At 61.1% G+C, this 115,343-nt stretch carries 85 protein-coding genes (2 of these 85 only partly in view); 41 read left to right on the top strand and 44 right to left on the bottom strand.

Going from position 1 to position 115,343, the window contains the following annotated elements; translation table 11 throughout:
- The 13 genes in view from AB4O08_RS28330 to AB4O08_RS28270 are tightly spaced (at most 38 nt apart) and all read right to left on the bottom strand, a layout consistent with a single transcriptional unit that may run on beyond the window.
- Positions 1-263 carry the 5' portion of an isochorismate lyase gene (locus AB4O08_RS28330; RefSeq protein WP_010210594.1) on the bottom strand. The gene continues 46 nt to the left of window position 1, outside the view, so 263 of the gene's 309 nt are visible here — the first part of the coding sequence; its start codon is at positions 261-263; its stop codon lies beyond the left edge, outside the window.
- Complete coding sequence (locus AB4O08_RS28325; RefSeq protein WP_010210593.1) at positions 260-1,018, bottom strand: thioesterase II family protein; 759 nt, start codon at positions 1,016-1,018, stop codon at positions 260-262. The genes AB4O08_RS28330 and AB4O08_RS28325 overlap by 4 nt, the downstream gene beginning before the upstream one ends.
- A complete protein-coding gene (locus tag AB4O08_RS28320) occupies positions 1,015-2,613 on the bottom strand; it encodes a (2,3-dihydroxybenzoyl)adenylate synthase (RefSeq protein ID WP_044287149.1) in 1,599 nt (532 codons plus the stop codon). Before AB4O08_RS28320 ends, AB4O08_RS28325 begins: the two co-directional genes overlap by 4 nt.
- Positions 2,606-3,325: a VOC family protein gene (locus AB4O08_RS28315; RefSeq protein WP_031290816.1), complete on the bottom strand. Its 720-nt coding sequence runs from the start codon at positions 3,323-3,325 to the stop codon at positions 2,606-2,608. The genes AB4O08_RS28320 and AB4O08_RS28315 overlap by 8 nt, the downstream gene beginning before the upstream one ends.
- Entirely contained in the window at positions 3,322-4,467 is a 1,146-nt protein-coding gene (locus AB4O08_RS28310) for a Gfo/Idh/MocA family oxidoreductase (protein WP_010210589.1), read from the bottom strand. Before AB4O08_RS28310 ends, AB4O08_RS28315 begins: the two co-directional genes overlap by 4 nt.
- Entirely contained in the window at positions 4,464-5,642 is a 1,179-nt protein-coding gene (locus tag AB4O08_RS28305) for a cytochrome P450 (RefSeq protein WP_010210587.1), read from the bottom strand. The genes AB4O08_RS28310 and AB4O08_RS28305 overlap by 4 nt, the downstream gene beginning before the upstream one ends.
- On the bottom strand, positions 5,639-7,309 hold the full coding sequence (locus tag AB4O08_RS28300) for a class I SAM-dependent methyltransferase (protein ID WP_044287151.1): 1,671 nt from the start codon (positions 7,307-7,309) through the stop codon (positions 5,639-5,641). Before AB4O08_RS28300 ends, AB4O08_RS28305 begins: the two co-directional genes overlap by 4 nt.
- Positions 7,306-8,340 (bottom strand): class I SAM-dependent methyltransferase, encoded by a 1,035-nt coding sequence (locus AB4O08_RS28295; protein ID WP_183701622.1) that lies wholly within the window; start codon positions 8,338-8,340, stop codon positions 7,306-7,308. The genes AB4O08_RS28300 and AB4O08_RS28295 overlap by 4 nt, the downstream gene beginning before the upstream one ends.
- Entirely contained in the window at positions 8,337-9,440 is a 1,104-nt protein-coding gene (locus AB4O08_RS28290; RefSeq protein WP_176332045.1) for a saccharopine dehydrogenase NADP-binding domain-containing protein, read from the bottom strand. Before AB4O08_RS28290 ends, AB4O08_RS28295 begins: the two co-directional genes overlap by 4 nt.
- A complete protein-coding gene (locus AB4O08_RS28285) occupies positions 9,434-11,179 on the bottom strand; it encodes an ABC transporter ATP-binding protein (protein WP_460114607.1) in 1,746 nt (581 codons plus the stop codon). The genes AB4O08_RS28290 and AB4O08_RS28285 overlap by 7 nt, the downstream gene beginning before the upstream one ends.
- On the bottom strand, positions 11,176-12,909 hold the full coding sequence (locus AB4O08_RS28280) for an ABC transporter ATP-binding protein (RefSeq protein ID WP_137206548.1): 1,734 nt from the start codon (positions 12,907-12,909) through the stop codon (positions 11,176-11,178). The genes AB4O08_RS28285 and AB4O08_RS28280 overlap by 4 nt, the downstream gene beginning before the upstream one ends.
- Entirely contained in the window at positions 12,906-18,362 is a 5,457-nt protein-coding gene (locus AB4O08_RS28275; RefSeq protein WP_010210580.1) for a non-ribosomal peptide synthetase, read from the bottom strand. The genes AB4O08_RS28280 and AB4O08_RS28275 overlap by 4 nt, the downstream gene beginning before the upstream one ends.
- A gap of 38 nt (positions 18,363-18,400) precedes the next feature.
- Positions 18,401-24,820: an amino acid adenylation domain-containing protein gene (locus AB4O08_RS28270; RefSeq protein WP_460143648.1), complete on the bottom strand. Its 6,420-nt coding sequence runs from the start codon at positions 24,818-24,820 to the stop codon at positions 18,401-18,403.
- A 295-nt stretch (positions 24,821-25,115) separates the two neighbouring features.
- On the opposite strand from AB4O08_RS28270, the gene AB4O08_RS28265 reads away from it, so the two are divergent.
- From AB4O08_RS28265 to AB4O08_RS28255, 3 genes are read left to right on the top strand one after another with little or no spacing between them, the layout of a single operon-like run.
- Positions 25,116-26,000: an ABC transporter ATP-binding protein gene (locus tag AB4O08_RS28265; RefSeq protein WP_305470163.1), complete on the top strand. Its 885-nt coding sequence runs from the start codon at positions 25,116-25,118 to the stop codon at positions 25,998-26,000.
- Positions 25,997-29,050, top strand: a complete 3,054-nt coding sequence (locus AB4O08_RS28260) for a membrane protein (RefSeq protein WP_021492006.1) — start codon at positions 25,997-25,999, stop codon at positions 29,048-29,050. The genes AB4O08_RS28265 and AB4O08_RS28260 overlap by 4 nt, the downstream gene beginning before the upstream one ends.
- A gap of 33 nt (positions 29,051-29,083) precedes the next feature.
- The gene (locus AB4O08_RS28255; protein ID WP_256454670.1) at positions 29,084-31,231 is read left to right on the top strand and encodes a TonB-dependent receptor; all 2,148 of its coding nucleotides are present in this window, start codon (positions 29,084-29,086) and stop codon (positions 31,229-31,231) included.
- Positions 31,232-31,354: 123 nt separating this feature from the next.
- On the opposite strand, the gene AB4O08_RS28250 is transcribed toward AB4O08_RS28255, so the two are convergent.
- Positions 31,355-33,409: a TonB-dependent receptor gene (locus AB4O08_RS28250; RefSeq protein WP_460114606.1), complete on the bottom strand. Its 2,055-nt coding sequence runs from the start codon at positions 33,407-33,409 to the stop codon at positions 31,355-31,357.
- Positions 33,410-33,739: 330 nt separating this feature from the next.
- Here AB4O08_RS28250 and AB4O08_RS28245 point away from each other — a divergent pair, with 330 nt between their 5' ends.
- The gene (locus tag AB4O08_RS28245) at positions 33,740-34,630 is read left to right on the top strand and encodes a helix-turn-helix domain-containing protein (protein ID WP_010210572.1); all 891 of its coding nucleotides are present in this window, start codon (positions 33,740-33,742) and stop codon (positions 34,628-34,630) included.
- Between the two features lie 139 nt (positions 34,631-34,769).
- Here AB4O08_RS28245 and AB4O08_RS28240 read toward each other — a convergent pair whose 3' ends face one another.
- The 8 genes from AB4O08_RS28240 to AB4O08_RS28205 all read right to left on the bottom strand — a co-directional run bounded on the left by AB4O08_RS28240 (position 34,770) and on the right by AB4O08_RS28205 (position 42,790).
- Positions 34,770-35,342: a TetR/AcrR family transcriptional regulator gene (locus AB4O08_RS28240; RefSeq protein WP_010210571.1), complete on the bottom strand. Its 573-nt coding sequence runs from the start codon at positions 35,340-35,342 to the stop codon at positions 34,770-34,772.
- A 108-nt stretch (positions 35,343-35,450) separates the two neighbouring features.
- The gene (locus tag AB4O08_RS28235) at positions 35,451-36,161 is read right to left on the bottom strand and encodes an SDR family oxidoreductase (RefSeq protein WP_021492009.1); all 711 of its coding nucleotides are present in this window, start codon (positions 36,159-36,161) and stop codon (positions 35,451-35,453) included.
- Complete coding sequence (locus tag AB4O08_RS28230) at positions 36,148-36,468, bottom strand: Dabb family protein (RefSeq protein WP_010210569.1); 321 nt, start codon at positions 36,466-36,468, stop codon at positions 36,148-36,150. The genes AB4O08_RS28235 and AB4O08_RS28230 overlap by 14 nt, the downstream gene beginning before the upstream one ends.
- Positions 36,461-37,333 carry a sugar transporter gene (locus AB4O08_RS28225; RefSeq protein ID WP_042571169.1) on the bottom strand — a complete coding sequence of 291 codons (873 nt, stop codon included), beginning with the start codon at positions 37,331-37,333 and terminating at the stop codon, positions 36,461-36,463. Before AB4O08_RS28225 ends, AB4O08_RS28230 begins: the two co-directional genes overlap by 8 nt.
- Before the next feature lie 9 nt (positions 37,334-37,342).
- Positions 37,343-39,064: a thiamine pyrophosphate-binding protein gene (locus tag AB4O08_RS28220; RefSeq protein ID WP_457243835.1), complete on the bottom strand. Its 1,722-nt coding sequence runs from the start codon at positions 39,062-39,064 to the stop codon at positions 37,343-37,345.
- Entirely contained in the window at positions 39,061-40,254 is a 1,194-nt protein-coding gene (locus tag AB4O08_RS28215; protein ID WP_042571167.1) for an enolase C-terminal domain-like protein, read from the bottom strand. The genes AB4O08_RS28220 and AB4O08_RS28215 overlap by 4 nt, the downstream gene beginning before the upstream one ends.
- Positions 40,241-41,119, bottom strand: a complete 879-nt coding sequence (locus AB4O08_RS28210; protein WP_021492013.1) for an alpha/beta hydrolase — start codon at positions 41,117-41,119, stop codon at positions 40,241-40,243. Before AB4O08_RS28210 ends, AB4O08_RS28215 begins: the two co-directional genes overlap by 14 nt.
- Before the next feature lie 15 nt (positions 41,120-41,134).
- Positions 41,135-42,790, bottom strand: coding sequence for a GH3 family acyl-acid amido synthetase (locus AB4O08_RS28205; protein WP_010210563.1), 1,656 nt, complete (start codon positions 42,788-42,790; stop codon positions 41,135-41,137).
- A 314-nt stretch (positions 42,791-43,104) separates the two neighbouring features.
- On the opposite strand from AB4O08_RS28205, the gene AB4O08_RS28200 reads away from it, so the two are divergent.
- The 5 genes from AB4O08_RS28200 (at position 43,105) to AB4O08_RS28180 (ending at position 47,974) form a co-directional block, all read left to right on the top strand.
- Positions 43,105-44,091, top strand: a complete 987-nt coding sequence (locus AB4O08_RS28200; RefSeq protein WP_460114605.1) for an aldo/keto reductase — start codon at positions 43,105-43,107, stop codon at positions 44,089-44,091.
- A 20-nt stretch (positions 44,092-44,111) separates the two neighbouring features.
- Positions 44,112-45,269 carry a hypothetical protein gene (locus AB4O08_RS28195; RefSeq protein ID WP_044287165.1) on the top strand — a complete coding sequence of 386 codons (1,158 nt, stop codon included), beginning with the start codon at positions 44,112-44,114 and terminating at the stop codon, positions 45,267-45,269.
- A gap of 10 nt (positions 45,270-45,279) precedes the next feature.
- Positions 45,280-46,659 carry an MFS transporter gene (locus tag AB4O08_RS28190; RefSeq protein ID WP_021492016.1) on the top strand — a complete coding sequence of 460 codons (1,380 nt, stop codon included), beginning with the start codon at positions 45,280-45,282 and terminating at the stop codon, positions 46,657-46,659.
- Positions 46,660-46,698: 39 nt separating this feature from the next.
- Positions 46,699-47,529, top strand: coding sequence for a phytanoyl-CoA dioxygenase family protein (locus AB4O08_RS28185; protein WP_021492017.1), 831 nt, complete (start codon positions 46,699-46,701; stop codon positions 47,527-47,529).
- A gap of 61 nt (positions 47,530-47,590) precedes the next feature.
- Positions 47,591-47,974 (top strand): tautomerase family protein, encoded by a 384-nt coding sequence (locus AB4O08_RS28180; protein ID WP_010210555.1) that lies wholly within the window; start codon positions 47,591-47,593, stop codon positions 47,972-47,974.
- A gap of 280 nt (positions 47,975-48,254) precedes the next feature.
- Here AB4O08_RS28180 and AB4O08_RS28175 read toward each other — a convergent pair whose 3' ends face one another.
- The 6 genes from AB4O08_RS28175 to AB4O08_RS28150 form a co-directional block, all read right to left on the bottom strand.
- The gene (locus AB4O08_RS28175; RefSeq protein ID WP_460114604.1) at positions 48,255-48,737 is read right to left on the bottom strand and encodes a GNAT family N-acetyltransferase; all 483 of its coding nucleotides are present in this window, start codon (positions 48,735-48,737) and stop codon (positions 48,255-48,257) included.
- A gap of 409 nt (positions 48,738-49,146) precedes the next feature.
- Positions 49,147-50,088 (bottom strand): AraC family transcriptional regulator, encoded by a 942-nt coding sequence (locus AB4O08_RS28170; RefSeq protein ID WP_047543811.1) that lies wholly within the window; start codon positions 50,086-50,088, stop codon positions 49,147-49,149.
- 26 nt (positions 50,089-50,114) lie between these two features.
- Positions 50,115-50,948 carry an oxidoreductase gene (locus tag AB4O08_RS28165; protein ID WP_044287168.1) on the bottom strand — a complete coding sequence of 278 codons (834 nt, stop codon included), beginning with the start codon at positions 50,946-50,948 and terminating at the stop codon, positions 50,115-50,117.
- Positions 50,949-52,321: 1,373 nt separating this feature from the next.
- Positions 52,322-52,777, bottom strand: coding sequence for a MaoC family dehydratase (locus AB4O08_RS28160; RefSeq protein WP_041064257.1), 456 nt, complete (start codon positions 52,775-52,777; stop codon positions 52,322-52,324).
- 16 nt (positions 52,778-52,793) lie between these two features.
- Positions 52,794-53,627 carry a 3-methyl-2-oxobutanoate hydroxymethyltransferase gene (gene panB, locus AB4O08_RS28155; RefSeq protein WP_098479585.1) on the bottom strand — a complete coding sequence of 278 codons (834 nt, stop codon included), beginning with the start codon at positions 53,625-53,627 and terminating at the stop codon, positions 52,794-52,796.
- Between the two features lie 14 nt (positions 53,628-53,641).
- Positions 53,642-54,262 (bottom strand): LysE family translocator, encoded by a 621-nt coding sequence (locus AB4O08_RS28150; RefSeq protein WP_098479584.1) that lies wholly within the window; start codon positions 54,260-54,262, stop codon positions 53,642-53,644.
- 133 nt (positions 54,263-54,395) lie between these two features.
- Here AB4O08_RS28150 and AB4O08_RS28145 point away from each other — a divergent pair, with 133 nt between their 5' ends.
- Positions 54,396-54,851, top strand: a complete 456-nt coding sequence (locus AB4O08_RS28145; protein ID WP_176332040.1) for an Lrp/AsnC family transcriptional regulator — start codon at positions 54,396-54,398, stop codon at positions 54,849-54,851.
- 293 nt (positions 54,852-55,144) lie between these two features.
- Here AB4O08_RS28145 and AB4O08_RS28140 read toward each other — a convergent pair whose 3' ends face one another.
- The 8 genes from AB4O08_RS28140 to AB4O08_RS28105 form a co-directional block, all read right to left on the bottom strand.
- The gene (locus AB4O08_RS28140) at positions 55,145-56,038 is read right to left on the bottom strand and encodes a LysR family transcriptional regulator (RefSeq protein WP_101270021.1); all 894 of its coding nucleotides are present in this window, start codon (positions 56,036-56,038) and stop codon (positions 55,145-55,147) included.
- An 81-nt stretch (positions 56,039-56,119) separates the two neighbouring features.
- Positions 56,120-57,172, bottom strand: coding sequence for an alpha/beta hydrolase (locus AB4O08_RS28135; RefSeq protein ID WP_101270023.1), 1,053 nt, complete (start codon positions 57,170-57,172; stop codon positions 56,120-56,122).
- Positions 57,173-57,219: 47 nt separating this feature from the next.
- Positions 57,220-58,164 (bottom strand): alpha/beta hydrolase, encoded by a 945-nt coding sequence (locus tag AB4O08_RS28130; RefSeq protein ID WP_176332055.1) that lies wholly within the window; start codon positions 58,162-58,164, stop codon positions 57,220-57,222.
- Positions 58,165-58,285: 121 nt separating this feature from the next.
- Positions 58,286-59,059: a carboxymuconolactone decarboxylase family protein gene (locus AB4O08_RS28125; protein ID WP_413469069.1), complete on the bottom strand. Its 774-nt coding sequence runs from the start codon at positions 59,057-59,059 to the stop codon at positions 58,286-58,288.
- A gap of 231 nt (positions 59,060-59,290) precedes the next feature.
- Positions 59,291-59,758: a (R)-mandelonitrile lyase gene (locus tag AB4O08_RS28120; protein WP_101270027.1), complete on the bottom strand. Its 468-nt coding sequence runs from the start codon at positions 59,756-59,758 to the stop codon at positions 59,291-59,293.
- 60 nt (positions 59,759-59,818) lie between these two features.
- The gene (locus tag AB4O08_RS28115) at positions 59,819-60,811 is read right to left on the bottom strand and encodes an aldo/keto reductase (protein WP_101270030.1); all 993 of its coding nucleotides are present in this window, start codon (positions 60,809-60,811) and stop codon (positions 59,819-59,821) included.
- 24 nt (positions 60,812-60,835) lie between these two features.
- The gene (locus tag AB4O08_RS28110) at positions 60,836-61,426 is read right to left on the bottom strand and encodes a flavodoxin (protein ID WP_101270033.1); all 591 of its coding nucleotides are present in this window, start codon (positions 61,424-61,426) and stop codon (positions 60,836-60,838) included.
- A complete protein-coding gene (locus tag AB4O08_RS28105) occupies positions 61,423-62,412 on the bottom strand; it encodes an aldo/keto reductase (RefSeq protein WP_101270036.1) in 990 nt (329 codons plus the stop codon). The genes AB4O08_RS28110 and AB4O08_RS28105 overlap by 4 nt, the downstream gene beginning before the upstream one ends.
- Positions 62,413-63,543: 1,131 nt before the next feature.
- Between AB4O08_RS28105 and AB4O08_RS28100 the strand changes: the two genes are divergently transcribed.
- From AB4O08_RS28100 to AB4O08_RS28075, 6 genes are all read left to right on the top strand, one after another.
- Positions 63,544-64,416: a helix-turn-helix domain-containing protein gene (locus AB4O08_RS28100; protein WP_176332036.1), complete on the top strand. Its 873-nt coding sequence runs from the start codon at positions 63,544-63,546 to the stop codon at positions 64,414-64,416.
- Positions 64,417-64,564: 148 nt separating this feature from the next.
- Positions 64,565-65,833, top strand: a complete 1,269-nt coding sequence (locus AB4O08_RS28095; protein ID WP_098479582.1) for a DUF1479 domain-containing protein — start codon at positions 64,565-64,567, stop codon at positions 65,831-65,833.
- A gap of 58 nt (positions 65,834-65,891) precedes the next feature.
- Positions 65,892-67,172: an ABC transporter substrate-binding protein gene (locus AB4O08_RS28090; protein WP_041064242.1), complete on the top strand. Its 1,281-nt coding sequence runs from the start codon at positions 65,892-65,894 to the stop codon at positions 67,170-67,172.
- 280 nt (positions 67,173-67,452) lie between these two features.
- A complete protein-coding gene (locus AB4O08_RS28085) occupies positions 67,453-68,790 on the top strand; it encodes an MFS transporter (protein ID WP_101270049.1) in 1,338 nt (445 codons plus the stop codon).
- A 23-nt stretch (positions 68,791-68,813) separates the two neighbouring features.
- Positions 68,814-70,076, top strand: a complete 1,263-nt coding sequence (locus AB4O08_RS28080) for a gallate dioxygenase (protein WP_101270051.1) — start codon at positions 68,814-68,816, stop codon at positions 70,074-70,076.
- Positions 70,077-70,199: 123 nt separating this feature from the next.
- Positions 70,200-71,447 carry an OprD family porin gene (locus AB4O08_RS28075; RefSeq protein WP_101270053.1) on the top strand — a complete coding sequence of 416 codons (1,248 nt, stop codon included), beginning with the start codon at positions 70,200-70,202 and terminating at the stop codon, positions 71,445-71,447.
- Here the strand turns inward: AB4O08_RS28075 and AB4O08_RS28070 are convergent.
- Positions 71,422-72,657, bottom strand: a complete 1,236-nt coding sequence (locus tag AB4O08_RS28070) for a LysR family transcriptional regulator (RefSeq protein ID WP_041064227.1) — start codon at positions 72,655-72,657, stop codon at positions 71,422-71,424. The genes AB4O08_RS28075 and AB4O08_RS28070 overlap by 26 nt on opposite strands.
- Before the next feature lie 155 nt (positions 72,658-72,812).
- On the opposite strand from AB4O08_RS28070, the gene galB reads away from it, so the two are divergent.
- From galB to AB4O08_RS28055, 3 genes are read left to right on the top strand one after another with little or no spacing between them, the layout of a single operon-like run.
- On the top strand, positions 72,813-73,547 hold the full coding sequence (gene galB, locus AB4O08_RS28065) for a 4-oxalmesaconate hydratase (RefSeq protein ID WP_041064224.1): 735 nt from the start codon (positions 72,813-72,815) through the stop codon (positions 73,545-73,547).
- Positions 73,544-74,260 carry a 4-carboxy-4-hydroxy-2-oxoadipate aldolase/oxaloacetate decarboxylase gene (locus AB4O08_RS28060; RefSeq protein WP_041064221.1) on the top strand — a complete coding sequence of 239 codons (717 nt, stop codon included), beginning with the start codon at positions 73,544-73,546 and terminating at the stop codon, positions 74,258-74,260. The genes galB and AB4O08_RS28060 overlap by 4 nt, the downstream gene beginning before the upstream one ends.
- A gap of 2 nt (positions 74,261-74,262) precedes the next feature.
- On the top strand, positions 74,263-75,351 hold the full coding sequence (locus tag AB4O08_RS28055; RefSeq protein ID WP_176332034.1) for a 4-oxalomesaconate tautomerase: 1,089 nt from the start codon (positions 74,263-74,265) through the stop codon (positions 75,349-75,351).
- An 831-nt stretch (positions 75,352-76,182) separates the two neighbouring features.
- On the opposite strand, the gene AB4O08_RS28050 is transcribed toward AB4O08_RS28055, so the two are convergent.
- Positions 76,183-77,097, bottom strand: coding sequence for a LysR family transcriptional regulator (locus AB4O08_RS28050; RefSeq protein WP_010210548.1), 915 nt, complete (start codon positions 77,095-77,097; stop codon positions 76,183-76,185).
- A 247-nt stretch (positions 77,098-77,344) separates the two neighbouring features.
- Here AB4O08_RS28050 and AB4O08_RS28045 point away from each other — a divergent pair, with 247 nt between their 5' ends.
- The 4 genes from AB4O08_RS28045 to pgm all read left to right on the top strand — a co-directional run bounded on the left by AB4O08_RS28045 (position 77,345) and on the right by pgm (position 83,636).
- The gene (locus tag AB4O08_RS28045) at positions 77,345-78,367 is read left to right on the top strand and encodes a zinc-dependent alcohol dehydrogenase family protein (protein WP_010210545.1); all 1,023 of its coding nucleotides are present in this window, start codon (positions 77,345-77,347) and stop codon (positions 78,365-78,367) included.
- Positions 78,368-79,072: 705 nt separating this feature from the next.
- Positions 79,073-80,482: a hypothetical protein gene (locus AB4O08_RS28040; RefSeq protein ID WP_029529148.1), complete on the top strand. Its 1,410-nt coding sequence runs from the start codon at positions 79,073-79,075 to the stop codon at positions 80,480-80,482.
- A complete protein-coding gene (locus tag AB4O08_RS28035) occupies positions 80,479-81,885 on the top strand; it encodes an aminotransferase-like domain-containing protein (RefSeq protein ID WP_010210543.1) in 1,407 nt (468 codons plus the stop codon). The genes AB4O08_RS28040 and AB4O08_RS28035 overlap by 4 nt, the downstream gene beginning before the upstream one ends.
- A 107-nt stretch (positions 81,886-81,992) precedes the next feature.
- Positions 81,993-83,636 (top strand): phosphoglucomutase (alpha-D-glucose-1,6-bisphosphate-dependent), encoded by a 1,644-nt coding sequence (gene pgm, locus AB4O08_RS28030; protein WP_042571162.1) that lies wholly within the window; start codon positions 81,993-81,995, stop codon positions 83,634-83,636.
- Between the two features lie 64 nt (positions 83,637-83,700).
- Here pgm and AB4O08_RS28025 read toward each other — a convergent pair whose 3' ends face one another.
- On the bottom strand, positions 83,701-84,396 hold the full coding sequence (locus tag AB4O08_RS28025) for a pirin family protein (RefSeq protein WP_010210541.1): 696 nt from the start codon (positions 84,394-84,396) through the stop codon (positions 83,701-83,703).
- Positions 84,397-84,614: 218 nt separating this feature from the next.
- Here AB4O08_RS28025 and AB4O08_RS28020 point away from each other — a divergent pair, with 218 nt between their 5' ends.
- Positions 84,615-87,062, top strand: a complete 2,448-nt coding sequence (locus AB4O08_RS28020) for a UvrD-helicase domain-containing protein (RefSeq protein ID WP_106119243.1) — start codon at positions 84,615-84,617, stop codon at positions 87,060-87,062.
- Between the two features lie 37 nt (positions 87,063-87,099).
- Here the strand turns inward: AB4O08_RS28020 and AB4O08_RS28015 are convergent, their stop codons facing one another.
- The gene (locus tag AB4O08_RS28015; RefSeq protein ID WP_010210537.1) at positions 87,100-87,372 is read right to left on the bottom strand and encodes a DUF1652 domain-containing protein; all 273 of its coding nucleotides are present in this window, start codon (positions 87,370-87,372) and stop codon (positions 87,100-87,102) included.
- A gap of 257 nt (positions 87,373-87,629) precedes the next feature.
- Between AB4O08_RS28015 and AB4O08_RS28010 the strand changes: the two genes are divergently transcribed.
- The 4 genes from AB4O08_RS28010 to AB4O08_RS27995 are packed head-to-tail and all read left to right on the top strand — an operon-like array spanning position 87,630 to position 91,403.
- Complete coding sequence (locus tag AB4O08_RS28010; protein WP_187516782.1) at positions 87,630-88,439, top strand: helix-turn-helix transcriptional regulator; 810 nt, start codon at positions 87,630-87,632, stop codon at positions 88,437-88,439.
- A 49-nt stretch (positions 88,440-88,488) separates the two neighbouring features.
- Positions 88,489-89,895 carry an NAD(P)/FAD-dependent oxidoreductase gene (locus tag AB4O08_RS28005; RefSeq protein ID WP_021493183.1) on the top strand — a complete coding sequence of 469 codons (1,407 nt, stop codon included), beginning with the start codon at positions 88,489-88,491 and terminating at the stop codon, positions 89,893-89,895.
- Positions 89,896-89,921: 26 nt separating this feature from the next.
- Positions 89,922-90,263 carry a cupin domain-containing protein gene (locus AB4O08_RS28000; RefSeq protein ID WP_010210534.1) on the top strand — a complete coding sequence of 114 codons (342 nt, stop codon included), beginning with the start codon at positions 89,922-89,924 and terminating at the stop codon, positions 90,261-90,263.
- Between the two features lie 60 nt (positions 90,264-90,323).
- Positions 90,324-91,403, top strand: coding sequence for a polyamine ABC transporter substrate-binding protein (locus AB4O08_RS27995; protein ID WP_187516785.1), 1,080 nt, complete (start codon positions 90,324-90,326; stop codon positions 91,401-91,403).
- Between the two features lie 132 nt (positions 91,404-91,535).
- On the opposite strand, the gene AB4O08_RS27990 is transcribed toward AB4O08_RS27995, so the two are convergent.
- Positions 91,536-92,321, bottom strand: a complete 786-nt coding sequence (locus tag AB4O08_RS27990) for a helix-turn-helix transcriptional regulator (protein ID WP_010210532.1) — start codon at positions 92,319-92,321, stop codon at positions 91,536-91,538.
- Between the two features lie 200 nt (positions 92,322-92,521).
- Here AB4O08_RS27990 and AB4O08_RS27985 point away from each other — a divergent pair, with 200 nt between their 5' ends.
- The 10 genes from AB4O08_RS27985 to AB4O08_RS27940 all read left to right on the top strand — a co-directional run bounded on the left by AB4O08_RS27985 (position 92,522) and on the right by AB4O08_RS27940 (position 109,311).
- Positions 92,522-93,886, top strand: a complete 1,365-nt coding sequence (locus tag AB4O08_RS27985; RefSeq protein WP_460114603.1) for an APC family permease — start codon at positions 92,522-92,524, stop codon at positions 93,884-93,886.
- Between the two features lie 9 nt (positions 93,887-93,895).
- Entirely contained in the window at positions 93,896-94,999 is a 1,104-nt protein-coding gene (locus tag AB4O08_RS27980) for a DmpA family aminopeptidase (RefSeq protein ID WP_021493180.1), read from the top strand.
- Between the two features lie 366 nt (positions 95,000-95,365).
- On the top strand, positions 95,366-96,799 hold the full coding sequence (locus AB4O08_RS27975; RefSeq protein ID WP_010210527.1) for a serralysin family metalloprotease: 1,434 nt from the start codon (positions 95,366-95,368) through the stop codon (positions 96,797-96,799).
- A 49-nt stretch (positions 96,800-96,848) separates the two neighbouring features.
- Positions 96,849-97,217 carry an AprI/Inh family metalloprotease inhibitor gene (locus tag AB4O08_RS27970; protein ID WP_010210526.1) on the top strand — a complete coding sequence of 123 codons (369 nt, stop codon included), beginning with the start codon at positions 96,849-96,851 and terminating at the stop codon, positions 97,215-97,217.
- A 103-nt stretch (positions 97,218-97,320) separates the two neighbouring features.
- Positions 97,321-99,072 (top strand): type I secretion system permease/ATPase, encoded by a 1,752-nt coding sequence (locus AB4O08_RS27965; RefSeq protein WP_460114602.1) that lies wholly within the window; start codon positions 97,321-97,323, stop codon positions 99,070-99,072.
- Entirely contained in the window at positions 99,069-100,370 is a 1,302-nt protein-coding gene (locus tag AB4O08_RS27960) for an HlyD family type I secretion periplasmic adaptor subunit (protein WP_010210522.1), read from the top strand. Before AB4O08_RS27965 ends, AB4O08_RS27960 begins: the two co-directional genes overlap by 4 nt.
- 2 nt (positions 100,371-100,372) lie before the next feature.
- Positions 100,373-101,707: a TolC family outer membrane protein gene (locus AB4O08_RS27955; RefSeq protein ID WP_460114601.1), complete on the top strand. Its 1,335-nt coding sequence runs from the start codon at positions 100,373-100,375 to the stop codon at positions 101,705-101,707.
- A 30-nt stretch (positions 101,708-101,737) separates the two neighbouring features.
- Complete coding sequence (gene eprS / locus AB4O08_RS27950; RefSeq protein WP_460114600.1) at positions 101,738-104,695, top strand: autotransporter serine peptidase EprS; 2,958 nt, start codon at positions 101,738-101,740, stop codon at positions 104,693-104,695.
- A 43-nt stretch (positions 104,696-104,738) separates the two neighbouring features.
- Positions 104,739-107,849 carry an autotransporter domain-containing protein gene (locus tag AB4O08_RS27945; protein ID WP_460114599.1) on the top strand — a complete coding sequence of 1,037 codons (3,111 nt, stop codon included), beginning with the start codon at positions 104,739-104,741 and terminating at the stop codon, positions 107,847-107,849.
- A 49-nt stretch (positions 107,850-107,898) separates the two neighbouring features.
- On the top strand, positions 107,899-109,311 hold the full coding sequence (locus AB4O08_RS27940) for a polyurethane esterase (RefSeq protein ID WP_021493175.1): 1,413 nt from the start codon (positions 107,899-107,901) through the stop codon (positions 109,309-109,311).
- Positions 109,312-109,351: 40 nt separating this feature from the next.
- Here the strand turns inward: AB4O08_RS27940 and AB4O08_RS27935 are convergent, their stop codons facing one another.
- Positions 109,352-109,576 (bottom strand): YgdI/YgdR family lipoprotein, encoded by a 225-nt coding sequence (locus AB4O08_RS27935; RefSeq protein ID WP_010210513.1) that lies wholly within the window; start codon positions 109,574-109,576, stop codon positions 109,352-109,354.
- Positions 109,577-109,762: 186 nt separating this feature from the next.
- Here AB4O08_RS27935 and AB4O08_RS27930 point away from each other — a divergent pair, with 186 nt between their 5' ends.
- The 3 genes from AB4O08_RS27930 (at position 109,763) to AB4O08_RS27920 (ending at position 114,674) form a co-directional block, all read left to right on the top strand.
- Positions 109,763-111,409 (top strand): VRR-NUC domain-containing protein, encoded by a 1,647-nt coding sequence (locus AB4O08_RS27930; RefSeq protein ID WP_460114598.1) that lies wholly within the window; start codon positions 109,763-109,765, stop codon positions 111,407-111,409.
- On the top strand, positions 111,406-113,661 hold the full coding sequence (locus AB4O08_RS27925) for an ATP-dependent DNA helicase (RefSeq protein ID WP_045792120.1): 2,256 nt from the start codon (positions 111,406-111,408) through the stop codon (positions 113,659-113,661). The genes AB4O08_RS27930 and AB4O08_RS27925 overlap by 4 nt, the downstream gene beginning before the upstream one ends.
- Before the next feature lie 80 nt (positions 113,662-113,741).
- Positions 113,742-114,674: an alpha/beta fold hydrolase gene (locus AB4O08_RS27920; RefSeq protein ID WP_010210508.1), complete on the top strand. Its 933-nt coding sequence runs from the start codon at positions 113,742-113,744 to the stop codon at positions 114,672-114,674.
- Between the two features lie 118 nt (positions 114,675-114,792).
- On the opposite strand, the gene AB4O08_RS27915 is transcribed toward AB4O08_RS27920, so the two are convergent.
- Positions 114,793-115,221, bottom strand: a complete 429-nt coding sequence (locus AB4O08_RS27915) for a nuclear transport factor 2 family protein (RefSeq protein ID WP_021493172.1) — start codon at positions 115,219-115,221, stop codon at positions 114,793-114,795.
- A gap of 107 nt (positions 115,222-115,328) precedes the next feature.
- On the bottom strand, positions 115,329-115,343 hold the 3' portion of the coding sequence (locus AB4O08_RS27910; RefSeq protein WP_010210504.1) for an alpha-E domain-containing protein. The gene runs 936 nt beyond the window's last position; 15 of the gene's 951 nt are visible here — the last part of the coding sequence; the start codon falls outside the window, past its right edge; its stop codon occupies positions 115,329-115,331.

Below are 115,343 nucleotides of genomic sequence, written 5' to 3'. Positions count from 1 at the left end.
GCGATGTACCAGTGGATGATCTGGTTGAACAGCCCCTCGATAAACTCACCGTCCAGCCCGACCGCCTGCGCCCATTGACGGCGCTGCGGCAACATCGCTGCGACGCGCTCCGGCGCGGCGATGCTGGCCTGGTCAGGTTTGAACGCGGAGGCGGCCTTGACGTACTGCATGCGCAGGCCGAGGGCGTCGATGATCTGCTGGTCGAGGCTGTCGATGGCCTGACGAATGTCCGAAAGGCCGGTGCAGTGTTCCGGGGTTTTCATACCGAGTCTCCCTGAAGGTAGGCAGTGCGTTGCAACAGGTGATGGATCACCGGTCGTGGTTGGTGCTTGAGGTAAAAGTGGTCGCCCTCGAACAGGCGAATATCCGGGGTGTGATGGCTGAGATCGGCCCAGTCGCGGGCCTGCTCAAGGCTGACTTCCGCGTCATCACGGGCCAGCAGCACATCGAGTGGCGCCGTCAAGCGGGCAAGCTGCTTGGGCCGCCAGGTTTCGATGGCCTGGTAGTCGCTGCGCAGGGTCGGCAGGAACAGCGCACGCAGTTGCGGGTTGGCCCACAGGCCGGCGGCGTCGGCGTCCTGGCGCAGGATATCGGCGATCAGCGTGGCGTCGTCCTGGCGGTGCAGGTCACTGGGCGGTTGCCGGTGCGCAGGCGCGTGGCCCGAGACGAACACATGGGTGGCTCCACAACCTGCCGCCTGCAGGCGCACCCCCACGGCGTAGGCGAGGGCGGCGCCCATGCTGTGGCCGAATAGCAGCAAGGGCCGGGCGGGCAGCGTTTGCAGCGCTGCGGCAATGTGCATGGCCAGGCTCTCCAAGCACGGGATATGCGTTTCGTTGAAACGCTCTTCACGCCCTGGATACTGCACGGCCAACAGGTCGATATCCCCCGGCAGGTGCGCCAGCCACGGACGAAAAAAACTCGCGCTGCCCCCGGCATGCGCCAGGCACACCAAGCGCGCCCGCGCCAGTTCGCTTTCTCGCAGCACGCGCAGCCACGGCGATGCAGCGCCGTTCATAGCGCCAGCACCTGCTCTGCCAGGGCCTTGCGGTTGACCTTGCCCAGGCGCGTCAGCGGGAACTCGCGCAGCACCTGCAAGCGATCCGGCAATTTGTAGGCGGCCAGCCCACGTTCACGCAGCCAGGCGTTGATCGAGGCCAGGTCGACCTGCTCGCCGTGGGCCAGCACACAGGCGCAGCTGCGTTCCCCCAACAGCTCGTCGGCCAGGGCCACCAGCGCTACATCGCGAATCAGTGGGTGGCCGAGCAGCAGGTTCTCGATCTCTTCCACGGGGATTTTCTCGCCACCGCGATTGATCACGTCCTTGCTGCGTCCCTCGACGATCAAATGCCCTTCGGGTAGGCGCCGCACCAGGTCGCCGCTGCGGTAAAAACCGTCGGCGGTAAAGGCGCGCTGGTTCTGCTCGGCGGCGTTGTAATAGCCGCGAATGGTGTAGGGACCACGCACCAGCAATTCACCAATGGCACCAGGTGCTACCGGCTGGTCGTCGGCGTCGACGATGCGGATCTCATCGTCGGCGGTCAGCGGTAGTCCCTGGGTGTCAAACACCAACGCCTGCGGATCATCCAGCGGCGTGAAACACAGCAAACCCTCGGCCATGCCGTACACCTGTTGCAGGCCGCAGCCCAGGGCCGGGCGGATGCGTGCGGCAATCTCGGCCTTGAGCCGGGCACCGCCGACCTGCAGCCATTGCAGGCTGCTCAGGTCGTTATCGGACCATTGCGCGACTTCCAGCCACAGCAGTACCAGTGGCGGGATCAGGGCGGTGTGGGTGATGCGTTCGCGTTCGATCAGTTCGAAGGCGGTGTCCGGGCTCGGTTCCGGCGCCAGCACCAGGGTGGCACCGACGCTGAACACGCCCAGCGCACCGGGGGAGGCGAGGGGGAAGTTGTGCGCCACCGGCAATGCGGCGAGGTAACGCGTATCGGCATCGAACCCACACGCCTGGGCCGCCAGGCGCGCATTGCACGCGTAGTCATCATGGGTGCGCGGGATCAGCTTGGGCAGGCCGGTAGTGCCGCCGGACAGCAGCAACACTGCCACCCCTCGCGAATCTGGCTGCGACCATTCGCGCGGGCTGGCGACACACTGCGCCAGGGGCACAAACTCCTCGGCGGCGCCGACCACCCACACCTGTTGCAGGCTCGGCACTTGCGCACGCAGCGTGCGCGCCAACGGGCGATAGTCGAAGCCCAGATGCTGATCGACAATCACATAGGCCACCGCCTGGCTGAGGTGCGCCAGGTGCGCCAGTTCATGTTCACGATGGGCCGGCAACGCAAACACCGGAATGACGCCCAGGCGCAGCAGGGCGAAGGTCAGGCTGAAGAATTCGGCGACATTCGGTAACTGCACCAGCACCCGCTGGCCAGCCACCAGCCCGCGCTCAGCGAGACCGGCGGCCAGACAGTCGGCCTGATGGTTGAGGTCGGCGTAGGTCCAGCGCCGAGTGCCGTCTACCAACGCTTCTTTGTGCGGCGTACGCCGGGCCTGCTCGCGCAGCAGTTCGCCCAGGGGCGCGCCGCGCCAGTAGCCTTGCTCGCGGTAGCGGTGGATAAAGTCGTCGGGCCAGTCAGTACATCCATCAAGCATGGCAATCTCCTTGGGCAGTCGGGCAGCTCAACAACTGGGCGCCGTGCAAATTCAACGGGTGCGCAAGGCCGGTGATATGCACCGCTTGTACGCCGGTGTGCGTGGCCGGTTGCAGGCGCAGCAGCGGGTCATCGCCGGCCAGTAAGTTGAGGGCGGGGTGATCGTCGGGGTGTACGCCCAGAAGAATCGCGGCCAACCCGGTGGCGCCATTGGGGTGCACCCTGCGCGCCGGGTGCTGGGAAGGTGAGTAGGGCGTGACCAGGAATGGCAGGCGGTCATGGCGCGGGTACACGAAGCGAAAGCGTGTTTGACTGCCATCGGCGCAGGTGCGTCGCCAGTTCACCGTGCGCCCCATGTGCACGCCGCAGGCCGCGAGGCTCTTGAGGCGCGGCGCCAGGGCCGGGTCTTCGCACAGCAGGGCGAGGTCGCAGAAGCCTTCGCCCTGGGCGGCCCAACGCAACATGCGCCGTCCGGCCCCCCGGCCGGCGAGGCAGTCGATGGGCCACTTGAACAGCCAGGCATGCCGAGGCGTGGTCAGCAGTTCGATGATCGGCCCCTGGCTGAACCAGATGTGCGCGTGTTGCGCGCTGGCCTCGGCAGTGGCGTAAGTGACCTCGAAGCCGGCAGCGCGGAAATTCGCTACGGCCTGGTGCAGATCGCGCACCCACAGCAGCACATGGCTGCATGCGGAAGAGGGTTGGGCAGTGTTCAAAACGGCAGGGCTCCCAGCAGTTGGGCGGTGTCGTCACCGCAAGGGGGGTGTACGGCGTCGGCACGGGCCTGGAGTTCGGCCAGTGGCAGTGCACGCGGCACCGGTGGTTCGATCAGTTCAGGCATGCCGATCAGGCTGTTCATTTCGCGCCAGGCCATGGACACCTCGGTGGCCCACACACCGCTGCGCAGGCGGCGTGCGGGTTCATCGATGTCGCGACACAGCTCGCCGAGGGCGACAGTGACTGCATCGGGCCAGACCTGGTTGAACACCTGGTGGTAGCTCGCCGGGGTCTGCGGGTCGAGCACCACCATGGTCGGACCGGCCAGGCGTTCGCTGCCGGGGCCGGCCATGATCAAGCGGTCGGTGTTGTCCCGTGGGGCGTGCAGGCGCGGGTTCCAGAGCACCGGGCCATGGGTGTCACCCAGGCTCAGCACGCCGGCTTCGCAGCCCACTTCGAGGCGATGCAACAGGAAGGAATGGTTGTCCGGGTCCTGGGGGTGCACCTGGTTCTGAATGCGCAGGCTGATCGGTACACCGTTGAAACGCGCGTTGAGCCGCGTGAAGGGTTGCGTCCCGACTCCGGCACCCGGCGCTGCGAACACCCAGGGCCGCATACCCCCGGCGAGACGCCCGAGAATGTCCAGCAGCGGGTAGGCGACCTGACTGTTGCAAGCTGCGTCGATATACGCCAGCCCCTGCTGTTCGCGCAGGTACTCGGCCACGGTGAGAAAACGCCGGATCGCGAGGATATTCGGGTACAGCGTGTTCACCGCATAAGCCGCGCGGCCCTGGCGCGCGGCCTGCATGCACGCAGCGATTTCGCGGTGGTGCACCGGGTGTTCCTGGAGCACATGGATGCCCCGCCGCAGCAGGTGCTGGGCCAGCTCGCTGCCGGCGCCGCCGGTGGCGCCTGAGCGCACCACCACGCAGGCGATATCGACGTCATCCGGCACTTGCTCCACAGCCTCGTACAGCGGCACGCCATAGTGCGCGGCGCAGGCGCGGGAGTAGGCATTGCCGCGTGACAGGATGCCCACCAGTTCGTAGTCGGCTTGAGCGCGCGCCAGGGCTTGCAGGTAAATACGGCCGAACGCGGTGCCAGCAATGACCACGCGTTTGCGTACAGGCGGGCGGCTCATGACCAGGTCACCGGCAGGCAGTGGGCGCCGCGAAAAAACGTCGCGGTTTTCCATTGCACTTCGCCGCAGCGTTGCAGGTCGGGCAGGCGCACCACCAGGGCGTGCAGCGCCTCCTGCAATTCGACCCGTGCCAGGGCCGAGCCGATGCAGTGATGCAGGCCATGGCCGAAGCCGAAATGGCCGCTGGCATCCCGATGCAGGTCCAGCGCCTGCGGGTTTTCAAAGCGTGCGGGGTCATGGTTGGCGGCGCCGATGGAGGCGAACACCGCGTCGCCCTGGCGCACCAGGGTTTCACCGACCTGAATGTCTTCCAGCGCGTAGTGCACAAACATCGCCGCCGAGGCCAGCGGGATGTAGCGCAGCAGCTCTTCGACCGCCTGCGGTATCTGCTCGGGATCGGCCTTGAGCTGTTGCCACTGGGTGGGGTTGTCCAGCAGCACCTGGATGAAATTGGGGATCTGCGCGGCACTGCCTTCGTAACCGGCGACCAGGATCGCAATGCACAACAGCAGCAATTGCTCCTCGTTGAGGGACTCGCCTTTGTCGTCGGTCTGGGTCAAGGCGGTCATGAAGTCATCCCGCGGTTCGCGTCGACGCTCGGCCACCAGGCCTTTGATGTACGCGGCCAGTTCACCCAAGTGACGTTGGGTTTGGGCTGCGTCCTCGGTGCGGGTTGACAGCAGTGAATCGTTCCACACCTTGAAGCGATCACGGTCCTGAACCGGTACACCGAGCAGCTCGCAGATCAGTGCCAGGGGCAGCGGCAGGGCGTAGTCGTTGACCAGGTCGGCAGGCGGGCCGGCGGCGAGCATACGGTCGATCAACTGGTGAGCGTAATCGCGGGCGTGGGGGCGCAGGGCTTCGACGCGGCGACGGGTGAAGGCCTGGGCGGCGCGCGAGCGAATTCGCGTGAGTTGCGGCGGGTCCATCATCACGATGCCACCGGCGATGCGCGGAAACGCGCGGGGGCTGTCGTCGCGGCGAAACGCCTCGCTGCGGCTGAAGCGCCGGTCGCCCAACACCAGGCGAACATCGTCGTAGCGGGTGGCGAGCCAGGCGGGGGCGCCGATGGGCATCTGGATGCGCAACAGCCCCGGTGCCTGCTGGGCATGGCGATAGGGCTCGGCCAGCTTCAGGTCGGTGAAGCAGTTGAAAGGGTAGTCCAGTGGGGTCATGGCAAGTCCTTGGCGGTGCTGAAGTCGGGCAAATGGTCGAGCAGTTCCAGCTGCAGCGCGGGGTCTTCCAGATGGGCCTTCAGTGCGGCGCGGCTCAGGCGTTGGGCCGGGACCTGAGCTACGAATACGCGATGGCCCAGGCTCGCCAGCGGGTGTGCGGCGGCGGGCAGGCTGCGGTTGCCGTGGAAGCCGGCCCGCGCCAGTGCGCTTTGCCATTGCATTAGGTCCAGAAATGTGGCGCTGCTGAGTTGGCGCTCGTCGCTGGCCTGGTTGAGCATGAAAGCCTGGGAGGCCATCACCCAGAATGCTTCCTGGGTCGGTTCGCTGAACACCAGCCAGCCGCCCGGTTTGAGCAAAGCGAGCAGGGTGGCCAGGGAACGTTCGGTGTCGCGGGCCGCATTCAGCACGCCACCGGCGACGATCAGGTCCCAGGTCTGGCTTGGATAACCCTGGGCCAGGGCTGGGCGGTCGATATCGAACACGCCGTGGCGCACCCACGACCAGCCCTTGAGCCGCTCGGCGGCTTGCTCGCTGAAGTAGCGCGATACGTCGGTGCACAGGTAATCCACATTGGCATTGGCCAACGTGGGCAACACCGCCTGGGTGGTGGAACCGGTGCCAGCGCCGACTTCCAGCACGTGCAGCGGCACACCGGCCGGCTGGCGTGCGGCCCAGGCGCCGATCCAGTGGGCGACGGCGCGGTGCTGGTATTGCGCCGCCAGGCTTTCGCGGTACAGCGCTGTCGCGCGTTCGGTGCGGCCTTCGGGAAACAGCAGATGCACCGCCGCACATTCACCGCGCATCAACGACGGCAACTGCCGCGCATTCTCCCGCGCATAGTCGAGGGTGCCGCTGCCGCCGGTATTCCGCGCCCAGTCCACGCTCAACTGCGCCCAAATACGTTCAAGGGCGGCATCGCTCCAGGCATCTGCGTCGAGGGTGGGCTGCAACCTATCGGCGGCACGTTGCAATAGGCCCTGGGATTGCAGCACATCGAGCCAGCGTGCAATCAAAGGCCGGTGACCGGGGGCAATGCCGGCCAGCGCCAGGCTGTGTGCCACGTCATTGAGCGGTGCAGGCAGCAGCCCGCACTGCTCAAGCCCATTGAGCATGGAGAGCAACGCGGCATGGCCCAATCGGTCATTGAGTCGCACTGCCTCCCTCAGCTGTGCGGCTTCAAATTGTTGATCGAGCGCCGCCTCGGTTGCGGCCAGGTGATCGTCTACCGGCATGCTCGCGCAAGGACGCGGGACCACGAACAGCGTCTGACCGTGCAGGGCCGCGGCATTGACTTGGGGATGGTCCATCGCGCGCTCACGCCAGCGTTGATGCGCGAGCTTGATGCTGGCCAAGTCGTGCCATTGCTCCGTGAAGCCTTGGACGCTGCAATCGAGGTGCGCCGCCGCTCGCTCCGCGAGCTTCCAGTCACCGGAGCGGTTGCTGACGAACAGCAACTGTTGCAGGTGGCTGAGATCACTCAGCGCCAGCGCGGGGAAATCCAGCAGGCACTCCAGCTGTTCGGCGCTCATCATCACTACCGCGGGGCGTTGGCGCTCAAGCAAGGCCAGCAGCCGGGCGGGCGCCAACTGATGAACGCCCAGGTCGGTAAATGCAGGCAGTTGCCAGGGCGCAGTGGGCAGGTCGATCAGCAGGGTATCGACGTTCATCGGGAAACTCCTGTGGCATGGAACAGACGTTGCCCGGCGACGGCCAGCGGGTCGGTCGCGGCGGGCCATAGGTCGAGCAACTCAAAACCCGCGGCGTGCAGGGCCAGGCGCCAGGCGTCGGGTGAGAGGAACACCTCATCGGTGGCCCTTGGCGGGGCGCCGGCTGGCGGGGATAGCAACAGGTGCATGAAGGTCAGCATCGCCGGGTTGTCGGCGATGGATTCGCTGAACAGCAGGGTGCCGCCGTCGCGCAGGCAATCGCGGATTCGCGCCAGGCTGCGCGGCAGGTCGCAGGCGTTGTGCAGCACGTTGCCGGCAATTACCAGGTCCTGGCTGCGGGGTTCGATGCCTTGTTCGCTGAAGTCGCGATCGAGGTCGAGCAGGTTGAATTGCACGCCTGGCTCCAGGCGGAACTGGCGACGAGCCGCGCCGGTAAACAGGGCGCTGAGGTCGGTGAATCGATAGACCTTTTCGCGGTCTTCCAGGGCCGCGAGTACAGCGCGGGTGGTGCAGCCGGCGCCGGCGCCGAGTTCCAGCACTTGCAGCACTTCGTCGGCCTTGCCGGCCTCCCGCGCGCGGGCCGCCAGCGCCTGATTGATCGCGGCGGTGAAGTGGTTGTGCTGGTACGCACCGAGTACCGCCACCGGGTCCCCGGCAAGCACCAACAAAGGCGCCAGGGCAATCTGGTCGCGCAGCAACTCGGGCAGGCGCTCGATGACCTGGGCATGCAGTTGCGCCATGCTCGGCGGGAAGCCCAGTTCCGCATACAACTTTGGTAGATCGCCGATGGCTGCTTGTGGCGGCGTGCCGTGCCACGCAAACCGGTCGTTGTCTTCACGCACGGCTCCGGCACGCGACAACGCCGCCAGCCAGCGCCGCACAATCCAGGCATGGCGCGGTGCCGTACCGAGGGCCTGGTTAAGGTGTTCGGCTGTTCGCCACACCTGCATCGGCAAGGCCTGCGTATGCAGGAGCACGTCAGCCATGACGCCCAGGCTCAATTGTTCCAGTGCGTTGAGGGCGGTGTTCATAGGCAACCTTCTTCGGCGTATTGCAGGTGTTCGAGCGGGTGGTCCAGCAGGTTCAGCGTGCGGATCGACGAGGTGCGTTGCAGGCGTTCAAGGCTGGCGGCGGGCGGCAAGGCATGGGCGGCGTGATGGCAGCCGGGGCGGATTTCGCCTTCGAGCACACTCACTACGGTGATCGCCGCCATGGCGCCGGTCAGTGCCGCATTGCCGGCGCCGCTGAGTACCAGACTGCGAGTGCACGCTTGGCCGTCGCAGAGACCATCGAGTTGCAGCAACAACGTGACAAAGGGTGGCTGGCCACTGAGGTCCAACTGGCTGGCCGTGCATAAGCGTTGCACCGCTTCGGCACGCGGCAGGTTGTGCGCCTGGTCGAGGGTGTTGAGCACATGCCCGTCGGTTATCACGTTGAACCACTGGCCTGTCTCCAGGTGCAGGTCCCTGGCCAGGCGTTCGCCTTCCTCGTTCAAGTAGGGCAGCACATGCACCGGGCCGGGGAAACACGGCAGCAGCACATCGCGACGGCGCCTCAGTGCGCGGCTGCACCGGCCGTTGTGCCAGGCCGCCAAGGGCTCGCTGGAGCCGTCAACCGCACCTTGCAGGAAGTCGTCCGCGGCCACCGCCGTGAATTGGTCGCGCAGGCCGAAATAGCTGGTCAGGCCCTGCACCCGAGTGAACCCTTGCGCAGCCAGCCAGCGCGGTAGCAGGCCGGTGAGCCCCGGTTGCAGGCCCGCGCCAAGCACCGCGCTACGCCCGCGCCATAGGGCCGGGTCGAGGTGTATATCGCCGGCGGCGTCGACGTAATGTGCATCGGCTTTCAAGGCGGCCTGTGCGGCACGGTCCGCCACGCGCCAGGAGGGGCCGGCGCAATTGAGCAGCACGTCGCAGCCACGGGCGAACCTGGCCAGTGCGGGCGTGTCGTTGAAGTCCACGGCCGTCCATTGCAACCGAGCATCCGGCCATTGCTGATGCAGCCGCGCCAGGCAACGCGCGCCGGTGTGCGCGTCACGCCCGCCCAGGCGCAGGTTGTGCAGGCCCAGGCTCAACAAGGCCTGCGCGCTGGCCAGGCCGACGTCACCACTGGCACCCAGCACCCCGATCAGCATGGCTGGGCCTGCGCATTCAGGCGCCAGCCGCCGGCGCGCTGACGGTCATGCCAGAACCCGGCATAACGACCGTTGAGGCTGAGCAGTTGCGCGTGGGTGCCCGATTCCACCAGACGCCCCTGGTCCAGGACCAGGATCTGGTCGGCGGCCATGATGGTCGGCAAGCGATGGGCGATCACCAGCACGGTCGAGTTTTGCATCAGGCGCTGAATCGCGGCTTGTACGAAGGCTTCGTTGTGCGGGTCGAGCGCGGCGGTGGCTTCGTCCAGCAGCACGATGGGCGCACGCTTGAGCAACGCCCTGGCCAGTGAGACGCGCTGGCGTTCGCCCCCGGATAACGATGCGCCGCCTTCGCCCACCGGCGTGTTCCAGCCCTGGGGCAGGCGTGCGACGATTTCATCCACACCGGCCAGCCGTGCCGCTTCGGCGACGTCGCGGGCACTGGCGTCCGGGCTGCCCACGCGGATGTTCGCTTCCAGGCTGTCGTCGAACAGGTACACGTCCTGCATCACCAGCGACAGTTGCGCCATCAGCGCCTCGCTGGACTGTTCACGCACGTCCACGCCGCCGACCTTGACGCTGCCCGTGGTGGTATCGAAAAAGCGCATCAGCAGGCGAGTGACGGTGGTCTTGCCCGAACCCGAGGCGCCGACAATCGCGGTCATTGAATGCGCCGGGGCGCTGAAGGTCAGGTCCTGCAGCACCGTCGGGCCACTGGGGTAGGCGAAGCTCACCTGTTCGAAGGCCAGGCTGCCCGGCGCGGACAAGGGCTGGCTGACGACGGGCTCGGGCAGCGACGGCTCACGCAGGATGCCCACCAACTGATCCAGGTCGTTGCCGGCCATGCGCAATAGACCGCTGCGTGCAGCAGCTTCGGCCAATGGCCCCACAAACCGCGCTGCCAGGGCGAGCAGGGCAACCAGCTGGATGGCATCGATTTCACCATGGGCAGCCAGGGTAATGCCCACGCCTACCAGCAGCGCGAACGCCAGCTGCACGGTCAAACCGCCAGCGAGCAGCTTGGGAAAGGTCTGCGACAGCATCGAACCACCGGCCTGCTTTTGCGCCTGATTGGCCGCCTGCAACGGCGCGTAGCCGTCGTGGGTGCGACCAAACGCGCGCAGTACTTGCTGGTAGCGGGCGAACTCCACCACCCGGTTGCCGGCCAGGGTCGCGGCGGCTTCCACCCGCGCATCGTTGCTGCCGATGGCGGCGGCCGACCAGTGATGGGCGAAGTAGATCAACGGCGCACACAGCACGGCCGTCAGGCCCAGGCGCCAGTCGAACACGAACAGGGTCAGTGCCACGGTGGCCGGCACCACTACCCCGGACACCACCGGCCCCAGGTAATGGGCAAACAAACCGGTGACCATCAACGTGCCGCTGGTGGCGCTGCGCGACAGGCGTCCAACCTTTTCCGAGTTGAACCAGCCCAGGGGCAGGCTGACCAAGTGCTGGCCGAGACGATCATGCAACGTCGTCAGCACCAGCAGAGCTAGGGCAAAACCCTTCATGGCCTGCTGGTAGTGGGCGATGCAGGTCAGCACTACCATCGCCGCCAGGCCCGCCAGCCAGGTCATGGCGCTGGGCAAGTCGCCGACGAACAGCGCGTGCAGGATCGGCACCAACAGGGCCACGGCCAGGCCTTGCAGCACGGCACTGGTCACCAGCCACGCCAGGTAACGGTAGAGACGCGAGGCATGGGGCGGGCCCAGTAAGGTCACAAGGCTACGGATCACAAAGACATCTCCAAGGCAGGGGTTTCGGCACCTGCTCGCCACATTCGGGCATAGGCGCCGTTGGCTTTCAGCAGTTGTTCATGGCAGCCGCTTTCCAGCACGCGGCCCTGGTCGAGAACGACGATCTGGTCGACCCCGCTGATGCTTGCGAGGCGATGGGCAATCACCAGCACCGTGCGACCACGTGCCAGGGCCGACAGGGCGTCCTGGATCAGCGCTTCGGATTCGGGGTCGGCGTGGGAGGTGGCTTCATCGAGGATCAACACCGGCGTGTCCGCCAGCAGGGTGCGGGCGATGGACACGCGCTGCGCTTCGCCACCGGAGAAGACCGCATCGTCGCCGATCACCGATTGATAACCCCGGGGCAGGGCCTGGATACGCGCATGAATCTGCGCCGATCGCGCCGCCGCCACGACCTCCGCATCGCTGGCGTCGGGGCGGCCGAGGCGCAGGTTATCGGCGACTGTGCCGTGCACCAGCTGCGCGTCCTGCAACACGAAGCCCACGTGTCGATACAACTGGTGCGGGTCGATCTCACGCACATCGGCGCCACCCACGCAGATGCGGCCAGCGTTGACGTCATGAAAGCGCGGCACCAGCTTGGCCAGAGTCGACTTGCCGGCACCGGATGCACCGACCAATGCGGTGACGCTGCCGGCTGGACAGTGCAAGTCGACGCCCTTGAGGATCAGGTGCTCGGCGTCGTAGCCGAACTGCACCTGTTCAAAGCGGATGTCGCTGCCTTGGGGTTGGACGCAGGCCTTGGGCGTGGGCAGTTCCTCGACGTCCAGCAGTGCTTCGATGCGATCGGCTGCCGCCAGGGCCGTGCGCTGGGCCGTGAGGCTCTGGTTGATGACCAGCAGCGATTGCGGGATGACCACCGCTACCAGGGTTTCGGCGAACAGTTCCAGCGGCGTGATCCAGCCGTACGCCAGCAACAGGCTGCCGACCCCCAGGCTTACCAGCAGGATCACCGGTACACTCAGGGCCATCGAAGAAAAGGCTTCCAAGCGCAGCAGCGGCCTGACCCAGCCGGCGTACTGCTCGCTGAACTGGTTGACCGCCTGCTGATAGCTGCGATGCGCCTGGCCGACCTGGCCGAACGCTTTGACCACGGCAATGCCGTGCACGAACTCGACAATTGCCGCGCTGACCCGGGTCATGCTCTTGTCCAGCAACTGCATCTTGGCGCCGAAGCCGCGCATCATCAGGGTGTAGGCCACCGCGTAGATGGGCAGCGTCAGCACCGCCAGCAGCGCCAGCCGCCAGTTCAGCGTGGCCAGCCACAGCAAGCCCGCCAGCGGGGTGACGATGGCCGCGGTGAGTTCCACCGCATGGTGGGCGACCAGGTGGTGCAGGTCTTCGAGGTCATCCTGCACCACCTTGCGCACGGCGCCGGAGGTGGTGTCGGTGTACCAGCCCAACGGCACGCGCCCGAGCTTGTGCACCATGGCTTCGCGCAAACTCGATTGCAGCCGGTGGTCAGCCACATGGGTCAACCACAGCGCCACGCCGCTGGCCATCCACCCTACGCTCAGGGCGATCACCACCAGCGCGGCCCACAGCCACAGGGTTTGGCTGTCGGCGCTGCCGGCCAACAGCAAGCGGCCCAGTTCGGTGAGGCCGATAAAGGGCACCAGGTTTACCAATGCGCCGAGGGCGGCGAACGCCACACCGAGGCGGATGAGGCGATTGACCGGGCGTTTCAGGGTATCCAGGGCAGTGGTCATGAGTTTTTCCGAAGGGCCTCAAGCAGGTGCCCAGTAACGGTGTGGACGTGGGGCGGTTCGATCACGCTGAAATGGTTGCCGGGTACGTCGATCAACTCGAAGCGGCCCAGGCAGGCGTCTTCCCAGAACGGCGCGGCCAGATGACCGACGCCGCCGGTGATACCAAACGATTGCTGCTCCAGGCAGCGCAGGTAGGTCATGTTGCCGAGGAACGGCGGCGGGTCGAATCGCGCCGCACGCATGCTGTGGCGGCACACGCGGAACAGCGTCGGCACCAGTTCGGCGCCGATCGGTACGCCGGCCTGGCCTGAGGCCAGGTGCGCGTATTCGGCCAGGCGCTCCTCCTGGCTGCGCGCCGATTGCTGTTGTACCGCCAGCGCTAGCGCGTCCAGCCCCGGATCGCCGCTCAACGCCGCCATGGCCCCGGCCGGCACGCGGCGGTTGTCGCGGGCCATCAACAGGTCGATGGCACGGTACACGTCGTAGTCTTCGATGTGCGCACCGAACACGGTTTTCACCGGGTCCAGGTTCAGGTTGGGCACGAAGATCGCCTCGTAGGCCAGTTCTTCGTCGGTGTCGATGAACATCGGGATGCTGTCGATCAGGCTCAAGTCGACCACCTCCATGCCGCGTTCGAGCAAGCGTCGGGCAACCTCAGTGGCCAGCAGGCCGCCGAGGCAGTAGCCGATCAGCTGGAAACGTTGATGGCCGTCGGCAATCAAGCGCTCGGCGTAGTCCTCGGCCACGCTCTCGATCAGGCGTTTGGGCTCCAGCGCCAGGTACTGTTCGGTGTCCGCCACGGCAAAGCCAATCACCGGACCCGCCTGCTGGTCGGCAAGGGCGCGGCCCAGGTGCTGGAAATAATCCAGGGTGCCGAGGGCCGCATGGAACATCACCCGCACCGGGCCGGCCTCACCCCCGCCAAACGGTACCACCAGCGCGTTGCTGCGGGATGAGCGTTGCGCTTCACCACTGGCGGCAACTCGGGCCGGCGTGGTTTTGCCCTGATTGAGCAGGCGCGCGAGGGCGGCGACATTCGGCTCATTGAGCATCTGCCGCAACAAGGTGTCGTAGCTCAGGCTTTGGGCTTGGGGCAGTTGCTCACGCAGTTGGCCGGCGACACGGGCGAGGATCAGCGAGTCGGCGCCTTTTTCATAGAAGCTGTCCTCGACGCCGATCTGCGCCAGCCCCAGGGCGTCGGCCCATACGCGACACAACTCGGCGGTGAGCGGATCGCTCGGCGCTTCTTGACTGCTGGAGGCCTGGGCATCGGCGGCAGGGCGCCAGCCGGCCAACGTCTTGCGGTCGACCTTGCCGTTGGCGGTCAGCGGCAAACGGTCGAGTACCTGCAGGTGCGCTGGCAGCATGTAGTCCGGCAGGCGCTGGGCCAGGGCGCGGCGTAGGCTGTCGACACTCAGACGCTGCACGCCGGCCTTGAAGCGCGCGGCGAATACCTGCATGCCGAGGGCGGCCAGCGGGTGGTCGGCCTGGGGCAGGGCAGGCAGGCATTCGCCACCGAAGGCCTTGACCCGCGCCTGCCAGATATCGGCGTCACGTAGACCACTTCGGCCCTGGTCGTGGTCGCCATTGACCGGCGTCATCATGAAGCCCTGGGTCAGCAGGATCGGCGGCCACTCACCGGTGGGTTCGCTGAACACCAGCCAACCGCCGGGACTGAGCAATTCGGTGATCTGGCCGAGGGCGTTATCGATGTCTTTGACGCTGTTGAGCATGCCCGCACACAGCACGATATCCACGCTGTTGCTGGCCAGACCCTGAGGGCGGATGTCCTGGTCGATGTCCAACACGCCATAGCGCACCCAGGCCTGTTCAGCAAAGCGTTGCTTGGCCGCCGGCAGGAAAAACGCGGTCATGTCGGTAAACAGGTAGTCGACTTCCAGCCCATCGAGCAAGCCGATGACCGGCGCGCTGGTGGCGCCAGTACCGGCGCCAATTTCGAGGATGCGCAGCGGGCCATCGCCTTGATGGTGGGTGGCCAGGCGATTGATCAGCGCAGCAATGCAGTGGTTGTTGTAGCGCGACACCGCGTCACCGCCATACAGCTGCAATGCCAAGTCCAGTTGGCCTTGGGGGAACAGCAGGTCGAACGGGTTGACCTCGCCCTTGAGCAGTTGCGGCAGTTGCCCCACATGCTTGAGCTGGTAGTCGAGCAGCGCCTGGCTGCACAGCCCCGAGGCGACCGCCTGTTCCACCCGGCCCCACGCCAGTGCCGGGTTGGGCGCGGGTTGCGCGAGGCGGTAGTGCGAGTGGGTGTAGCGCAGCAAACCAGCCTCGCACAGCGCGCCCAACCAGCGGCGTACCAGCCAATGGTGACGCGGCTCGGCGTGCAAGGCGTGCAGGATTGTGCCAGCGTCCGGTTCGGCCCGTTCGCCGCTGAACAGGCCGGCTTTGAGCAACACCTCCAGCATTGAACTCAATGCGGCGGCACTCAGGTCAGCCTGATACTCGCGCACCTGTTGCGCGTCGAAACTACCCACCTGGCTGTCGGCATAGCGTTTGACCGCCGTAAGCAACGACGCGCCTGGAAGCGGCTCGGGTTCGGCGCGTGCGGCGGTGACGAACGCCAACAGGTCGCCACTGACCAGGCTGACCGCACTGTCCACGCCGGGGGTGGCGAGCAGTGCAGCCTCAACCTCACCCAGCTCCACCCGGTGCCCGCGAATTTTCACCTGGCCGTCTTCACGGCCCAGGAATTCCAGTTCACCCCCCGGCAGGTAGCGGCCACGGTCACCGGTGCGGTACAGGCGCTGACCGTCGAGCGGATGAGGAAAAAAGCGTGCGTCACTCAAATCCATATCGCCCAGGTAGCCCTGGGCCAGGCCGACACCGGTGATATACAGGTCGCCCGGCACCCAGGTCGGTGCATCGCGCCAGTGGTGGTCGAGTACCCGAAAGCCTTGGTTGGCCAACGGCAGGCCGTAGGGAATGCTGCGCCACGCTGGGTCGATGGCGCCGATAGGGTGCAGGTTCGACCAGATCGAGGCTTCAGTGGCGCCGCCCAGGCCCACCAGTTTCAGTTCGGGCAGCAGCGCCTTGAGTTGGGGGGGCAGATTCAGCGGGATCCAGTCACCGGAGAGCAAGGCCAGGCGCAGGCTGTCCAGTGGGCGGGGTTCGGCGTGCAGATAGTCGGCGAGCATGTGCAACTGTGCCGGTACCGAGTTCCACAGCGTGACCTGATGGCGCTGCACCAGCTCGGCCCAATGCGATGGGTCGGCGCCGCGTGCGGGGTCGGGCAGCACCAGGGTTCCGCCCACGGCGAGGGGACCGAACAGGTCATACACCGACAGGTCGAAACTCAACTGCGCCAGGCCCAGTACGCGGTCATCGGCGTTGACCTCGAAGCGTCGGTTGATGTCTTGCACGGTATTGAGTGCGGCACGATGGCTGATCATCACGCCTTTGGGCTCGCCGGTGGAGCCGGAGGTGTAGATCACGTAGGCAAGGTGATCGGGGCTGCCTTCGAGCAGCTCGAAATCCGCGCCTGCCGAGGGCAGCCGGTCCACGCTGTGCCACTGCGATGTCTCGGGCAACGGCGTATGGGGCTGCGCCAGGGAATGCCCCAGCACATGCCGCACCTTGGCGCTGCGCAGTACGCGGTCGCGGCGTGCGGCCGGAGCGTTGCTGTCCAGGGGCAGGTAGGCGGCGCCGGCGAGCAACACGCCGTAGGCTGCCACCACCTGGTCGAGTCCCTTGGGCATCAGGATCGCCACCGGTTCCTGCGCGTCGCATCCCGCCTCACGCAGGGCTGACGCCACCGCCAGCGCGCGTTCGGCAAGGGCGGCGTAGGTCAGGCTGCCACTGGCATCGATCACCGCCAGGGCGTGGGGATGTTCCCAGGCCATGGCCAGCAGGCCGTCATGCAGACGGCCGGTGGGCAACGGGGCGGCGGTAGCATTCGCCGCCAAGCGTTCACGCTGCTGCCAGGCCGGCAGCGGCACTTGCACCGGATGTTCCCAGGCTGCCGGGTCCAGGGCCAGCAACTGCAATTCGGCGACGAACGCCTGCTGCATGTCGTCCACCAGGCCGTCGGGAAACACGCCCTGGCGCACGTCCCAATGAATGTGCAGGCCATTGGCGTCATCCATCACCTGGCAATCGAGGGTGACTTGCGGCGTCTGGGTGATGCCGTGGCCAACCCGGCGTTGACTGGCCGGCGGCGCCTCAATCCCCAGGCCGATGGCGCTGGTGAAGACTACCGGCATGGCCGCCGCTTCACGCCCGCGGCGGCGACCGATTTCGCGCATGACCTGGATGCCGGAGAACAACCGGTGCTCCAGGTCGGTAAACAATTGGTTGCCCAACTGGCGTGCCTGGGCGGTGAAGTCCAGGCCCTCGGGATCGTTGACCTGCAACAGGCTGACCGAGGTGAAGTCGCCCACCAGGCGATCCACCTGTGGATGCAGCGGCAGGCGGTTGAGCAATGTCAGGTTGAGGCTGAAGGCGGGTTGCTGGCTCCAGCGTTGCAAGGTCGCGGCATAGGCTGCCAGCACTACGATCGATGGGGTGAGGCTACGTTCGCTGGCTGCGCTTTTCAGGGCAGCCCATGGCTGCGGCTCAAGCCGCGCCGAGTGTCGCTGGAACCGTGGCTCGCGGGTGTCTTCGCCGCTCAGGGGCGTCGGCAGTTGCGGTGCGGCGGGCAATGCGTCGATGCGTGTCAGCCAGTAATCACGGTCGCGTTGGTGGCGGCTGCCTTCGAGCAAACTGCGCTCGGCCAGCAGGTAGTCGCGAAAGGTGATGTCGAGGGCTGGCAAGGCTGCCTGGGGATTCTGCAGCAACAGTTCCAGCTCATTGAACAGCAGCTGCGCGCTGGCCCAGTCGGCGATCAGGGAGTCCATGGAGAAGTGCAGTGTGTCGCCGTTGTCACTGCGGCTCAGGCGCAGCTCAAACAGCGGCCAGACCTCGGTGGGGTAAAGCTTCTGCTCCATGGCCTGGCGAATCTGTTGCACCGTATGCTGGTGCTGCGCGCGGGTGGCGCCACGCAGGTCGGCAATGGTCAGCGAATAGTGGGCGACGTCGGCCAGCACCCGCTGCGAGCCTTCACTGGCGATCACCGCGCGCAGCATGTCGTGGCGAGCGATCAAGCGGTTCCAGGCCAGCTCCACCTGCTGTGGGTCCAGGCTTGGCCAGCTCAGTTCCAGATAGCCATGGCAGGCCACATTACCGTAGCCGAAGGACGATTGGCGGCCCAGCAGGTAGGCGTTCTGCACATCGGTGAGAGGGAAGGGCGTGTGGCGTTGCGCCGGATCAGCCAGCACGAGCGGGCGTTCCTGTGTCTCTAGCAAGTGCAGGATCTGTTGCTTGTGTTCGCGCAATTGCGCCAGGCGCTCGGTGTCGAGCAGGCCCTGGGGTGCACGGAATTTCAGTTGTCCGTCCTGGGGCCAGAGTTCGACGCCCAGGGACTTGAGTTCGCTTAGCAGTTTGGCGGCGGGCATGGGTACAGCTCCTGGGAAAAAGGGAGGTTGCGCGGGCATCAGATGACGCCTTCTTCAAGGGTGTGCGGGGTGGGCAGGCGTTCGAGGGTCTGCGCCACTTCCAGCAGGCTGGCGGCGCCGAACAACTGGCCCATGGGCAGTTCCACGCCAAGGCGGCTGCGCAGCATTTCGAGAAAACGCGTGGCCAGCAGGCTGTCGCCACCCAGGCGGAAAAAGTTGTCGTGGCGCGATACGTTCGGCACCTTGAGCAAGTGCTGCCAGAGCTCGGCGATCACGTGTTCGCCGGCGCTCAGCGGTTGCTCATCCAGCGCCACGCGTGACTGGGCGGCGGCGGTCAAGGGGGCGAGCAGTGCACGGCGATCGACCTTGCCGTTGCTGTTCAATGGCAGGCGTTCAAGCACCAGGACCTGTTCCGGGCGCATGTACGCCGGCAGGCACTGTTCCAGGTGTTGCGCCAGCACCTCGGCGCAGGTGCTGGCAGTGACAGCGGCCATCAGACGGTTGTCGACGACCAGCGCCACGGCGCTGTTCACACAGGGATGGCGAGCCAAGGCGGCTTCGATCTCGCCCAGCTCGATGCGATGACCACCGATCTTCACTTGACTGTCGGCCCGCCCGAGAAACTCCAGCAGGCCATCAGGGTGGTAGCGGCCGAGGTCACCGGTGCGGTACCAACCGTCGACAAAACGTTCGGCATTCAACTGCGGCGCGTGGCGATAGCCGCGCGCGACGCCGGCGCCGCCGATCCACAATTCCCCCGTGACCCAGTCCGGGCAGTCACGGCCCAGGGCATCGACCACCCGGTAGGCCTGGTTGGTCAACGGCACGCCGTAGGGGATCGAACGCCAGCCCGGCAGTGGTGGTTGCACCTCGAAGTGGTTCGACCAGATCGCCGCTTCGGTCGCGCCGCCAAGGGCGATAAAACGGCAACTGGGGGCCTGGTCTTGCAGGCGTTGCGGCAGGTCGAGGCCGATCCAGTCGCCGGACAGCAGCGCGACCTTCAGATCCAGGCGCTGACGGTCTTGGGCGTTGGCTTCCAGCAGCATGTCGAGCAGCGCCGGCACGCTGTTCCACAAGGTCACGCGGTGCTGTTGCAGTGCCTTGAGCCAGGCCCGTGCATCGCGGCGCTGGTCTTCGTCGATCAGCACCAGGGCGCCGCCCACCGAGAGCAGGCCGAACAGGTCGTATACCGACAAATCGAAGTCCAACGCCGACAGGGCGAGGCCCCGGTCGGTGGCCTGGACGTCATAACGGCGGTTGATGTCGGCCACGGTATTCATCGCCGCACGGTGTGTGATTTCCACACCTTTGGGCTGGCCAGTGGAGCCGGAGGTGTAGATCACATACGCCAGCTCACCCGCCGCGAGAGGCCGTGGTGCCGCCAGCGGTTCGGCTTTCAGCGCGCTGGATGGCTTGAGGTGTTTGACGCCGGGCAGCTGCGGGTCGTGCTCGGCGAGCATCAGGGTCACGCCAGCCTGTTGCAGTATTCGCTGGCAGCGCTGCAACGGCTGGTCGACACCCACCGGCAGGTACGCGGCGCCGGCCGCCAGAATGCCCAGTACGCAGGCGACCTGCTGCGGCCCTTTGGCCAGGGACACGGCCACCAGGTCGCCAGGTGCGACGCCTGCATCCATCAGGCTGTGGGCGATACGCAACGCACGGTCAGCCAGTTCGCCGTACTTCAGCGTGCCGTGTTCACCCCATAACAGTGCCGGGCTTTGCGGAGTCTGGCGCGCCTGTTCAAAGAAACCCTGGTGCAGCGTCGGGTCGCCCGGCACGCGGTCGCCCGGGGCGTTGAGCTGCGCACGCCGTTGCGCCTGGGCCTGGGGCAGCAGGTCAGGTGGAGCGCTGTCCCAGGCGTGCTCGGCCAGCCAGTTGAGGCTATGCAGGTAAGCGGCGAACATCGTTTCGACCAAGCCTTCGGGAAACAGGCCGACCACACGATCCCAGTTCAGGGCGATACCACCGTTCGCTTCGACGACCTGGTGGTCGAGCCACACTTGCGGGGTTTGTGTCAGGCCGAACACCTGGCGGGCAAACGGGCCATCGACCGGTGCCGCCGTGCCATCCGGCACGCCCAGGGCACTGGTGAACACCACTGGCATGCTCACCTGTTGCTCGCCATTGCCACGGGCCAGTTGGCGCAGCAGGCTGACCGACCCCACGCAGCGATGCTCCAGCGCCTCGCCCAGGGATTGCTGGGTACGCCGTGCGCGGTCGACCCAACGCTCACCCGCCACCGGCACATAACCGAGCAGGGTCAGCGAGGTAAAGTCGCCCATTATTTGGTCGACCTGTGGGTGCAGGGGGCGGCGATCGAACAGCGTGAGGTTCAGGCTTAGGTCCGGGCGTGCGCTCCAGCGGCCGAGGGTTTCGGCAAAGGCACAGAGCAGCACCGCTGAGGCGGTCAGCCCTTGTTGCTGGGCCTTGGCCAGGATCGCTTGCCAGGCGCTGGCATCGATCTGCCCCTGCAGGCGTTCAAAGCGTGGCCGGCCGAGGCTGGCGGGGTCGGCGGCCAGCGGCAATTGCGGGTGGGGGGGCAATTGCGGCAGACGTTCCTGCCAGAAGCGCTGCGCGGCTTGCAGTTCGGCAGGCGCCGCGGCGCACTGCAATTGGTAATCGCGGAACGACAGAGCCAATGGGGCGAGCGCCATGTCGGGCTCACGGTACAAGGCATCGAGTTCGGCGTAGAAACGCAGGATGCTCAGGGCATCGAGGATCAGGTTGTCCAGGCTGATCGCCAAGCGTGTATGCCGGCCATGGGTAACCGCTTGCACGTCGAATAGCGGCCATTGGTGGGGGTCGAACACGCGATGGGCACAGTGCTCGCGCAGGTCGTCGAGGCTGGCGTGGCCCTGGCCGATCAGGAAGGGCGGCACCTGTTGCAGGATGCGCGCCTGGCCGCTGTGATCGAACACGGCACGCAACATTTCGTGGCGCTCGATCAGACGCTGCAGGGCGCGTTGCAGGCGCGGCAAGTCGAGGTCTTCGACGTCGTATTCACGGTAGAAGTGGCAACTCACGCCCCCCAACACCAGGCTGGGATCGCGGCCCAGCCAGTACGCCTGTTGCACCTCGGTCATCGGGAACGACGCATGGCGTTGAGCCAGGTCTGCAACAATGGTGCGCGCGGATTCGGCCCGGACCTGTTGATGCAGAGTGGTACAAAACTGCGCCAACACCGGCTTGGCAAACACCTGGGCGATGCGTGCACCGCCCAACCCGTGTTCGGCGAGCAGGCGCACCAGGCGGGTAGCGCTCAGGGAGTCGCCGCCCAAGGCAAAGAAATTGTGCTCGCGGCACACCTCGCTACAGCCGAGCAGCTGCTGCCAAGCGCGGGCCACCTGCTGTTCGATGTCGCCGCAGGGCGGTGTCAGGTTGGCCTGCTGCGCCGGGCTGTGCTGGGCGAGCCAGGCGTGTAGGGCCTTGCGGTCGACCTTACCATTGCCGGTCAAGGGCAACTGCGCGCAGCCGAGGATGAACGTGGGAATCATATACGCCGGAAGGCGCTCGGCCAGGCCCGGCAGGTCAATGGGCGCAGGCTGCGCGGGGCCGTGCGCCTGGCGTACAACCGCCGCCAATTGCTGGCCGGCCAGCAGCACGACGGCGTGCTCCACGCCTGGGCAGGCCAGCAGTGCCTGTTCGACTTCGCCAGCTTCGATGCGATAGCCGTGCAGCTTGAGCTGGAAGTCTGTACGCCCGAGGAATTCGACATTGCCGTCGGGGTGGTAGCGTGCACGGTCGCCAGTGCGGTACCAGCGCTGGCCTTGATAGTCGACAAAACGCTCGGCGCTGCGCACGCGGTCGCCGCGATACCCTTCGGCAACCCCGGCGCCGCCGATCCACAGTTCCCCCGCCACCCAGTCCGGGCAGTCATGACCCTGGTGGTCGACAATGCGCAGGCTGACGTTGTCCAGCGGTTTGCCGTAGGGCAGGCAATGCCATTGCAGCGGTTGGCCGGGGAAGGCTTCGAACAGCGTCGAGTGGATCGCCGCTTCGGTGGCGCCGCCCAAGGCCATGAAGCGACAGCCTGGCGCCTGAGCCCACAATCTTGGCGCCAGGTCCGGGGCGACTTTGTCACCGCCCAGCAACACCGCACGCAGCGGCAGGCGGGCGTCGGCCGCTGCGCAACCGAGCAACATGTCCAGCAGCGCCGGTACGCAGTTGAGCACGCTGGCGTGGTGCAGCAAGGCCAGTTCACGCCAGCGCAGGGCATCGCGCTGCGCTTCGGGCTCGATGCCAATCACCGCCGCGCCGGTGGACAGCGCGGCAAACAGGTCGAACACCGACAGGTCGAACTCCAGCGCAGAGAGCGCGAGAATGCGATCGTCGGCGGTCAACTGCAGGCGCCGTTGCAGGTCGTCCAGGGTGTTGGCTGCGGCCAGGTGGCTGATTTCCACGCCCTTGGGGTCGCCGGTGGAACCGGAGGTATAGAGGATATAGGCTAGGTCGCTGATCGCGCCGGGCCGGGGGGCTTCCAGCGCGGGGCCCTCGGATGGCAGGGCCTTGAGCAGTAACCGCGCGCCCGACCCGTCACAGATTTTCTGGCAACGCGCCTCGGGCTGGTCGATGCCGATCGGCAGGTACGTGGCACTGCAGGCGAGGATGCCCAGCACCGCGATGACCTGTTCGGGCCCCTTGGGCAGTTGCAGCGCCACCACATCGCCGCGCCGGATACCTTGGTCTTCCAGGTACGCCGCCAGTTGCAGGGCACGCTCTGCCAGCTCGCCATAGCTGATGACGGGAGGGTTGCCCTGCAGCAATGCGGGCAATGTGGGCGTCAGGCGTGCGTGGGCAAAAAACGCTTCATGCAGGCGCTTGACGGGCAGGGCGACACGTTGGCCTTGCACGGCTTGGCGCACTGCCAGTTGCGCGGCGGGGACCAGCGCTGGCGGTGCCTGATGCCAGCTGGCGGGGTCAAAACACAGGCGTTGCAGCAGGTCGGTATAGGCCTTGAACATGCCATCGAGCACGCCGCCGGCGAACAACCCTTCACGCGCATCGAGGTTGACCAGGATACCGCCGTCCAGCTCGGTGACTTGCGCATCGAGCCATACCTGCGGGCCTTGGGAAATGATCCATGCCGGCTGGCCAAAACTGGCTTGTACGCCCTCGGCGAACAGCTCGCCCAAGCCCAGCGCGCTGGTGTACACCACGGGTGCCAGCACTTGCTCACCGCGTTGGCGGGACAGTTCGCGCAACACCTCCAGGCCGGAAAACGCACTGTGTGCGACGTCGCTGTGGAATCGCCGTTGCAGGGCTGTGGCGCGTGCGGCAAACGTGCCGGCGACCCGGCCGTCCCAGGCCAGCAGGATTGACGAAGTGAAGTCCCCGACCAGACGATCGACGTCGGCATGCAGCGGTGTGCGGTTGAACAGCGGCAGGTTGAGCAATAACTCGGGTGTATCGCACCAAGCGCCAAGGGCCTCACAGAACACCGCCGCCAGCGCCATGGCCGGCGTGAGCCCGTGTTCCCGCGCCTGGCGTTCGAATGCCTGGCGTTCTGACGGCGGCAGCCAATGGTGACGACGGCAGACCTGGCGGTCATCGCCCTGGGGCTTGATCGGTAGGCTCGGAGCACCGGGCAATTGATCGAGGCGCTGTAACCAGTAGTCGCGCGCTTGTTGGTGGCGATCACGCTGCTCGGCGCTGTTCTGTTCCTGGCGCAGGTCGGCCAGGTAGCGGGCAAAGTTGTAGTCCAGCGCGGGCAGGGGGTGTTGGCGGTACAACTGCACCAGGTCGCCGAGCAGAGTGCGCAGGCTCAGGGCATCGGCGGCGAGCATGTCGAGGTTCAGGTGCAGACGGGTGCCGTTGGGCAACAGCGATAGCTGGATATCCAGCACCTGGCCTTGTTCAACGGCCAGCTGACGGTGGGACAGCTCGGCGCGCAAGGCCGCCAACCGTTGCTGCACCTGCTCGGCGCTGGCCTGGCGCAGGTCATGCACCGTCAATCCTGGCCACGGGCTGTGCGCGAGGATCTGCTGGCGGCCGTCATCGAGAAACTGCGCCCGCAACATCGGGTGCCGCGCGAGCAGGGCACGTACGGCCGCTTCCAACCGTATCGGGTCAACGTCCTGGCCATCGAACTCGTTATAGAAGTGCGCGGCCACGCCACCCAACTGTTGGCCGGGGGCGCGGCCGATCCAGTAGGCGTGCTGCATCGGCGCGAGTTCGAACGGTAAGCTGTCGTCGATAGAGGTGCTGATCGGCGCGGTGGCTGTGGGCGCTGTGTCAAGCAGGGCCAGCCAGGCACACAGGCGCGGGTCCGCTACCAGGTCGGCGAAACGTGCGGCCAGGCCTTGGCGGCGCCATTGGCCGGCGAGGCGGATCAGGGTGACGGAATCCAGCCCCCATTCGATCAGGTTGGCCTCCAGGGGCACCTGGTCGGCGGGCAGTCCAAGGGCGTCGGACAGGGATTGGCGCAGCAGTATTGCGGTTGAGGTGCTGGGAGTGGCCATGGCTCAACGTCTTCTCATCGCTAGGGCCCGGACCGGGGTTGGCCCAGGCGCTGGGGGCAGGCAAATGCATGGGGGAAGATGCTAGTCATTCTCATTTTGGCGACTACCCGGATCGAATCGTTTTCGCCCCGTATCCGTTTGCCCAGTGCGGATTGCGCGGACGCAGCGGCGGGGCATGCCGCCAATACGTCGCGCGATGCGGTTGGAAAATGACTTGAATCGGGTAGAGCCCGGCCCACGCCCTTGACTACCGTCGCTCGCCGCCCTTTTGCAGGGCCTCTTCATGGAGTTGCGGATGTCAGTCGATTCGGGTTTACAGGTGCGCGGCCTGCGCAAGCGCTACAACAATGGCGTCGAAGCGCTACGTGGCGTGGACCTGAGTGTTGGCCCCGGCATGTATGGCTTGCTCGGTCCCAACGGCGCGGGCAAGAGCAGCCTGATGCGCACCCTGGCGACCCTGCAGCAGCCGGACACCGGCAGCATTCATCTGGACGGCGTGGATGTATTGCGCGGCCCCGACCATCTACGCCGCCGTCTGGGTTACCTGCCGCAGCAATTGGGTGCGTATCCGGGCGTGAGTGCCCGGGATCTGCTCGACCGTTTCGCCTGGCTCAAGGGCCGTACCGACAATCGCCAGCGTCGCGAGGAAATCGAGGCTCTGCTGCATAAAGTCAACCTGCAGCAGGCCGCTCACCGTGCGCTGGCGACCTATTCGGGGGGCATGTTGCGCCGGTTCGGTATCGCCATGGCGCTGGTGGGTTCGCCGCGCTTGCTGATCGTCGACGAACCCACGGCCGGCCTCGACCCGGCCGAACGTAACCGTTTTCATCGGGTGCTGGCGGATGTCGCCGCCGAGTCCATCGTGCTGCTCTCGACCCATATCGTCGAAGACGTCGAGAACCTTTGCAGCCGCCTGGCAGTGTTGGCCGGCGGGCAGATTATTGTCGAAGGTCGACCGGCCGATTTGCTCGCTGCCGAGCAGGGCCGACTGTGGGAAGCGCCATTCAGCCGCGGCGAAACGTTGCCCGCAGCCCTGCATGTGGCCGCCAGCCCCGAAGGCAGTCGCGTGATCGTGCATGGCGAGCGGCCGGCAGACTCGCGCTTCACCCCCCACGTGCCACGCCTGGAAGATATCTATTACCTGGCGCTGGCCCAGGCCGGTGAGGCGGTGGACGCATGAATACCTTCGCGTTGCTGCTGCGTGAAACCTGGGTGGAAGCCCGCGCCGGGCTGCGCAGCGGCATTCCCTTGCTGGTGTTTCTTGGCCTCACCGGCTACCTGCTGATGTCCCTGACAAATGCCGACTACGTGCAGAAAATGGGCGCCAGCGACATTGCCCGCAATGCGCCGAGCTTGATTTACCTGATGTCATGCGGCTGCATGTTCTTCCTGTTTTTTGCCTGGGCCTGGGTGTTTGCACAGCCGGCCCTGCGCGACCGCAAGGCACAGTTGGAAGAGGTACTGCTGGCCTTGCCGCTGTCGTTGCCGGCCTTGCTATGGGGGCGTTTTATCGGCGCGGCGCTGGTGGGCGGGTTGCTCGCCAGCTCGTTGATTGTCGGCTTCCTGGTCAGCCCGGTATTGGGCTGGCTCGGCTGGGTGCCGGCGGCGAGTATCGGTGCGCCGGTGTGGTCGGCGCTGGGGTTTGCCTGGATTGCCTTGCTGTTGCCGGTAAGCACCGGGATCGGCGCATTGTATTACCTGCTGGCGTTGCGCAGCCGTGGCCTGGCCGCGCCATTTGGCCTGGCGACGGTATTGATGCTGTTGTGGATGTTTGCGGTGGTGGTGCTCAAAGGCGGGCATATCAACCCACTGTTGGCGGCCAGTCTGGACCCGTCGCTGTTTACCTTTGCTCAGGCCCAGGTCGAAACCTGGAGCGCCGCGCAGAAGTCCCAGGCGCTGCTGGCGCTGACGCCGGGGTTTTGGCTCAACCGTGCGCTGTGGTGTGTGTTGCCGCTGCTGGTACTGGCCGTGGTATTGGCGCGCACCACTCGCCAGGGCCTGATGGGGCGCCGCAGCGGCGCGGTGCTGGCGGAACCACCGATGCTGCGCAGCAGTGACGTGCAGTTGCCGGGTCCATTGGCGGCAAGTTGTTGGGCGCACGCCGTGTGGCATGAAGCGCGCTGGCAGGTACGCCAGTTGTTTGCTCGGCGGATCTGGTGGGTGGCGCTCGGCTTGCTATTGGTGATGGGCGTGCTCAGCGGCTTTGTCCACGGCGTATGGCACGCGCGCGGGCCGATGGTGCCACGGGCGGATCTGACCCTGCCGCTGTTGTCGAGCGCGTTGTTCCTGGTGATCGCGTTTATCGTCGCGGCGCTGGTAGGCCTGGCGTGCCGTCGTGATGACGTCGAAGGCCTGGGTGCCATGTTGCAGGCCACGCCCGCGCCAACCTGGCTGCGGTTGTTCGGCCGCACGGCCTGTGTGTTGTTGGCCACCGTGACCCTGGCGCTGCTGCCGGGCATTGCCAGCCTGCTGATCAGCGCCATCGCTGCGCCCGACAGTCTGGCACCGGGCTTTGTGCTGATTTACCAGGCGCTGGTGTTCGCGCCGCCGCTGCTGGAACTGGCCACGCTGACGGTGCTGGTGCATGCGTTGATACGTCGCTCGGGGCTGGCTTACGCCATGTCGATGCTGCTGACGTTTTTCCTGGTGCTCAACCACGAACTGGGGCTGGTCAGCTATCCCGCCTATGCGATGGGGATACCGGCCCATGTGGCGTTGTCACAGCTCACCGGCTGGGCACCCTGGTTGCCCTATCTCGGCACCTTGGCGGGCTGGAAACTTGCGGGTTGCGTGGTGATGGTCGGCGTGGCGGCGCTGGTGTTACCACGTGGTCCCGAGCGACGCCGTTTCGCTGACTTGCGCCAGCCGTTGCCGCTTGCCATGTTGGCTCTGGGCGCCTTGGGTTTGCTGGGCAGTGGCGTGGCTTTGCAGCGTTACCTGGTGGAGCAGGGCGACTACCAATCGGTGGCCGAGGAACGTGCCGAGCGCGCCGCCTGGGAACAGCGCTGGCTGGCCGGCGCGGCTGCCTGGCAGGTGGCGGGCGGGCGTGTGCAGTTGCGCGTCGATTCAACCGCGCGTCAGGTCGAGGGCCAGTGGACGCTGGACGCCATGGTCGCCCGCCAACTGGATGCCGAGTTGCCCCCAGGCCTGCGGGTGACGGCGGTCAGCGTGATGGGGCAACCGGTCACGTTCGAGCAGGCCACCGAACACCTGCGCGTGCCCCTGGCACAGTGCACGACGAACGCTTGCAGTGTGGAGCTGAACTGGATTGTCAGCGCCAACGGCTGGCCGTCGGAAGGCGAAGCCTACTGGCTGGGGCCGCACGGCGTGTGGCTGGAAGCACGCCGCGTGATGCCGCGCCTGGGTCTGGACAGCGAGCGGCTGTTGCGTGCGCCGGTGCAGCGCAGCGAGGCCGATTTGACGCCCGAAGTGCCTACCTTGGCGACGAATTCCGCCGTCGCCGTGGAGGCCGTTGCACCGGCGGGCGACTGGCAATGGCATGTTGAGATCGACGGGCAGGCCTTTAGCGGTCACAGCTCAGCGCCCATGGATTTTGCCTACAGCCTGCAGGCACGGGCGGATGCCAGTCGCCAGCAAACTGCCGTTGAAGTGCGTGAAGACCTGGACCTGATGAGCGCTTGTGTGGCGCGACGCCTGGGCAGTCGCCCGGCGGTGGATGACGTGAGCCTGTGGCCGACCGGCATGGGCGCCAGTCGCTTGAGCCACGGTCACCTGTTGCTCGCCCAATCGCCAGATTGGGACGCGGCTGCTGCCGGCGTCGGGCGCTCGGCACGCCGTGCGCATATCGCCGAACTGCTCGCCCGACGGATGCTGGTTGATGCCAGCGACCTGCGCCAGGTGCCGGGTTACTTGTGGTTGAGCCAGGGCGTAGCAGGTGCGATCGCTTTGCTGTGTGTGGCGGATGTGGACGGCCCTGAGGCTCGCGCGGTTCTGGTGAAGCTCATGGACGATGACCTGACCCGCGCGCTGGGCAATGACGGCGAACCCGTCGGCACCCTGGCCGATGCCCGCGAACACGGCTGGGCCGCCACTTATGCAGTGCTGGCGAGCCTGGGATGGACCGCTGCGCAAAGCCCCGAACAACTGAAGGCAATGACTGCCGCTATCCGAAACGGCCAGGGATGGCCGGCCGCGATCCAGCCTCTGCTGGGCGCGCCTGATCCGCAAGCGATCGCCGCCGCGCTCACGCGCTGGGGGCCTGCTCAATGAATTTGAATCATCCCTGCCTTTTGGAGTTTTTCCATGTCATCTGCTCTGTTTATCCAGCCGCTGCGCCGTCCCCTCGGCTGGCGGGCCAACGTCTTGACCCAGGCCATGGCGCTGGGTTTGTCCAGCCAGATGTGCACGGCCTATGCCGCTGACTATCAGCCGGAGGCCCCCGCGGAGTCCATTGAACTGGCTCCGCTGACGGTCAGCGCGCGGTTGAGCCAGGAGAGTGCCAAGGATATTCCCTTTGGTCTCTCGGTGATCGATGGGAAGACCCTGGAGACCCGGCGCCTGCGTACCCTGGAAGACGCGCTGCGGACCACGCCGGGGGTGGAGGTGAACTCCTGGGGCGGCGCGAATGACGCCAATGTGCGTATCCGTGGCGTCGGGTCACTGAACCAGATGAGCATGGATGACGGCTCGGTGGTGTTGAATGTGGACGGCGTGCCGATGTCAGTGCGCAATGCGGCGCTGGCCACCCTCGACGTGCAGCAGGTGGAGGTGCTCAAAGGCCCCCAGGGCACGTTGCTGGGGCGCAACAGCGAGGCGGGCGCGATCAACGTGACCACCCGTAAGCCGACGCGCGAGCTGGAGGGGTATGTGCGTGGCGAAGTGGGCAACCAAGGCCAGTTCATGACCGAAGGCGCCGTGGGCGGGCCGTTGACCGACTCGCTGGCGGGGCGTATCGCCGTGCGTCGCAGCGGCTTTGATAACTGGGTCGATGATCAACAGGACGGCGACCCGCTGACCAAACCCCGAGACCTGGCGCTGCGCGGCAGCCTGCTGTGGGATAACGACCAGGGTACCACCGGCTTGCTGACCGCCGAGCGCCAGCGCGCCGAGCACTATGCGGGCCTGGAGCTGCTACGCCCGTTTGGCAATCGCCCGAGCCTGGACTACACGCCCGGCACATTCGATGGCAACCAGAAGACCAATGAGCGTTACTCCTTCGAACTCAACCACGACCTGGCGCAGTCGCGCATCACCTCGATCAGTGCCTACACCAGCACCGACTTCAATGCGGTCAAGGGCTACGATCGCAACATCACGCGGGCGTTGTACGGTTCTGCGTTCGAATACCTGATCGAAGACTCGGCCCATGAGCGGGTATGGAGCCAGGACCTGCGCCTGGGGTCGCTGGCGGATGCCGATGTGTTTTGGGTGACGGGGCTCAACTTGTCGCGCTCCGAGCGCAGTTTCGACTCCAACAATCTCACCAACGGCGCGCAGCAGTTGCGCGACTTCAGCACCAACAGTTACGCGGCCTATGGTGAGGTGACGTACCCAATTGCCGAAGACTGGAAACTCACCACCGGCCTGCGTCATACCTGGGACCGCAAGACCTATGGTGGCGATTACTCCACTGGCGGCGCGCTGGTCAGCGACAGCCGGCGTTTGCAGGACAATTACAGCACCGGGCGCGTGGCGTTGAGCTACGCGCTGACGCCGCAGACCAATGTGTATGCGGTGCTGTCGCGGGGCTACAAGTCGGCGGGGTTCAACGATTACGCCACGTCGGTCAAGGACAGCGAACCTTACAAGGCGGCCAAGGTAAATTCCGCCGAGTTGGGCTTCAAGCATGAAAGTGCCGGGGGCGACCTGAGCCTGGAAGGGGCGTTGTTCATCACCCGCGTACAGGACGACCACCTGCTGGGCTACGATTTCAACACCCTGGCGGTCAGCGCGGTGAATGCCGACACCCGCAGCAAGGGCGCCGAGTTGTCGACTACCTGGCACGTCACCGATGAGCTGACCTTGGGCAGTGCCGTGAGCTACACCAATGCAGTGGTGACGTCGGATGCGCCGGGTGTTTCCGGCGGTGACGTGGCGGCGGGCAGTCGCGTGCCGGATGTGCCGCTGTGGAGCGGTAATTTCAGCGTCGCCTGGCAGAAGAACCTGGGGGCGTTGCTCGGGTTACCGGCGCCACGCCTGAACACCTTGCTCAATTACCGCGTACAGAAAAACCGCCCGGCCGACCCGCAGAACCACTACGACCTCAAGGGCTACGCCAAGCTGGACCTGCACCTGGGCCTGGAGAGTGGCGGTTCGGAGGTCTACCTGTGGGCCGACAACCTCCTGGATGCGCGCTACGACCTGTACGGCTCGTACTCCACTGACCAGGTACTAACGGGCATGCCAGGGCGTGGGCGTTCTGCGGGCGTGGGGTATAGCTACCAGTTCTGACCCACATCTGCCCCTGTAAGAGCGAGCTCGCTCGCGAAAGAACGCCCCGGTGCCGCGTTAAATCAGGCTGCCCGGTTAGCGTTGACGTTTTTCGCGAGCAAGCTCGCGCCTACAGGGGGAGGGTCAGAACGTGTAGGTGTAGCCGACGCCCAAGGTTCGGCGGCGTGCCGGTGCACCGTAGGCCACCGGGTCACTGTAGAAACCGTAGGTGTCGTAGGTCTGGTTCAGCAGGTTGTCGGCGAAGGCATAGACTTCGCCGAACTTGCCTTCCAGGCCGGCGCGCAGGTCGAGTTTCTCGTAGTTGTCCAGGTTGAAGTGGTTTTGCGGGTCGGCCGCGCGTTCGCCCATCAGGTGGTAGTTGAGGCTGGTGTTGAGGGTGGTTTCGCCGAGGCTGGCGAAGGTGCCCAGTGGGTGTTTCCAGCTGGCGTTGAAGTTGCCGCTCCAGCGCGGGACATCCGGAGTGCGGTTGCCGGCCGCGACGTCACCGGCCTGGATGCCTTGCACGCCGCTGGTGATCTTGGCATCGAGGTAGGTGGCGCTGGCGGCCAGGATCAGGCCGTAGTCGAAGCGCCAGCTGCCCTCCAATTCGGCGCCGCGGGTGCGGGTGTCGGCATTGAAGGCATTGGTGGCGAAGGTCGCCGCGTCGTAGCCGAGCAGGTGGTCGTCGTGCACGCGGGTGAAGAACAGCGCACCGTTAAGGCTGCCGCGACGGTCTTCAGTTTCACTCTTGAAGCCCAGTTCCGCGGCTTTGCTGACGGCGGCCTTGTAGGGTTCGCTGTCGGTGACCTGCGAGGCGTAGTCATTGAAACCACCGGATTTATAGCCCCGCGCCAGTTGCACGTAGACGTTGGTTTGCGGCGTGAGGGCGTAGCTCAGGGCAACGCGGCCGGTGCCGTAGTCGTCGGTCAGCTTGCGTGAGTCCTGCACTGCACTGCTGCCGGAGAAGTATTGGCCGTCGTAGGTCTTGCGGTCCCAGGAGTGGCGGTAGCCGGTGGTGAGTTTCAAGCGCTCGGTGAGGGGGAAGGTCATTTCGCCATATCCGGCGTAGGTGGTGGTGGTGAAATCGCGGTACTTGGCGCCGGAGGTGCCGTAGGTGTTGCGCGGCGTGTCGTAGCTGCGCTCGTTGCGGCTGGCGGCGAGGCCCGCAACCCAGAACACCTCGGAGTCGGGCAGCGAACTCAAGTGCAGGTCCTGGCTCCAACTGCGCTCGAAGGATTTGTCCACCACCCAAAACTCGCTGGGGGTGCCGTACAGGGCGCCCATGAGTTTGCTGTCGTAGGCGATCAGGCCTTCGAAGTCGGCGGTGCCGGTGGCGGTGGTGGAGGTCAGGCGGCTGTTGGCGAAGTCATGATCGACCTTGATGGTGTAGCGCTCGGTGGTCTTGTAGTTGTCGTCGAACAGGCCGGGGGTCAGGTTCAGGCTGGGGTCGCTGCCGTAGGGACGCAACACCAGGGAGTTGGTGGCGCGCTCGGTTTTCTGGCGTTCGGCGCTGACCAGCACATGGGTGTCATCGTTGAGGTCCCAGAGCAGGCTGCCTCGGTAGGCTTCGTTACGCGGCTTGGTGATGGGATGGTTGGTCTGGTCGTTGTCGATCCAGCTGTCATAGCCGGCACGACGCACTGCCAGGCGACCGCTGAGGCTGTCGCTGATCGGCCCGCCGATGGCACCTTCGGTGAGGAACTGGCCTTCCTGGCCGACTTCGCCGCGCACATAACCTTCAAGTTCGCGGGTCGGTTGATGCGTGGTGATATTGACCGCACCCGCCTGGCCAATCGCACCGGACAGCGTGCCCTGGGGCCCCTTGAGTACTTCGATGCGATCGACGTCCAGGGTGCCGAAACCGAGGCTGCGCGACGACACCGGCACACCGTCGATATTGAATGCCACCGAGCTGTCATCCATCGACATCTGGTACAGCGAACCGACGCCGCGGATCAGTACGTTGAAGTCATTCGGCCCTCCTGAGGAGTTGACGCTCACTCCGGAAGTGTTGCGCAGGGCACTCTCCAGGGTGTCGAGGCGTTGGGTGCGCAGTTGCTCGCCGCTGATCACGCTGAGGCTGATGGGCACTTCCTTCGGGTCTTCCTGCTCCATGCGCGCAGTCACCGTCGAGGCCGGCAGTTGCACGGGCTCGCTGATGGTGGTGGCGAGTGCCGAATTGGCCAGTGTCAAACTCATGGCTATTGTTATAGTATTACGTTTGTAGCAAAATTGGCGGGTAGCCGTCGTGTTGCATCGTGCAGACATGATGGGACCTTGACTGAAGATTCTGATCGGCGCGCGTTGCGGGGGGCTGCGGCGATTTGGCGGAGCCTGTGCAGCGCGCCAGATGCTAATAATTATCAATTGCGTAATTCCACCCCGATGTGATCTGATTCGAGCCGTATCCGGTCAGCCAGGAGATTTACGATGTCAGCCGTTCAAGGAGGCGCAGGGGAGCCGATGCCGGTCTCGCGAATCATTACGGGAGGATATGGAAGCGACCTCGGACCAGGGGCGCACTGTCGCGTGACCCGCGTGTCGCTGCAGGACGGGCTGGACATCGTGCGTTGGCAAAGTACGTTCGAACAGCCGATCGAATTGCCCTTGCAAGACGACAGTGATTGCATCCATTTCAGTTTCACCAACCTGCTCAAGGGTAAAGCCTCGTGCAGCTTTCAGGAGGGGCGTCGGCAACGGCGCTATGCAATTGACGAGGGCGCCGGCAGCATCAGCTTCGGGCGTTGCCGCCATGGTCTGTATCACCAGCATGGCGAGATCGATAACATCACCGTGATGATTCGTCCTGAAGTGCTTGAGCAATGGGAGTTGAAACTCGATCCGCTGTTGAACAAAGCGCTGGCCTGTGACCAATGCTTCCTCGATGGACACCGCAGTGGCGAAATGAGCGCGACTGCGCACCTGCTCGGCAGCGCTATGGATCAGGGGGCCGGACTGTCACCCGCCCAGCCGCGCAGCAGTCTATGGCTCTACGGGCAGAGCGTTACGCTGGTGAGTTTGTTCCTTGAGGTGCGCCAGGACGCTGAATGCACCTGTCGCGTCAGTAACACCGACCGCCAAAGGTTGGTGCGTGCCCGTGAGCGTCTGCTCGAAGACCTGGGCAAGGCGCCGAGCCTGTCGGAGTTGGCGCGTGAGTCCGGGTTGAGCCAACCCAAGCTGACACGCGGGTTTCGCCAACTGTTTTTCAACAGTGTCTACGGCGTGTTCCAGCAAGCACGAATGATTCAGGCACGCAGCCGCTTGATGAGCGGTGATGAATCCGTGATGCGCATTGCCTCGGACCTGGGGTACGCCAACGCGAGTCATTTTGCGACGGCGTTTCGCAAGCAGTTTGGAATCAACCCATCGACTTTCAAGAACGGCGGCAGAAGCAAATCATTTGGAATTAATGCTTCATAGACCGTTTCAATAGCGGCTATCGCGATAGGTTTAATAGCCTGCGCCAGCCCCGAAGTACCGGCATCATGCACGGGTGAATTTGACGGCCCCCGCTTATTGAGCGCAATGGATTGGTGCCGCTCTAGCGGCAACGAGCCGTTCAGCGAATTTGCTTGCCTACGTTAAATCGAAGCAACATTAGCGCCGCATCGCATGCATCACTCGCATAGTGACTTCCACTGAACGCATGAGCACTCACCGTCGCCCCGTCCAGCAGCATAATGATGTAGGTCGCGAGTGTCGTGGCGGTCTCTTGGGGGTAGTGGCGGGTTATTTCGTCTTCTACAAGTCCATGCAGCTTGCGCTTGTAATCGAGGGCGATCTCTCGGATATCCGAGCGGTCCGGGAATTCGGCCACCGCTCGGCCGAACAAACAGCCTGCGAAGCTGGTCGAGCAGAACCACTGACCTCGCCAATCAAAGATCGAGATGATCTTCTCTTCCAGACTGGGCTTTTCGTCCATGCGCATCTTCAATTGCTTGAGCAGATGATCCGAGCGCTGTAACAGCACGGTTTTGACTAAGTCTTCTTTACCCGCGAAATTACGGTACATCGTCATCCTGGCGACGCCAGAGGCTTCAATGATCCAGTCGACGCCCACGGGGTGAAAACCGTATTGGGAAAACAGGCTGGTAGCAGTGTCGACGACATGCTGCTTTTTCGATACAGACAACTCGGAACTCCAGGCTCGGGCAGTAGAAATGGGCGAAAACCGTAACATTCTGATATAGACCAGTCTATCTCAGTCTTGATTCAGTATTTCGCCCATGCGTCGCAAACCTCAGGTCAGTGTCACCGTATCGCCGCCATCCACGGCCAGTACGGTGCCGCTGATCATTGAGTTGGTCGCCAGCAACAGGGCGGCCGAGGCGATATCCTCAGGAAGCGCGATGCGCTTGACCGGCAGTGCTTGGCTGCGCTGGCGCATTTTTTCTACCAGGGCTTCGGGATGCATGCCAGTGTCGACAAAGCCCGGTGAGAGCACGTTGACCCGCACCGGTGAGAGTTCGCTGGCCAGCCCACGTGCCAGCCCCTCGATGCCGGCATTGACTGCGCTGATCAGCGCAGTTTGCGCACCGGCGCGCTGGGCAAAGCGCCCGGAGACCAGCGTGAGCGAGCTGTGCTCGTCAAAGGTGGCGAGCCGGGCAATGTGATAAGCCGCCCAGAACTTGCTGTCGAAGATGCGCTGGGCATCCTCCAGAGAAACGCTACGCAGTGGGCCGAAGGTCAGCGAGGCGGCGGTGACGACAATATGCTTCCAGCGCGTCGGCCGGGAGAAAAAATCCTCCAGCTGCGCCGGTTGCGTAACGTCCAGTGCCTCGGTTGCCACGTTCGGGCCGATGTCGTGCGCAGCGCGATGCAACCGCGTCGTACTGCGCCCGGCCAAGGTGACTCTCGCTCCTTGCTGGTGGAACAGTTTGGCGATTGCAAAACCGATCCCGGCAGAGCCGCCGATGACCAACACCTCAGTAGTGGGTTCAAACGTAGGCATAGTGGTCTTCCTTCTGGTGTGCGGGCGCAGGGTGCGGGTAATCGAAAATCAACATCTGGCACAACGCGCGCAACCTGGGGCGGAAACCCGCGTGCAGCGGATGTTCCCGCCAGCCGGGGAGTACCGACTCGTCGGTAAACGTGAGGATAAAACCCTGGTCGAAGCCCAGTGACCGCTCGCCGCTGTCTGCGATCACCTCCACCGCTACCAAGCCTGGCACCTGGCCGGGAAATGCGTGCAGTTCCTGCAGCAGCGTGGATACGGCGGCCGCGTCAGGGCTTTTGAGCAAAACAATGCGTTTAAACATGAACGTTCTCCCATTCGATCAAGTTGCTCAGGCGCGGGCCGTTGTCGAAATCGCACACCACGGTATCGCCGTGGCTAAGGTGGATACCGGCATCGGCGCTGTTGCGATCGGCGCCCAGGTACAGGTAGATCAGCGTGCCGGGCAGGCGCAGCGACGGGTGCTGCCAAAGGGTTTCGAACAGGTCGTCGGCGTCATAGCACAGGCACGACAGGCCGGTGCTGAAGCCTTGCTCCCAGTGCAGGTCGCCCGCGCGGTAGATGGATGTCTTGCCCTGTATCAGTTCGGGCAGGGGCTGGCGGTAGAGCAGGTGGGAGATGGCGCTGGGTTGTAACTTGGCGTAGGCCAGGTAGTTGCGCTTGGATTTGGCCAGGGCGATATCGGTCAGGTCGTTGCCGAAGGTGTAGCCGATATAGGTCGGGCGACTGTTATCGGCCACCAGAAACAGCGCTACCACTTCAGCTTCTTCGCATGCCGAGAGTGCGCCGCGGTTCATGCGCAGTACGTCGCCGCTGCGCTTGAGGGAATCGGCAAAGCCCTTGATAAAGAAGGCCGGGCGCTCGCCGTGTTGCGGTGGTTCCGCGACTTTGCTCTGATGGGTCAGGCCAAAGCCGCACACCATGCCTTGGCGTGGGTCGGGCGGTTGCAGGCAGGGCAGCAGCTCGAAGCCGGCAAGGTCCGCAACGGTCAACGGCGCAGGGCTGTGCTCGCGCAGGTACTCCAGCGGCCCGCCGGGGTATTCGCCCGCCGGTGTGTCGCGCAGCAGCGTGTACAGGTCGCTCACCGGATAAAGGGTGTAGGGCCCGGTGGAGCTGGGGCGGGTGACGTAGCGCTGGCCATCCCGCGCGCATTCGAAAATGATCGACATGGGAAGCTCCTAGAGGGTCTTGATTTCAAGCAGGGCAGGCTTGCCGTGGGTGCGCATGTAGGACAGGCAGTCGGCGATCTTTTCCCCGATCTGCGCCGGTGTCTCGGCGCTGCCAGGGCTATAGAGGTCAAAGGTTTTCGCCAGGGCGACGAAGTCCACCTCGTTCTCATGAAAGCTGGTCGCCAGATTGGACAGGTCGCTGGGCCGTTGACGCAGGTCGGCAATCCGTTCGGCGTGCTGCTTGGAATTGAGGTAGAGACGGTTGTTGATCACCAGCACCAGCAGGGGAATGTCGTAGGCGGACAAGGTCCACAAGGCGCTTGGGGTATAGAGCAGGTCACCATCCGATTGCAGATTGACGCACAGCCGGCCGCTGCCTTTGTGGGCGACGGCCGCACCGATGGCTGCGCCCAGGCCGTAACCCAGCCCGGCGCCGCCGCTCATGCCGATATACGCTTCACTGCGCTCGATGGGCCAGAGCCCACGCACCAGGGTGTCGATTGTCACGCTGCCAGTGTTGGTGAGTACCCAACGTTCATGGCCGATGGCTTCGTGGATAGCGATCAGCGCCTGGGCGATGGTCAAGCCGTCGGCGGGTTGGGTGACTTGCGCCAGCAGCGCCTGGCGACGCGCCTGCTTGTGGGCCGCAATGCGCTGGGTGCGCTCATCGACCAACGTCTGTGCCGTGTGAGTGCGCGACGCCGCCAACGCCTGCGCCGCCTGTGCGATACGCGTAATGGAGGCCGCCACATTGGCGTGCAGCGCCAGGTCGGCGCACACCAGCTTCTGGCTGTCGGCCACCCAACTGCTGATCAACAGCGAGTGGGTGCCCAGGGTCGCGATGTAAAGACCAGCGTGGGGTTGCTGTCCGGAGTTGGCGATCAGCCCATAAAGATCCTGGACTTCCAAGGCCAGCAGAAAGTCGCACTCGCTCATCAGTTGTGCATCGTGGTCCTGGAACACCAGCGGATGGGTATTGGGCACGTTGTAGCGGCCGTTACGTGAAATCACCGCCGCGCCTGTGAGGGTGGCGAGCCTCAGCATTTGCTCGGCCTGCTCATCGTCCAGTGCGGCGTAATCAATCGCGATCACGGGGTGATGTGCCGCCAGCATGCGGTCCACCAGTTCGTTCAGTTGCTCATCGTCCAGTGCCGGCAGGCGTTCCGGGCGTACCGCGCCGGATGGCAGCAAGAGCCCCGGCGCCAGTGACTCTTCTTGAACTGCACTGTCGATGGCGACATAACAAGGGGCGTGAGGTTCGGCCGCGCACAGCTTGAGCGCCCGTTGCACCGATTCCAGCGTGGCGGCTTGGGAGACCGGCATATCGGTCCATTTGGTGTAACCCGAGAGCAACTTGTCGATGCCCTGGGACGTGTGGATCCAGTCGATCCAGGGGCGACGCAGTGCGGCGTCGATCGGCCCGTTGCCGCCGAGCACCAACAGCGGGACCCGATCGCACCAGGCGTTGAAGATGGCCATGCTCGCGTGCTGCAAGCCGATATTGGCATGTACCAGCACCGCCATATGCTTGCCGCTGGCCTTGTAATAACCGTGGGCCATTGCCACCGAAATTTCCTCGTGGCAGCACATCAGGATGGCCGGTACGGCCGGGTCGGGGTGATGCACCAGCGAGTCATGAATGCCGCGAAATGACGCGCCGGGGTTGAAGCAGACGTACTCAATGCCCTGGTTGATCAGAAGATCGACAAGCAGATCGGAGAAATACTTCATCGTGCACGCTCCATGTGAAGAGATTCGTTGGGGTGTCTGTCGACACCGGTTGCACAGTGGTAGGGCTGCACATGGGACGTCAGGCGGCAGCCAAGGCCTGTTCGCGTCGGAACGGGCAAGTGAATGGCGTTGTGATCTCTATCAATGGCTGGCATCGGTTCGAGCAGGTCGGTGTGGAAAAAACGATCGTGTTGCCCGGCTTCCACGCCGATAAAACCCTCGTAGGCCGTGAGCAGCGCACGGTGCGCGGCGATCAGCGGTCCGACTTCGGCAACTTGCACGCCAAGGTAAACGGGCAGCCCCCACGCGTGGCACTGCTCGATCATTCGCGCACTGGCCAACAGCCCACCGCATTTGGCGATCCGAAGGTTCACCGCATCCAGCGCCTGGTGTTGCCACGCCCGCGCCAGGCTGGACGCTGAGGTGACCGACTCGTCGAGCATGATTGCCACGCCATGCTTGAGCCTCGCCTGGCGGTAATCCTCCAGGCTGCCGGGCGGCAAGGGTTCCTCGAACAGCGCGACACCCAGTGCATGAAACTGTCGCGCGCTGCCGTGGAGTTGTTCGGCCGACCAACTCATGTTCGGGTCGACGTACAACGCCAGGGGCGGCGCCAGTGCCCGGATGGTTTCCAGACGTTGTTGGTTGGCGTGCGGATCACCGGCCAGTTTGAGCTTGAGCGAGCGCAACGGTTTGCGCTGTTCAAGGAACGCCTGAACCGGTTGCGACAGGTCGAGTACCTGGGTGATGTTGATGTGCGCGGGCACGGTGCGGCGTGCCGTCGCGACGGCCTCGGTGATGCGCAGCAGGTAGGTGGACAATGGCAGGCCGGCCTGTTGGGCCAGCGAGTCGAGTACCGCCATTTCCACCACGCACTGCGTGTTGTTACCCAGGTTCTCACTGGCCTCGAATGGCAGGCCATGTTCATATAGCGCGCGCCCCCGGTCGATCGGGTCGCCGCTGGCCAATGCTTTTGCCAAGTGCGCGAAGTCAAGGCTGCGCAGTTGGGTCAGCACCGACTCGCAGTCTTCGCCTGTCACGTAGCGGCGCGGCGCGCATTCACCGATCCCTGTAAAGGCGCCGAGCGTCCAGCTGAGCACCACACTGTCTGAAGTGTGGCGTTGGTGGGCGCCATGCACGAACGGGTTGGCCATGGGCTGGCGTACCAGGTAGACCTCAGGCGGCGTCATAGGCGTAGCGTCCGTTGGCCTTGACGAAATCTGCGGTGAACTGCACCACCTGGCCCATCGCGGGGGTGAAAAACAGGTAGTGCTTGTCCTGATTGACCAGCAGGGTAGAGCCGTTGCGGCACAGGCGCTGGAAGTGACCAACGGTGGCGTTCACATCCACCAGCGGGTCTTTGTTGGCGCAGATAAACAGGCTGGGGGCGTCGATGGGTCGGGCATCGGCCGCCAGGTAGACCTTTTCCAGCGCCAGCAATTTTTTCCGCTCTCGATGTTGCAAATGAGTGGTGGCCAGCGTGTCGTTGCGGATGAATTCGGCCAGATTCGGGTTGGCGGTGAAGTCGTCCGGGTTGAGCCCCGCATCCCACAGCGTCTGCCTGTCGTCCAGATCGATGTCGGCGCGCTCCTGTTCACTGAGCCGGTCATGCATTTTGCCCAGCCAGGCCGAACAGATGACGAGATTGTCATAGGGCAGCTCGGCGCGGGGGCTGCTTGCGATGGCGGCCAGCACCGATCCGCCCAGGCAGTGCCCGAACAGGCAAAGCGGCACATCGTCGGGCACTTCGCGACGAATGTGTTCGATGGCGGCCGAGGCATCCGTGTGCAACGTACGCACGTCCGGGAACCCATGTTTCTGACCGCTGCTGATACCGCACCCTTCGCGGTCCAGGGCGTAGAACGCGATGCCCAGGTTGGCGAATGCATTACCTACCGACCACAACCAACCGGCGTGGCTTTGCAGCCCATGAAAATACAGGATGGCGCCTTGCGGCTGCTGCGGGCGCCAGGCATGCAGGGCCATCCGCCGGTCTGCCTGAGCCAGGTAGTGGACTTCACGCGCAATGTTGTGCTGAAACAAGTGCATGTTCATGAGTGCCTCTCAAGATCAGAGTTGCTGGATGCCCAGCAGGGACAGGTCGGGTTGGAAGGGCTTGTACTTGATCTGCAGGGTTTTCCTGGCGGCTTTTTCCTGTTCGATCGCCATGGAGATCGCGTTGCCAGGCACAGTGATGACCTTGATTTGTCCCAGGCGCTTGCTGGAACGCTTGGACTCGTACTCGATATTGATCGCCTGCAGATGCCCATCGAGTAACTGACTGAGGCGCTCCGACTCACCGCAAGGCGCGCCTGCCGCCTCGATGGCCACGGCGTAATAGGGCGTTTCGTTCCAGACCGGGGCGCACAGGTAAAGCCCGGCATTGGGGATGCCACACATCTGCACCGCTTCGTGCAGTTGGGTCTCGGTGATCTTTTCGCCGGTGAAAGAATGCATCACCCCATTACGCCGGCTGAAACTGATACGCGGCACGCCTCGGTAATAGCCGTGCACGCGATAGATATCGCCGGTGTACATGCGCACCATCCCGTTGCCCTGCCACATGACCAGGTGGTATTCGTCGCCTTCCTTGAGCTGATCCAGAGACACGGTCTGCGGCTGCACCTGATCACGTATCAGCGCATCCATATCCACTGATACGGGAATGAACTCGAAAAACGCCTGATCAACCGCCAACGGCTGGCTGTCCTGATCGTCATCCACGGGCAGGGTCACCACGCCTTCGGTGCCGCATGACATGAATGGCAGCACCTTGGCCTGCCCCATGATTCGCTCCAATTGGGGCTTGTAGAGCTTGGCCGACGCTGCAGTCCAGCAACTGAAGCGCTCCAGCCCCGGCCATACATCCGGCAGTGACACCCCGTCGCGGGCCAACACACTCTCCAGCCGGTGCGCAGCCGCAGGGTCAGCTGCCCGCATGAGGCTGCCGGCATGGGCGCCGTCGTGCAGGTCGCGCAGCAGGCGTTCACGGTTTTCCAGCAGGCAATGGTGCAGGGAGAGCAGAGTGCTGGGGTTGATGGCCGTGAGTAATCTGACGTCCTCACCCAGTGTCCACAGCAGCCGTGCATACATCTTCTGCTCATGGCTGGCATCCGGCGTCGGCGTAAACCAGGGCGCTTCATACCAGGGCGGGTTCCAGTCGCCGCTGCCGATCTGCGGGTGGCGGTTGCTGATCGCCTGGTAGGGCAAACCTTCAACGTACTCGTTGCTTGGGTCTCGAACGGTTTGCGTGTCCAGTGTGGCCCACGGATTTGCGTGCAGGGCCGGGTAGTCATGGGCAAAGAACCCCCACATGGCCTTGATGGCCGGCACCCGGTACTGGCGAATCCAGTGCAGCGTGTAGGGAATGCGCTTGGATTGCCCGGTGGTACCGCTGGTCTTGAGCCAGCGCACCACCGGGCTGCAACTGAGTATTCCGCCTTTTTGCTGGCCTTCACGCACCAGGATGTCGCGGAACCCTTCATAGGTCATGACCGGGATATTGGTGCGGGTGATCCTGCCGTTGCAGTGGCTGACCTGAAAACCGTTTTCTTTCCAAAACAACGACTTCTGGCACACGTGAATGATGTCTTCGAGCACGTGTTCCTGGGTCTTTAGGGGCTTGTCGAGCCTTTCCAAATAGTTCGCTTGCGCTTGGGCGCATTCCGCTTTGAAGGTCGGCACCCCGCGCTGCCAATGGCCGATCCAAGAGTCCATCTTGCCCATGCGTTCGTCCTCGATCTTGTGGAAAGAAAAAGAGACCGTTATGTCTCTGTTGAGAGTGTTTAGACGCTCAAAATATATGTGTCAATATGTTTCTGGTTATTGGATCCAATCATTTGGTTTTGGCGGAATAAAATTTTAAGATCGGTTATTAGGCATTAATAAATTGATTTATATAGTTATTTATCATGTTTATGGCTCCTGCTAAGGGCATTCAAACCCGAAATAAAACAAAATATTTAGAAACATTGTATTGACGGGGAGGCGATAATTTGAAAAAGATGTAGAACGATCAGTATCACAAGGAGGGCGATTCCATGGTTTCGACGATCACGTTGGGCACACAGGGTCTGCAGGTTGGCCGCATAGGGCTGGGCTGCATGGGGATGAGCCAGTGGTATGGCGCCACGGATGACAACGAATCGCTACGCACCTTCCATCGAGCGTTGGAGCTGGGCGTGAACTTCTTCGATTCGGCCGAGGCTTACGGGCCGTTTACCAATGAGCGGCTGTTGCAGCGCGCTTTTGCCGGGCGCCGCGGGGAGGTGGTCATCGCCACCAAGTTCGGTTTCCGCATCGTCGACGGCCAGATCGTTGGCGTGGACAGTTCTGAAAGCAATCTGCAAAGAGTCGTCGAGGCCTCGCTCAAACGCTTGGGGACCGATTACATCGACGTGCTGTATCAGCACCGGTTGGATCCTACGGTTCCCATCGAAGAAGTTGTTGGGGCGATGGGGCGTCTGGTCGAGCAGGGCAAGGTCAAGTACCTGGGCCTTTGCGAGGTGGGCACGCGCACCATCGAGCGCGCCCATGCCACTCACCCGATTTCAGTGATACAGGGTGAGTACTCGTTGTGGGAGCGCAATGTCGAGCAAGAGATCCTGCCGCTGTTGCACAACCTCGGCATCGGCTACGTCGCTTTCTGCCCATTGGGCCGCGGGTTCCTGACCGGCAAGGCGGCCAGCGCTACTCACTACGACGCCAATGACTTCCGCCAGCAAGACCCGCGCTTTCGCGAAGAAAACTTTGCCGCCAACACCTTTCTGACCGAGTCGATTCTTGCGCTGGCCGATTCGTGGTCGATGACGCCTGCGCAGTTGGCGCTGGCCTGGTTGCTCACGCGCAGCCCGCACCTGGCAGTGATCCCCGGAACCAAGCGGGTCGCCTACCTGGAAGAGAACGTGGCTGCCGATGCCTGCGTGTTAAACGACGAACAATCGCACGCGATCCAGGCGTTGCTTGGGCAGTGGGCGGTGGCGGGTGAACGCTACGAACAGCGAATGATGCAATTCATCGACCGATAGGCACTGCCAGGGAGGCCGGTATGCAGCCGCACCGCTTGCTGGACGAAACCGAACAGCGGTTTCACCAGAATTTCCTTAACCGCAACGGCAATACCCAAGTGACCACATTGCTCACGGTGCCGGGGTGCGTCAGCCCGCTGCGGGCGTGCAAGGCATTTGGGCAATTGGTCGCCGACTATGCGTTTCTGCGCCAGAAGATAGTGCCTGTCGGCAACGACAGGCATGGGTTCGTGGCAGTCGAAGACGAGGTCCAGGCACTACCTTGCACACCCCCGACATCGTTGCTTCCCGACGTTTTGCTCAAGCTTGAGCTCAACCGTTTGCTGGCCGACCAAGAAGGCTGGAGGGCGCTGGTGGTGACCGACCCCGAGATCGATCAGACCCATATCCTGCTCACGCGCAACCATGCGATCTCCGACGGCTACAGCACCGCCAGGTTGGTCAATAGCCTCGCCGGCTACCTGGGTGAGATGCCCGCCAGCCTCGATGATCGAGCGGCGCATGCGTTCCGCATACGCCTGGCGCATTGGCGCGGTTCACCCATCGAGACAGGCAAAGCCAGTTACGCCGATTTTGTCCGGTTGCAGGTCAGTAGCGAGGCCGAAAAACGCATCGATCAACTGCGCACGGCGTCGGGTTTCAGCACTAACGCCATTTGGGGCGGGGTTTTTGCTCATAGCTATCTCAGGCATTTCGGCGTCCCCGCATTCGATTTATTCACCGCGTATTCGCGACGTGAGCCTGGCGCCGCTGGGGCTCCGCTGACCAAGGCCTGCTTGATTGACGTTCGCAAAACCACGCTCGATAGCCAGAGCCCGGATCTGTATGGGTGTATCGAGCGGTATGCGCAGGCGGTGGCCGAGGCCAGGGCGCTATTGGGAACACACGAAGAGACGGTGCTCGACCACACCCCGAGGCCCGCGCTGGCGTTTACCAATACCGGGTCGCTGGAGCGGTTCCTGACGCATCCCGCGGCTTCTGTGATCGGTTTCTCAACGTTGGTCAACCGCACCGGTGGCAACTACGACTTCGTCCTGCACTTGGCCCGGTTCAATGGCACCTGGCATGCAGCGTTGGCCTTCAGTTCGCTGAAAGTAGAGCGCTCAACGGCGCTGGCGTTCAAGGCGCAGATCGAGGCCGTGCTTGAGGCACTGCCTGCTGCGTTCAACATCCCGTGAGGAATTGATAATGGATACTTCCAGCAAGAAGAAATTAACGTTGCTCGCCACCTGCCTGGGGTTCGTGGTGGTGTTGCTTGATGTCAGCGTGGTCAACGTCGCGCTCGAAAGTTTCAAGGCCGAGTTCGCCACCGATGTGCTGCAACTGCAATGGATCGTCAACGCTTACACGCTTTTGTTTGCCTCCTTCCTGCTCACCGGGGGCGCGCTGGGTGACCGGTTCGGGCACAAGAAAGTGTTTTTATGGGGGTACGTGGTCTTTACCCTGGCCTCGCTGGGCTGTGGCCTGGCCCAGACGTTGCCGTCGCTGATTGGCTTTCGAGCGCTGCAAGGCATAGGTGCTGCACTGCTGGTGCCGACGTCCCTGGCCCTGGTGCGTATCACCTTTGAAGTGCCTGCCGAACGCAGCAAGGCGATTGCCTTGTGGGCGGGCGTAGCGGGCATTGCGCTGGCGGCCGGTCCGGTCGTGGGCGGGTTACTGATCGGTGTGTTCGGATGGCGCAGCATTTTTTTCATCAACTTGCCGATTGGCCTGATCGGCATTGTGTTGTGCCTGATCAACGCACCGCGAATTCCGGCCAATCACAAAGGCGGTTTTGACCTGTGGGGGCAACTGCTGGCGTTGTTTACCCTGGCCAACCTGACCTACACCGTCATCGAGCTGGGCCGCCAGAAAGGTCTGGACCAACGCGTTCTGGTACATGCGCTGTGCTTTCTTGGCGGCCTGCTCGGATTTTTGTGGGTCGAATCACGTACCGCACGACCGATGGTTCCGCTCGCTGTCTTCAACAATGCGGCCTTCAGCCTGGCCTCGATATTGGGAGTGATCGTGAACTTTGTGTTCTACGGGCTGATTTTCGTGTTCAGCATTTTTTTGCAGCAGGTCAATCACTATTCGGTGATCAATACCGGACTGGCCTTTATTCCCATGACTGGCGTGCTGTTCTTCGGCAATCAGTTGGCGGCCCGTTGGTTGCCCAAGTTGGGTGAGCGGCGCCTGCTGTCGTTGGGGCTGGCCATCGCGCTGCTCGGCGTGGTTGCGCTCACGCCGTTCGTGGGTGGGGCGCCTTACGCCCACATTGCCGTGCAGATGTTTGTCATCGGCTTCGGTATCTCACTGACGGTGCCCACCTTGACTGCCACCGCCGTTAACCATGTCAGCAGTGACAAGTCCGGCGTGGCGTCGGCCATCGTCAATGCGTCGCGCCAGGTGGGCGGCCTGATTGGCGTGGCGATCTTCAGTCTGTTGATCAACGTTGCCGACGCCGCCCAGTTCGGCCATGGCTTCACCCAAGTTATCGTCTTGTCCTCGCTGCTGTTGGCCGCGGGCTGGGCGTTGACGCTCGTGTTGCTGCGCAAGCAACCCATGGCCGCGCAATCGGCCGCCTGAAGCAGTGCTCAATAAACCTGGAAACATTGGAGATTGAACATGCAAGCAGTCATGAAGACCGAGGCAAACGACGGCTACGCGCCGCACTCTCTGGACGCCCAGCAAATCCTGGATTATCGGGCCAACGGCTGGATGAAACTGGAAAATGTGATCAACGCCCAAACCGTGCAGATGCTGCTCAACGAGGCCAAGACCCGGATGGGCGAAGTCGCGCGCACCGTCGATCGCAACGATCCCGGCAAGCAGATCGAAAATGCCTACCGCTGGTATGCGCGCTGGGATGAAGTCTCCGCCACCTGTCCGCAGATCAAGGCACTCAGCCACTCGCCGCAGCTGGCCAGCATTGCCTCGCAACTGGCGGGCGAGGAGGTGCGGTTCTATTCGGACCATGTGTTCGCCAAGAACCCCGAGTCCGAAGCCGGCGGTGACACTCCCTGGCACCAGGACTTTCCACATCATCCACTGGACCGGCAAGGAGCGCTGAATATCTGGATCGCGCTGGTCGATCTCACGCCGGAGATGGGGACCATGCAGTTTCTCAGCCGCAGCCACCGAGCGGGCATGCTGGGGCGCTACTTCAATCGCCGCGATAACGTAACGTTGCTCGACGAACATCCTTGGGTGCTGGATGAGTTCGAAATGTCACCGCCTATTTCGCTCAAAGCCGGCGATGCCACCGTGCATGACATGAACGTGATCCACGCGGCTCCCGCTAACAGCTCTAATACGCCACGATGGGTGTATTCAACCCTGTGGTTGCCCGTTTCGGCACGCTACACCGGGGCTTCCAACCACCGTACCGACCCCCTCGGGTTGACGCTGGATATGCCGATGGAGCACCCGAAGTTCCCCATTATCCCAACGCGCTGACAGGCAGGTTACCCGGCCGGCGCCTGCCGGTCGGTGTTTGATTACGCCCAAGGAGTTGAACATGCCACATGTATACCTTGAGTACACCGCAGGGGTAGGGAGTGACGTTAATTTCAAGGAGGCTAGCCAGCGCCTTCATAACACCCTTGTTGAGGTTTCCGGACTGCGGCTGGACTTGGTTAAGACGCGGCTCATTCGATACGACAACTATTTCGTAGGTGATTGCGTTGAGCCTCAGGAGTTCATCCATCTGAACGTGTCGACTGTTTCCGGTAAGGCTGGCGATGATGAAAAACGCCACACCATCAGCCGTCTCCTGCTGGAGGTGCTCGCTGACATTTTCGAGCCGGTGCTGCGCCAGCAGAAGGTGGATATATCCGTACAGATCACTGAAGTGCCCGCAAGTGGCTACGTGCGCATACGATCAACGTTTTTGGAACCATGAGGGTTGGATGATGGAATGCATCAAGACGCCCGTCTTCGACCTCGCCGGGACCGTTGATGTATTCATATCGCGACAGGTTCGGTATCAGCATTGCGGCGATGAAAATGAATGCGCGCCCAGTTTTGCCCCCCTTTACATCGGGCGCGCGGGCGATCGCGAATGGGGGCTTATGACCTGACGCTTCACTTCAACGCCGGATCTCCAGGGTTAAGCTTCGTCCACGACTGCATGCCGGACTGACTTACTCAACTTGAGTTCGGCAGCCTGCTCGTCACCCGCGTTACAGGAGCTCTCCACTGGCCAACTGTTTCCGCATCGGTGTACAAGCCAGCTCAAGACCGGAGGGCGAGGTATAGATAGCTTGAATATCTCCGTGATAGCCACACCGACGGTAGAACGCGGTTGCGTTAGGGGTAGCATCTAAATGGATGTCGACGATCCCAGCGTTAAAGGCCAGTCGCTCAAGGTATAGGAGCATTGTCTTGCCAATCCCCTGTCCCATGAATGCAGGCAATACGAAAATAGCGCCTATCTCTCCAGACTGGAAATCAATCAGACCTGTTGCGACCGGTATCTCGCCCAACCAGGCAACGTGGTACTCCTTTTCCACCCAAGCCCGATATCGGTCTGTGAGCGGCACATCAGTCCACGCCATTACATGCTCAGCGGTATAGACGGTAATGCATTGATGCCGGATCGCCTGGAGGCGTATATCAAACGCGGCCTCGGCGTCAGTACGTTTGGCTGGGCGGATCAACAGCATCTTCACTCTCCTTGTCATCAATGAGTTGGAAGGGGAATGAAAAAGCCCCATCCATTTCTGGCGGGGCTTCTGGTCAATGCTTCTGTTCTAAGCGCACATCGCCCTATGGCCCGCCAAAGGCAGTCATCAAGGGGCGCATCATGCTAACGAGATTTGTAGGCGTCATTGATCGATAATCTGGAAATTCGAGCACTGTGTCAAGAAACGAAAATGCGAACTGGCGAGTGGCTCTTTCGGGAAATCTGATCGTGTTCAGACCATTTACTTTGTCCAGACGTCTTCACCAGACCCTTACTGTTCATCCATGCGGCCGCAGATGTGAAACTTCACTCGCCCGCCGTATCGGCAGGCACACCATCCGCACGTTCCCAAGCCTACTGGCGACGGCCAAGACAGGATTGTTTGAAACTCAGTGTGATGACACGAAGGGCGAAGGGGTTGGCGGTGCCGGCAACGCATAAGCTTGCTTCATCCATGCCACCTCCGCTATTGGCGTGCGTCCGAAGAGGCGCTTGAAATCGCGGCTAAATTGCGAAGCACTTTCATAACCCACCAGAAATGCCGACTTGGCCGCTGTCAGGTCGTTACGCAGCATCAGTAATCGCGCTTGATGCAACCGCGTCGACTTGAGGTACTGCATAGGCGAGGAATCGGTCACCTTGCGAAAATGTAGATGAAAGTTAGGCACGCTCATCTGCGCTTCCTGGGCGAGGATTTCTACATCCAGACGCTCGTGGTAACAGCGGTGGATTTTGTGAATGGCGCGCGTCACCTTGCCGAACTGACCCTGCTGGGCGATAGCCGCGCGTAGGGTGCCGCCTTGTTCGCCAGTGAGGATGCGGTAGTAAAGTTCGCGCAACATCGCTGGTCCGAGGATTAGCGCGTCGGTGCAGTCGCCCATGACTTCCAGAAAACGCAGGGTCGACTGGCGCAGCGGTTCGTCCATGGGCGAGGCGTACATACCCATAGGCTGAGCCGCGCGGATGTTCCATACCTCATCTACCTGCTGAATCAGCTCGCCGGCCAGATTGAAATCCAGACGTATGTACACCGCCAGCATTGGCTCCGCCTCGCTAGCGTCGGTCTCCATTGTAAAAGGCACGGGCACTGACACCACCAGATAATGCTGGGCGTCATAGATGTAAATGTCATCACCCAGATAGCCGCGTTTCTGCCCCTGACAGAGGATGACGATGCCCGGCTCATATAGAACCGGGGTGCGCTTCAGCGGCCGGTTGGAACGCAGAAAACGCACATCATCCAGCGGACTCAGGTTGTAACCCTCCAGCGGTGCAAGCTGGCCCATCAACTGCACCATACGCGCAGTGCTCGGATCCTTGGATTTCGGCATCGATTGTACGTTCTCCACTTTTATGCTCAGCCGTCCGTGGAACAGCTCAGCGCTTCCCATTGCTCAATACTCTCCGCCGTCCGCTGCAGCTTGTCACGCACCAGAGCCAGGGCGTCGCTGCCCAGCAGCAGTTGAGCCGGCGGATTAGGGCTGGTGATAATAGTCATCATGGCGCGTGCGGCTTTCTGCGGGTCGCCCAGTTGAAGACCGCTTTTTTCCTCACGGGCTTTTCGCACCGGGTCGAACGTCGCATCGTAGTCACTGATGCTGCGCGGCGTACGCCGCATCGAACGACCTGCCCAGTCCGTTCGGAAAGACCCCGGCGCCACGGCCGTTACAAAAATATTGAAGGGCGCAAGCTCTTTGTTCAACGTATCAGAGATGCCCTCCAGGGCAAATTTGCTGCCGCAGTAGTAAGCAATACCTGGCATGGTGATATAGCCACCCATGGACGTGATATTGAGGATACGTCCCGCCCGTCGCTGGCGAAAAAAAGGCACAAACGCCTTGGTCATCGCCACCGCGCCGAATACATTGACGTCGAACTGACGGCGCATTTCCTCCAGCGACGACTCCTCGAAAACCCCTTCGTGGCCATAACCCGCGTTGTTAACCAGCACGTCCACCGGGCCATACTGATCCTCAACAGCGGCGACGACGGCGTCGATGGCATTAAAGTGGGTAACGTCCAGCACCACGCCATGGGCTCTCTCAGGCAAGAGCGCCTGGAACGTTGCCAGAGAGGATTCGCTGCGAACAGTGCCGATCACTCGATGGCCCTGAGCGAGAGCTTCCTTCGCCAGGGCCTGGCCAAAGCCGCTACTAACGCCCGTGATAAAAATGGTTTTGTCTGCACGCATGGGGCGCACTCCTGAATATATAAGGTCAGGCTATGCTAGGGCGGGGAGTGGTTGGGAACTATGCCTGATTCGATTTTAGTATTGCCTGATCCTATCGGAGTGATTGGCGATCAACCTGAAAACGGGTGGCAAAAAACGAGGCCAAAGGAAGAAAAACGACGGGCTTATTTACCTGCTCCAATGTCTGCTTCGTGTCGCGAGTAGTTTTTCGGTAACGCTGATGTGCATGGGGTCTGGCCGCAGGTGTCGCACCTGCGCTCCAAGGTGTTCGCATTGGCAGTAAAGGCTGTGCGCGCAGTTAATCGCCGAACAGATCGAACATCAGGCGTCGGAACCATTTATTGACGGGGCCCGGTTGTATTTGCTGGGCCAGAATAAGTTGATGGCGATTTCGGTAAGGCAACGGGACTGGCGGGCTTGGAAATGAAAGGGTCTCCATGCCCATGAAAAGCCAGAAATGCTCAGCTAAACAGCCTGCCCGACAACGTCTAAAGACTCTCAGGGTCGCCAAAAAACATTTTGACTTGGCTCTAGGAAGCTGTTTTCAGACGGAGAAAATTCAAGTGTGCCCCCAGTTTTGCCCCCACTGGCGCGGGATATACGGGCGATCGAGATTGGCGATCTCTGAGGCGTGCCAGGGTGGTCGTCGATGGCTTTCAGTGTTGCTCCTCATCGGATCTGGCTGGGAGAGGGCAGGGCTCAGGAAGGACCAGCTAATCCGCTCTAGGTCGACAACAGCAACTCCGATCGGCTGTGTTCGACCGAATATTTGTATCCGCGTAATTGGTTTGCTGGGCTTGGAGGTTTCTACGGAAACAGTGGCGATTCAGGAGGTGGAACGACAGCTGACCGTTGCACTACGTCAACGGCTCAGCGAAGCGGCTCAAGTGTCCAGCGACGATTTTGGATTTGTATTAGACGAACGCTAAAAGTATATCGATGTCATTCGGCCGGCATGATGGTTAAAGCGTCCTCTGCTATCAGCCAAAAGCGGTAATCTGCGTTTTATAAAGTGCGAGTTAAGCAGCAAGCCTTTCGCAGGCTTTAGGTGATTATTCCAGTTTGATCGCCTCTATCCCCTCATGCTACGGCTCATTAGGCGTTGGTCTCTCAGCGGGTAGAGGCACCAAGCTTGGGGTTCGCCACGTGAAATAAAGCATCAGGGTCGCGACTAGTGCAAAGGGCAATCCCACCCATAGCGATACCTTGTAGGCCAGTAATACTCCCGCAGCGCCACCAACGAAAGCAGCTAGCAGGAGAAAGTAGGCGTCTTCAATTCCCCTTCCTGGTCTAACAATAAATGTTACTAAGTCTTGCATGCGTGGTTCCTATATAAGAGGTGTTTTTGGCATGTCTTGGCCACCGCTATAAATCTAAGTTTCATCAATTTTTATTGATGCGAGTAGATTCCTCTCGGTGTCAGTGGGGATCAGCCCTGTTGTGTCTGCGAGCAAGACAGCCTGGCCGTTAATGTTGTTCACGGTTACCTCGGCTCGCGCTCGATTTCCGTCATCAATCCCCATGATTTTCCACACGCAAGTCAGCTCATCACCAATGTAAACGGGGCGCTTGAAGCGAAAATTCATAGAGGTGGCCAGCCAACCCAATTGCCCTCCGATTTCCGTAATCAGCGTCGCAGTCAGCAAGCCATGAGCGATGACACCATCAAAGCCTTTTGCTTCCGCGTACATAGCGTTGGAATGCACCGGGTTGTGGTCGCGCGATAGCACCTCAAACTGAACGATATCTGCGTGCGAAAAAGTGCGTTTGATTTCGAAAGTATCGCCTTCCTTAAGTCCTTCAATTGCTTTCTGGCGCATTGCGTTCATTGGCATCTCCGACGATTTAAAACGTATGGTCAATCCCTGGGAATGAGCCCGACTCGACGTCTTTAGCAAAGGCTTTTGCAGCGTCACCCATCACCTTTCTCATATCCGCATACTGTTTGACGAATCGCGGCAATTGACCATCACGAAGCCCTACCATGTCCTGCCAGACGAGTACCTGGGCATCGCAGCCAACACCTGCACCGATTCCGACGGTAGGGATGGAGACTGTCTCGGTGATCCTCGTAGCGACGTCTCCTGGCACCATTTCAATAAGCAGGCCAAACGCCCCTGCACGCTCGAAGGCAACGCTCAAGTTAATCAAACTCTGAGCGTCCTCGCCCTTGCCTTGAATGCGGTATCCGCCCAGCTGGTGTTCTGCCTGCGGGGTAAAACCGATATGAGCCATAACTGGAATGCCTGCGCCTACCAACTTCTCAACCTGCGCAAGCATTTCGATCCCACCTTCGAGCTTTACGGCATGAGCGCCGCCTTCCTTCATGAAACGGGCTGCGGTATGGAAACATTGTTCAGGCGATCCCTGATAAGAGCCAAAAGGCAAATCCGCAATGACCAACGCCCGCTCAGTAGCGCGCGAAACCGCCCTGACCAGAGGCAGCATCTCGTCAACTGTTACCGGCAACGTCGAGTCGTGCCCATAAACGTTGTTGGCGGCGGAATCGCCTACGAGCAGTACCGGAATTCCTGCTGCCTCAAACACCGACGCGGCGTACATGTCATAAGCAGTCAACATGGCCCATTTTTGACCCCGTGCCTTCATGTCTTGTAAATGTGGAATTCTTACCCTGCCGAGACGAGGGCTGTTATAGGGGGCGGTGATTTGATCAGACATTTTGCTTCCTTAATTCAAATGGTCAGCCGTTCGGCAGCAAGAACCACAGCAATGACGATCATCGCGGCTCCCGATATCCGGCTCACATAGGTAGCCGCTGCTGGACGTGAAGCAAGCACCGCTCCGGCGCCGTAGCCAACCGCAAGATAGACGACGCCGCAACTGAAACCGTGGATCAAACCTAACGCGATAATCTGAGCCCCTACTGGCCACCCCGCTGACGCATCAGTGAACTGAGGTAGCAGTGCCAGGAACAACAAAAGAACTTTCGGGTTGAGACCGCTGACGCACAGTCCTTTTATCGCCCAGGCCATCCAGCTACTGTCACCGCTGGATGCTCCTTGAGCAGGCAACGAAGGCTTTAGCAACATGTTGAAGCCGAGCCATAGGAGATAGGCCGCCCCCATTAGCGTTAATGTCAGCAACGCATGGGGTATTTTGACCAACACCCCGCCCACGCCTGCAGCGACGATCAACGTGGCCAAAAGGTGACCGGAAAGCATGCCGACTACGGCGGGTAGAACACGACCTCGCAAACCTGCCGATATCGAGTAGGCCCAGTCGACTCCAGGCGTGATAACAAACAAAAATGATACGGCCCAGAAGGCCATCATCAAAGACACTGTCACGATCAAATCCTTCTTTTTTCATCAGTTCAGTGCGCCGTTTACCGCCCTGAAACACTGTGGTGGAAGGATAAAGAAAGCCAAGTGGTATTATCTTTCGAATAAACCCGCCAAGGCGGACTGCATTAGAAGGTTTTTCTGAATGGATCGAATTGATAAGAAGATTCTTGCGCAGCTACAGCAGGATGGTCGCCAGTCGCTGACAGAATTGGCCGACCGTGTGGGTCTCAGTTTGTCTCCATGCCATCGACGCGTTCGGGCGATGGAGGATGCAGGCGTTATCAAAGGGTACCGTGCTCAGCTATCGGCGACCGAGATAGGTCTGAATTTCTCGTCCCTTGTATTCGTAACCCTTCGAGAGGGGCACCAAAAAGCGGTAGCGGATTTCGAAAATGCTCTACCGCGAGTTACCTATATAGTCCAAGCACAAAGACTTTTTGGCGATCCTGATTATCTGCTAATGGTGGTTACAGCAGATCTTCCAGCCTTTCAGAAGCTTTACGATGAAGAACTGTCTAGGTTACCTAACGTACAGCGTCTCACATCGACGTTAGTGATGAAGCACGTCATCACAGATCGTCCTCTGCCTTTAGAATAAGAGCTCAAGCATTACGAGAGAGTCAGGGGGAAGCAGTCATACCTTTGTCGAATCCCCCGATGTTGAGATACGACTGCTTTGGCGCGAACAAAGACTGTTGCATAGGGTCGTCTATGGCTGATAGCTGCTGCTTTTGAACGACTGGTTGAACCCACAGCCAATAGCTACCACTCAAAGTCAGCTGTAATCGCCCCATTGCAGCCGGTCGCTTCCGGCTGCAACCGATCAAAAGCATTTGCTCATTCACGGGTTTGTGGGGCGGATGAAGCTCATGCGCCTTGAAGGTCGATGACTCAGTGCTTGTAGAGTAACGCCTCAACTACAACGCCAAACGCTGACGAATGTTCACGGCGATTGGGGTAGTAGAGATGGTAGCCGGCAAAGGGTTGGCACCAATCTTCCAACACCCGCACAAGGCTACCGTCGCCAAGCTCCTTCGCCACCATGTCCTCTGGCAGGAAAGCCAAGCCACATCCCGCCACGGCCGCACGCAGAATTGGCACGCTGCTGTTGAATGTCCATTGGCCTTCGACGCGAGCTTTGAGTTCGTGGCCATCCTTTTCGAAATCCCATTGCATCAGGCTGCCGTGAGTCGGCAGGCGCAGGTTGATGCAGTTGTGTGCCGCCAGATCTCCCGGTTCCATCGGGTAAGGCCGATGCCGGAAATACTGAGGCGAGCCGACAACTGCAATACGCAAGGATGGACCGATCGGCACGGCGATCATGTCCTTGGCCACCTGTTCACCCAGGCGCACACCTGCGTCATAACGCTGCGCGACGATGTCGGAGAGGGCGTAGTCGACGGTGATTTCGACCTTGATGTCCGGGTAGTCGGGCAACACCTTCAGCAGCTTCGGCCAGAGGATATTGTTGGCTGCATGTTCGGACGCCGAGATCCGCACGTTGCCGGCCGGCGTGTCGCGAAACTCACTGACAGCAGCCAGTTCCAGTTCGATCTCATCGAAGCGCGGCGCCATCGACTGATACAAGCGCTGGCCGGCCTCGGTCGGCGAAACGCTGCGTGTGGTTCGCGTCAACAGGCGCACGCCCAGCCGAGTTTCTAGGGCGCGCATGGTGTGACTCAGCGCCGACTGCGAAACGCCCAGTTGCGCGGCAGCACGGGTAAAACTGCCTTCGCGGGTGATGACCACGAAGGCTTGCAGGTCGTTGAGATTGGGGCGGGACATTGATGAGTACCTCTCATGAGGAGCGCGTGATTATTCCATGAAAGCAGGTCGCGCACGGATGCGCGACCCTTGGCGCGCTGATCACAAGGTGCGTGCGTAAAAATCCGTCAGTTTGCCGATCGCCGCATCGACATAACGCGGCACCCAGTAGGTTTCGATGTGTGTGGCGCCATCGAGGATGAACACTTCCTTGTCAGTGGTGCCGATGGCTTTCGGGAACGCATCCTGGGTCATGTACAGGCTGTCGGCCTTGCTGCCGGCGATCATCAGCAAGGGTTGATTGATCAACTCGATATGGTCGGTGGCGTCGAAACGCATAAGGTCAATAAGGCTGCTGGTGGTGTATTTGAAGGTCGAGTTCGGGTGCGCGTGGGTTTTCCAGTAGTACTCATAACCTTGGCGATACAGTTCGAAAGGCAGTTCGGCAATCTGCTCGTCGGTGAGGTTGGCATCCCCCGAATACAGCACTGCGCCCCCCGCTGCCTCTTGCGCGCGCGCTACTGATGCCTGTTGCAAACGTTGCTGAATGCTGTCCATTTGCGAGTCGTTGTAGCCGTTGCGGCGTACTCGACCCGAGTTGAACATGCTCACCGTCGCCAGGGATTTGAAGCGTTTGTCGGTTTGCGCCGCCGCCAACGAATAACCACCGCCGCCACAAATGCCGAGCAGGCCCAGGCGGTTGTCATCCACACCAGCGAACTGGCTGATGAAATCGGCCATGCCGTGAATGTCTTCGATGCGATACGCCGGTTTATCGATGCTGCGCGGCTGACCACCGCTGGCGCCTTGATAGGCCGCATCGGCCGTGATGGTGATGTAGCCCTGTTCGGCGAGGCGCTGGGCATACAGACCGGCGACTTGCTCTTTTACGCCGCCATTCGGATGCGCAACCACCACGGTCGGGTAGTTCTTCTTCGCGTCGTAGTTGGCAGGAGTGTAGACGTTGGCGGCGATGTCCAGACCGTTGAGCTTATAGCTGACCGGGTGAATGTTGACCTTGCCCGGTTCGTTGCGGGTGATCGCGCCGTCGTAGGCGAGGGTGAACGGGTTCTTCTTGTAGTCGGCGGCCAAGGCTTCGCCTGCCGAGAGGCCGACCAATGCCGACATGAACGTGGCTTTGAGAGTGTTCTTCACGTGAAGCTCCTGAGCAAAAAAAGGCGGCAGTTGCAAAAGTATTTGGGTCAGTCCAGCTGTTTTTCTTTGAGGAACTGCGCGACCAGGTCAGCGATCTGCACGTTGTTCAGATCCGACATAGGGAAATGGGTGTTGCCGTGAATGCCAATCTCCGGCAGGTGTATCAGTCGCACATCACCGCCATGGCGATTGACCGCGTCACGCCAGAGCCGGGCCATTTTCAGGCGTGCGCGCCAACTGTCCTGAGCGGGCAGATCGACTGCCTGTTCCGGGATGTTGTCGCCGTACAGGATCAGAATCGGAATACGCGTCAGTGCCATGAATTGCTCCATCGGCACCTCTGCGCCTTGCACCGTGTCGAACGCACTGGGGATCGGCGCCGGCACCTCACCGTCAGCAAACACGAAACTGCTGCCCGGTTCGAACGCCACGATGGCTTTGACCTTGTCGTTCTTGATAGCCGTCAACCAGCCCGGCCCGCCACCCTGAGAATGCGTAAACAGGATGCCGGGGCCGATTTTGTCGAACAGCGCCGACACACCATCGGAGACCACGCCCATGTCAAACGGCCCGGTGTTCGGCGTCATTGCCCTGAAAAACTGCTCGCGGGTCTGGGCATCCTGTGCCACTTGCACGCCGTTGAAGTAGCGGGGCCAAAGGCCGATGCGGAACTGGTTGAACCACAGTTGTTCGTCCGGCACAGGCTTGATGGTGGTCTCGACCATGCTGCGCCCGGCATCACCACGCCGGGGCTGATCGATCACATAGACGCCGTAGTGGCGGCGCAGAAAGATGTTCTGAAAACCCTCACGACCATCGGCGGTGGTTTCCCAGGTTTTGGAAAACTGACCCGCGCCGTGCCACATGACGATGGGCAGTTTTCGCGCGTCCACCGGGATTTGATAGAAGGCGTAGGCGTGGTCACCGTGGTAGGTCTGGCCGTTGGGCGTCATCGGTTGGCGCGGGTTGAAGGTGCCCGGTGCCGTGGTCATCGTTCCGCCTGCGGCGAAGCTGCCTTGTTTCTGGATCAGCAGCGGGCCTTCGGGGTGGTTCGCGCAGGCCGCCAACAGGCTCAACAGCGTGACGCTCAGCAAATGTTTTGCAGTTCTCATGTCATTTCCTCGAAGCCGTGAGGGCTTGGACCAGCGCTGCGTTGGCCCGCTCGGCGGTCTGTGCATCGCCATGCTTTTTCAGCAGCTCGGTGACTTGGTGCAACTGTGCCGCACTGAGCCCGACGCGCAGGCTCGCTGCCATGTGCGAGCGCAACTGCGGCTCGACCCCCGGCGTTGCTGCCAGGGCCCCGACAGTGGCCAGTTCACGGCTTTGCCAGTCGAGGTTGTCGCGCTCGAAGATGTCGCCGAACAGGTGGGTTTGCAGGAAGCGGTTGATCACCGGAGCGAACTCGAACACCGGGCCTTTGACCGGGGCGCCGGAAATCTTGGTTTGATTCGCCGTGCCCGCGGCCAGCAGCTCATCCCCGACCGGAATCGCCCAGCTCGGCTCACGCCCCGGCGCATCTTCGATGCCGCGTTGTTTGCGCGCCTGCACCACGGTCATCAATTCATTCAAGGCGTTGAGGCTGCGCGGGAAGCCGACGTAGGCGTAAAGCTGCACGAGAACTTCACGGGTTTCGCTAATGGTCAGGCCGGCATCAAGCCCTTGGTTGAGCGCCGTGTTGAGGTTGGGCATGTCGCTGGTCGCCATGAACGCCGCGATCAGTGGAATGGCTTGTTGCTGGCTCGACAAGCTGGCTGCGCTGGCAAGTGTGTTGGTCATGGTCTGCGATGCCTCGGCTGCTTGAATGGGAACGCTGAAGATCGCCGCAACGCCCAGACAAAGCGCGATAAATGCGGGGAGGGCGGTGCGGTTGCGTACTTCAGTGGTCATCATGAAAGGCTCCGTCCATTGCAGGTCACTGCGAGGTGTGGCTGGATCGTACGGAGGATGTTTGTGGCGATTAACCCCGAAAAGGCGCATGGACTCCTGAGTAAAACTCATGAGTCGACGTTGCCAAAACTGCTGAAAACCTCGCGCGAACCCGCTGTTACGGGGCCTGGAGGTCAGATGACGGTTCGCCGCAAGAGTGTCGAGCGAACAGCTTCGACACATTCCGTAACTTCATTGGCCGGCGTATTGCGCCTCCGAGACCTGCTCCGCCCAAGTGACTGTCTGGCCGTCCTCGGCTTCGGCGATGGCGATGTGGGTCATGCCACTGTTGGCCGTGGCGCCGTGCCAGTGCCGGGTGTTCGGCGGAATCCAGACAGTGTCGCCCGGACGGATTTCCTGACGCGGGCCGCCCTCTTGCTGCACATAGCCAACGCCAGCGGTGACGATCAGCGTTTGCCCCAGTGGATGGGTGTGCCACGCCGTGCGTGCGCCAGGTTCGAAGGTCACCGTGCCGCCGCCGATGCGCGCGGGAGCGTCACCTTTGAATAATCCATCGACGCGCACCGCGCCGGTAAAGTTTTGCGCCGCGCCCTTGATCGAGGGCTGGGTACCGTTCGGGGTAATGCGGATTTCATTAGCAGCCTGGGCTTCTGCGGTCATGAGTGAGAAAGCCACGAGTGGCGCGATCAATCGGTTCATCGGATCAACTCCGGTCAGGCAATGAAAGCGGCGCCCCACGCAGCGCCGCGTTGGGTAGACTCAAAGTCCGGTCATTTTCAGTGCCGATTCCGGCAGGCGTTCACCGTGCACCTGAATTTGCGCCATCCGCTCGTTGATCACGCGCAGATCGTCTCCGGTCAATTGCAGCTCGACCGCGCCCAGATTTTCTTCCAGACGATGCGGTTTCGTCGTACCCGGGATCGGCACGATCCACGGTTTCTGTGCGAGCAACCAGGCTAGGGCCACTTGCGCCGGCGTGGCGTGTTTGCGTTGCGCGACGGCTTTCACCACATCGACCAACGCCAGATTGGCCCTGCGCGCTTCAGGGGAAAAGCGCGGGACGAAATTGCGGAAATCGCTCGCGTCGAACTGCGTGTGCTCGTCGATCTGACCGGTGAGGAAACCGGCACCCAGCGGGCTGAACGGAACGAAACCGATCCCCAGTTCTTCCAACACCGACAGCAGTTCCAGCTCCGGGCCGCGCCAGAACAGCGAATATTCGCTCTGTACCGCCGTGACCGGTTGCACCGCGTGAGCCCGGCGTATGGTCTCCACACCCGCCTCAGACAGGCCAAAATGCTTGACCTTGCCCTCGGCGATCAGCTCCTTGACCGTGCCGGCGACGTCTTCGATGGGTACCTGCGGATCAACGCGGTGCTGATAAAACAGGTCGATGCAATCGGTGCGCAGACGCTTCAACGACGCCTCGGCCACGGCGCGGATATGCGCCGGGCGGCTGTTGGTTCCGCCGCCGCGTGCGCCGGTGACCAAGTCGATATCGAAGCCGAATTTGGTAGCGATAACGACTTGCTCGCGGATCGGCTGCAAGGCCTCGCCCAGCAGTTCTTCATTGGCGAACGGGCCATATGCTTCAGCGGTGTCGAACAAGGTGACGCCTTGCTCGTGGGCCGAACGAATCAGCTTGATCATGCTGGTTTGGTCGGCAGCCGGCCCGTAGGCCGACGTCATGCTCATGCAACCAAGGCCCAGTGCGGACACTTTCAGGCTATTGCCCAACGTGCGGATTTTCATGATGTCACTCCGTACAGAATTCGATTAACGCGTGAGGGGGTGATCGCTCAGCCAGCCATTCACGCGCTCCATGGTCTTGCGCTCTTGCTCACCCTTCATCACAAAACCTTCCAGAACCTTAGTCTTCGGCGTGTGCTTGACGAGCACGCTGCGACTGTTGCCCAAGCCATAACCGCCGTGGGTGTTGAAGGGGATGAGGGTCTTGCCGGTCAGGTCGTGGGCGCTGAGGAAGGCGCGCACGATCGGCGGCGCGGTTTCACCCCAGATCGGAAAGCCCAGATAGATCGTGTCGTAGTCGCTGAGGGCGTGAACCTTGTTTTGCAGCTCGGGTTCGAAGCCGCTGTCACGCTCCTGACGCGCCTGTTCCACGGTTTCCAGATAGTCCTCGGGGTAGGCGTGGGCCGGGCGAATCTCGAACAGATCGGCACCCAGTCCACGCTGGATCAGCCCGGCAACTACGCGGGTATTGCCCGAGCGCGAGAAGTACGCGACCAGAATCCGCGAACCGGAACGCGGGGTTTCATGGGGGCTTTGCGTGTCGGCGAGTGACAGCAGCGGGGCGCTGGCCAGTGCAGCGATGACCGTGCGCCGCAGCGGATCGTGATCTTTGCTCATCGGCCGACGCGTGCCTTGAGGGCCTCGGGATAGCGCTCGCCTTCGATGCGGATCTGCGCCAGCGCAGCATCAATCGCCTTCAGCTCCGCTGCATCGAGCGTGATGTCCGCGCCACCGAGGTTTTCTTCCAGGCGATGCAGCTTGGTCGTGCCCGGAATCGGTACGATCCACGGTGCCTGCGCCAGCAGCCAGGCCAAAGCGATCTGCGCCGGCGTGGCTTGTTTCTGCGCGGCGATCTGACGAATCAATATCACCAGCCCCTGATTGGCTTGCAGCGCCGACTGGCTGAAGCGCGGCACGATGCTACGAAAATCGTCGCTGCCGTAAGTGGCCTCCGCCGACACCGTGCCGGTGAGAAAACCCTTGCCCAAAGGGCTGAACGGCACGAAGCCGATGCCCAGTTCCCACAGCGTCGGCAGGATTTCCTGCTCGGGCTCGCGCCACCACAGCGAGTATTCGCTCTGTAGCGCCGTGACCGGTTGCACCGCGTGCGCACGGCGAATGGTCTGTGCTCCGGCCTCCGACAGGCCGAAATGCTTGACCTTGCCTTCGCCGATGAGGTCTTTCACCGTCCCGGCGACGTCTTCGATCGGCACGTCCGGATCGACGCGGTGCTGGTAAAGCAAATCGATGTAATCGGTTTTCAGTCGGCGCAGCGAACCTTCGACGGCGACCCGAATACGTTCGGGCCGGCTGTCCAGAGTCTGCTTTGTGTTGTCGGCACCGACGGCGAAGCCGAATTTGGTGGCGATCACGACCTGTTCGCGAACCGGGAACAGCGCCTCGCCAACTACTTGCTCATTGAGATAGGGGCCGTAGAACTCGGCGGTATCGAAGAACGTGACGCCTCGATCAACTGCCGTGCGAATCAGCGAGATCGCCTGCTGCGTTTCTGTCGCTGGACCGTAGCCATGGCTCAGGCCCATGCAGCCAAAGCCGAGTGCCGATACTTCAAGTGAGCTGTTGCCGAGTGTGCGGTTGTGCATTTCGTTCTCCCGAATAAGGCGTTGGGGAACAGTAAGCGAGCTACCGAATAGGTACTAGACGCTTAAATCGGCAAGGGTTCATGAAATTTGCTCATCAATCCCAAAACAAGAGAATGGCGCTGTCATGTCGTACGCAGCGAGTATCATCCATCTCCGCATCGCTTTAATTGCTTCAGGTGTGAGATCTCACATCGGTTGCCGGTAATGCGCTTGCTACAGCTTTGAGGCTTTCAGAAGCCATTGCCTCAGTCAGTCTGCGGACCCATGCGGAGCATTCCCGCTATGAACGAGGTAATAGTCTTCGCCCTCTGATAAGGAAGTATCGAATAGCTGCGCAAGTTGGTTTTGCTCCAAGGCATCTTCGACAAGCCAGGGACTTGTTAGCACCACGCTTTGACTGCGCCGCGCCGCGTCAATGGCGAGTTCCGATTGATCAAAGCGCATTCCGATCTTCAAATCTGTCTGCGGTCAACCGGCGTGGGCAAACCATTTGGGCCAGTTCGCATGTGAAGTTGTATACAACAGCGTTGCCTTCACCAAGTCCGAAACTTCAAATAGCCGCAGTGTGCTGCAATACACCCTGACTTCTCCGGGCAGCATTAATTCGGCAGTGAGCCCTAGGGCATGGCCATAGCAATGACGCACCGCAATATCAAGTATCCTGATCGCCGTCTAGGAGGTCTGTGCTCGCATTCAAATGCAATTTGAGTTGCGGATCATCACGAGTAACCGCTGGTATGCGCCTGGAGAACCATGAATTGGCCAGCGCGGGGGAGGCTGACCCGAATTTCATCGTTTGTTCGATTACGCAGCATCCTTTCGTCGCATGGATGCCTGGCAGCTTTTCACTCGAGGTGCGCAACGAATACCTGGCTGCTTACCAAACCAGGTTGCGTGTACCTCAAGCGACGCAAACGCTATTCTTTCATCCACGCGAGGATTACGGTAGCGACCAGCGATAAAATCCAAGCGTGCTGGCGCGCTCCGGTTTTCAATGGAACCCTCGTGCAGGTCAATGTCATGATCAGGCGGCCGACGATTTTACGCGTTGAGATCTCGTCAGCTCACTGCAGAAGTAGTGGGTGTTACGATGATGGCGATACAAGTCCCTTGCTAGGCCGAGTCGATGTCATGAAACCCAGCTTCGAGAAAGTACCCACAGAGGCTGCAACCTCTTGGACGCTATTGAACAGGCGTTTGCCGGATGCGATTCCATTCGAGTGGCATCATCATCCCGAATATGAGTTGACACTCACGCTCAATAGTCGCGGCCATCGCTACATCAGTAATGACGTAGCGCGCTATGACGATGGAGACCTGATTCTTGTAGGGCCGAATATTCCTCATAGCTGGTCTTCAGCGGAGCGTATTGATGAGGATCAGCCGCATGTTGCCTTGGTTATCTGGTTTTCCGCTGCTTGGGCCGACTCGCTTGTGACATTGTTTCCGGAAATGGCTGCGTTTCGCCCATTGCTGGCGGCAGCTCAACACGCGGTGAGTTTCAGTGGTAGGGCCTCCAGTGATGTACGCTCCTCCATCGAGGCAATGGTCAATCAGACGCCGCCCCAGCGCTTGATCGCATTGCTAACGGTGCTCGACAGGCTGGCAAGAGACGCTGATGCTACTCGGATCCTGCCGACGCTAGGCGGTCTGGCGGGTGATCAGATTGTCGAAGACGCGCGTATTCATCGAGTTCTGCATTACCTACATGGTAACTACGCCCGGGCAATCAATGTTGCCGAGTTAGCAGAGCTGGCCTGCGTCAGTCTGTCTGCTTTCCATCGAATGTTTCGCCGGCATACACGCTGTACCGCCTTGGACTATATCGTTCGACTGCGCATCGGCCATGCCTGTGCGTTGCTGATGCAGGGCAACTCGCCGGTATCGATAATAGCGGGGCAGGTAGGCTACTCGTCGCTGGCATTATTCAACCGCCAGTTCAAGGCGTTGAAAGGGCTGACACCTTCCGCGTTTCGTCAAACGCACAGCCATCATTTTCAGTGAAGGTCAGAAATCTAGTGGGTTGATACTCCGATCGTATTGGCTCAAAACGCCATTATCGTACTAGTCGACGCTTCAAATGAGGCTGCCGTGTGCTTATTTAAAAGTGGTTCCATACCTGCATGAATAACAAAAACAGCAGGTAGTTCCCATGAGTAAATACCGTGCCTTCGAAAGCGAAACGCTTCCGCAAGATTATCGAGACAGCATCGTCAAAATGAAGCGCGCCTTGCGCGCGCAGATCGGCGACGTTGAATCTTTGTTTGAACAAGTTAGCGAATTCATCGTTGCTGAAATCGACTCAATCAAGGCGCAGGAGGCGCTCACCGGTTCGGCTTGGCCGATCCTTGAGTTCGAGGATATCGCGGTCGGGAAAGTGAGTGCGGACCAGTTGGCGCTAATCAAGCGGCGTGGTTGCGTCGTGCTCAGAAACCATTTTCCTCGAGAGCAGGTTTTGGGGTGGGACGAGAGGCTTTTGGATTACCTTGACCGCAATCACTTCGATGCAATTTATCGTGGTCCAGCGGACCAGTTTTTCGGAAGCCTGGAGGCATCGCGTCCAGAAATTTTTCCGATCTATTGGTCGGAGTCGCAGATGCAGTTGCGTCAGGATGAGCGCATGGGGGCCGCACAATCTTTTCTGAATCGTCTTTGGAAGATCCATTCTCAAGGGCGGCAATGGTTCAACCCTGATATCAATGCCCTATACCCGGATCGAGTACGGCGTCGACCTCCGGGAACACATTCAAAAGGTCTCGGGCCACACACCGACTCGGGCGCCTTGGAGCGATGGCTGCACCCAGCCTACCTGAAGGTATTCGACAAAATTTACAGCAACGATTTCAGCGCCTACGACCCTTGGGACGCAGCCTTCCGTACTGAAGTCGATGAGTACGCCTACAAAGATACGGTCAAGTGCTCTGCGTTCCGCACGTTTCAAGGCTGGACCGCGTTATCGGATATGAACGCCGATCAGGGGGTACTGCATACCTTGCCGATCCCCAAGGCGATGGCTTACATGCTGCTGCGGCCACTGCTGGACGATGTACCTGAGGATGAGCTGTGCGGGGTTGCGCCGGGCAAGGTACTTCCGGTGTCCCGACAGTGGCATCCACTGCTGTTCGAAGGGCTGAGTCCGATTCCGGATGTCCGTGCGGGCGATTCGGTGTGGTGGCATTGCGATGTAATTCACAGTGTCGCACCCGTGGCAAATCAACAAGGCTGGGGCAATGTTATGTACGTTCCGGCTGCACCTATGTGTCAAAAAAACCTGCGTTACGCCAAGGATGTGTTCAGGGCATTCGCGCAGGGTGCATCACCCGACGATTTTCCTCGGGAAGACTATGAAACAACTTGGGAAGGTCGTTTCACCTTGGAGCGTCTGAACGCGCTCGGACGTGCCGGTCTGGGGCTCGAATGATTGCGTGAGACTGAGCGAATAGCCCACTACCTCGATAAAAAAACAATAAGGTACTGACATGAACTCAATGAACCGCCTTGCAGCCATGGTTTCTCTTGCCGCTTTATTTCCTCTTGTGATTCAGGCCGCTGAAACCAAGGGAAACGTTGAAGTCGTTCACTATTGGACCTCCGGGGGCGAGGCCAAATCGGTGGAAGTTTTGAAGAAAATCATCGAGAAAGATGGATTCACTTGGCAGGACAGTGCAGTCGCTGGCGGCGGAGGCAGTGCGGCCATGACTGTGCTGAAAACCCGTGCTGTATCGGGCAATCCTCCCACCGCCGCGCAGATAAAAGCGCCAGATATTCAGGAATGGGGTCGCCTCGATCTTCTTGCCAGCATTGACGACGTCGCCAAGGCGAATAACTGGGACAGCCTGCTTCCCGAGTCCGTCGCCCAAATAATGAAGTACGAGGGGCATTACGTTGCGGTACCGGTGAATATTCATCGCATCAATTGGCTTTGGCTTAACCCTGTCGTTCTGAAGCAGGCGGGCATCTCCGATGTGCCGACCACTCTTGATGAACTTTATGCTGCTGGGGATAAGCTCAAGGCGGCAGGGTTCATAGCTATCGCACATGGCGGTCAGGCCTGGCAGGACACGACAATCTTCGAAAACCTCGTTTTGAGCGTGATGGGCGTTGATGGTTTCAAGAAGGCCTTTATTGATGTCGACGACAGTGTTTTCACCGGGCCGAAAATGATTGAAGTATTCAATGCGCTGCGAAGAATACAGAGTTATCTGGATCCCGATGGCAACGGTCAAGACTGGAATCTGGAAACAGCCAAGGTCATCAATGGCAAAGCAGGCATGCAAATCATGGGGGACTGGGCGAAAAGTGAGTGGAGCGCGGCGGGCAAGTTTGCCGATACAGATTACATTTGTGTGCCATTTCCCGGCTCGCAGGGTGCTTACAGCTATACCATTGATTCACTGGCGATGTTCAAACTTGCCTCGAAGAATGACACCCCTGGCAATATTGCAGCCCGCAACGACCTGGCCAAAGTAGCGCTGGAGCCGTCGTTTCAATATGTTTTCAATCAAAACAAGGGGTCAATACCCGTCATCAAGGGTTTGGACATGAGTCGATTCGATAGCTGTGCACAAGCCTCTGCAAAGGATTTCGCTGCTGCCGAGAAGACTGGTTCACTCGCTCCGAGCATGGCATTCAACATGTCGACTTCTCAGGCGGTGCAGGGCGCTGTGTTCGATGTCGTGACCCACTTCATGAATGACAAGTCCGCCGATGCTGGTAAGGCTGGCAGGCAGTTGCTGGCGGCGATCAAGGCCGCACAATAAATTGCTTTAGTTTTGAGCTGCTCCGTATACCGAATACGGAGCAGCTATTGACGATGCATCTCCTACTAGCGGCTGCTCGTGCCGCAATCATCACCCCCGCTCTACCACGCTCTGTCTATCTCTGTTGATTCCCCGATAAGAAAAATCGATACCCGGTTAATAATTTCCCAGAGGCGGGCGGTATACCTGCGGCTTTACAGTCACCTCCATCGTTTAGCGTGGACGGTCCAATTACAGGCCTCGTCCGTCGGGACTTCTACAAAAATAAGAAGGTGAGAGCATGAGTAGTGAAACGGTGGATATCAAAGCGTGGATTGACAACCGAAAACTGGTGCCGTACCAGTGGCTGATTATGGGTTTATGTTTTTTCATAGTGCTTTTCGATGGCTTCGACGTCGCGGTGATGGGGTTTATTGCCCCCTCGCTGATTCAAGAGTGGGGGCTTTCGAAAGCGGCGTTTGGCCCGGTGATGAGCGCGGGCATGATTGGGCTGGCGATCGGTGCGCTGACCGCTGGCCCTTACGCCGACCGAATCGGCCGCAAAAAAGTACTACTGACGGCGGTGACTGGCTTCAGCGTGCTAAGCCTTGCATGCGCCTTTGCACGTAATCCCTACGAGCTGGCTGCCTTGCGTCTGCTGACCGGTGTGGCGCTGGGCGCAGCATTGCCAAACACCACCACACTGCTTTCCGAGTATTTGCCGGAACGCAATCGGTCACTGTTCATCACGATCATGTTCACCGGATTCAATATGGGGTCGGGGTTGGGCGGATTTCTCGCTGCGTGGTTGATTCCCCATCACGGCTGGCAGTCGGTGTTGCTCGCCGGCGGGATTCTGCCGATGTTGCTGCTGCCCTTGATGTGGCTGTTGCTGCCTGAGTCGGCGCGTTTTCTCGCCGCACGCAACGCGCCCGCCAGCCAGATTGCCAAGGTGCTGAACAAGCTGGGGGGCACGTTCAGCGCAGCGACGAAATTCGTCATTGCCGAACCGCAAACTCAGCAAAAAGCACCGCTGCGCTTGCTCTTCACCGATCACTATCGTTTCGGCACTCTCGCCTTGTGGGCAACTTACTTCATGGGGTTGCTGGTGATCTACCTAACCATGGGCTGGATGCCGACCCTGCTGCGTGAAGGTGGGCTGTCCATCGAACGGGCCGCGACCATCACCGGACTGTTCCAGATTGGCGGCACTGTCGGCGCCATCGTGGTTGGGTGGGCGATGGACCGGCGAAATCCGAACGCGGTGATTGCCACGTCTTACGCTCTGGGTGGCGCTTTCATTCTGCTGCTGGGCGCCTTCAGCCTTGAATCGGGCCTGCTGGCATTCGGCGTGGTGGCGGCAGGTTTCTGTATGAGCGGCGCGCAAACCGGCCTCAATGCTTTCGCACCCGGTTACTACTCGACGGACTGCCGCGCCACGGGCGTCAGCTGGATGCTGGGTATCGGCCGCTTCGGGGCTATCTTTGGTTCGCTCATCGGTGGCGCGGTGCTCAGCCTCGGGTTGGGGTTGCCGCTGCTGTTTGCCCTGTTGAGCGTGCCTGCCTTTATCGCTGCACTTGCGATCCTGGCCAACGGTCATGCACGGCGCCGAGTCAGTCGGGCCTTGCTGGCGCATTAATCTTTTCAATAAAGGAACTCGTTATGGCACGCATCATTGGTGGCCTCGCTGTATCTCACACCCCGACCATCGGCTTTGCAGTCGATCACGATAAGCAGCATGAGGCCGCCTGGGCGCCGATCTTCCGTGGCTTTGAGCCGATCAAGGTGTGGCTGAAGGAGCAGCAACCGGATGTGCTTTTCTATATCTTCAATGACCACGTGACGTCGTTTTTCTTTGATCACTATGGTGCCTTTTCCCTCGGTGTCGATGATCGCTACGAAGTCGCCGATGAGGGCGGCAATCCACGTGAGTTACCGGGGATCGCTGGTCATGCGGCGCTGTCGCGGCACATCGGCGAGAGCCTGGTGGCGGATGAATTCGACATGAGTTTCTTCCGCGACAAACCGCTCGACCATGGCTTCTTCTCGCCGATGTCGGCGCTGTTGCCGTGCGAGCCGGACTGGCCGGTGGAGATCGTGCCGCTGCAGGTTGGCGTGTTGCAGTTCCCGGTGCCGAGTGCGCGGCGTTGCTACAAGTTGGGCCAGGCGCTGCGCCGGGCGATTGAAAGCTACCCCGAGGATCTGAAAGTGGCCATCGTCGCGACCGGCGGTGTTTCCCACCAGGTGCACGGCGAGCGCTGTGGTTTCAACAACCCGGAGTGGGACCAGCAGTTCATTGATCTGTTGGTCAATGATCCCGAGCGGCTGACCGAAATGACCCACGCCGAGTACGCCGCGCTGGGGGGCATGGAAGGTTCGGAAGTGATCACCTGGCTGATCATGCGCGGCGCGCTGTCGGCCACGGTGAAAAACCTGCACCAGGATTACTACCTGCCGTCGATGACCGGCATTGCCACACTGCTGCTGGAAAATCAGGATCGGCCCGTTCCCGTCGACGTCAACGCGCGGCACTTGCTGCACATGCAGCATCAGTTGGCGGGTATCGAGAGGCTCGCAGGCACCTATCCGTTCACCCTGGAACGCAGCGCCAAGGGCTATCGGTTGAACAAGTTTTTGCATCGCATGATCGAGCCGCACTGGCGTCAGCGTTTCCTCGACCAACCCGAAGCGCTGTTCGATCAAGCAGGGCTGAGCGATGAAGAACGGGATCTGCTGCGACGCCGCGACTGGCGCGGATTGATTTACTACGGGGCGATTTTTTTCGTGCTGGAAAAACTCGCTGCCGTGGTCGGGGTGCCGAATCTGCAGATATACGCGGCAATGCGCGGACAAAGCCTCGAGGAATTCATGAAAACCCGTAATCAGCAGGTGCTCTATTCGGTAGCGGGCAAGGCCCCACGCTAACGACACGGCGTCATCGGCGGCTCGCTCCGGGCCGCTTCGCAACACCCTTGAATGACTTCACTGCGCCCGGCTCATGCGGGCGTAGCGGACTGCTTCATCCCAAAAAAATGGATAACAATAACAATGAAAATCACCGCCAATACACGCGTAGTCTTCACGCTGTCCGCCGTTTGTGCTCTGCCTGTCGAGGCGAGCGCTGCAGGCTTTGTGGAAGACGCCAGGGCCAATCTCAACCTGCGCAACTTCTACATCAATCGCAACTTCACCAACCCGGCCAATGCGCAGGGCAAAGCCGAGGAATGGACGCAGAATTTCATTCTCGATTTCCGCTCTGGATTCACCCAAGGTGCAGTCGGATTTGGTGTGGATGTGCTGGGCCTGTATTCGCTGAAGCTTGACGGCGGGCAAGGCACGGGAGGCACGCAATTGCTGCCGCTGGACAGTGATGGCCGACCTGCCGATCAATTTGGGCGCCTGGCTGTCGCCGGGAAAATGAAAATCGGCAAGACCGAAATCAAGCTCGGCGAGTGGATGCCAGTGTTGCCGATATTGCGTTCCGACGACGGTCGCTCATTGCCACAAACCTTTCGTGGCGGTCAGGTCACTTCACAGGATATCGCCGGGTTGACCTTGTATGGCGGTCAGTTCCGGCAGAACAGTCCGCGCAACGATTCAAGCATGGAAAACATGTTCATGCAGGGCAAAACCGCGTTTGCCTCTGACCGTTTCAACTTCGTCGGCGGCGAATACGCGTTCAACGAAAAGCGCACGATGATCGGCGTGTGGAATGCTCAGCTAAAGGACATCTATCAGCAACAGTATCTGCAACTGGTTCATAGCCAACCACTGGGTGACTGGACGCTGGGCGCCAATCTTGGCTACTTCTGGGGTCGCGAGGATGGCAGTGCCCGCGCAGGCGATCTGGACAACCGCACGTTCTCGGCATTGCTGTCGGCACGCTACGGCGGCAACACGTTTTACGTCGGTTTGCAAAAGCTCAGCGGCGATGATGCCTGGATGAGAGTCAACGGCACCAGCGGCGGAACCTTGGCCAACGACAGCTACAACAACAGCTACGACAATGCGCGGGAGAAATCCTGGCAACTACGCCATGACTACAATTTCGCCGTACTCGGCGTGCCCGGTCTGACCCTGATGAACCGTTACATCAGCGGCGACGACGTGCACAGCGGGGCCGTCACCGACGGTAAGGAATGGGGGCGCGAATCCGAGTTGGGCTACACACTGCAAAGCGGTGCGTTGAAGAACCTCAACCTGCGCTGGCGCAACTCGAGCATTCGCCGCGATTACAGCAGCAATGAGTTCGACGAGAATCGCTTGATCATCAGCTATCCGTTGAACCTGCTTTAAGCGCCTCAGCGGCCTGTGCCTGGATCACCTGGCGGATCATTTCCATCAACGCCTGCGCCACCGGTGAGTGCAGGCAGCCGCTGCGGTAGGTCAGACCAATGGCTCTGGCGGTCTGTTTCAACTCCAGCGGCAAAATGCACAACTCGCCGCTAGTGATTTCCTGTTCCAGTTGATGCGCTGAAACGGCCGCGAGCATGTCCGAGCGTAACAACAGACCGCGAATGATCGCCATGTCGGCGCTTTCCACCACCGGGGAAGGCGCCGGAATGCCGAAACCGGCGAAGCATTCCTCGAGCATCGTCCGCGCCGGTGAGCCAGCACGAGGCAATACCCAGCGCGCGTTGCCCAGATGATTCTGCAAATCGCCGTTGCCGCAGAGCGGATGATCACGCCGCGCAAGCACGACCATTTCTTCCGTCAGCAGTGACTCGCCGACCAGGTCGCTGGCATAGGTCGATGAACGCAGCGCACCCAAAATGAAATCCACATCGCCGGCACGCAACTCGGTCGCCAGCAGGTCGAAGGGACTTTCATTGGTGATCACTTGAATGCCGGGATGCTCTGCCATCAGGCGCACGATGGCCTCGGGCAGAATGCGCGTGCGGCCGAGGGGCAGGGCACCGACGTGCACAACACCGTGCAAGGCGCCGCGAAGGGCGGTGATGTCGGTGTCGATATGGCGCAACTCGTTCAGCGCACGGCGGATTGCAAACAGGATGTCATGACTGGCGCGGGTCGGCTGCAAGCCGCGTGGCGTGCGTTCGAACAGCGATTGGCCGCAGCCGTTTTCCAGCACTTTCAGCGTCGAACTGACGGCCGGTTGGCTCAGGCCCAGCAGACTGGCCACGGTCTGCATATGGTGGGTTTCACAGAGTTTGATGAACACTTGCAGGCGTCGCGCCTGGAACAGATAAAGCGGTTCAATCGCGGCTTTTTCGCCTAGGCCGAGCAATGTAGGCACGCTCCCAAGCTCCGCCAGCACCCGTCGCGCTCGGGGCAGCAAACGCTCTCCGAAATTGGTCAGACGCATACCGTTGGCATGGCGCTCGAACAGCATTACGCCCAGCCGTTCTTCGAATTCGGAAATGGAGCGGGTGACCACCGATTGCGCCCGGTACAGCGCGACTGAAGCCTTGGAGACGCTGCCGTGATCAGCCACGCGGACGAAGGCGCGCACGTGCATCAGGCTCGGCAGTTCAAGGTTTTCCATGGACAAGGGCTCTGCGGGTCGGCGAATTCGACGACTATGCCGCCGATGTTTTCGAGTGGCAATAAAAAAAACGCATACCTCGAACACTCGAACGCATTACTCCGTCGGCGGGGTGCGATGCGATGCTCTTTCGCAACGCTAAAGGAGAATCCGCAATGATCGATTCAACCAAAAACGCGCTGGTCGTCAGCGCCCACTCAGCCGATTTTGTCTGGCGTGCCGGTGGCGCCATCGCTCTGCATGCCCAGCAGGGTTACCACGTTCACATTGTCTGCCTGTCGTTCGGTGAGCGCGGCGAATCCGCCAAGCTGTGGCGCAAGGGCGAGATGAGCGAAGACAAGGTCAAAGCCGCACGTCGCGAAGAGGCTCAGGCCGCCGCCGATATTCTCGGGGCCAGTGTCGAGTTCTTCGATATCGGCGATTACCCGATGCGCGCCGACAAGGAAACCTTGTTCCGCCTTGCCGATGTGTTCCGCCGGGTGCAACCGGAGTTCGTCCTCAGTCACTCGCTCAAGGACCCGTACAACTACGATCACCCGCTGGCCATGAACCTGACGCAGGAGGCGCGCATCATCGCCCAGGCCGAAGGCTATAAACCGGGTGAGAAAATCGTCGGCGCACCGCCGGTCTACAGTTTCGAGCCGCACCAGCCCGAGCAATGCGAATGGCGCCCCGATGTATTGCTCGACATCACGGAGGTCTGGGACAAGAAGTACGCGGCCATCCAGTGCATGGCCGGTCAGGAACATTTGTGGGAGTACTACACGCGCGTTGCCCTGCAGCGCGGTGTGCAAGCCAAACGTAATGTCGGGATCACCTCAACCCGCAACATCGTCTATGGCGAGGGTTATCAGAGTATTTTCCCGCGTGTCACGGAGAATCTGGGATGAGCGAACATATCGGCAAGACTGGCGTTGTCGTGCGCAATATTCAGCGGGCCGAAGCGGCGCTGGTCGATGAGTTGAATCGCTTCGGGGTGGCGACTATTCATGAAGCACAAGGCCGCAAAGGACTGTTCGCGGCTTCGATCAGACCAATTCAACAAGGCTCGGTAATCAGTGGTTCAGCCATCACGGTACTCGTCGCTCCGGGCGACAACTGGATGTTCCATGTGGCCGTCGAACAATGCCGGCCCGGTGATATTCTGGTGGTTGCGCCGAGTTCACCTTGCACAGACGGCTACTTCGGCGACCTTTTGGCCACCTCGCTCAAGGCTCACGGCGTTCGGGCGCTGGTAATTGATGCGGGCGTGCGCGACACCCACACCCTGCGCGAAATGGGCTTCCCGGTCTGGTCCCGCGCCATCAGCCCCCAAGGCACAATCAAAGAAACCCTGGGCTCGGTCAACCTGCCGCTGGTGTGCGGCGGGCAACTGGTGCACCCGGGTGATGTGGTGGTTGCGGATGACGATGGTGTTGTGATCGTGCGACGTACCGAGGTGCAGCAAGTCGTCGAAGCCAGTCGCGCCCGGGCCGACCTGGAGGAACAGAAGGCCTTGCGCTTGGCCAAGGGCGAACTGGGTCTGGACATCTACAACATGCGCGCGCGCTTGGCGGAAAAGGGTTTGCGTTACGTCGACAATCTTGAAGAGCTGGGAGACTGAGCATGGCGCAGACCCGCATTCCCTGTCTGTTGATGCGCGGCGGTACGTCGAAAGGCGCTTACTTTCTGGCCGACGATTTACCGCAAGAGCCTGCGCTGCGAGACCGCGTGTTGCTGGCGGTGATGGGCTCGCCGGATGCGCGGCAGATCGACGGCATTGGCGGTGGTGATTCACTGACCAGCAAAGTGGCGATCATCAGACCGTCAAGCCGCGCGGGTGCAGATGTCGATTACCTTTTCGCCCAGGTGCTGGTGGATGAGCCGCGCATCGATTACGGTCAGAACTGCGGAAACATCCTCGCCGGTGTCGGCCCGTTCGCCATCGAGCGCGGGTTGGTGGCGGCGATAGCCGACGTCACCCCAGTGCGGATCTACATGGAAAACACCGGACAGATCGCCATCGCCCATGTACCAACCTCTGATGGTGAGGTGCGCTATGACGGCGACGCGCGTATCGACGGCGTGCCAGGACAGGCCGCACCATTGATTGTCGAATTCAAGGATATCGCTGGCGCCAGTTGCGGCGCCCTGTTGCCGACCGGCAGCGCCCGGGACGTGATCGACGGCGTTGAAGTGACCTGCATCGATAACGGCATGCCCGTAGTGCTGATCAACGCGCAAGAGCTTGGTTGCAGTGGCTATGAGAGTCCTGCGCAACTCGACGTCAATGCTTCACTGAAACAGCGTCTGGAGTCCATTCGACTGCAAGCGGGGGGACGTATGAACCTGGGAGATGTGAGCCAGCGCAACGTGCCGAAGATGTGCTTGATTGCACCACCGCAAATAGGTGGGGCCATCAGCACACGCAGTTTCATTCCCCATCGATGCCACACCAGCATTGGTGTGTTTGGCGCCGTCAGTGTAGCTGCTGCCAGCCTAATTGAAGGCAGTGTTGCGGAGGGCATGGCAGTTGTGGAGGAAGGTGATATGAAGCGCTTGTCGATCGAACACCCGACGGGCGAGTTTACTGTTGAAGTACGGTTAAAGGATGGGAAAATAGCGGGCTGCGGGTTGATGCGCACCGCCAGACTTTTAATCAGCGGCATCGTATTCGTTCCGTCAGGTCTATGGCGTGATAGGCCAATCGGTTAAATTCGACCCTCCAATTAAGATCAACCGAGCGATCCTGTAGACACGGTTGTTAGTTTTGGTTGCGGAAACCGAACAAATCATGCGGAAAGGATTTACGAAATCCGCGATTACAATCGCGTACCTCACAAACGACAAAGCCCTGAATAATCATGGCTTTGTCGTATCAAATACGGATGAGGCGGTGGGATTCGAACTCATGGACTTGTTACAGTTGACTGTTTCAATTCCATGACTATAACAAGTAGTTTCAATGGGTTATGGCCCAAAGTATTCCGCTTTGATCGTGTGCAAATGTCACTCGGTACGGTCGCTAACGGGCCAGAGTGTGTAAAAATGTCAGATTGGGTTTTCAGGACATCGAAAATGCTCTAGAAAAAATCGTAGAGACAGGAATTTTCGAGTCTGGCGACATCGTGGATCAGTATGCTCTGGAAGCAGCTCTAACTTAGCTCTGGATTATTTCCGCGCTCATTGCCTGTGCCGACTGAACGGCATCGCTAGACTGCCATCTACGGCGACTGACTCATGTCGACCCAAAGCTGCCATCACTGCTTACGACAATCGATTTAGAACAGACATCGAGACTAGTAGAGTAGAGCCTACACTCTATTGCTACTGATCAAAACAGTTCGTGCGATGGTGGTTGCGAGCAGTAGCGTATGACTTTTCCGAGAAGGGGCTGTCGAACCTTAGGTTGGGGGCATCCTTTTCAAACCATCCAAAGCATGCCCTCAGATGTGCCCCCAATGTAGCAATCCACTGGAAGTGAATGGAGCTCCATGGTTTGTGGAAAGGCAGAAATGATCAGCCGAACAGCCTGCCCGACGACACCTAAAGACTTTCAGGGTCGCCAAAAAACATCTGAATCCGTGACCGCAACCACCGCTCACCCGGATCGTTATCCTGCGACCCACGCCACGCCATATGCAGCTCAAAGCTGCGCACCGGCAACGGCGGGTCCTCCGCCCGCAGGCCTCCCGCCGAGGTCAGCGCCTCGGCCGCATAATCCGGCACGGTTGCCAGAATATCCGTGCCTGCCAGCAAAGTACCCAGGCCGTTGAACTGCGGCACGGCCAGTACTACATGGCGTTTGCGGTCGAGTTTCTCCAGTTCTTCATCGATAAACCCGCTCAAGTCACCGGCAAACGACACCAGCGCATGGGGGCGGGCGCAGAAGTCGTCCAGGCTCAGGGAGCCCGGTACGCTGTCGGCGCGCAGCAGTTTGGGCAGGCTGCGGCGCAACACTTTGCGTTTGGCGTTGGCCGGCAGGTCGGCGGTGTAGCTGACGCCGATGGAGATTTCGCCGGACGCCAGCAGGCCGGGCATCAGGATGTAGTTGACGCGGCGTACTACCAGCACAATGCCGGGGGCTTCGGCGCGCAGGCGTTTGAGCAGTTGGGGCAGCAGCGCGAATTCAACGTCATCGGAAAGGCCGATGCGGAACACCGCAGTGCTGGTGGCCGGGTCGAACTCGGCGGCGCGGCTGACGGCGGTGGAAATAGAGTCCAGCGCCGGGGAGAGCAGGGCGAAGATTTCCACTGCCCGGGCCGATGGCTCCATGCTGCGGCCGGTGCGCACGAACAAGGGGTCATCAAACAGCCCGCGCAGGCGTGACAAGGCCGCGCTGATGGCCGGCTGGCCGAGGAACAATTTCTCGGCAGCGCGGGTCACACTGCGCTCATGCATCAAGGTTTCGAATACGATCAAGAGGTTAAGGTCGACACGACGCAGGTCGTTACGGTTCATCTTGTGTCCTGGAAGAGTCAGCAAACTTGACGAGAGCGGCCATATGTAAACAATGGCCGGCATGAATCTTACGGGGAAAGGCTGGTACTCTGCACAGGATAATTGAGTTTTCCTACGATAGCTGAGGTCTATCCCTCACATGCGGAATCAATGACAGGCATGTCGACTATTAATGGCGACCGGTGGCCTTAGCCGGAAAGCCCAGATAGAGTTCATGGCATTAGAGGTTACTTTGACGAGGTTTGCGATGTCCCGCACGATCCGTTTTCACAAGTTTGGTCCGGCCGAGGTGCTCAAATGCGAAGAGCATGCAGCCGCGCAGCCCGCACCGGGCGAAGTGCAGGTGCGTGTCGAAGCGATTGGCATCAGCTGGTATGACATCCTGTGGCGCCAGAACCTGGCGTCTTCCCATGCACGCCTGCCGTCCGGCCTTGGTCATGAGATGGCCGGTGTCGTGGTCGCTGTAGGCGATGGCGTGGATGATTTGGCTGTGGGCGATAAGGTGGCCAGTTTTCCGGCCGAGAGCCCCAATGATTACCCGGTGTATGGCGAGCAGATCGTCCTGCCCCGTTCGGCCTTGACCCGGTATCCGGATGTCTTGAGCCCTATCGAGGCGAGCGTGCACTACACGCCGCTATTGATTGCCTACTTCGCGTACGTGGATCTGGCGCGGGTCAAGCCTGGGCAATTTGCCCTGGTGACGGACGCCAGTCACTGCGCCGGGCCGTCCTTTGTGCAACTGGGCAAAGCGCTGGGCATACGGGTGATTGCCGCCACCAAAGACAGTGATGAGCGTGAATACCTGCTGTCCCTCGGTGCGGAGAAAGTCATCGTCACCGAAGAGCAGGACTTGCTGATGCAGATCAACAAGTTCACCGACAACCGTGGTGTTGACGTGGTGTTTGACGGTTTGGGCGGCCCGCAGATGTCGTTGCTTGGCGATGTGCTCGCACCGCGTGGCAGTCTGGTGCTGTATGGCTTGCAGGGCGGCAACCAGACACCGTTCCCGGCCTGTGCAGCGTTCCAGAAGAACATTCAGTTCTTTGTGCACTGTATCGGCAATTTCACCGGCAAGCCTGAACTGGGCATCATCCAGGACCAGGTCGCCTTGCAGCGAGCGCTGAGGGACATCAACCAACTGACTGCCGACCGTGTGCTGGTACCGTTGAAAACCACCGTGTTTCCGTTCAATCAGTTCGTGGAAGCGCATCGCTACATGGACGAGTGCCCGTGCCGCGAGCGCGTTGCGTTGCAGGTTGAGGCTGTTTAGCCTGTAGGAATATTCTCAAAAAAGTATTTCTTACACCTGTCGCATGGGGCAAAAGCGCCATTTGACAGGCTGCAGCGGTGTTACCCTTCAGCTGCAAGACGGGTACTTTAACCCCTGAAATCTGATCTTTTCACTCACGCCGCCCTGAAATCCAGTGCGGCGTCTTTGTGTGCGCGTGACTTATAGGCCGGTAGTTATTCATCTGCACTGCTTTTCGGCAGGGTTCTGTATCTATTAATCATTATTCCAGCACTGATAATTGCGCCTTCACTTTCATCTCAAGGACTGAGCGATGATTGAATATCCGATACCGCTATTGCGAGTAGTTGAGACTGATCTCGCGGCAAGCGCAGGACGCCAGGGGAATACATTTGCCCATGTAAAACCTCAATACAATAAGTTTGAAAGTTGGTCGCAGTTATTTGTAAGACGCTTCCTTAACTGGTTGCTCAGGTATGTGTAAGAGTTTGTCGGAAACATCCTAGGGTCGCGATCCAGTTTGCCGATGGCCAGTAAATACGGGGTTTTTAAGCCTTTTCAGGGGGCGATCCTAATACGATGGACCTGATGTCATTTTGTTGCGTGGTGCTAGTGTCTAGTCATTGGCGCACAGGGCTGCGCGCGAATTTCTTACACGTGTAATAGGTCGAGCAAATACTGTCAGCAGTTGCTTGAAACTGATATCCAAACTCAGGTAATAGAATGATGAGCACTATTCACGAACAAGCTATGACGTATGTTTATCAGCAAGTTCTACAACGCCTGATCGGGCACTTTTCTCGTGCAGAGCGAACGGCACTCCAGTTATTGGTCCAGCGAATCGTGGTGGCGGCAGGCGGCATGGAGCAAGTGGGGGGTTACAAAGTGCTGGTGGCCCATGGTGGCGGCAAAGTGAGTAGCTACACATTGGCCTTGCTGCGGGCTGCCCAATTGACCATCGCCGGCCGAGCCCCGCGAACCTTTCACTTGCGGGTCGCGACATTGCGGCATGCGGGAATGACCCAGGGCATGCTCGACGACCTCAATCAGGGCTATGGGCGCCTGTTTCTGCATGATGATCCAAGGGTTGAGCTGCTGATGGTAGACAACCAGGAAGTGACACCCTTCAACCATTTGCGACCTGCGTCTACGATTGGGCGAGAAATCAGCCAGCGCAACATGTTGATGATCGGCCACCTGAGCGCCGGTGACTGCCGTGCCACATTAAGCAGTGATACCTACTTGGCGCTTGGGGATTTCTACCAACGCGTCACTGCCTGGGATGGCGGGGTCCATGCACTGGTCAGTGGCGATTCCCCGCGTAAACAAAGCCAGCTTCTTGCCTGGCTCAAGAACACAGCACGCGGCGCGGGTATCGCGATCTCGGACACTTGGCCGTCGTCGCTCACCGGGCTGTTCGCGCGCATGGACGAATGGAGTACCGCTTATTACGGTGACGTCTACGGAGAGCACTATGGGGTGAGTGACGACCCCAGCAAGAACGGCCATCGTCACTTGGCTTACATTGGTGTTGCCGATTTGCTGGACGACGTCGACCTGCCATCTTCGCCCATGCTCAACGAGTTCATGGCCTTCACGCCTGACCCGCAGGGTTTTCACTTCAGCCATCCTTCCTATTCCAATCCCCTGCTGATGGCGCACCTGCGTGGGTTGCAGGCCCAATGTCTACGGGACCTGGATTATCAAGAGGGCGTGCAAGAGTTTATCCGGCAGGCCGCACGCCATATGCCCGAGGCGTTGCTCGCGCAGGTGAGGAGCAGTGAAGGGCGCAGCCTGTCGAGCACCTACGCTCAACAGTTCTTTGGCTTGGACGAGACGCAATTGATTTGCCTGTTGTTTTCACCTTTTGTCCATCATGGTGAACGGCTGGAAGGCTATTTGCGACAATGCCATCCGGGCATGCTGGTGGCCTTGCCTGAACTGCACAAAGCCCTGCAGGGCAAACCGTCTGCCGACATGCTGCAACAGTGGGTCACCGATACCAGCGGTTTACCGATGCCTTTGTTGCAACACCTCTATCGCAAGCGTGCGCTGGGCTACTCAAGTGGCAAACTGCGCAGTGCTGACACCATGGCAGAGGGCAGCGCGCAGGCCTGTCAATCGTCCGGGCGATGACGCTGCGCGGCGAACGACAGGCGGATTTCGCGTATCAGGCGGTCTATCGCTACATGATCAACCTGATCAACGAAGTCAGTACCGATACACGAGTAAAACTGCCATCCCTGCGGCAATTGGCGGGACGCTTGAACGTGTCGATCTCGACGGTCCAGTATGCCTACTCGTTGCTTGAAAAAGAGGGCAGGGTTTATTCGGTGGCTAAATCGGGTTATTACGCCTGGCCACTCTCGGCAAATCCGCTGGCGGGCACCAGCGGTGATCCGCTTGATCGGCTCTACGCAGCGGCGCGGCGCCCTGGCATGGTGGTGCTCAGCGGAGATGAACCCGCGCTGCTGGCCTCGCTGGATGGCACGCTGTTGCGTCTGGAGCGCGAACTCGTCCGCCAATATCCGCGGTATTTGCAACCCTGGTCCCAGCCTTGCGGTGTCTGGGAGCTGCGCGCAGCGTTGGCGGCGCGCTATACGTCGTCGCCCACCCGCTGCTGGCAGGCCGATGATGTCTACATCGGTCCCGACCTGCGCGGTGTATTGGACATCCTCATCGAAGTATTGGGCCTGAGGGGGGCGCCGGTGATTGTGGAATCGCCTTGCGATTGGTTGGTCCTGCGCCTGCTCCAGGATGCCGGGGTGCGTGTTATCGAGCTGCCCTGGACACCGGACGGGCGACTGGATCTGGTGAACCTCGATCACTTGTTAAGCGCTGAGTCGGTGCGTCTGGTGTTGCTGTCATCAAGGGTCAGCTTGCCGGCCGGGGTTTCCATGCCACCCCAAGATCGCCTGGCCCTTGCACAATTGCTCGATCAATACGGTTGCTGGCTGCTGGAAAACGACACCTTTGGCGAGTTGGGTTTCGACGAGCCGCAGGCTGCACTACGCGAGCTGGTGAACCCTGAACGATTGATGGTGTTTTCCTCCTTCGAGAAAGTGTTGGGTTCGGAAGCGCCCTATGGCTATCTGCTGTCTCGGCGTATGAACAACGAATTGCAGCGCCATTTCCTGCTGCGCTCCTTTCGTTTATCACCGATCCGTCAGCGCGCCATTGCGCGCCTTTATCACAGCGGGCGGATCGACCAGCACCTGCGTGGGCTGCGCCTGCAGTTACGCCTGCAGGCGGACGAAATGTGCGAGCGCCTGGACCGGGACCTGAGCGACCAAATGACCTACCGTGCGCCAGCTGCCGGCGCAGCGTTCTGGTTGCGCTCCATAAGAACCGTCGATATGCGCCAGGTATTCCAGCGCCTGCTTTCCCAGCAAGTGGTGATTGCCCCCGGCGAACTGTTCAGTGTCAATGGCCTGCATCAGCAGCATTTGCGCCTGAGCCACACCTTTCAGGGGCAACCGGACCTGAATGTCGTCCTGGCGGCGCTAAGCGAAGCATTGCGTCAGGCACAGATGGGATGATTGCGTGAAGTTTCTTTGACTGTTGTAGGATCGATAACGTCGCGAAGCAGTCCAACACTCAGTAAACTGCCGTTTTTTTCCCGAATCCTTCTTTCCGAGGTTTATGCATGACAATCAGTCCTTTTGCGGGCAAGCCGGCGCCAGCCCAGTTGCTGGTGGATATCCCGCGACTGGTCACGGCCTACTACACTGGCCAGCCTGATGCAGCAATCTCCACCCAACGCGTGGCGTTCGGTACCTCCGGCCACCGTGGCAACTCGTTTGAACTGAGCTTCAACGAATGGCATGTACTCGCCATCAGCCAGGCTATCTGCCTGTACCGCGAAGCCCAAGGCATCAACGGCCCGCTGTTTGTGGGGCTGGACACCCACGCACTGTCGACACCTGCCGGTGCCAGCGCGCTGGAAGTGCTGGCCGCCAATGGCGTGCACGTGATGCTGGCTGAGGGCGATGAGTACACGCCGACGCCGGCGATTTCCCACGCGATCATCTGCTACAACCGTGGCCGCACCAGCGGCCTGGCCGACGGCATCGTCATCACGCCGTCGCACAACCCGCCGCAGAGTGGCGGATACAAGTACAACCCGCCCAATGGTGGCCCGGCCGACACCCACGTCACCAAGTGGATCGAAGCCAAGGCCAATGAGTTGCTGGCCAACAAACTGGCCGGGGTCAAACGCATCACCCACGCCCAGGCCCTCAAGGCTGACACCACCCATCGTCATGACTACCTCAACACCTATGTGGCTGATCTGGTCAATGTGATCGACATGGACGCCATTCGTAGCGCCGACCTGCGCCTGGGCGTGGATCCGCTGGGCGGAGCAGGGGTGCGCTACTGGTCGGCGATTGCCGAACACTACCGGCTGAACCTGGAGGTGGTGAATACCGAGGTCGACGCGACTTTCCGGTTCATGTGTGTTGACTGGGACGGCCAGATCCGCATGGACCCGTCCTCCAGCTACGCCATGCAAGGCCTGATTGGTCTCAAGGAGCGTTTCGACGTTGCCTTCGCCTGCGACCCGGACCACGATCGCCACGGCATCGTCACCCCGTCCGGCGGCCTGTTGGCGCCGAACAATTACCTGGCGGTGTCCATCGACTATCTGTTCCAGAACCGTCCTGACTGGCGCGCGGACGCCGCCGTGGGCAAGACTGTCGTCAGCAGCGGCTTGATCGATCGCGTTGCCGCCCGCATTGGCCGTCGTCTGTACGAAGTGCCAGTAGGCTTCAAGTGGTTTGCCGATGGCCTGTTCGACGGTTCGTTGGGCTTTGGTGGCGAAGAAAGCGCCGGTGCTTCGTTCCTGCGCAAGGACGGCACGGTCTGGAGCACGGACAAAGACGGCTTGATCCCGGCGCTGTTGGCCGCGGAAATGACCTCGCGCAAAGGCCAGGACCCGAGCCAGATCTACCGCGGCCTGACGGACGCCCTGGGCGAACCGTTCGCGATTCGTGTGGATGCCAAGGCTACTCCCGCGCAGAAAGCCCTGCTGGGTAAGTTGTCGCCGGACCAGGTCACGTCTACCGAATTGGCCGGGGAGAGCATCCAGCAGATCCTCAGCCATGCGCCGGGCAATGACCAAGCGATCGGCGGGTTGAAGGTGATGACCGAAAACGGCTGGTTCGCCGCGCGCCCATCTGGCACCGAGGATATCTACAAGATCTACGCCGAGAGCTTTATCGGTGAGGATCACCTCAAGCAATTGGTGGAAGAGGCGCAGGTGTTGGTAGACGGTGCTATCAGCCAATAACTGATCCTGTGTAGGAACTTGGGGGACGTCGGCAAGCACTCGACGTTCCCCAGCTCCAACAGGGTCAGGCGAGGTCGACCAACACAATTTCGCTGTCTTCAACCGCTGTCACTCGCAACACCTGCTCGTCTTCAACCGCCACACCATCTCGAGCTTGTGCACGCAAGCCATTGACTTCAATGAGTCCGGTCGCCGGCACCAGATACGCCCGACGCCCGTTGTCCAGCCGGTATTCGGCAGTTTCTCCAGCCCTCAGGTTCGCCGCCACCAGCCGTGCATCCGCACGAATGCGCAAGCTCTCGCTGTCCCCGGCCTTGCCACTGGCCAGCGTCACAAAGCCCTCGCGTTCACCCTTGGGAAACGGCTTGGCACCCCAAGACGGCGGTAAGCCGGCCTCGTTCGGAATGATCCAGATCTGGAAAATCTGGGTCGGCGTGTCTTCCAGGTTGTACTCGCTGTGGGCGATCCCGGTGCCTGCGCTCATCACCTGTACATCACCGGCTTCGGTGCGACCCTTGTTGCCGAGGTTGTCGGCATGGCTGATCGCGCCTTCACGCACGTAGGTGATGATTTCCATGTCGCGGTGCGGATGCTGCGCGAAGCCAGTGCCCGGCGCGATAATGTCATCGTTCCATACCCGCAGGTTGCCCCAGTGCATGCGCTCGGGGTCGTGGTACTCGGCAAACGAGAAGTGGTGATGAGCGTCAAGCCATCCGTGGTGGGCGCCGCCCAGGGATTTGAAAGGTCGAAGTTCAAGCATGATCGTCTCCTGTGAATGGCTCTATGATCCTGCAGCTCATAATCGATAAAAAGCGTAAAAACTGCCTTATTCCTATCGGCTAATTAGATTGGTCGCTGGGGTTTTGACTTTCAGTTCATCGCCTAACTGCATGACTGCAAAGCAATTGGCTGGAACTCGGCGTCGATTCCGGCGACCATGGCGCACTTGTCTGAACCCAGCTCATCGCAGGAGTCCGCGTGTCGCAACAAAAGCCTGATCTTCCTCCCGAACTGCGCCCTTTGGCTGAAATGCCGCTATTCAAACGCTTGGCTGCACGCCTGTTTGGCCATGGTCTGACGCGTCTGCGCGCCCAGCACCGGTTCTCCTGGTTGCACGGGCAGGCCGACGGTTTTCGCAGCGGGCATGAGGCGGGCGTGGAGTATGGCTACCGCGAAGGTAAGGCCGAGGGCATCGAGGAAGGTCGTCAGGTGCTATTGATTCGTGACTTCCGCCCGGATGAACACCGAGCGCCGGGCGTGGATGACAGTCTGTTCGATGATTGGCGCCTGCCGCTTACCGCCGAGCTGAAGAAACGCATGAAGGCCGACGTTGCGCGATTGCTGCCGGCTCATGCCCAGCCCAGCGCGGCGCAATGGAAGATGATTTTCAGCGAAACGCCTTCAACCTCAGTGATCGCCGGGGCCGGTGCCGGCAAATCCACGTCGCTGGTGTTGCGCATTTTGCTGCTCACCCATTACCTGGGCTTTGAGCTGAGCTCGATGACGGTGGTGACCTTCACCCGTGAATCGCGCAAGGACTTCATCAACAAACTCATGGAAATTCTCAACCTGTGGGGCCAACCCCTGGGTGTGAAAGAAGCCCAAGCCGTGGTGCGTACCTTTCACTCGCGCATTCTGCCCATGGTGCGCAGCCTCCCGGGCTTTGAGCGCCTGCAAGCCTTCGAAAACCTGAACTCGGGTTTTGAAGACGCCGACAGCAACCCCTTCGACCTGCGTATCAACGAAGCCCAGCGCCAGCAGATGAATGCCTGCTATCACCGGCTGCACAGGGAACACCCACGGTTCCGTGAGCTGATTGCGCCGCTGGCGCGCCACGGCCTGCAGCTAAAGGCGTTGGAGCGCGATCACCCGGATGTGCAAAAACGCGTGGCTGTTACTGAGCTGGCCGCCAAGCGCGATGAAGAACTCTGCGATGTGATTGAGGACCTGTGGTTCCGTGCAGGTGCGTGGCCGATCAAGGGCATTGAACCCAACCGCCAGACCATAGAAATCAACGGCGCGCAATTTCACTGCCATGGCTATATCCCCGAGCTGGATGCCTGGGTAGTGCTGGGCTTCGATTCACGGGAAAACCCGCAGACCAGCCGACCTCACTCAAAGCTTTCGGTGCGCGCAGAGTGGGCGGTAAAGCGCACGTTGTTTCAAGCTTTCTGTCATAAGCCATTGATATGGTTGGATAGTTATGAATCATCAAAGCGTCTGCTGAGCAGTGTGGCCGGTGACGCCACGGCCGGCCCCGGCTTTGATTACAAGGTCAAAGGCGAGTTGGCGTCAGCGCCGCTGCTGGACAGTTTCGTCGCGGCCGCCGGATTTATCGAGAACCTCGGCCTGGACGTACCCACTGCTGTCGGGCAGATGAGCTTTGCCAAGGATGACCCGGACCGCTTCTTCTTTGAAGCCTTGAGCATCTTCTGGAAGGCCTTGGAAGATCACCTGCTGGACCAATCGCCACCGATCATGACCTATAACCGGATGTTCTCGCTGTTCGGCGAAAACACCCCGGAAAACCTCAAGCTGCTCAGTGATCCGCTGCTGCGGCCGCTGTCGCACCTGATGATCGACGAGTTCCAGGACGTTTCGCCGCAGATTGTCTCGTGGATCCGCGCCAGCCTGCGCGAGATCCGCAGCCGTGGCCCTGCGATGCATATCGGGCGCGGCGCCCAGCGCTCATCGTTGCTGTGTGTAGGGGATGACTGGCAGTCGATCTATGGCTGGCGGGGCAGTTCGCCCAAGTACTTCATGGCCTTCGACAAGGAGTTCCCATCGCCGTCTACTACCCGCGTGATGCTGGGCGAGAACTACCGCAGTCACCAACACATCATTGATGCGGCCGAGCACATCGTGCGCGCCGCACCGGCGATTCCTGGCAAGAAAGCCAAGGCCAGTGGCGCGCCCCAGGCCTTGGTACCGGTCAAGGTGCTGGAACGGGACGACGCGGCATTGGGTCGGCAGCTGTCGGAGCATTACCAGAAGGGCGATTCGATCTTGATGCTTTATCGAAAAAGTAGCGATAAATCATTGATTCAAGAGCATATTAGCTCTGTAGTTAATGTGGATTCTAGCTTGCCGCCCCAGGCACGCAGGCTGAAGCAATTGACCTATCACAGTGCGAAGGGCCTGCAGGCGGACGCGGTGTTTATGCTTGGGGATTGCCAGCATGTCACCAGCTCGCCGTATAAAAACCAAGTATACCGGATGGCGGGCCTGGGCAATGCTGGCGACAGCGAGCCCTATGACAATGCGCAAAAGGACGAAGTGCTGCGCCTGGCCTATGTGGGCATCACCCGCGCCGTGAGCCATTGCTATTGGTACGTGGAAAAGCCCGAAGGCCAGGCAGTGAATGTGCCCAAGGCGTCGGAGCGGGTGGATGGCAAAAAAGCCTTCTTCGATGATCAACGCAACTGAGGGTGCACCGCAGCTAGCCTGTGAGCGGGCTTGCGAGTCAGGCCCTCAGGGACTGCGGCGGCACAAACGACTCCAGCTCATCCTCCACCGCTTCGATGATGCGTTCCACATCGGCGGCATTCATTACTGTGGCGCAGGGGATGCCGGCGATGGCGATCAGCGTCTCGCCGCTGGCGCGGTTGAACAATCGAACGATCATGCTGCCGGGCGCATCCATGCTGCCCTCAAAGCCCATCGGATGGAAATGCCAGCGCATCAACTGGCAGGCGTTGGGGAACGTCACTTTGTTCATGTTGCCCACCTTGTTCATAGAGCGCTTCCTTTAGCTCGTGGCAGGGGGGCCATGACCTTCACTGGTCATGGCGTTCAAGCATTCAAAATAGCATCCGTTCGTAATCGCAAGGTGACTTTTTCGACCCCGTCTGGCGGTTGTTTTGCGTTAGGTTGATACAGGTCATGTCCTGCTTGAGGTTGGGCAATAGGCCATTAGTCAGAAGAGCCCACTGGCCATTGAAGACTCCGGCAAAATTCGGCAATCTTCACGGTTTACCCGCCGCAGAGCCCTCCATGCCTGACATCGCTCCAGACGATGATTCCCAGCAATCCCACGCCACACGCGAGCTGGTGCTACGCCACCACCTGTGTTGGCGCCGTCGGGACCTGGAGGGCGTAATGTCCTACTACCATCCGGACATCCAGTACCACGACTTTTTCCAGAACCGTGTCGTCGGTTACGCCGAGTTGCGTGAATACCTGCAAGCCAGCATGCCGCGTGAGGCCGACGAAGCGATCGAGCACAGTGATCGCATCCGCGCCGATGGCGACACCGCGTTCATCCAGTACCGCATCACCTTGCGTGGCGGTCACGGGCTGGTGTCATTCCGCACCAGCGAAGCCATCACGGTACGTGACGGGCTGATCTGGCGGGTCAATGAATACGCGTCCCTGGTGCATGAGCAGCCCGCCCAGGCCGCGCGGCCTTCGGTCAGCCGCCTGGGCTTGTCGCCCCAGCAGTTGGGGCACATGGCCAATGACCTGCAGCAGTACTTCCAGCACAAACAACCCTACCTGGACCCGGAACTGGACCTGCAGCGGGTTTCAAAGGAATGTGGCTACAGCCGCAATCAGATTTCCTACCTGCTGAACCAGGTGCTGGGGCAAAGCTTCTATCGCTACGTCAACCAGGCCAGGCTCCAGCACTTGCTGGCGGCGCTGGACAAGGCCGTCCCGCCGATAAAGGTCGACGATCTGGCATTCGCCGCGGGTTTCAACTCGCTGTCGGCGTTCTACAGCGCGTTCCGCCAGCACACCGGCCAGTCGCCCAAGGCCTACGTCAAACAAATTTCCCTGCGTGCACGCGCGCAAGACAGGCCCTGACACCGCGCTCTAGGATCCAACCTATCGAAACGAGGTAGGGGATCCCGGCATGCCGGCATGGCGCAACATCAGCTTATGGATGGACCAGTTGGACGAGCCGCTGCACGCGCGGCCGTCGCTGGAACATGACCTGGACGTCAACGTGGCCATTATCGGCGCCGGCTATACGGGGCTGTGGACCGCGTACTACCTGAAACGCCAGGCGCCCGAACTGAACATCGCGATCATCGAAGCCCAGACCGCCGGCTTTGGTGCCTCCGGACGTAACGGTGGCTGGTTGATGGGTAACGTGCTGGGTGAAGACCGCCTGTTGGCCGGCCTGAGGCCAGAACAACGCCGCGCCTCGTTTGACCTGCTGCATGCCATCCCCGATGAAGTGGCCCAGGTGCTGGCGCGTGAAGGCATCGACTGCGACTACCGCAAGGGCGGCGCCCTTTACTGCGCCGCGCGTTACCCTGAGCAGGAAGTCAGCCTGCGTCGCTACTTGGACAAGCTCTACGCCCAGGGCCTGACCGAAGCCGACTATCGCTGGCTCAGTCCGCCACAACTGGCCGAACAGATTCGCATCGCCAAGCCTTATGGCGGTATCTATGCGCCGCACGTAGCGACTATCAACCCCGCCAAGCTGGTGCGCGGGCTGGCGCGGGTGGTCGAGCGCATGGGCGTGACGATCTACGAAAACAGCCCGGCCACGCACTGGCAGTCGGGCAGTGTGCGCACGGCCAAGGCCAGTGTTCGTGCTGCCTGGGTGGTGCCGGCAGTGGAGGGCTATGCCAACACCTTGCCGCTTTTGGGCCGTTACCAACTGCCGGTGCAAAGCTTGATCGTCGCCACCGAGCCGTTGCCGGCCAGTACCTGGGAGGCAATCGGCCTGAGCCATGGCCAAGCCTTTGGCGAAAGCAGCCGCCAGGTTACCTATGGCCAGCGTACGGCGGACAACCGCCTGGTGTTCGGCGCCCGTGGCGGTTACCAGTTTGCCGGGAAGCTGCGCCACGACTTCGATCTGACTGACAGCGAGGTCGAGCTGCGTCGCTACCTGTTCGGTGAGCTTTTCCCACAGCTCAAGCACGTGAACATTACCCATTCCTGGGGCGGCAACCTGGGCATGTCGCGCAATTTCCGACCGCACATGCTGTGCGACCACAAAACCGGCATCGCGCTCTCGGGCGGGTATGGCGGCGAGGGCGTCGGCGCCACCAACCTGGGTGGCCGCACCCTGGCCGACCTGATCCTGGGCCGCGACACTGCGCTGATCCATCAACCCTGGGTGATCCGCGACCGTGGCCTGGACGCACTCAAGCCCTGGGAACCCGAACCCTGCCGCTGGCTGGGCTACAACGCGATCATTCGCAGTTTCGTCCATGAAGACCAGGTGTTGGCCAACCCCAATACCGCCCCTTGGCGCCGCAAGCTGGCGACCGGCGTGGCCGGGTTCATGGAAGGTTTCATGCACTAAGTCGTTTCACTTACACGGGAAAACCCATGAGCATCACTCAATTCAAAGACACGCTGAACGCCCACCTGCCGGACTCGTCGCCCGTCGCCGTGCCCCTGGGTGAGCCCATCGCCGTGGCCTCGACCCTGAGCGTCGAGCGCAACGACGGTGTCGAGACCGGCATCTGGGAATGCACCCCAGGCGTCTGGCGTCGACAGATCAAATCCCAGGAGTTTTGTCACTTTATCCAGGGCCGCTGCACCTTTACCCCTGACAACGGTGAAGTCGTCCACATAGAAGCCGGTGATGCACTGATGTTGCCGGCCAACAGCACCGGTATCTGGGATATCCAGGAGACCGTGCGCAAGACCTACGTGTTGATTCTGTAACGCTTTGATCCTTGATCGCCTGCCATAAAAACAGCCCTAAAACCGCCAGGAAATCGAACCATGAAAGCCATTGCCCTGTTGCCCTTGATGTTGGTGGCCTCTATCGGCCAGGCCGCCGAGACGGTGAAAATCTACAACTGGTCGGACTACATTGCGCCGGACACCACCAAGAACTTCCAGAAAGAAACCGGCATCGGTTTCACCTACGATGTGTACGACAGCAATGAAACCCTGGACGGCAAGTTGATGACCGGTCAATCCGGCTACGACGTGGTGTTCCCGTCCAACCATTTCATGGCCCGGCAGATCCAGGGCGGCGCGTTGAAGAAGCTCGACAAGAGCCAGTTGTCCAACTGGAAGAACCTCAACCCGGTGCTGCTCAAGGCCCTGGAAAACAACGATCCGGGCAATGCCCATGGCTTCCCGTACCTGTGGGGCAGCACCGGCATCGGCTACAACATCGATAAGGTCAAGGCGGTCTTGGGTGACAACGCGCCGGTCGATTCCTGGGACTTGATCTTCAAGCCGGAGAACATGGCCAAGCTGCAGAAATGCGGGGTGGCGATTCTGGATAACGGCCCGGAGCTGCTGCCGGCCGCGCTCAACTACCTGGGCTTGCCGCACCACAGCAAGAAGCCCGAGGACTACAAGAAAGCGGAAGACCTGCTGATGAAAGTCAGGCCTTATGTGGCGTACTTCCATTCCTCGAAATACACCGCGGACCTGGCAAACGGCGATATCTGCGTGGCGGTTGGGTTCTCCGGCGACATCCTGCAGGCTGAAAGCCGTGCCAAAGAAGCCAAGAACGGCGTGAACATCGGCTACAACATTCCCAAGGAAGGCGCCGCGATCTGGTTCGACATGGTCGCCATGCCCGCCGATGCGCCCAACGAGAAAGCTGGCTATGCGTTCATGAACTACCTGTTGCGCCCGCAAGTGATGGCCAGCATCACCAACTACGTGCATTACGCCAACGGCAACCAGGCCGCCGACAGCCTGGTGGACCCGGCGATCAAGGCCGACACCAAGATCTACCCGAGCCCCGAGATGATGGGCAAGCTGTTCGCGCTGGAAGCCATGCCGCTGAATATCGACCGGGTGCGCACGCGCGTGTGGAACACCATTCGCACCGGTAAGTAAGTGCGACGCCCGCCCCCCTGTGGGTGCGGGCTTGCCCGCGAATACGGAATGTCAGTCAATAGATCGGGCGACTGGTGTACTGCATTCGCGGGCAAGCCCGCTTCCACATTTAAACCGAGTACAACCTCGGGCTCAGGGGTTTTCCAGGTCATGCCCCAACGACTGGATAAACAACGAAAACAGCTCCGGCTGTGATGAGATATCCAGCTTCGCGTACAAATGCCGACGGTGCACCTTCACCGTATCCGGCGAGATGTTCAGGCGCTCAGCCATGGCCTTGGACGAGAACCCGCGCAGCACCAGGCGGGCGATTTCCAATTCGCGCTCCGATAGCACGCCGCAGCCAAACTGACTCAATGCATCCCTGATCTGGCTGTCCATCGCCGGCGCTCGCTGGGTGCTTTGCTGCCAGTGCTGCTGCATCAACGGCAGTACCCAGGCCGCCACGGTGGTCATCAGCCCGGTCTCTTCAAGGCTGAAGCGTCGCTGCATGCCCAGCGACAGCGATAAGGTCCCCGCACCCGGCAATTGCAGAATGAACTGCACCTCGTCTTCCAGCACGTTGTCGTGGAAGTAATTGAGGAAGTATTCACTCTGGCGAAAGTGGTCCGGCGCCACTTCCTCCAGGCGATACACACCGCTGGCATACCCCTCACGGCAGGCCTGGAAAAAGGGGTCGAGCAAATACAAGCCATTGAGGTACACCAGCATCGACGCTGGTTTGCTGCTGGGCTGGGCGTCGTATTCTTCGAGGGCCTGGGGCGGCCCCTCCAATGGGTAGAAGATCGCCAGGGCGTTATCGAAGGGCAGGCACTGGTGCAGCAACAACACCAGCTGTTTCCAGAAGCGCTCGGTGCCGATGTGCGCGACGGTGCGGCCCAGGCCGGCGTGCATGCCGACTTCGCGAAACAGGCTCATGTGACAGGCTCCCACCCACAAAACATCGGCCAAGGGTTCGGCTTTTGCCGGGTGGCGTCAAGGGGAGTACGCCAATAGGGGAATTGGCTGATATGAACGTCGCGTTTATCGTCGCCATCATTCAGCGGGAAACATAGCCCGTGACTCATCAGACTTTTCGTTTCTGCCTCACACCAAGAACAACGACAGAGGATAACGATATGAGCACTTCCCCCACGCCCGATGGCGTGCTGAAACCCACCTTGAGTGTCTTCGATGTAGTCGCCATTACCGTATCGGCGGTGACGCCGGCCAGTTCCGTGTTTGTGATTGCGCCCTTTGCCATCCAGCAGGCGGGTAGCGGGGTGTTCCTGGCGTTCGTGATGGCCGGTCTGCTTGCCTTGATGTTTGCCTTTTGCTACGCCGAGCTGGGCCGTGCACACAACAGCGCCGGGGGCGAGTATGTGTACGCCAAGCGCGTGTTTGGTGGCACGGCGGGTTATGCGACGTTCCTGACCGTGCTGGTGATGTTGCTGTTTATCCCGCCGGTACTCGCCACGGGAGCCGCGACTTACCTGAACAACGCGCTGGGCACGAAGTTTGACTCGCAAACCGTGGCGCTGGTGATCGTGGTGTGCAGCTACGCCCTGGGCATCCTCAATATCAAGCTGAATGCCTGGATCACCGGCACCTGCCTGCTGCTTGAAGTGGCGGCGCTGCTGGTGATCGTGGTGATCGGTTTCGGCAACCCGGTGCAACCGGCCAGCGTGCTGTTCCAGCCGCAGATCGTCGAAAACGGCGTGCTGCACCTGGCGCCCTGGGCCCTGGTGATCGGCGCGGTGGGCATCGGTCTGTTTTCCTACAATGGCTATGGTCCGGCGGTGTTGCTTGCCGAGGACATGAAGTGCGGCGGCAAAGGCGTGCACAAGGCGGTGCTGTGGTCCCTGGGGCTGGTGGTGATCATCGAACTGGTGCCCATCACCGCGTTGTTGATCGGCGCGCCGTCGCTCAGTGAAATGATCAGCAGCCCGGACCCTATCGGCTATCTGTTGACCAGCCACGGCAATGAAACCCTCTCGCGGTTGGTCAGCGCCGGGATCTTCCTGTCGGTGTTCAATGCCATCGTCGCCATCGTGATCCAGATCGGCCGCGTAGTGTTCAGCAGCGGCCGCGATGCGCTGTGGACGCCGAGCATCAACAAACTGTTCACTCGCATTCACCCGCGCTGGGATTCGCCGTGGTTGGCTACGCTGTTCCTGGCGATTCCTTCGGCGCTGCTCAGTTTCAGCTCCAACCTGGCCGACCTGACCTCGTTCAGCGTCTTGCTGATCATGCTGGTGTACCTGGTGGTGGCGTTGAGTGCGTTGATGAGCCGGGTGCTGCTGCGTGATCGCGAGCATCCCTATCGCATGCCGCTGTGGCCCCTGCCGGCGTTGGTCGCGGTACTGGGCGCGGGCTATCTATTGGTCACCTTGGTGGCGGCGGCCTCGATCCGCGACATCATGATCATTGTCGGCTTGCTGGCCCTGTCGGTGATTCTGTATTGCATCAGTGGCCGGTTGAGTCCGGTCTTCCAGAAATTGTAAGGAGTGGTTATGCGCGCACGTCAATTGGGCATCACGTTGGGACTGGGCACGCCCGGTGAGTGGAACGCCATCACCGATGTGCCGGGAATCCGGGTCGGCCACAGCACGATCAAGACGCTTGTCGACGGCAAGCACGTGCGTACCGGCGTCAGTGTGATCCAACCGCGCGCTGGCGAGGCGCGCCAGCAACCGTGCTTTGCCGGCTATCACGTGCTCAATGGCAATGGTGATGCCACCGGCCTTGAGTGGATCAACGAAGCAGGGCTGTTGACCACGCCGCTGGCCATCACCAACACCCACAGCATTGGCGTTGTGCGCGACAGCCTGATCGCCCTGGAGCGCGAACGCGTGGCGGACCCGGCGGTGTACTGGTGCATGCCGGTGGTGATGGAAACCTATGACGGTCTGCTCAATGACATCTGGGGTCAGCACGTCGGCCCCGAGCATGTGCGTGAAGCCGTGGACAACGCCGAAACCGGTCCGGTGCAGGAAGGCGCAGTCGGCGGCGGAACCGGCATGATCTGCCATGAGTTCAAAGGCGGCATTGGCACGGCTTCGCGATGCTTGCCGGCAGAGCAGGGCGGTTGGACCGTCGGCGTGCTGGTGCAGGCCAACCATGGCAAGCGCCAGGAACTGCGGGTGGATGGCTATCCGGTGGGGCGCCGGTTGATGGAGATTGCGTCGCCCTTTGCCGAACAGGGTACGCCAGGCATGGGCTCGATCGTGGTGATCCTTGCTACCGACGCGCCGTTGTTGCCGCACCAATGCCAGCGCCTGGCGCAACGCGCGTCCATCGGCATTGCACGTACCGGCGGCGGTACCGAGGATTCCAGCGGCGATCTGTTCCTGGCCTTTGCCACCGGTAACCGCGATTTGCCGGCGGCGGATTACGGGCGCAAGGGCCTGCCTTTCAGCAGCGCGTTGCAGATGGTCAATAACGACCATATTTCGCCGCTGTTCAGCGCTGCGGCGGAGGCGGTGGAAGAGGCCATCATCAATGCGATCTTGGCCGGAGAGGACATGCTCACCGATCAAGGTGTCCTGGTGCCCGGACTGGAGGGTGAAACGCTGTTGGCGGCCTTGCACAAGACGGGGTGGAGTGTGTCCCGGTAATCGGGGGCACCTTAAGTTATTAATTCAAGTAGTGGCTGTTTAATGTTGCCAATGACACCCTGCCAATATATTGGATCCACAATTAACAGCGCCGCTCTAGTTGAGCGGCGTTAGTGCTATTTAATATTTAAATAAGTGGAGGTGGGTTTTCGGCGGGCAAACCCAAGTTAACCCAGCAAACACGGCGCGGAACTTTATTTGGGTTGATGATGAGTCAGGTTTTGCCGCTGGAAAAGATGTAGACGAAAGATTTCAAGTTGTGTCAGTTTTCTTACGCCTTCAAAAGAGGCGAGTGATAGGACGATCTCGCCCGCGAGGTTCCTATCAAAAAAAGACTGATGCACTTGCACACAAGGAAGTACGTTTATGTCAAAAGTAAAAGACAAGGCTATCGTATCGGCGGCGCAAGCCAGCACCGCTTACTCGCAAATCGATAGCTTCAGCCATCTGTACGACCGTGGCGGCAACCTCACGGTCAATGGCAAACCCTCCTACACCGTTGATCAGGCAGCCACCCAGCTGCTGCGCGACGGCGCCGCGTACCGGGACTTTGACGGCAACGGCAAGATCGACCTGACCTACACCTTCCTGACCTCGGCCTCTTCGAGCACCATGAACAAACATGGCATCTCGGGCTTCAGCCAGTTCAACGCACAGCAGAAAGCACAGGCCGTACTGGCCATGCAATCCTGGGCGGACGTAGCCAAGGTCACCTTCACCGAGAAAGCCACCGGCGGTGACGGGCACATGACCTTCGGCAACTACAGCAGCGGCCAGGACGGCGCAGCGGCCTTCGCCTACCTGCCCGGCACCGGCGCAGGCTACGATGGCACGTCGTGGTACCTGACCAACAACAGCTACACGCCGAACAAGACCCCGGACCTGAACAACTACGGCCGGCAGACCCTCACCCACGAAATCGGCCACACCCTGGGCCTGGCTCACCCTGGCGACTACAACGCCGGGAATGGCAACCCGACCTACAACGACGCGACCTATGGACAGGACACGCGTGGCTACAGCCTGATGAGCTACTGGAGCGAGAGCAATACCAATCAGAACTTCAGCAAAGGCGGCGTCGAAGCTTACGCTTCCGGCCCGCTGATCGACGACATTGCGGCGATCCAGAAGCTCTACGGCGCCAACTACAGCACCCGTGCCAGCGACACCACCTACGGGTTCAACTCCAACACCGGGCGTGATTTCCTTAGCGCAACGTCAAACGCCGACAAGCTGGTGTTCTCGGTGTGGGACGGTGGCGGCAACGACACCCTGGACTTCTCCGGCTTCACCCAGAACCAGAAGATCAACCTCAATGAAGCGTCGTTCTCCGACGTGGGCGGCCTGGTGGGCAACGTGTCCATCGCCAAGGGCGTGACCATCGAGAACGCTTTCGGCGGCGCCGGCAATGACTTGATCATTGGTAACAACGCGGCCAACGTGATCAAAGGCGGGGCCGGCAACGACCTCATCTACGGCGGCGGCGGAGCGGACCAGCTGTGGGGCGGCGCGGGCAGTGACACCTTTGTGTTCGGTGCCAGTTCCGACTCCAAGCCTGGGGCGGCGGACAAGATCTTTGACTTTGCCTCCGGTTCCGACAAGATCGACCTGTCCGGCATCACCAAGGGCGCAGGCCTGACCTTCGTCAATGCCTTCACCGGGCATGCCGGCGACGCTGTGCTGACCTACGCCGCAGGCACCAACCTGGGCACCTTGGCAGTGGACTTCTCCGGTCACGGCGTGGCGGACTTCCTCGTCACCACCGTCGGCCAGGCTGCGGTCAGCGACATCGTGGCGTGATGCACGGGCGCGGCGCTTCGGCGCCGCGCTTTACCGATGGAGCGTGAACATGCAGCGTTTTTTCAAAATGATCACCGGCGTATTGCAGGTGATGTTCGTGTCGGCAGGAGCCCACGCAATGGCGAGCAGTCTTGTATTACCCACCACCGCCCAATTGGCGGGCCACTGGCAATTGCATCAACACGATCAGGTGTGTGCGCTGGACCTGCTGGAGCAGGCGAATGCCTTGGCTGGCGATGTGGCCTGTGTGGCGCAGTGGCTCGGTGATAAACCCCTGACCTGGTCGCCGACGCCGGATGGCATCTGGCTGATGAACGCCGAAGGCAGCGGCATTACTCACCTCAATCGGCAGAAAGAGGGTGAATATACCGGTCGCACACCCACCGGTCTTGAAGTTGTATTGCAACGCGCACCTTAGTTGCCGTTATAAGCTTATAACTTGAATATATTAGTTGGCCGCTCCGTTATGTGGGGCTGGGGCAACTATTGCGCGCAATTTGTTTCAGGGAAGATCAGAAAACATGGCGAAGTCCCATGCCGTCGCGCCGTTATTCAAGGCGCTGGGTGAATACAAACGTATTTTGATCAGTGTTGGCTGTTTCACGGCATTGATTAACCTGCTGATGCTGGTGCCGTCGATTTATATGCTGCAAGTGTATGACCGCGTGCTGTCCTCCCAGAATGAAACCACCCTGGTGATGTTGACACTGATGGTCGTGGGGTTCTTTGCGTTTATTGGCACGCTTGAGGCGATCCGCAGTTTTATCGTGATCCGTATCGGCAGCCAGTTGGAGCGGCGTTTCAACCTGCGTGTGTACAAGGCCGCGTTTGAGCGCAACCTGCAACGTGGGCAGGGACATGCCGGGCAATCCCTTGGCGATTTTACCCATATCCGCCAATTCATCACGGGACCGGCGCTGTTCGCGTTTTTCGATGCGCCGTGGTTTCCCCTCTACCTGTTGGTGATCTTCCTGTTCAACGTATGGCTGGGCGTGCTGGCCACCGCGGGCGCAGTGCTGTTGATCGGCCTGGCGTGCCTGAATGAATACCTGACCAAAAAGCCGTTGGGCGAGGCCAGTGGTTATTCCCAGCAATCCACGCAATTGGCCACCAGCCACTTGCACAATGCCGAAACCATCCAGGCCATGGGCATGCTCGGTGCGCTGCGCCAACGTTGGTTTGCAGTGCATTCGCAGTTTCTCGGCTTGCAGAACCAAGCCAGTGATACCGGCTCAGTCGTGACCTCGCTGAGTAAATCCCTGCGCCTGTGCCTGCAATCGCTGGTGCTGGGCTTGGGGGCGTTGCTGGTGATCAGGGGCGATATGACCGCCGGGATGATGATCGCCGGTTCCATTCTGATGGGGCGAGTGCTCAGCCCCATCGACCAGTTGATTGCGGTATGGAAGCAATGGAGTTCGGCCAAGCTGGCCTACCAGCGGCTGGATGATCTGTTGCGCGAATTTCCGCCGGAAGTGGAGCAGATGAAGCTGCCGGCGCCCAAAGGCCAGGTCAGTTTCGAACAGGTCAGCGCGGGCCCGCCCGGCCGGCGTGTGGCGACCTTGCATCAAGTCAGTTTCAACCTGGTCGCCGGTGAAGTGCTCGGCGTTCTGGGGGCATCGGGCTCCGGCAAGTCGACCCTGGCCCGTGTGTTGGTGGGGGTATGGCCGACCCTGGCGGGCACCGTGCGCCTGGATGGTGCGGACATTCACCGCTGGGACCGCGACGACCTCGGCCCCCACATCGGCTACCTGCCCCAGGACATCGAACTGTTCAGCGGCAGCATTGCCGACAACATCGCGCGTTTTCGCCAGGCTGATCCTGAATCCGTGGTACGTGCCGCGCAGCAGGCCGGCGTGCATGAACTGATCCTGCGTTTACCTCAAGGTTACGACACGGTGCTGGGCGACAACGGCGGCGGCCTGTCGGGCGGTCAGAAACAACGGGTGGCGTTAGCGCGCGCCCTGTACGGCGGGCCGCGCCTGATCGTGCTGGACGAGCCCAACTCTAACCTCGATACCGTTGGCGAAGCGGCCCTGGCCAGCGCCATTGTGCAGATGAAAGCCCAGGGCAGCAGCATGGTGCTGGTCACCCATCGCTCGTCCGCGCTGGCCCAGGCCGACAAGCTGCTGGTGCTCAGCGAGGGGCATTTGCAGGCATTCGGGCCGAGTCAGGAAGTGCTGCGGGCGTTGTCCGGCCAGCAGGAGCCGCCTAGAGAGAAACCGGGCGTGAGTTTCAGTCGTCAGTACCAGGCCGGAAGGAATCCAGGCGCATGAGCAGCATCACTTTTGAACAACGCGACGCGAACTTCTTCGCGCGTATGGGCTGGCTGCTGACGGTGGTCGGGGCTGGCGGTTTTTTCCTGTGGGCCAGCCTGGCGCCGTTGGACCAGGGGATTCCGGTGCAGGGCACCGTAGTGGTATCGGGCAAGCGCAAGGCGGTGCAAACCCTGAGCCCCGGCGTGGTCAGCCGGATTTTGGTGAAGGAGGGCGAACGGGTGAAGCAAGGCCAGCCGCTGTTTCGTCTCGACCAGACTCAGCACCAGGCCGACGTGCAGTCCCTGCAAGCCCAGTACCGCATGGCCTGGGCCAGCGTGGCACGCTGGCAGAGCGAGCGCGACAACCGGGCCAGCATCCTCTTTCCGCCTGAACTGAGCGCCAATCCCGACCCCGCCCTGGCGCTGGTGCTGGAAGGTCAGCGCCAATTGTTCAGCAGTCGTCGCGAAGCCTTTGCCCGGGAGCAGGCCGGTATCCGCGCCAATATCGACGGCGCCACCGCACAGTTGAACGGCATGCGCCGTGCCCGCAGCGACCTGACCGCCCAGGCCCAATCCCTGCGCGATCAACTGAGCAATCTGCAACCCTTGGCCGACAATGGCTACATCCCGCGCAATCGGCTGATGGACTACCAGCGGCAGTTGTCTCAGGTGCAACAGGACCTGGCGCAGAACACCGGCGAAAGTGGCCGGGTAGAGCAGGGCATTCTCGAATCGCGGTTGAAACTGCAGCAGCACAGTGAGGAATACCAAAAGGAGGTGCGCAGCCAGTTGGCCGATTCGCAACTGCGTAGCCTGACCCTGGAGCAGCAACTTACCTCGGCGGGGTTCGACCTGCAGCACAGCGAAATCAACGCGCCGGCAGATGGCATCGCGGTCAATCTCAGCGTGCACACCGAAGGCGCCGTGGTGCGTGCCGGTGAAACCCTGCTGGAAATCGTGCCCCAGGACACGCGCCTGGAGGTGGAAGGGCACTTGCCGGTGCATTTGGTCGACAAGGTTGGCACCCACCTGCCGGTCGACATCCTGTTCACCGCCTTCAACCAGAGCCGCACACCGCGTGTGCCGGGGGAGGTCAGCCTGATTTCCGCTGACCAGATGCTCGACGAAAAAACCGGTGCGCCCTATTACGTGCTGCGCACCACGGTCAGCGAAGCAGCCTTGGAAAAACTCCACGGTCTGGTGATCAAGCCGGGCATGCCCGCCGAGATGTTCGTGCGCACCGGCGAGCGCTCGTTGCTCAATTACCTGTTCAAGCCGCTGCTCGACCGTGCCGGCTCCGCGTTGACCGAGGAGTAGACATGAAGCACGTGTTTATCGCCTTGCTGTTGACCAGCGCGAGTGCCCAGGCCGCCATGGGCCCGTTCGATGTCTATGAGCAGGCCTTGCGTAACGATCCCGTTTTCCTTGGCGCCATCAAGGAGCGCGACGCCGGTCTGGAAAACCGCGCCATCGGCCGCGCCGGGCTATTGCCGAGGCTCTCGTACAACTACAACAAGGGCCGCAACAATTCCCAAGCGACCTTGCCGGACGGGCGAGGTGGCAATTACCACGACGACCGCAACTACAACAGCTACGGCTCTACCTTCAGCCTGCAACAGCCGCTGTTCGACTACGAGGCCTATGCCAATTACCGCAAGGGCGTGGCCCAGGCATTGTTCGCCGATGAAAGCTTTCGCGACAAGAGCCAGGCGCTGCTGGTGCGGGTGCTGACGTATTACACCCAGGCGTTGTTCGCCCAGGACCAGATCGACATCGCGCGTGCCAAGAAGAAGGCGTTCGAACAGCAATTCCAGCAGAACCAGCATTTGTTCCAGCAAGGCGAGGGGACTCGCACGGACATTCTGGAAGCCGAATCACGCTACGAATTGGCCACCGTCGAAGAGATCCAAGCCTTGGACGAACAGGATGCGTCCCTGCGGGAACTGGGCGCCTTGATCGGCGTGCAGAGCGTCAACATCCATGACCTGGCCCCGCTGAACCAGGGGTTTGCCGCGTTCACCCTGACGCCGGCCAACTATGACACCTGGCATGAGCTGGCGATCAGCAACAACCCCACGCTGGCCTCCCAGCGCCAGGCTCTGGAAGTGGCGCGTTATGAAGTTGAGCGCAATCGCGCCGGGCATTTGCCCAAGGTCACGGCCTATGCCAGCTCGCGACAACAGGAGTCCGACAGCGGCAACACCTACAACCAGCGCTATGACACCAACACCATCGGCGTCGAAGTCAGCCTGCCGCTGTATGCCGGTGGCGGTATCTCCGCGTCCACGCGCCAGGCCAGCCGCGCCATGGAGCAGGCCGAGTACGAACTGGAGGGCAAGACCCGCGAAACCCTGATCGAACTGCGTCGGCAGTTCAGCGCCTGCCTGTCGGGGGTGAGCAAGTTGCGTGCGTATCAAAAGGCACTGGTGTCTGCCGAAGCGCTGGTGGTGTCGACCCAGCAAAGCATCCTCGGCGGCGAGCGGGTCAACCTGGATGCGTTGAACGCCGAGCAGCAGCTCTACAGCACCCGCCGCGACCTGGCACAGGCACGGTATGACTACCTGATGGCCTGGACCAAATTGCATTACTACGCCGGCAACCTGCGGGACACCGACCTGGCAAAAGTCGATGAGGCCTTCGGCCCCATGAAGTAGGCCTCTATAACAACAATAAGGATGGTTTCTATGATCACCGATTCGCCGCGTTTCAAACCGTTTACCGCCACCTCCTTGCTGCTGTTGTCCGTTGCGGCGCAAGCGGCCTACACCGAGAACGGCCAGCCAGGGAACGCCGCCAGTTGGCGTTCCAGCGAGTTCCAGAGCGACTGGGGGTTGGGACGCATGAAGGCGGATGAAGCCTACGCTGCCGGCATTACCGGCAGCGGGGTAAAGATCGGCGCACTGGACTCAGGCTTCGATCCCAACCATCCGGAGGCCTCCAGGGATCGTTATCACGCCGTCAGCGCCAGCGGCAGTTACGTCGATGGCAGCGCCTTCAGCACCACCGGTGCGCTTAACCCTAACAATGATTCTCACGGTACCCATGTTACCGGCACGATGGGCGCAGCCCGCGACGGCGTGGGCATGCACGGCGTGGCGTACAACGCACAACTCTACGTGGGCAATACCAACGCCAATGACAGCTTCCTGTTTGGCCCGACGCCCGATCCCAAATACTTCAAGGCGGTGTACAGCGCCCTGGTGGATTCCGGTGTGCGGGCGATCAACAACAGCTGGGGCAGCCAACCCAAGGATGTCAGTTACCGCACCCTCGCTGACCTGCATGCGGCCTACGCCCAGCACTACAACCAGGGCACTTGGCTGGATGCGGCGGCGGACGTGGCCAAAGCCGGTGTCATCAACGTCTTCAGCGCCGGCAACAGTGGTTACGCGAACGCCAGCGTGCGCTCGGCGTTGCCGTATTTCCAGCCTGAATTGGAAGGACACTGGCTGGCGGTGTCGGGCCTGGACAAGGCCAACAACCAGAAATACAACCAGTGTGGCATTGCCAAATACTGGTGCATTTCCACCCCCGGTGCGTTGATCAACAGCACCATCCCCGACGGCGGTTATGGCGTCAAATCCGGCACTTCGATGTCGGCGCCCCATGCTACCGGCGCGTTGGCGCTGGTGATGGAGCGCTACCCCTATATGACCAACGAGCAGGCGTTGCAGGTGTTGTTGACCACCGCCACGCAGCTCGATGGTTCCCTCACCCAGGCGCCCACGACCACCGTAGGTTGGGGTGTGCCGGACCTGGGACGGGCGATGCACGGCCCTGGGCAGTTACTCGGGCCTATGAACGTCAGCCTCGCGGCCGGGCAGGGCGATGTATGGAGCAACGGCATCTCCGACCAGGCCTTGCTGCGGCGCCAGGCCGAGGACGCTATCGAGCACAGCGCTTGGCAGCAGACCCTGATCGACAAGGGCTGGCAAAACGGCGTGGGCGCCAGTGCCAGCCAGCAGGACCAAACGGACTACGCTGTCGGCACGGCACGCGATCAAGCGGCCGCGACGCGGATCTATGAAGGCAGCCTGATCAAGTCCGGCTCGGGTACGCTGGTACTCAGCGGCGACAGCACCTATCGCGGGGCGACCACCGTCAACGGCGGGTTGCTGGCAGTCAACGGCTCGCTGACCTCTGCGGTGACGGTCAACGACAGCGGCACACTGGGCGGCTCCGGGCGGATTGCCGCGCTGTCGGTTCACCCGGGTGGCCGCGTAGCACCGGGCAACTCCGTGGGCACCTTGCAGGTGGCGGGTGACGTGAACCTGGGGGCAGGTTCGACCTATGCGGTGGAACTCACGCCCACCGACAGCGACCGTATCGTCGCCGGCGGCAGGGCAATCCTGGGCGGCGGCAACGTCACCCTGGCTTTGGAAAATAGCCCGACCCTGCTTAGCGGCGCGCAGGCGCAAAGCCTGATCGGCCGCCAGTACACCATCCTGCAGGCGGTGGGGGGTATCCAGGGCCAATTTGGCCAGGTGTTGCCCGACTATCTGTTCCTCGGGGGCACCCTCGCTTACGCCACCGACGGCGTGCAGTTGGACGTGGTCCGCAATGACGCCACCTTCGCCAGCGTGGCGGCGACCCGCAACCAACGCAACGTAGCCGCTGCCGCCGAGCAATTGGGCGCGGGCAACCCCGTGTATGAAAGCGTGCTGCAGTCGGATTCCATTGCGGTCGCGCAACAAGGCTTGCAGCAACTGTCCGGGGAGATCTACCCGGCGATTGGCGCCATGCTGATCAACGACAGCCAGTCGCTACGTGACGCCGTGGGCGAGCGTTTGCGCCATGTGCCGGTCAACGCTGAAAGCAACCTGTGGCTCAAGGCACTTGGCGCCTGGAGCAAGGCCGACAGCCGCAGTGAGACGGCGGGTTCAACCACGTCCCTCGGTGGTTTGCTGGGTGGCGTGGAGGGTGCGCTGGACGAGCAGACTCGCGTGGGGCTGGTCGCCGGTTACAGCGATAGCTCATTGAACATGGGCAGCGGTACACATTCCTCTGCGTCCATCGACAGTTATCACCTCGGCGCGTATGCCGGGCGCGAGCTGGGCGATTGGCGCGTCAGTGGCGGTGGCGCCTACAGCTGGCATCGCGGTGATGTAAAGCGTGATCTGCACTACGGCGCTGTCAGCGGTAAACAGAACGCCAAGCTGGATGCGCACACGGCGCAACTCTTTACCGAAGCGGCCTACCGGATACACCTGCAACCCTTGGCACTGGAGCCGTTTGCCAACCTGGCATATGTGCACCTGGACAGTGAGGCGTTCCATGAAAAAGGCGCTGCTGCGGCGCTGGAGCGTGGCAGCGATCGCCGGGACGCCGTGCTCAGCACGCTTGGCATGCGCGCACTGAAAACCGTTGCCCTCAATGATCACCAACAGCTGCAGCTTTCTGGCTCGCTGGGGTGGCAGCACAGCCTCACCGCCATTGAATCCGAAGAACACCTGGCGTTTGTTGCCGGCGGGCCTTCATTCGCCGTGCGCAGTTCGCCCTTGCTGCGCGACGCCGCGCTGGTGGGCGTGCAGGCCAGCTTGGCGCTGAGCCCGGTCACGCGGGTCAACCTCGATTACAACGGCCAATTGGGTGGCCGGGAGAAAACCCAGGGTGTGGGGCTGAGCCTCAACTGGCAATTCTGAAGCGATTTACACACGTGCAATAAGAAAACTAAGGAAGGTCACCGTGAATACACGCAAGTCAGGGTTAACTACCGCCATCCGCACCGCCTTGGGCTATCCGCTCAAGGCCAACCGCAGCGTGCCATACGGTGCGTTGCTGTGTTGCCTGGCAAGCCTGGGTACCGCCCAGGCCGCACCCTATGTGGAAACCGGCAAGCTGGGCGATGCCGCCAGCTGGCGCAGCAATGAGTTCAAGGCCGACTGGGGCCTGGGCGCTGTGCATGCGGATACCGCGTATGCCGCCGGCTACACCGGCAAGGGCGTCAAGCTGGGGATCTTCGATCAGCCGGTGTATGCCCAGCATCCGGAGTTCGCCAGCCCCGGCAAGGTGGTGACGATTGTCACCGAGGGTATTCGCCAATACACCGACCCGTACATTCCGGTGAAGGCCGGCGATGCGTTTCGTTATGACGGCACACCGTCCCTCGGTTCCAATGGCAAGCTCGGCAACCACGGAACCCACGTCGGCGGAATCGCCGCGGGTAACCGCGATGGCGGGCCGATGCACGGCGTGGCCTTTGATGCGCAAATCATCAGCGCCGAGAACGGTGACCCAGGTCCGGAAGACGGCATCATCCTCGGCAACGATGGCGCGGTGTACAAGGCCGGCTGGGACGCCTTGGTCGCCAGCGGCGCGCGGATCATCAACAACAGCTGGGGCATCGGCATCGGTGACCAGTACGCCAAGGGCGGGCGCGACCCGGCTTTCCCGAATTTCACGGTCAATGAAGCGCAGGCGCAGTTCAATAACATCCGGCCGATCCTCGGAACGATCGCCGGTGGCGCCTACCAGGGCGCGATCGACGCGGCCCGCAGCGGCGTGCTGACGATCTTCGCCGCCGGTAATGACTACAACCGCAATAACCCGGACGCGATTTCGGGGCTGGCGTACTTTGTGCCGGAGATTGCACCCAACTGGCTGTCCGTCGCGGCCTTGCAACAGAACCCGGACACCGCGAGCGCCGATCCGTATGTGATCAGTACGTTCTCTTCACGTTGCGGTTATGCGGCGAGCTTTTGCGTGTCGGCCCCCGGTACCAAGATCTACAGTTCCGTCATCAACGGCACCAACCTGGACAATCTCACCACCGATTACGCCAACTTCAACGGCACGTCCATGGCGGCGCCCCATGTGGCCGGCAGCGCGGCCGTGCTGATGGAGCGTTTCCCGTACATGAGCGGCGACCAGATTTCGACGCTGCTCAAGACTACCGCCACCGATCTCGGCGCACCGGGTATCGACTCGCTGTACGGCTGGGGCATGATCAACCTGGGCAAGGCGATCAATGGCCCGGGGATGTTTGTCACGGCCGAGGACATTCCGGCCGAGTTCCGCATCGACGGCGCCTATGGCAGCGGGCAGTTTGTCGCGGATTTGCCGGGCGTAGGCGCGATTGTCGATGCCGGCAAGCCGACTCAGCGCACCTGCAACGATGTGCATTGCGGGCTGGACCTGTGGAGCAATGACATCGCCGGGCACGGCGGCCTGACCAAACAGGGCATTGGCACGCTGATACTCACCGGCACCAATACCTACAGCGGCCCGACGTTGGTCAACCAGGGCCTGCTGGCGATCAATGGTTCGGTCACCTCGCCGGTGACCGTGAGCCAAAGTGGCGTGGTCGCAGGCTCAGGGCGCATCGGTTCACTGCTGGCGAAAGCCGGCGGCACGGTAGCGCCGGGCAACTCCATCGGCACCTTGAACGTGGCGGGGGATGTGACGTTTGAGGCCGGGTCGACCTACGCCGTGGAGCTGTCGCCCACCAACAGCGATCGTATTGTGGCGGGAGGCACCGCCACGTTGAACGGCGGCACGGTGACCCTCGCGCTGGAAAACAGCCCGACGCTGCTCAGTGGCGCACAGGCGCAAAGCCTGATCGGGCGCCAGTACAACATCCTGCAAGCCGCCGGCGGAGTTAGCGGCAGCTTTGGCGCGGTGCTGCCCAACTACCTGTTCCTTGGCGGCAATCTGAACTATGCGGCCAACGGCGTGCAACTGGACGTGGCGCGTAACGCCAACAGTTTTGCCAGCGTGGGGGCCACGGACAACCAGCGAGCCGTGGCCGCCTCCGCCGAGCAGTTGGGCGCGGGCAATGCCGTGTATGAGAGCCTGCTGCTGGCGCCGGATGCTGCTTCGGCGCAAGGTGCTTTCCAACAACTGTCGGGGGAGATCTACCCGGCACTGGAAACCGCCCTGGTCAATGACAGCCGCTATGTACGCGAAGCCGTCGGCGAGCGCCTGCGCAATGGAGAGATGGGTGCGACCAGCGAGACCGTCGACACCCGTGGCAACGTGTGGGTGAAGGCCTTGGGCGCCTGGGGCAAGACCGACAGCCGCAGCGACACTGCCGGCTATACGACCTCCATCGGCGGCATGCTCGCCGGGGTGGACGGTGCACTCGACGAGTCCACGCGCATCGGCCTGGTCGCGGGCTACAGCGATACCTCACTGAACATGGGCAGCGGCACGCATTCACGTGCGTCGGTCGACAGCTACCACTTCGGCGCCTATGCCGGGCATGAGATCGGCGCCTGGCGCTTGAGCGGGGGTGCCACCTACAGCTGGCACCGCGCAGACGTGAAGCGCGACCTGCAATACGGCGACGTCTCCGGCAAGCAGAAAGCCAAGGTTGATGCACGCAGCACCCAGGTGTTCACCGAGGCGGCCTATCGCATCAACGTGCAACCGTTAGCGCTGGAGCCATTCGCCAACCTGGCCTATGTGCACTTGGACAGCGATGGTTTCACCGAAAAAGGTGACGCTGCGGCGCTTGAAAGTCGCGACGATACCCGCGACCTGGTGCTGAGCACCCTGGGTATGCGCGCCCTGAAAACCTTCAATGTGAATGACCACCAGCAGTTGGAGGTGTCCGGCACCCTGGGCTGGCAGCACACCCTGAGCAGCACTGACTCGGAGCAGCACCTGGCTTTCGCCTCGGGCGGACCTTCGTTTGCCGTCGAAAGTGCGCCGATGGCGCGTGATGCCGCGTTGGTCGGTGCACGGGTGAGTCTGGCGTTAAGCAAGGAAGCGCGGGTGAACTTCGACTACAACGGCCTGCTGTCCAGCAAGGACAAAGCCCATGGGGTGGGCTTGAGCCTCGATTGGGCGTTCTGATGATTGCTACTTGGCTTTCTCGACATTCAACAACAAGAGAGGCGGCACCATGGGTATCTTTGATTATAAAAACCTCGGGACCGAGGGCTCAAAAGCATTGTTCGCCGATGCCATGGCGATCACGTTGTATTCCTATCACAACCTGGATAACGGCTTTGCCGTGGGGTACCAGCACAACGGCCTGGGGCTGGGCTTGCCAGCTACGTTGGTCGGGGCGCTGTTGGGCAGCACGGACTCCCAGGGCGTAATCCCCGGCATCCCCTGGAACCCGGACTCCGAAAAAGCCGCGCTGGACGCGGTACACAAGGCCGGTTGGACGCCCATCAGCGCCAGCACCCTGGGTTACAGTGGCAACGTCGATGCGCGAGGCACCTTCTTTGGCGAGAAGACGGGCTACACCACGGCCCAGGTCGAGGTGCTGGGCAAGTACGATGACGCCGGAAAACTGCTGGAAATCGGCATTGGTTTTCGCGGCACTTCGGGGCCTCGGGAAACCTTGATCAGCGATTCCATCGGTGACCTGGTCAGCGACCTGCTGGCCGCCCTGGGCCCCAAGGATTACGCGAAGAATTACGCCGGGGAAGCCTTCGGCGGTTTGCTCAAGAATGTGGCCGACTACGCCAGCGCCCATGGCTTGAGCGGTCACGATGTGGTGGTCAGCGGCCACAGCCTGGGCGGGCTGGCAGTCAACAGCATGGCCGACCTGAGCAACAGCAAGTGGTCGGGGTTCTACAAGGACGCGAACTACGTGGCCTACGCCTCGCCGACCCAGAGTGCCAGCGACAAGGTGCTCAACATCGGCTACGAGAATGACCCGGTGTTCCGTGCGCTGGATGGCTCATCCTTCACCCTGTCTTCCCTGGGTGTGCACGACACCCCCCATGACTCCACCACCGACAATATTGTCAGTTTCAACGACCACTACGCCTCGACGCTGTGGAATGTGCTGCCGTTTTCCATTGTCAATTTGCCGACTTGGGTTTCGCACCTGCCTACCGGGTACGGCGATGGCCTGAGTCGCGTGCTTGACTCCGGGTTCTATGAGCAAATGACCCGCGACTCCACCGTGATCGTCGCCAACCTGTCCGACCCGGCACGGGCCACTACCTGGGTGCAGGACCTCAACCGCAATGCCGAGCCGCATAAGGGCAATACCTTCATCATCGGCAGCGACGGCCACGACCTGATCCAGGGCGGCAAGGGTGCGGACTTTATCGAAGGCGGCAAAGGCAATGACACGATTCGTGACAACAGCGGGCACAACACCTTTTTGTTCAGCGGTCAGTTTGGCCAGGACCGGATCATCGGCTATCAGCCAAGCGATCAACTGGTATTCAAGGAGGTAGAGGGGAGTGCTCAATACCGTGAGCAGGGAGGGGACACAGTGATCAGCTTCGGCGCAGATTCGGTGACATTGGTGGGGGTCAACGGGTGGTCGGGGGAGGGCGTTGCCATCGGTTGAAGAGGGTCAGTGGGGGCCCGGCCCCCACTGACCTATTCGATCAGCCTTCCTTACGCACGGTGGCCACATCGGCAGCCTTGACCCGTACACGCTTGCCGGCGATGTCGGTGAACTCGTAGAAGCCATCGGCGGTCTGGGTTTTCGGGGTGTCCTTGGTCAAATACTGCGTGCCATTTTGCAGCGTCACTACGGTTTGCGTCGCGCAACCGGCCAATACCAGAAAAGTGAGTGCAACCAGCGGCAGACCCAAATTCTTCATGTTCATAACCCTTACCTTAACCCTTAAAAGTCCCGCGCCAGAGGCCGCGGGCAACAAATGTTACGCCATCGACTTCACCATCTGATCACTTTTATGCAAAAAGTTGCAGCCGCCATTTATCTATTAGCGATTGCAACCTGGTCTTTGCGACGGCACTCTGTATGCATAACCAGTATTTGATCGCTGCGTACCATGGCCAATCCCCTCGAAGACCCGCTCTATTACCTGCATAACTTCCGCCAGGTCCTGCATTGGCTGGGGCTACGTTATGCGGATCTGCTCGATGCGGACGAACAGCATTTCATTCAGCAATTTGACAGGTTGCCGCAGCCATCCCAGGCGCTTTTGGTGCGCATGGTGATGCGCAAGGGCGTGCATTTCCGGGCGGGCAAACTCAACTACGTGGAGATCGGCTGCACCCACACCGCTGCTGCGCCGTTGCTTGAATTGGGCTGGGTCGACACTCAGTTCTTACTGGCCTTTGAAGAGCTGTTTGCCTTGCTGCAAAAGGGCGAAATCCTCGGCGCGTTCAAGCCCTGGATCGACCAGCCCAAAGGCAGGAAGTCCGATTGGCTGCAAGGGCTGTCGGCACACTTTACCGACCGCCGCAGTTTTGCTGGCTGGTGTCCGGAGCTTGCCGACACGCTGTACAGCCTCTCGATCATGGAGCTGTGCGACCGCCTGCGCCTGATGTTCTTCGGCAACCTGCATCAGGACTGGTCGGAATTCGTGCTGGCAGACCTGGGCATCTACACCTACGAAAAAGTCGAATTCTGCGCAGAATCCCGCGGCCTGCGCAGCCGTGACGATGTGCATGGTTTTCTGTTCCTGCACCAATGCCAGCAGGCTTTTGAGGCCGGTGAAACGCTGGAGCAGGTACTGGCGCAGATCGCAACCTTGAGTACCGACAATCCTTGGCTGGAAAAGCGGCGGGCCAAATTGTTGTTCCAGATCGGTCAACAGTGCGAGCGCATTGCTGAACTGGCATTGGCGGAACAGATCTATCGCACGTGCGCCTATCCCGGTGCCCGCTCCAGGTTGATACGGGTGCTGGAGCGCCAGGAGGACTACGGCCAAGCCATGGCCTTGGCGAACGCCGCTCAACAGGCTCCGGAAAGCGCCGCCGAGCAGCAGCACTTATTGCGTGTAGTGCCACGGCTGCGCCGCAAACTGGGTAAGCCGGCCTTGCCCAAAGCGCAGCCTCGTGCGGTCACGCGCCTGGACCTGGCCCTTGCGCTACCCGAGCCGCTGATGTCGGTGGAGTACTGCGTGCAGGCGCACCTCAGCGAGCCTGATGGGCCGGTGCACTACGTTGAAAACGGGCTGATCAATTCACTGTTCGGCCTGCTGTGCTGGGACGTAATCTTTGCGCCGCTGCCGGGCTCATTCTTCCATCCGTTTCAACGCGGTCCGGCGGACTTGCACAGCGAGGACTTCCGCCCGCGCCGTGCACCGCTGTTCGCTGCGTGTTTCGAGCAGTTGCAGGACGAACGCTACAAAACCACGATTCGCCAGCGTTACAGCGACAAATGGGGGATCCAGTCGCCCTTCGTGTTCTGGAACCTGCTGAGCGAAGACCTGCTGGAACAGGCCCTAGCCTGCCTGCCCGCCGAACACCTGCGCTACTGGTTCGAACGGCTGTTACTGGACATTCGCGCCAACCGCGCCGGCATGCCGGACCTGATCCAGTTCTGGCCGACGCAAAAAACCTACCGCATGATCGAGGTCAAGGGACCTGGCGATCGCCTGCAGGATAACCAGTTGCGCTGGCTGGAGTTCTGCAGCGAATACCAGATGCCGGTAACGGTCTGCTATGTGCGCTGGGCAGAGTCGGTTTGAGCTACAGCGTTGCCGTGCGCGCGCTGTGCGAGTTCACGGCCAAGGTCGGTGACCTCGACCTGCGCTTCACACCGTCGCCCAGTGCTCAGGAAGGCATCATCGGCCACCGCACCGTCGCTTCGCGGCGCAGCGCGCACTACCAGAATGAAGTGGCGCTAGAAGGCGAGTACCAACAACTCAAGGTGCGGGGCAGGGCGGACGGCTACGACCCGGACGCCAACCGTCTGGAAGAAGTGAAGACCTATCGCGGTGACCTCGATGCCCAGCCCGCCAACCATCGTCAATTACACTGGGCTCAGGTCAAAGTGTATGGCTGGTTGATGTGCCAGAAACTCAACCTCTCGCACATCAACCTGGCGCTGGTGTACTTCGACATCGTCGGTGAAGGCGAGACGGTGCTCAACCAACGCTTTCAAGCCGCCGAGCTGGAACCCTTCTTCAACCAGCAATGCGCGCTGTTCCTCGGTTGGGCCCAGCAGGAAATGGCACACCGCGAAGCGCGCAACAGCGCCGCGCAAACCCTGGCGTTTCCCCATGCCGGTTTCCGTCCTGGACAGCGTTCGCTTGCCGAGTCGGTGTACAAGGCGGTCAGTACCGGCCGTTGTCTGATGGCCCAGGCACCGACCGGCATTGGCAAGACCATCGGTACGATTTTCCCCTTGCTCAAGGCATTGGCGCCTCAGCGACTGGACAAGCTGTTCTTCCTCACCGCCAAGACCCCCGGCCGCAAGCTCGCCCTGGATGCCGCCCAGGTGCTGCATGCCAGCAGTCCTGACCAGCCACTGCGAGTGCTGGAACTGGTGGCGCGGGACAAAGCCTGCGAGCACCTGGACAAAGCCTGTCACGGTGACGCCTGCCCGCTGGCCAAGGGCTTCTACGACCGTCTGCCCGCCGCGCGCATCGCCGCCGCCAAGGTGCGCCTGCTGGACCAGCGCAACCTGCGCGACGTGGCGTTGGCCCATGATGTCTGCCCGTATTACCTGAGCCAGGAAATGGCACGCTGGGCCGACCTGGTGGTCGCCGACTACAACTACTACTTCGATTTTGGCGCCATGCTGTTCGGCCTGGCCCAGCTCAACCAATGGCGCGCAGCCGTGCTGGTGGACGAGGCGCACAATCTGGTCGAGCGGGCTCGCTCGATGTACAGCGCCAGTCTCGACCAGTACCACCTCAAGACACTGCGCGAGACCGCCCCCGAGCCCTTGAAGCAACCCTTGCAGCGGCTCAACCGCGCGTGGAACGCACTGCACAAGGACCAACTCGCGCCGTACCAGGCCTACACCGCCCGCCCCGAGAAGCTGTTGCAGGCCCTGAGCCTGTGCACCAGCGCCATGGGTGAATACTTCAACGATCACCCCGAATCCCTCAGCGGCGACCTGCAACGCTTCTATTTCGAGGTGCTGCAGTTCGGCAAGGTCGCCGAGCTGTTCAACGAACACTTCATTTTCGACATCAGCAAGCGCCAGCTCAACGGCAAGCGCAGCAGCTCGACCCTGTGCCTGCGCAACGTGGTGCCCGCCGAGTTCATCCGCCCACGGTTGACGGCAGCCCGCAGCAGCGTGCTGTTTTCCGCGACCCTGAGCCCCCGACATTACTACGCGGACTTGCTCGGCTTGCCGGCGGATACGGCATGGATCGATGTGGAATCGCCGTTCAAGGCCGAGCAATTACACGTGCGCATCGTTGATGAAATATCCACCCGTTTCGTCCATCGCCACGCCTCGTTGGAACCTATCGTCGAGCTGATCGCTCGCCAGTACACCCAGCAACCTGGCAATTACCTGGCATTCTTCAGCAGTTTCGATTATCTGCAACAAGTGGCGCAGTTACTGGCCGAGAAGCACCCAACGATCACGCTGTGGCAACAGTCTCGCGGCATGGCCGAAGCCGAGCGACAGGCCTTTCTCGACCAATTCACCGAGCACAGTCAGGGCATCGGTTTCGCGGTATTGGGCGGTGCATTCGGCGAAGGCATCGACCTACCCGGTGCCCGCCTGATCGGCGCATTCATTGCCACCCTCGGCTTACCCCAGCTAAACCCGGTCAACGAACAGATGAAGCTGCGCATGGGCGCGATCTTCGGCGCGGGTTACGACTACACCTACCTGTACCCTGGTATCCAGAAAGTCGTGCAGGCCGCAGGCCGGGTGATTCGCAGCCAACAGGATCAGGGCGTGGTGATGCTGATCGATGACCGGTTTGGCGAGGCACGGGTACGTCAATTGTTGCCGCGCTGGTGGACGGTGGCTTGAGTCATTCCTGGCGTCAATGATGCTGGCGGCTTGAACAGCAAGGGTCCACGCTGGGCAAAACCGTCAAACAGGTCATGCCCATGAGCCAGCACCTCATCAGCGTCAACGGTATTGAGTTAAGTGTTCATATTGCGGGGCCCGAACAGGGCGTACCGGTCTGGCTGCTTCACGGTTTCCCGGAGTGCTGGCACTCCTGGCGCGAACAGATTCCCGTACTGGCAGCGGCGGGTTATCGGGTGTTTGCCCCGGAAATGCGCGGTTATGGCCGCACCTGTTCACCGCCTGAAATAACCGACTATGACCTGTTGACGCTATGCGGCGATATCCAGCAGGCCATGGACCACTTCGGCCATACCCAGGTGGTGATGGTCGGCCATGACTGGGGCGCCGTGGTGGCCTGGCACCTGGCGCTGCTTGAGCCTGAGCGTGTCACACGCTTGATCACGCTGTCCGTGCCATTCGCCGGACGTGCACGGCGGCCAGTGATCGAGATCATGCGCGAGTTGTACGCCGACCGTTTCAACTACATCCTGTATTTCCAGACACCGGGCGTTGCCGAGCAGGAGTTGGACGCCGATATCGAACGCACACTGCGCCTGTTCATGCAGGACCAGGATGTGTTTTTGCAACAGAAACCGGCCAGCGCCACCTTGCTTGAAGGCGTTCCGGCGCCCGGTCCATTACCACACTGGTGCTCCCAGGCGGATCTGGACGTTTATGTGAGCACCTTCGCAGACCACGGTTTCCGCGGCCCGCTGAATTGGTATCGCAATTTCGAACGCAACTGGCAACGCACTGAGTTCCTGGCGGGACAGCAAGTACTGCAACCCACGCTGTTTCTGATCGGCGACCGCGATCCGGTGGGGGTCTTCGAAGCCCACACGCTCAAGCGCATGCCGGATTCAGTGCCACAGCTTGAGCAGCACGTACTGGCGAACTGTGGTCACTGGATCCAGAACGAACAAGCCCGACAGGTCAACGCGCTAATGCTCGGGTTTCTAGGGAAAATCTAAAGGTCGCGCCTCGACCCGGTTGATCCACCAAGCGGATGCTGCGCCCATGCAATTGCAGGGTGCGGTGCACGAGGCGCAGGCTCACGTCCGCCAGCACCGTTGGCACCGACGTCGCTAATCAGCCCTTGGCCTTGGCCAGGTAAGGCGCCAGGCGCCGGCCCATTTCCTCACCCAGGGCTTGCAGCCCGCTCAACGGGCGGATCATCACTTCAAACTCGATGATCTGCCCTTGTTCGTTGAAACGGATCAGGTCGATGCCCTTGAGTTGCTTGTCGCCCACGCGCGCGCTGAATTCCAGCACGACACTCAAGCCATCGCCGGTGGCGAGTTCGCGGTGATAGGTGAAGTCCTCGAACACGTTGATCACCGTATTGAGGATCATCGAGACGACCGGCGCGCCAGGGTACGGTGTATGGGCCATGGGCGAGCGGAAAACAGCGTCGGGCGCCAGCAGGTCGGGCAGGGCCTTGAGGTCACGATTGGCCAACATGGCGTGCCAGCGTTGCAAGGTTTTGGCGGCGGTAGGGGTGAGGTTGAGTTCGGACATGCGCTGTACCTGTTCTTATGATGGGAAGGCGTTCACCTGCCCAACATAAGAGCGGTATCCAAGCAGGGTCAATCACCCTAACTGACAGTTAAGTGCCCCAAATGCACTCAGACCATTTCCAG

The sequence above is a fragment of the Pseudomonas sp. H3_E07 genome (assembly GCF_054668895.1).
Note: the sequence above shows the minus strand (reverse complement) of the source record. Positions and strands in the feature narration are given on the sequence as shown.

Coding starts and splice junctions, on each gene's coding strand:
- AB4O08_RS28160 (WP_041064257.1), bottom strand. CDS start 52,777: ATGAACGCAATGCGCCAGAAAGCAATTGAAGGACTTAAGGAAGGCGAT.
- AB4O08_RS28230 (WP_010210569.1), bottom strand. CDS start 36,468: ATGTTTAAACGCATTGTTTTGCTCAAAAGCCCTGACGCGGCCGCCGTA.
- AB4O08_RS28145 (WP_176332040.1), top strand. CDS start 54,396: ATGGATCGAATTGATAAGAAGATTCTTGCGCAGCTACAGCAGGATGGT.
- AB4O08_RS28090 (WP_041064242.1), top strand. CDS start 65,892: ATGAACTCAATGAACCGCCTTGCAGCCATGGTTTCTCTTGCCGCTTTA.
- AB4O08_RS28050 (WP_010210548.1), bottom strand. CDS start 77,097: ATGAACCGTAACGACCTGCGTCGTGTCGACCTTAACCTCTTGATCGTA.
- AB4O08_RS28010 (WP_187516782.1), top strand. CDS start 87,630: ATGCCTGACATCGCTCCAGACGATGATTCCCAGCAATCCCACGCCACA.
- AB4O08_RS27980 (WP_021493180.1), top strand. CDS start 93,896: ATGCGCGCACGTCAATTGGGCATCACGTTGGGACTGGGCACGCCCGGT.
- AB4O08_RS27995 (WP_187516785.1), top strand. CDS start 90,324: ATGAAAGCCATTGCCCTGTTGCCCTTGATGTTGGTGGCCTCTATCGGC.
- AB4O08_RS28195 (WP_044287165.1), top strand. CDS start 44,112: ATGCAGCCGCACCGCTTGCTGGACGAAACCGAACAGCGGTTTCACCAG.
- AB4O08_RS28115 (WP_101270030.1), bottom strand. CDS start 60,811: ATGAAAATCCGCACGTTGGGCAATAGCCTGAAAGTGTCCGCACTGGGC.
- AB4O08_RS28165 (WP_044287168.1), bottom strand. CDS start 50,948: ATGCGTGCAGACAAAACCATTTTTATCACGGGCGTTAGTAGCGGCTTT.
- AB4O08_RS28225 (WP_042571169.1), bottom strand. CDS start 37,333: ATGTCGATCATTTTCGAATGCGCGCGGGATGGCCAGCGCTACGTCACC.
- AB4O08_RS28260 (WP_021492006.1), top strand. CDS start 25,997: ATGAATACCTTCGCGTTGCTGCTGCGTGAAACCTGGGTGGAAGCCCGC.
- AB4O08_RS28105 (WP_101270036.1), bottom strand. CDS start 62,412: ATGCACAACCGCACACTCGGCAACAGCTCACTTGAAGTATCGGCACTC.
- AB4O08_RS28205 (WP_010210563.1), bottom strand. CDS start 42,790: ATGGGCAAGATGGACTCTTGGATCGGCCATTGGCAGCGCGGGGTGCCG.
- AB4O08_RS28215 (WP_042571167.1), bottom strand. CDS start 40,254: ATGACGCCGCCTGAGGTCTACCTGGTACGCCAGCCCATGGCCAACCCG.
- AB4O08_RS28120 (WP_101270027.1), bottom strand. CDS start 59,758: ATGAACCGATTGATCGCGCCACTCGTGGCTTTCTCACTCATGACCGCA.
- AB4O08_RS27935 (WP_010210513.1), bottom strand. CDS start 109,576: ATGAACATGAAGAATTTGGGTCTGCCGCTGGTTGCACTCACTTTTCTG.
- AB4O08_RS28015 (WP_010210537.1), bottom strand. CDS start 87,372: ATGAACAAGGTGGGCAACATGAACAAAGTGACGTTCCCCAACGCCTGC.
- AB4O08_RS28110 (WP_101270033.1), bottom strand. CDS start 61,426: ATGAGCAAAGATCACGATCCGCTGCGGCGCACGGTCATCGCTGCACTG.
- AB4O08_RS27915 (WP_021493172.1), bottom strand. CDS start 115,221: ATGTCCGAACTCAACCTCACCCCTACCGCCGCCAAAACCTTGCAACGC.
- AB4O08_RS28235 (WP_021492009.1), bottom strand. CDS start 36,161: ATGCCTACGTTTGAACCCACTACTGAGGTGTTGGTCATCGGCGGCTCT.
- AB4O08_RS28290 (WP_176332045.1), bottom strand. CDS start 9,440: ATGCTGATCGGGGTGCTGGGTGCCAGTGGTGACGTCGGCCTGGCCAGC.
- pgm (WP_042571162.1), top strand. CDS start 81,993: ATGACAATCAGTCCTTTTGCGGGCAAGCCGGCGCCAGCCCAGTTGCTG.
- AB4O08_RS28305 (WP_010210587.1), bottom strand. CDS start 5,642: ATGACCCCACTGGACTACCCTTTCAACTGCTTCACCGACCTGAAGCTG.
- AB4O08_RS27940 (WP_021493175.1), top strand. CDS start 107,899: ATGGGTATCTTTGATTATAAAAACCTCGGGACCGAGGGCTCAAAAGCA.
- AB4O08_RS28300 (WP_044287151.1), bottom strand. CDS start 7,309: ATGAACGTCGATACCCTGCTGATCGACCTGCCCACTGCGCCCTGGCAA.
- AB4O08_RS27970 (WP_010210526.1), top strand. CDS start 96,849: ATGCAGCGTTTTTTCAAAATGATCACCGGCGTATTGCAGGTGATGTTC.
- AB4O08_RS28265 (WP_305470163.1), top strand. CDS start 25,116: ATGTCAGTCGATTCGGGTTTACAGGTGCGCGGCCTGCGCAAGCGCTAC.
- AB4O08_RS27955 (WP_460114601.1), top strand. CDS start 100,373: ATGAAGCACGTGTTTATCGCCTTGCTGTTGACCAGCGCGAGTGCCCAG.
- AB4O08_RS28320 (WP_044287149.1), bottom strand. CDS start 2,613: ATGCTTGATGGATGTACTGACTGGCCCGACGACTTTATCCACCGCTAC.
- AB4O08_RS28180 (WP_010210555.1), top strand. CDS start 47,591: ATGCCACATGTATACCTTGAGTACACCGCAGGGGTAGGGAGTGACGTT.
- AB4O08_RS28210 (WP_021492013.1), bottom strand. CDS start 41,119: ATGAACATGCACTTGTTTCAGCACAACATTGCGCGTGAAGTCCACTAC.
- panB (WP_098479585.1), bottom strand. CDS start 53,627: ATGTCTGATCAAATCACCGCCCCCTATAACAGCCCTCGTCTCGGCAGG.
- AB4O08_RS28185 (WP_021492017.1), top strand. CDS start 46,699: ATGCAAGCAGTCATGAAGACCGAGGCAAACGACGGCTACGCGCCGCAC.
- AB4O08_RS28140 (WP_101270021.1), bottom strand. CDS start 56,038: ATGTCCCGCCCCAATCTCAACGACCTGCAAGCCTTCGTGGTCATCACC.
- AB4O08_RS28100 (WP_176332036.1), top strand. CDS start 63,544: ATGAAACCCAGCTTCGAGAAAGTACCCACAGAGGCTGCAACCTCTTGG.
- AB4O08_RS28250 (WP_460114606.1), bottom strand. CDS start 33,409: ATGAGTTTGACACTGGCCAATTCGGCACTCGCCACCACCATCAGCGAG.
- AB4O08_RS28060 (WP_041064221.1), top strand. CDS start 73,544: ATGAGCGAACATATCGGCAAGACTGGCGTTGTCGTGCGCAATATTCAG.
- AB4O08_RS28170 (WP_047543811.1), bottom strand. CDS start 50,088: ATGCCGAAATCCAAGGATCCGAGCACTGCGCGTATGGTGCAGTTGATG.
- AB4O08_RS27930 (WP_460114598.1), top strand. CDS start 109,763: ATGGCCAATCCCCTCGAAGACCCGCTCTATTACCTGCATAACTTCCGC.
- AB4O08_RS27985 (WP_460114603.1), top strand. CDS start 92,522: ATGAGCACTTCCCCCACGCCCGATGGCGTGCTGAAACCCACCTTGAGT.
- AB4O08_RS27975 (WP_010210527.1), top strand. CDS start 95,366: ATGTCAAAAGTAAAAGACAAGGCTATCGTATCGGCGGCGCAAGCCAGC.
- AB4O08_RS27920 (WP_010210508.1), top strand. CDS start 113,742: ATGAGCCAGCACCTCATCAGCGTCAACGGTATTGAGTTAAGTGTTCAT.
- AB4O08_RS28005 (WP_021493183.1), top strand. CDS start 88,489: ATGCCGGCATGGCGCAACATCAGCTTATGGATGGACCAGTTGGACGAG.
- AB4O08_RS28190 (WP_021492016.1), top strand. CDS start 45,280: ATGGATACTTCCAGCAAGAAGAAATTAACGTTGCTCGCCACCTGCCTG.
- AB4O08_RS27965 (WP_460114602.1), top strand. CDS start 97,321: ATGGCGAAGTCCCATGCCGTCGCGCCGTTATTCAAGGCGCTGGGTGAA.
- eprS (WP_460114600.1), top strand. CDS start 101,738: ATGATCACCGATTCGCCGCGTTTCAAACCGTTTACCGCCACCTCCTTG.
- AB4O08_RS27960 (WP_010210522.1), top strand. CDS start 99,069: ATGAGCAGCATCACTTTTGAACAACGCGACGCGAACTTCTTCGCGCGT.
- AB4O08_RS28035 (WP_010210543.1), top strand. CDS start 80,479: ATGACGCTGCGCGGCGAACGACAGGCGGATTTCGCGTATCAGGCGGTC.
- AB4O08_RS28220 (WP_457243835.1), bottom strand. CDS start 39,064: ATGAAGTATTTCTCCGATCTGCTTGTCGATCTTCTGATCAACCAGGGC.
- AB4O08_RS28095 (WP_098479582.1), top strand. CDS start 64,565: ATGAGTAAATACCGTGCCTTCGAAAGCGAAACGCTTCCGCAAGATTAT.
- AB4O08_RS28130 (WP_176332055.1), bottom strand. CDS start 58,164: ATGACCACGGCACCGGGCACCTTCAACCCGCGCCAACCGATGACGCCC.
- galB (WP_041064224.1), top strand. CDS start 72,813: ATGATCGATTCAACCAAAAACGCGCTGGTCGTCAGCGCCCACTCAGCC.
- AB4O08_RS28255 (WP_256454670.1), top strand. CDS start 29,084: ATGTCATCTGCTCTGTTTATCCAGCCGCTGCGCCGTCCCCTCGGCTGG.
- AB4O08_RS28000 (WP_010210534.1), top strand. CDS start 89,922: ATGAGCATCACTCAATTCAAAGACACGCTGAACGCCCACCTGCCGGAC.
- AB4O08_RS28040 (WP_029529148.1), top strand. CDS start 79,073: ATGAGCACTATTCACGAACAAGCTATGACGTATGTTTATCAGCAAGTT.
- AB4O08_RS28200 (WP_460114605.1), top strand. CDS start 43,105: ATGGTTTCGACGATCACGTTGGGCACACAGGGTCTGCAGGTTGGCCGC.
- AB4O08_RS28295 (WP_183701622.1), bottom strand. CDS start 8,340: ATGAACACCGCCCTCAACGCACTGGAACAATTGAGCCTGGGCGTCATG.
- AB4O08_RS28310 (WP_010210589.1), bottom strand. CDS start 4,467: ATGAGCCGCCCGCCTGTACGCAAACGCGTGGTCATTGCTGGCACCGCG.
- AB4O08_RS28325 (WP_010210593.1), bottom strand. CDS start 1,018: ATGAACGGCGCTGCATCGCCGTGGCTGCGCGTGCTGCGAGAAAGCGAA.
- AB4O08_RS27990 (WP_010210532.1), bottom strand. CDS start 92,321: ATGAGCCTGTTTCGCGAAGTCGGCATGCACGCCGGCCTGGGCCGCACC.
- AB4O08_RS28080 (WP_101270051.1), top strand. CDS start 68,814: ATGGCACGCATCATTGGTGGCCTCGCTGTATCTCACACCCCGACCATC.
- AB4O08_RS28280 (WP_137206548.1), bottom strand. CDS start 12,909: ATGACCACTGCCCTGGATACCCTGAAACGCCCGGTCAATCGCCTCATC.
- AB4O08_RS28085 (WP_101270049.1), top strand. CDS start 67,453: ATGAGTAGTGAAACGGTGGATATCAAAGCGTGGATTGACAACCGAAAA.
- AB4O08_RS28270 (WP_460143648.1), bottom strand. CDS start 24,820: ATGGCCACTCCCAGCACCTCAACCGCAATACTGCTGCGCCAATCCCTG.
- AB4O08_RS28025 (WP_010210541.1), bottom strand. CDS start 84,396: ATGCTTGAACTTCGACCTTTCAAATCCCTGGGCGGCGCCCACCACGGA.
- AB4O08_RS28275 (WP_010210580.1), bottom strand. CDS start 18,362: ATGCCCGCCGCCAAACTGCTAAGCGAACTCAAGTCCCTGGGCGTCGAA.
- AB4O08_RS28075 (WP_101270053.1), top strand. CDS start 70,200: ATGAAAATCACCGCCAATACACGCGTAGTCTTCACGCTGTCCGCCGTT.
- AB4O08_RS28125 (WP_413469069.1), bottom strand. CDS start 59,059: ATGACCACTGAAGTACGCAACCGCACCGCCCTCCCCGCATTTATCGCG.
- AB4O08_RS28070 (WP_041064227.1), bottom strand. CDS start 72,657: ATGGAAAACCTTGAACTGCCGAGCCTGATGCACGTGCGCGCCTTCGTC.
- AB4O08_RS28045 (WP_010210545.1), top strand. CDS start 77,345: ATGTCCCGCACGATCCGTTTTCACAAGTTTGGTCCGGCCGAGGTGCTC.
- AB4O08_RS28055 (WP_176332034.1), top strand. CDS start 74,263: ATGGCGCAGACCCGCATTCCCTGTCTGTTGATGCGCGGCGGTACGTCG.
- AB4O08_RS28175 (WP_460114604.1), bottom strand. CDS start 48,737: ATGCTGTTGATCCGCCCAGCCAAACGTACTGACGCCGAGGCCGCGTTT.